We start from the raw sequence: 115,343 nt of genomic DNA on the forward strand, positions 1-115,343 counted from the left end.
TTTGCATCAATGAGCAAAAAAAGTGGACCCGCGCTACGCGCAGGTCCCAATATAGTTATATGAAAAGGGGGTCTTGTTTATTATAATAACCGTCGAATGTAAATGTGCGATAACAGGAACATTTCATTTGTGTAACAAATAGGACACGCAAAATAGACATCACCACAATTTGGGTGCAATTGGGATCATATTCCGCTCAGGACACTTACTTTTTGTACGTGTATATGATATAATGGAAGCAGAAAAGCGGGGTGATTACGTTGGATTATTCGATCATGTGCCCTAGATATGAAGCAGCTGCGGATATTTTGGGAAAGAAATGGACTGGCCGGATTATCCGGGTGCTGCTAGGCGGCCCTAAACGCTTCAAGGACATGAAGGAGCAAATTCCGGAGATGAGCGACAAAATGTTGACGGACCGGATGAAGGAATTGGAGTTGCTCGGCATTGTCAATCGTCATGTCTATCCTGAGATGCCTGTACGGATTGAATACGAGCTTACGCCGAAAGGGCGCGATCTGAAGCCCGTAATCGAGTCGATTCAAACCTGGGGAGAATCCTGGATGTAAGATCGGTTATGGAAACGGGTGAGATCGCCCAGGCGATCATTTCACAAAACGAATGTTTCTCAAAACGCGAAGCGCGGCATGTAACCTCCGGTTGGCATGCCGCTCCCAAGCTCAAAACAAGCAGTCTCCCGCCTTGCCGAAGCCGGCATGGAAGGAGACTGCTTTTTTGCATTGACGTTAGAACAATCTCTAAAATGGGAAAAACATAGGCAATGCCACAACCATAGCAACGCCGAGCAGGATCTGTACCGGCATGCCCACCTTAACGTAGTCCATAAAGGAGTAACGGCCCGCAGACATGACCAGCGCATTTGGAGGCGTCGAGAATGGTACGGCAAAACATATGGTGGCCCCCAGCGACACTGCGAACAGATAAGGCACCGGGTTAACTCCCAACTGGACAGCCGCCGATAGCGCAATGGGAGCAAACAGGATGGCGCAAGCCGTGTTGCTGATAAACAGGGTCAAGAACGACGTGGCAAAATAGATGCCTGCCAGCATCGCCATCGGTCCGGCGCTGCCAAGGCTGCCAACAAGTCCCTCCGATATTAAGGTTGCCGCGCCCGATTTTTCAATGGCGATGGACATGGGGATCATACCCCCGATCAACACGATGCTTTCCCAATTGACTGTTTTGTAGGCGGCTTCCATGTTGCGAAGACAACCCGTGGCTACCATCAGAACAGCCGCCAGCATGACGGATACAACGGCCGGGAAAACCTCCATTATCATCAGCACTACCATAAGCAGCATAATCCCTCCGGCAAGCGGCGCCTTATGCTTAAGCGGCATGGCTGCCGCAGACTCCAGCGGCTGACCGACAACAACAACGTCATCCTGCTCCCGGGCCATGCTCGCGATGCTTTTCCAGGCCCCCTGTACAAGAAGCGCGTCGCCGGTGCGGATTTTTTCATCCTTTAACCCGTGCAGCACAAACGTGCCTTTCCGCTGAATGCCGAGTACGTTAACGTTGTAATTTTCGCGAAAACCGGAATGTTTGACCAATTGATTAATATGTCTGGAATTGGTGGGAATAATCACTTCGGCAATGCCAAAGTCCGTGGAGGCGTAACCCTCGCTTGCGGACTCCCCTTCCTTTTCCGTCGCGCCTTGATCCATCAGAATCAAATCATATTCCTTGGCAAAGGCGTTTACCTCCGGAAAATCGCCTTTTACATAAAGGATGTCCTGTTCGATAATTTTGGTGTCCGGACGGGCCATTTCACCGTTGATCGTTTTAAAAAACGGATTTTTATGCGACGTTTTTCTGCGAATCTCGCTAATATGAATGCCGAAACGTTCGCCAATGTTAAGCTCGCGGATAACCTTCTGAGCAATGGGCGAGCGATCATGTACTTTTAGACGGTAAAGATTTTGCGACAGCATATAACGATTCGCAAGTTCGTTGATATTGACGCCTGCCCCGCCGCCCGCGCTGTTGTCATCCTTGCGCCCCGACAGGAACAGCTTGCTGAAAAGCAGAATTAGCAGCGTGCCGATAACTAAGGCAACAAGGCCAATCGGCGTAAACGAAAAAAAGGACAATTCCTGATATCCGCCCTTGGACAACGTTTCCCGAATAACCATATTGGGCGGCGTCCCGATAAGCGTTAGCGTGCCTCCCAAGCTGCTGGCAAATGCCAATGGCATCAACAGCCTGGAGGGACTGGTCCCGGCCCTCATCGCCAAACTGACGACGATAGGCAGCATAACCGCTACGGTGCCCGTATTGCTAACGAATGTCCCAAGGAATGAGGTAGCCAGCATAACGGTTATCAGAAGCTTTGTTTCATTTGCGCCGGCAAGAGTCAAAAGTTTTCCGCTGACAATCCCGGCTAGCCCTGTCTGAAAAATGCCCCCGCCTACTACGAACAAACCAATCATCATGATGACAACCGAATTGGAAAAGCCCGATAGCGCCTCTGATGGCGTTAGAATGTCGCCGACGACCAAAACGATCAAAGCGCAAATCGCCACCAGATCGGACCTCACTTTACCGCTGGCAAATAATGCCGCGGCAGCCGCCAATACTAACAAAGTAATAATCATATCCCCGTTCATTTCTGCCTATCCCCCCACTCGCCCGTGTGGTTTTCTATTTAACCGGGCAAAAATCTGCAAACATGCTCAGTATGGCGTGAACTACCCTTCTATTTACTTCTCTACGTTAAAAATTTTAACACAGTTTCATATGTATATTTGTGATTTACTTCACAATGATTATCGTTGACAGAAACTTGCTTTACCGTTATCATAAATGATAATAATTATCAATTTCAAGATAAAATTTATGTAATTAAAAAAGCCGGCAAGCCTATCGCCGCTTGCCGGCTGCTGAAACACGCCAATTTCTGGCGCTATTGTCATCATGATAAAAATATGAAGTTACATACCGAGCCATTTCTTGAACAATTGCTTGGTGGTGTCCTTGTTCATCGCCGCGATGGATGTTGTCAGCGGGATGCCCTTTGGACAGGAACGCACGCAGTTTTGCGAGTTGCCGCAGCCTTCGATTCCGCCATCGGTCATCAGCGCTTCCAGACGTTCCTCTTTGTTCATCTCGCCTGTTGGATGGGCATTGAACAAACGAACTTGGGAAATTGCCGCAGGTCCGATAAAGCTGTTCCGGTCGTTTACGTTCGGACAGGATTCCAGGCAGACGCCGCAGGTCATGCACTTCGAAAGCTCGTACGCCCATTGGCGTTTGGTTTCAGCCATACGCGGTCCGGGACCCAAATCATAGGTGCCGTCGATTGGTATCCAGGCTTTAACCTTTTTGAGAGCTCCAAACATGCGCTCGCGGTTAATAACGAGGTCTCGCACAACCGGGAAGGTGCGCATAGGCTCAAGACGGATCGGCTGCTCCAGCTTATCGACTAGCGCGCTGCATGCCTGGCGCGGCTTGCCGTTAATGACCATGGAGCAAGCACCGCAGACTTCTTCCAGACAATTGGAGTCCCAGCATACCGGCGACGTTTTGGAACCGTCCGCCTTCAGCGGATTGCGCTGGATTTCCATCAGTCCGCTGATTACGTTCATATTGGGACGATACGGAATTTCGAATTCTTCCGTATACGGCTTGGATTCAGGCGTATCCTGGCGGGAAATGATAAATTTTACGGTTTTGGTTGCAGCAGTCGTTTCAGCCATCGTTATTCTCCTTTCTTCTTATCGGTGGAGTAATCGCGCTTGCGAGGCGGAATCAGACTGACATCAATATCCTCATAACTAATTTTTGGTCCGTCCGGCGTCCAAGTCGCGATTGTAGATTTCATAAACTCGTCGTCATTGCGATCAGGGAATTCTGGCTTGTAATGCGCGCCGCGGCTTTCATTGCGCTGCAGAGCGCCCAGCGTCATTGCTTCCGACAGCTCAAGCATGTTCCATAGCTGGCGAGTGAATGCAACGCCTGCGTTGTTCCAGGCAGCTGTATCGTTGATATTGATATTCCGGTAACGCTGCTTCAGCTCTTTGATTTTGCCGATTGTGGCTTCCAGCTTGTCGTTAAACCGGACAACGGTCATGTTGTTGGTCATCCATTCGCCAAGCTCTTTGTGAATCACATAAGCATTTTCGGTACCGTTCATGGCAAGAATGTTGTTGTATTTATCGGTGTGACGTTTGGTATCCCGGTCAAATACAGAGGATGCCACATCTTCTGCCGATTTTTTGAGACCTTTGATATATTCAACCGCTTTTGGTCCAGCGACCATGCCGCCGTAAATGGCTGACAGCAAGGAGTTGGCTCCCAAACGGTTAGCGCCGTGATATTGATATTCGCATTCGCCTGCTGCGAACAATCCCGGAATGTTGGTCATCTGGTTGTAATCAACCCACATGCCGCCCATGGAATAATGTACCGCAGGGAAAATTTTCATCGGAATTTTGCGAGGGTCGTCGCCCATGAATTTTTCGTAAATCTCGATGATGCCGCCCAGCTTGACGTCCAGCTCCTTGGGGTCCTTGTGCGACAAGTCGAGGTAAACCATGTTTTCGCCATTGATGCCTAGCTTCTGATCGACGCAAACATGGAAAATTTCGCGGGTCGCGATATCGCGCGGCACCAGGTTGCCGTATGCCGGATATTTTTCTTCGAGGAAATACCATGGTTTTCCGTCTTTGTAGGTCCATACTCGTCCGCCTTCGCCGCGCGCCGATTCCGACATCAAACGAAGTTTGTCGTCGCCCGGAATGGCCGTTGGGTGAATCTGGATAAACTCGCCGTTTGCGTAGTTGACGCCTTGCTGGTACACAGCACTGGCCGCCGTTCCCGTATTGATTACCGAGTTGGTCGTTTTGCCAAAAATAATGCCAGGTCCGCCAGATGCCAATATAACCGCGTCGGCTCTTACGGTAAGAACTTCCATGCTGCGGAGATCCTGAGCGGAAATGCCGCGGCATACGCCGTCGTCGTCCAGCACCGCGCCAAGAAACTCCCAATGCTCAAACTTGTTGACAAGCCCTGCCGCTTCCCATCTGCGCACTTGCTCGTCAAGCGCGTAAAGAAGCTGCTGTCCTGTAGTTGCGCCGGCAAACGCCGTACGGTGATGCTTGGTGCCGCCGAAACGGCGGAAATCCAGCAAACCCTCCGACGTACGGCTGAACATAACGCCCATCCGGTCCATCAGGTGAATAATGCCGGGAGCCGCGTCGCACATCGCTTTGACCGGAGGCTGGTTTGCCAGGAAGTCTCCGCCATATACGGTATCGTCAAAATGCTCCCAAGGCGAATCGCCTTCGCCCTTCGTATTAACCGCGCCGTTGATGCCGCCCTGCGCGCATACGGAGTGGGAGCGCTTTACCGGCACGAGTGAAAAAAGATCGACATGTATACCGGCTTCCGCCGCTTTGATTGTCGCCATCAGGCCGGCCAAACCGCCGCCGACAACGATAATTTTATTTTTAGCCATTACGCTTGCCTCCTTGTCGTCAATCTAGCCGATATTGCCAAGCAGGGCAATGGCGGCGCTTGCAACTTCACTAAACTCGTCACCCCTGAACGCTACCAGGGAAAGAATAAACAATGCGGAAACGATAACAAATACGCCCATGCAAATATAAGAGGAAACACGCTGGGCTTTAGGGCCGATCGTAATGCCCCAGCTGATCAGAAATGCCCACAGTCCATTGCTGAAGTGGAACACGGCTGCCAATACGCCAATAACGTAAAGGGCAAAATAAACCGGGCTGCTGGCAATGTGATGCATGGTGGAGCCTAACTCTTCATGCGAAATTTTGCCCATATACACTTGAAGACGGGTCTGGTACACATGCCAGAAAACGAATACAAAAGTGATCACGCCGGTAATCCGTTGTGCTGTAAACGCCCAGTTGCGACCATATTTGAATCGCCCCGTATTAGAGTTTGACTGATACGCCACGTATAGGCCGTATATCCCGTGAAACAGCAGCGGGAGGTAGATCATTAACACTTCAAGAACCGGCAGCAGCGGCAGGCCGTTAATCAACCCAACGCCTTTGGCGAAGCCTTCCGGGCCGCGCTCAAACGCCTGATAGTTCGCCAGGCCATGCACAACAATGAACCCGCCAAGCGGAATAATGCCCAGAAGCGAGTGCAGTTTGCGCGCGAAATACGAATTCCCTTTCATTGTTCCCTTCTCCTTTCAAAACTGTGAGTTCCCCTAATTGTCAGATAAGCCAGTCTACATTGTAACGCTGGCGCATGCCTCCGTCAACAAAACTCGACACACATTCGCCACACTTCCATGGTACTCCTTTTCAGCTTATAATGGAATTGCATATTTATTATTAACTATTATAACAAAATGACATAAGGGGGTCGCGAGATGTATGAGGAATTGGAAATGTTTGCGGTTATCGTAGAACAGCGCAGTCTCAACAAAGCCTCCTCGCAATTAAATTTGTCACAGCCCGCGCTGTCGCGCAAGCTCGCCAAGCTGGAAAACGAGATCGGCGTCAAGCTTTTTCTCCGCGTCGGAAAGCGGCTGGAGCTGACCCGTATCGGCCAGTTGACCTACGAATACGCGCTGGAGCTGCGGCATCTTCACCGCAATTACTTACAGACGGTTGCCGAGTTTACCGCGACGGGAAGAGCCTCGTTGACAATCGGCGCCAGCCTTACGACGCTGCAGACAACGCTGCCGGATCTTATCCAGATCCTGACGGCAAGCCATCCCGAAATCGATATCAAGGCGGTAACCGGAAAAACGCATGAAATTATTACCTACGTCCGGGAGCATAAGGTTGACCTTGGCATTGTGGCGTCCGGCATCGACGATCCTGCCCTGCATTGCAGCCCCCTCTTCGAGGATCATCTGCTGCTGGTGCTGCCAAGCAATCATGAAATGGCGCAAAAGCCGCGTCTCTCCATTCAGGATTTGAATGGCCTGCCGATGATTCTTTTTTCCAGAGGAACCTGGTATCGCCTGCTGACGGACGAGCTGTTCGAGAAGCATCGTCTTGCTCCGGACGTGCGAATGGAAATCGACTCCTTCGAAGCCATTCTCCGTTTGCTGCACACCTGCCGGGCGGCCACCTTGCTTCCAAAATCTTATATGAGACGCGAGCTTCTGGAGGATAACGATGTAATCGCCTTGTCCATCCGTGAACTGGAGGAAACGAAGCGGACCACGTCGCTCATTCATGCAGATCCTGCCCGGCTCAGCCCTTCCGTCCGTGACTGCATCCGCGAGATCGAAGCCAGATACAGCTAGAGTGGGTTTGCATACTACGCCCTAGGGCGTCAACTCCGGCATGGAAAGGATAGGCCGGGTTGCGAACGCGGTAACCACTCACCTTGCGGTGAATTGGATAAATACGCCACCATTGTGATATGGTATACCTACTATTAAAATACAGAGGTGAACTATGGATCGCCAACTAATCAATGCCGGGGAATGGCGCAAGTACTGGCTGGCGGCGCTGCTGCTGACAGCCGTTTTTATGGTTATTGAAATTTATCCCCTTGTGAAGTCCGTCTCCAATCATCCTTACCAAAACAAGGTCATTTCAAAAGCGGAAGCGGCCAATGCCGCCATTGAATTCGCGACTCAGGAAACCGGCCTTTCCTTTGAAGCTAGCCACGTCGTCCATCAGACAAAAAAACTGTTTAACGGTTATTTGTCCAAGGAAAAATTATTGGAGCAGTACGAAACGGAATATGGAACGCGGTATCCGGGCGATACCTTCCAGGTGAATCTGGACCAAACGAATGGAAAAGCGTACGGCTTTGTTTATGTGCACATGTACACTGGGGAAATTGCCGCATGGAAATTCAATATCTCCAAGAATGAACCGCTTAATGATAAAGCGGCAGTGCTCTCAGCCTTGAATAAGGCACTTCAGTCCCGGGATATTGATCCAGGAAAACTGACTCCTGCAGGTAAGGATACCTGGCAGGTTGAGGGAGCATTCATCGGCGATGCTTCATTATTTATAAAAGCTGTCGCACAAGAAAACAACGGCACGATTTCCCTGGTGGAGTTCAAGCCTGAATTTAACGTGCCCCAAACATACAGCAGCTATGTTGCCAAGCAAGATAATCTTGCCAAATGGATGACCGGAATCGGCTACGTATTTTTCAGCATTGTGCTAGGTATTTTGGCCATCATTTACAGCATTTTATATCGCAAGCATACTTCCTTTAAATATGGAATTTTGCTCACTATTGTCTTTTTTATCGCCTATCTGATTATGAACCTGAATATGCTGGATGGCGGTTATGCAGTAAGCGGAGAAACGAGAATGCCGCAGGGCTTTGGAATGGTCACGGTGTTCCTTACCATTCTTCTGGCGATTCCTATGGTCGGCTCCGTCTATGTTTCCATTGTAGGCGGCGACGGCTTGTGGAAGTCGCAAGGCAGAGACTTGTGGCCGCGTCCTTCAGCGCCGGGTTTTGGCGATCATGTGTGGCGCAGCGTATGGCTTTCCTATCTGTTCGCCTTGGGCATGCTGGGATTGCAGCCGCTTCTGTTTAAAGGTCTGGAGCTGATTATCGGCACATGGTCGACAACTGATGTAATGATGTCGCCTTATAACATGGGCGTTCTGTGGCTGATGCCCGTGCTGGCTTGGGCCGCGGCGATTTCAGAGGAAGCCGTATTCCGGTTCTTCGGCATTGGCTTGCTGCGCAAATGGTTCCGGCATACATTTGCCGCAACCATCATACCAACGATCATCTGGTCGCTCGGTCACGTTATGTATCCGTTCTATCCATCGACCACCCGGTTATTCGAGCTGATGATCATCGGCCTGCTGTTCAGCTTTATTTTTGTACGGTACGGCTTTATTACCGCCGTCTTTACCCATGCCATCTTCAACAGCATCGCCGTTGCCAGCTCGCTTTATCTGATCGGCTCCATCGTGGATATTGTTTCCGCTACGTTCTTTATCGTGTTGCCTGTTATTATTGCCTGGGTTTTACGGGAATGGAACAAACGGGCCCAGCGAAAGGGCCCGCCCGTTATAGCGCCAAATGAATATGCCGGTGGCCCGCAAGCGCCTCAGTAAACCGTGTTATGGAGGCACGTTTATACGCTCGCTCAAACAAAGGTAAGCACAAAATAGCAAGGGGCTGTCCCGCGGTCTGTTACGGGCTGCGGGACAAGGAATTTCCGCTTACCGTTTACAAGCCGAATTCGGCCTGCAAACGGTAAGCGGCGCCTCTGTGGAGTAACCAGTCTCTTTGTGAAGGACCCGGTGTCTTGGTGGAGGGCCAAGGTCGGAAGCTCCGGTGGTGACACCCGTACCGTCCCACCGCGCGCTGAGAGCTGCGCGCGGTGCAGAAAAGCTGGCTCCACGTTACGTTAATTACATACGTTATGGACATCCATGACCGTTACAGCCCTGTTTTGATGCAAAGTCCATTTTTTACGGTCATCCATGACCGTAAAAACGCATTTTCGTGCCCAAAACGCGGCTTTTGAGCGTCTAAAGGACACGGGTGACCGTTAGCCAAAGCCAATGCATCCATATGGGGTTGTAACGGTCATCGATGACCGTTAGACTGGCAAAAGGCTGCTGTCGAGAGTGACATTAGGCGTGTATGAAAAGGTTGAGCCCTATTTTTAGTGAAAAAATGGAAAATGCGCACAAAAAACTCGCCTTCAAGTCATCCTTTCCCGTCCGGTCCTATCGGCTGAATCGTTATTCGTTCCGCTTGACTTTTTGGACGGCCCCGCAATAGATTACATTACTGCGTTTGTTGAGGTAGCTGCGGATCTGCAAGCGCCGCAATGATCTGTCCGGCGAGCTTGTCTCCGATTGACAAAGGACGGAAGTCTTCGACGGAGGCCTCTTTTATTTTTTTGAGCGAGCCAAAATGCTTCAGCAGCTGCTTGCGCCGCTTCTCCCCGATACCTGGTATGGCGTCCAGGCGCGATTCCACCATTGATTTCGCCCGCTGCTCGCGGTGAAACGTAATTGCAAAACGGTGAACTTCGTCTTGGATGCGCTGCAGGAGATAAAACTCCTGGCTGTCGCGCGGCAGCGGCACAATTTCGGCGGGGTCTCCTGTCATCAGCTGCGCCGTCTTATGTTTGGCATCCTTGACTAAGCCGCAAACCGGGATGAACAGGCCCAGTTCGTTCTCCAGCACGTCCAGCGCCGCTGCAATTTGCCCTTTGCCGCCGTCTACCACAATCAGATCGGGTTGAACCAAACCTTCCTTTAGCACCCGCTCGTAACGTCTGCGGATGACCTCTCGCATCGTATCGTAGTCATCCGGTCCTTCCACCGTCTTTACCTTGAACTTGCGGTATTCCTTGCGATCCGGCTTGCCGTCCGTAAATACCACCATTGCGGATACGGGATTTGTACCTTGAATATTGGAGTTATCGAATGCTTCGATCCGCTTGACGCTATCCATACCCAGCCAATCCGCCAGCGATTCGCTCGCTTTGACGCTGCGCGCTTCGTCGCGCTCGATTAAGCGGAATTTTTCATCCAGCATCATCTTGGCGTTATCCTGCGCCATGGTTACGACCTGGCTTTTTTTGCCCCGCTGCGGCAGCAGCACCTTGACCTTCAGCCAGTTATGAAGCGAGGCCACAACCTCCTCCTCGTGCTCCGTATCCTTCTCCGGCATAGAAGGCAGCAGGATTTGCTTGGGCAAAGCCGGATTATCGCTATAATACTGCGTCACAAACGTCATGAAGTCGTCGTATTCCTCGCCGTAATAAGGAAAGACGCTGCCATGGCGCTCGATCAGCTTGCCGCCGCGCATATACAGGATTTGCACGCACATCCAGCCTTTATCGACCGCATAGCCAAAAATATCCCGGTCCATGGCGTCGTTCATCGTAATTTTTTGCTTTTCCATTACGGCGTCGATCGCCAAAATCTGGTCTCGAAACTCTTTGGCGCGCTCAAACTCCAAACTTTCCGCCGCTTCCTCCATTTTACGCTGAAGCTCTTCTCTTACCGCATCATGCCCGCCGCCCAGAAAACGGACGATTTCGCCAATCATGGCATCGTATCGGGACTGCTCCACATCAAATTCGCAAGGAGCGAGACATTGGCCGATATGGTAATACAGGCATACTTTATCCGGCAGTGTTTTGCATTTGCGAAGCGGATATAAGCGATCCAGCAGCTTTTTGGTTTGCTGCGCCGCATACGCGTTCGGATAGGGGCCAAAATATTTGCCTTTGTCCTTGTAAATCTTGCGCGTAACCTCCAGCTTGGGATGGCGCTCATTTGTTATTTTGATATAAGGAAAGGACTTGTCGTCCTTCAGCAATACATTGTAGCGCGGCTGATGCTGCTTGATCAGGTTGCACTCCAGAATGAGAGCTTCCATGTTGCTGCCCGTTATAATAAATTCAAAATCGTATATTTCCGAAACCAACCGCTGCGTCTTCACATTATGGCTGCCGATAAAATAGGAACGAACCCGGTTTTTCAGCACCTTGGCTTTGCCGACATAAATGATGACGCCGTCCCTGTTTTTCATCAGGTAACAGCCCGGTTTATCGGGCAGCAGCGCAAGCTTGTTGCGAATCGCTTCCCTTGCTGCGTCAAATTGTTCCTTCTCTGCGCCGCTCCTGTTTTGTTCCATTCTGCTTCCCCTCCAACCGCCTTGCTTATCCCTTTATTTTATCATAAAAAACGAATTTGATAGGAGGGTAATTGTCAAGCTAATGCTTTACAATTATCCTGGGAGTTGGGTATACTAATGTAAGCGATTGATCGCTGCCAAGGAGGACGACCATAATGGAAAATGTTAGAGACCCGCGCGAGCATATTAACGAAGAGCCCCGTCATGATCTGATGGATGTTGTCTTCGGCTTTGGCGGAATGCTTGCCTTTATGACCGTTGTATTTGCAGCGGCGGTCATCATAAAGTTCGTAATTTCCTAAAGGCATTAGTTGCAAATGATAAAAGAGGAACCTTCGCAAGGATTAGCTTGCGGAGGTTCCTTTTTTTTGAGAACTGTTTAGCTTTGTTCTTTCCTTAGCTTATTTGACAGCGCGAAGCGAAGCATCATCGTCATCGGCATCCGGCTTTTGGCTCTGCTGACCACTGGCAGCAGCGCCCGCTCCTTTTCTGCGCTGGGATGACGGGGAAGAGGCTGACGGCGCATTCTTTTGGGAAGCCGCATCGTAACGCGTCCGTTCCGTCCGGTCTATCTGCACAATTCTTCCATCGTGGACTGTAATAATTACCTGTCCGTACTGTAGTCCGCTAACCTGGCTCAAAATCCGCTCCTGCCACTGCTCATCCACTTCCAACGGCTTTGCCATTTGCTTCCCTCCAATAAGTTCGCCCGCTTAATGGGCAGATGATGATTTCCATTCCACTATCGCTTTTACAATCAGCGTAATAACCGCGAGCATAACGAGAAGCGATGCTACCGCAAAAGACGCCGAAAACTGATATTCGTTATACAAAATTTCAACATGCAGGGGCAGCGTATTGGTTTGGCCGCGAATATGGCCCGAAACGACAGATACCGCTCCAAACTCGCCCATCGCGCGAGCATTACACAAAATAAGGCCGTAAAGCAATCCCCATTTGATATTCGGCAACGTCACTCTCCAGAAAATGGACCATCCGCGCGCGCCTAAGCTGGCGGCCGCCTCTTCCTCCTGCACGCCTTGCGCCTGCATAAGCGGAATCAGCTCCCGCGCTACAAACGGCACGGTTACAAAAACAGTGGCGAGCACAATGCCTGGCAAAGCAAACACGATTTGAATGCCTCGCTCATCCAGCCATGGCCCCAGAAAACCTTGCGCGCCAAACAGCAGGACATAAACAAGACCGGCGATTACGGGCGATACGGCAAAAGGCAAATCGATCAGGGTTATGAGGAAATTTTTCCCCTTGAATGAAAACTTGCTGATGGCCCATGCCGCAGCTAGACCAAAAATGGTATTGAGCGGCACCGCAATAACGGCGACGAGAAGAGTCAGCTTTAGCGCAGACAACGCATCCGGCTCCGTCAGCGCCTTCACATAAACATCTGCTCCCTTGCGGAACGCCTCAACAAACACCGATACCAGCGGCAATGCCACAACCAGCCCCAAAAAGGCCAACGCCAACCCGATCAGCAACCATTTGACGATAGGCGGCTCCGTTATATGCCGCGGCCGCTTTGACGCCTCGCTGTCCGTATGCACGGTAATAGCTCCCGCCAAATGTTTTTCCTCCTCTCATGAACAACAATTTGGGAAGGCGGGAATTCCCGCCTTATTCCGACAACGTACGACGGTTCATTTTCCATTGCAGCAAATTAATGAGCAGGAGCAGAATAAAGGAAATGGTCAACATAACCGCGGCTATTGCCGTTGCGCCCGCATAATCAAATTGCTCCAGCTTGGTCATAATAAGCAGCGGCGCGATTTCCGTCTTCAGCGGCATGTTGCCCGAGATAAACACAACCGATCCGTATTCACCGATGCCTCTCGCAAAAGCAAGCGCAAAACCGGTAAGCAAAGCCGGGAGCAGCTCCGGCAGGATGACTTTAAAGAAGGTTCTTAGCCTATACGCGCCAAGCATAACGGCGGCTTCTTCTCTTTCCTTCTCCAAATCCTGAAGCACCGGCTGCACCGTCCTGACAACAAACGGAAGCCCGATAAACACCAGCGCAATAATGATGCCTAGCTGCGAATAAGCAACTTTGATCCCCAGCGGATCAAGCAGAGATCCGACCCAGCCGTTTTTTGCATAAATCGTCGTTAAGGCGATACCCGCTACCGCAGTTGGCAGCGCAAAGGGAATATCCACCAGGCTGTCGATCAGCTTTTTGCCGGGGAACTGGTATCGTACCAGCACCCAGGCAACCAGCAAACCAAATACGGCATTGATCGCGCCCGCCCAAAACGCGGTGCTGAAGCTGATGCGGTACGAGGCCAGAACCCTTGGATTCGTCACCGTGCTCCAGAACTGCGCCCAGGTCAGATCAAACGATTTTACAAAAACGGCGGCAAGCGGTATCAGCACAATCAGGCTGATGTAGAAAATCGTAAATCCAAGCGATAATCCAAATCCCGGCAGCACTCTGACATTTCTGGAACCCTTCATGAGAAGTCAGCCCCGCTTTCACACGTTTTTTCCATCATGCGCCCGGTGTATAAATTTGATCGAATATACCGCCATCGGCAAAATGTTTCGTTTGCGCTTCTTTCCAGCCGCCAAAGTCCTTATCGATCGTAAGCAGCTCCAGCGACGGGAATTGCTCCGCAAATTCTGCGGCAATGGCTTCATCCGTCGGTCTGTAATAGTGTTTGCCGGCGATTTTTTGACCTTCATCCGTATACAAATATTGCAGATAGGCTTCGGCTACTTCACGCGTGCCGTTCGCATCGACCGTTTTGTCGACAATCGCAACCGGCGGCTCCGCCAAAATACTGATTGACGGATAGACGATATCGAATTTGTCAGGGCCAAGCTCGTTGATGGACAGGTAGGCCTCATTTTCCCAAGCCAGAAGCACGTCGCCAAGGCCGCGCTCAACAAACGTTGTTGTTGATCCACGCGCTCCGGTATCCAAAACCGGAACATGCTTGAACAGCTCCGTAATAAATTGTTTAGCCGCTTCTTCATCATTGTTGTTTTGCTTCAGGGCATATCCCCAAGCTGCAAGGTAGTTCCAGCGGGCTCCGCCGGACGTTTTTGGATTAGGCGTAATAACTTCCACTCCGTCCTTCAGCAGATCGTCCCAGTCCTGAAGTCCTTTTGGGTTGCCTTTCCGCACCAGAAATACGATTGTTGATGTATAAGGAGAGCTATTGCGTTCGAACTGGCTTTGCCAGTCGCTTTCCAACAGGCCTGCGTCTACGATGGCATCAATGTCATAACCAAGCGCCAATGTCACCACATCCGCCTTCAAGCCATCAATTACCGTTCTTGCTTGCTTGCCGGAGCCGCCATGCGATTGGTCGATCTCTACCTTCTGATTTTTTTCCTTGAGCCAATGATCAGCAAATGCTTTGTTGAATTCGACATAAAACTCCCGCGTAGGGTCATAGGAAACGTTCAGCAACTTTACAGGAGGAAGCGGCTCTTTGGTCTCTGTGTCTGTGGAGCCCTCTGTTGTTTGTGTCGGCGTTCCAGCAGCCCCGCCGCTATTGCCGCCATTATTGCCTGATTTTGCGCCGCCGCCGCATGCAGCCAGCACCAAAGTAATGGCAACGAAAAGTAAAATGGCCTGAAGTCGAACCGAAGTTTTTTTCACCTATTAAGCACCCCTTGTTCCAATAATTTTTTTCGGGAAGCAGCTAACTCCGGTTCGTCCGGTCATTAATATTATTCCTACCCGTTTAGTTGGTTATGAGTGAATATTACCAGCAGGCTCCAACCCTGTCAACAACAAAATTTCATTTTGGCAAAAACTAAATCGGCAACGCAAAAAGCCTGAATGAGGGATAAACACCACCGCATCCAGACTCTATGACTAACGTCCTATTTTCTTCCGCGCTTATTTTCGCCGGTAACCATGACCACTTCAACATAAGGCGAAATACGGTCCATAAGCCGCTGTCCCTTGTGCGCTTCGTCGCCGTCCTTGCTCGTAAAGCTGAAGTGTCTCTCCAATGCGTCCAGCTCATAATTGGAGGTGTAGAAAGTTGGCTTTCGTTCCATCCGGTAATTCAAAATGGCTCCAAGCACATGGTCCCGGACCCAGGGACTCAAATTTTCGGCCCCGATATCATCAAAGATAAGCAAATCGGTTTCCTTCATCATGTCCACCGTTTCCTTCAGCTTGCCGGGTTCATGCATCATTGATTTCAGATCCTCAACAAAATCCGGCATGTAGACAATAACGCCGGAGTAACCCGCTTTGGCCAGCTCCTGGAGCAAATAACACATCAGAAAGGTTTTGCCCGTGCCAAAACGCCCCGCCAAATAAAGGCCGTCCTGCTGAAGCCCTTGCTCAGTTGTCCGCTTGACGTATCGAATGATTTGGCCAACTGCTTTTATACGTTCTGGATCTTTAGACAATATTTCATCGGATGTATACTGTCTTTTCAAAATATAGTCGTCAACATAAAAACTTGTTATGCGACTGCGGACCGCTTCCTCCGACTGACGAGCCAAAAACTTGCGGCACGAAACCTTTCGATCGTACAGTTGGGTTTGCCCCCCTGCCGTATCGCAGTTGAGAAGCGTATAATGGCCTTCATAATCATTGGGGCAGCTATCTAAACCGGGGCAGTTGCTGCAATTACGGTGCTCCGTCACATATTGATACACCCGATTCAAATTAAGCCGGATCAATCCTTCGTCCAGATCGGGATATTTGGCAAGAAGCTTGCCGACAAGAGGATCCTCCATCAACTCTCGCAGCTTGACTTCCGCCTTCTCCGTCAGCGACTGCCCAGCGGGCCATGCCTTTAATAAATCGCCAAGCGACTCCATCATCCTTCACCCCGCTTCTACGTTTTACCATCCAGTTCTCTTGCCAGTTTGCGCAGCTCTTCAAGCTCCTCCATCGAAACGGGATCGTTTCTGTACTCCTCCGACACGATAGGAATATTGGGTTTCCCGGACATTCCGCCCCGTCCGCTTGTACGGCCGCCCCGAGCTCCGCTATTTCGCCCATTGCCATAAGAGGTACGGCCAGCGGGGCTAGCCGCCTCGCCATTCGCCAGCTCCTCACGGCGCCGTTCTTTGTCCTGCTCAACCTTGGCTTGCTCCCGAACATAATGGACAGCTTTTTCGAATGTATCTATATTTTTGATCAGCATATTGGACGCTACTGCATCCAGAAAGGTTCGAGTCACCCGACCGGAATCTCCGGCGCCGATCACATAATGAATAAGGACATTAATAACGGGCGCGGCCAACCGGTAATTGAGGTCGATTCGCTCGAACACGTTTTCGATCCAGTCCGGCACCGCTCCAGGAAAAAAGCGGCGCAGAAACCGGGTATGCGGCTCATTGCGCATCAGCATATTGTATTGCTGAATGTCGCAGCGGCCCGTCAATTGCTCGGGCACCGGCAAATAATATTGCTCTTGAACCTCGGCTTCATCTTCCGGCTCCTCTTCTACGCCTCGCGAAGCCGCCGATCCGTTTGTCATTGGCGTTTTGGCAAGGGTGCGCTGACGGTCGTCCTCCCGTTTTTTGTCCTGACGGTACAACTGATTGGCGCGTAATTGAAGCTCGTCAACATTCAACGAACCGGAATTATCAAACACCTCGTCTTCGTCCAGCAAGCGGCATACAGCCGATACGGACAAATGGTATTTATAAGCGACATAGTTGATCTGCGCCATGCTTTCGTCATTGCCGCGAAGCCGCTCCACATAGGGTCTGTTGGCTGAATTCCGCGGAAAGCGGAGGATCAGCTCGCCGTAGGGAATCCCCGCGCTGGCAAGCTCCTGACGAGGCGCGCTTTGCCTTGAAGGAGCAACCTCCGTAAGCGCCTGCTCCAGTTCGGAATCAAACGACTGCATATTCAGCTTGAACAATTCGTAAAAAGGAACCGATATATTTTCTTTCTCCAGCTCGGCTCCCGCAAGCTCGTCCGGCTCCGGCGAACCAAACAGTTCTCGAAGTTCGATCACCGCGTATTTGCCAATCTTGTCGCGCAAGAGCATCGCAAGATGAATATTTTGAAAAAATTCCCCGGGCGAAAGAGGAGACGCCAGCTCATATTCATATACGGTTTCCGCCAATACGGAGCCGCCTAATCTTGACGTTTGCAGAAGGCCTACCGCTTCCAGCCTGGAAGCAGCGTCCACGACCTGCCGTCTGTTTTTTTCATTCATGTCCAGGCCCAGCCCCAGAAACAGCTTGCGCTGCGGCTCCAGCTTGGAATATCCGCTTGAATCTCCGGAAATGGAATGATAAAGCTGCTGATAAAGCCCTACGGCAAACGCGCCGATCATCGGCTGATAGATCAGCGACAACATCCGCCCGTCAAGGCTGCTTAACGAAAAATCCCGAAATATGTAATATCGGTGATGCTCCGTGAATTGCATAAGATTTGGGATGCGCATTGCACTGTCTCCATCCTTGTTTTTCTTTCTACTATAGTATCATAAAAAGTATCATAGAGTCGCAGGCCAAAAAATGAAAAAACCTCCGCTTTGGCTAATCGGTACAACCGACAGCACCCGGAGGCTCATTAAATTGGCAATAAGTTGATAACCCATAACTTACAGCAGTTCTATCGCTTGCCTAAAACATTTTGTAGCCGCCCCTGCGCAGCGCACGAATCGCCCATCCGCTGACGTAAGCGCCAATCAAAGCGCCGGTAATGGGAATATAATAAACAAGCGTATAGGTTCCCAGGTTATCCAAGGTAGGATTCTGCGAAGCATCCCAAGGAGACCATATAGCCAGACCGATCAGCACAAGCACAAACAACGCAATCGGGAACCAAGTTGTTTTGAGCAGCATATTCAGAATAAAACCGATGCCGAACATCATGACAAAAAACAGCACGGTTGCAATAATAATTTGAATGGCTTCTACCATGAACCGCCTTGCCCCTTTCACATTGAAGCTGCCTGTCGAAATGTAACTGCTTGCAACTATCCTTCAGTTTAATAAAAGCCGAAAGTGAAGTCAATCACTATACCGCTTTCCGTTTAAAAAGTTTGGTTTTTGGAGGCGCCGTCTATAAAGGTATCCGACAACCATTCAAAAAAACGTTCCTTCTCTTGTAACTGCGGATAATGGGCTGAATCCTAAGGTCGAGGTCGGGATTGCTGCTTGGCGTTGCTGATTAGGGTTGTCCGCCGTGCTTAAAGAGACAAATGTCACAAGTCGGACATTTGCTCCCTACCGAAGCGTTAGGATACAATTAAACCATGGAAGAATTAGCCGAAACGGCAGCGAAAGGGGCAGAAATACGAGTATGAGTGAAGCCGCACAAACGTTGGAGGGCTGGTATGCGCTGCATGATTTCCGCAGTGTAGACTGGACCGCATGGAGACTTGCCGATGAGAGCGAACGCAAACGCGCGCTGGAAGAATTACATGCTTTTGTGAAAGAATGGACCACTCTCGAAGAACAAAATTTGGGCAGCACAGCTCTATATTCTATCGTTGGACAAAAAGCCGATATTGTTTTTATGCATTTGCGTGAAACACTTGAGGATTTGAACAAACTGGAAACCGCTTTTAACAAAACGCTGTTTGCCAGCTTTACATATCCCGTTCATTCCTATGTAAGCATTGTGGAGTTGAGCAATTACATGGGACAACCTGGAACAGATCCTATGGAAAATCCCGAGGTAGTGGCCCGTCTGAAACCGATTTTGCCAAAATGGCGTCATATCTGCTTCTATCCCATGAATAAACGCCGTTCGGGCAACGATAACTGGTACATGCTGGGCATGGAGGAACGCCGGGCCATGATGAGAAGCCATGGCATGATTGGCCGCAAATATGCGGGCAAAGTTAAACAGATCATTACAGGCTCCGTTGGCTTTGATAACTGGGAATGGGGCGTCACCTTGTTTGCGGAAGACGCGCTGCAGTTCAAAAAGCTGGTTTATGAAATGCGTTTTGACGAAGTAAGCGCGCGTTATGGCGATTTTGGCGACTTTTATGTCGGCAACATCCTGGATAACGATAAAATTGGAGAGCTTTTGAGCGTTTAGCGCGTTTTTGAATACTGTTGTGTTGGCCCACAACACGGATAACGATTTGGATTCAAAGCCTGCATGTTGCAGATCTTCTCAAAGGAAGACCTGCAACATGCAGGCTTTTTGGCTTTATGCACCAAAAAAAGCTCTTGTTGTCCGCGTTGCGATAACGACGGCATACAAGAGCTTTATTAAATGGGTTAAGTTTCGGCTGAGCTTAATGCTATTCCTCCGCGATTTCTTCGTTTGCCTTTTTGGCATCCAAATATTCGCGAGTTGCTCTGTCTCTCTCCCGCCCTTTGTCCTTCAGGCGTTCGATAGCAGGCTGAATGAGCAGATCGACTTCCTTCTGCACCGGATAAGCCAGATCGTACCGGTTCTGTGACTCCAGAAACGAGCCCACTTCCATCAATGCGTTGTAGCGATCCAGTTCATCTCTTGTCAACAAGCCGCGAACCTGTACGCTGCAATGGCGCATTAGAAAAATTTGCCTTTGCGCAGCACGAGCGGAATACCGCCGATGATGAACAGGTAACGAATATCAATGACTTTTTTCAGCAATGCCGCAAAACGGCCTTTGTATTTCTTGCCGAACGCAACGCCAATTGCTTCGCCTTTGCCAAGCGATGCAACGGTGCCTTTGTTGCTGAATACAAACGTTTTAAGCGGCTGGTTGCGAATCGAAGCAACCAGGTTGTTTGCGCAAACTACGCCTTGTTGCATAGCGATTTGGGCAGTTGGCGGATAAGGACGGCCTTCAGGGTTAAACATCAGGGAGTTGTCGCCAACAATATAGATGTTTTCGTGGCCCGGGCAGCGCAGGAACTCGTCGATTTTTACACGTCCGCGCATCGTTTCAAAGCCGGCTTCCTCGATCAGACGGTTGCCGCGAATGCCCCCGGTCCAGATAACGGTAGCGGATTTGATTTCTTCGCCTTCGCCTACGATAACGCCTTCAGGCGTGCACTCCTTGATTGCTGTTCCAATACGGAAGGTTACGCCCTTTTTAGTCAGAACGTTCATGCCGTATTCCACCAGCTCAGGGTCAAAACCAGGCAACGCCGTTGGCGCAGCTTCGATGTTATAAATTTTGACCAGGGACGGATCCACGTCAAATTCCTTGCACAATACAGGAATGCGGTCCGCAAGCTCGCCGATAAACTCGATTCCCGTAAAGCCGGCGCCGCCAACGATAAAGGTCAGGTAGTCTGTACGATGCGGTTCGCGTTTGTAGCGAGCGAATTGATAGTCGATATGCTCGCGAATCAGGCGAACGGAGTTGATGCTGCGAATGTTCATCGCATTTTCCGCCAAGCCTGGGATGCCAAACGTTTCCGGCTCTCCGCCCAGTCCGATTACCAGGTAGTCGTAGGAAAGCGTGCCGTCTTCCAGAATTACTTTTTTGTCCTGCGGACGAATTTGAACAACCGTCGATTTTACAAAATCGATTTTGAATTCGTCAATGAGTTTGGAGATGCTTACGCGAGCATTTTCATGAGCGTCTGTACCTGCTGCTGGCATGTGAAGATGAGTCGTAAAGTAGTGATAATCATGCTTGTTAACAAGCGTCACATCCGCCTCATTATAATTAAGCTCCTTCTGCAAGCGAAGCGCGGTCAGCACGCCGCCGTATCCTGCACCAAGAATAACGATTTTCGGTATGTTGCTCATTGCTTAATCCCATCCATTCTAAATGTTCTTTTGTGTTTATCTTAAGAGGTGTGAAAAATTACACAATCTCATCCAAACCGTCATATTTCTCTTTTTAAGTTTACGCCTAAATAAGGACTTTTACCCTTAGTCCTGTTTCATGCAACTAAGTTTCATATACATCAGACATATTACAGACTTTTCACAGAAAGTTCAAGAGTAAATTCTACGAAAAAGTTTAGAATTGTGCACAATCATTGGCATTTTCACAGTGAGAAATGATTTCAATTGCATGTCCAAAGGTTTATAATAGATACGGTAACAATAATGTTGGAGGTGCACTGTCAGTGTCAAATACAGAAGAAGGATTGAACCCGGTTGATATTCTAATTATCGGAGGAGGCCCGGCCGGAATGTTCGCCGCGTTCTACGGCGGAATGCGCCAGGCATCCGTAAAAATCGTGGAAAGCATGCCGCAATTGGGCGGACAGCTTGCCGCGCTTTATCCCGAGAAATATATTTATGATGTAGCCGGCTTTCCAAAAGTAACCGCTCAGGAGCTGGTTGACCGTCTTAAAGAGCAATTAGAGCTGTTCAAACCCGAGGTGTGCCTGGAGGAAAAAGTGACAAATGTCCGCAAGCAGGACGAAAGACTGTTTGAGGTGACAACCGATAAAGCCGTGCATTATGCAAAAGCGGTTATCATTACGGCAGGGGTCGGGGCATTCGAGCCACGCAGGCTGGAACTTCCGGAAGCGGCCCAATACGAAGGAAACAACCTGCATTATTTCGTAGGTGACCTGAGCAGATTCAAGGACAAACGCGTCTTGGTAAGCGGCGGCGGCGATTCCGCAGTGGACTGGTCGCTCATGCTGGAGCCCATTGCCAAAAGCGTAACGCTGATTCACCGTCGCGACAAATTCAGAGCGCACGAGCACAGCGTGGAAAATCTGATGAATTCATCCGTCAACGTTATTACGCCAACGGAAATAACGGCTTTGCAAGGCGACAACGCCATTACAAGCGTGACGCTGACCGACGTAAAAACAAAGGAAAGCACACAGCATGAAGTAGATGCCGTCATCGTCAATTTCGGTTTTGTGTCCTCGCTTGGACCAATCGCGGAATGGGGCATCGAAATCCAGGGCGGATCCATTGTGGTGGATACGCGGATGGAAACCAATATTCCCGGCATCTTTGCCGCAGGCGATATAACAACTTATCCCGGCAAGCTTAAACTGATTGCGGTAGGCTTCGGCGAAGCGCCGACCGCCATCAACAACGCCAAGGTTTATGTTGATCCAAGCGCCAAGCTGTCTCCCGGACACAGCAGCAACATGAAGCTTTAATCCCATTAATGCCAATAGGGTTAACCGCAGCGTCTGATGAAGCCAGAACGGAGCCCAGCTCCCCGCTGGCTGCGTCAGACGCTGCTTATTTGCGCACCCGGGGCCAATTCCCTGCGCTTCAGCTCCTGCGCAAGCATCCGGATAAACTCCGGGTCAAGCTTGAATTGGATCGCCGCGTGGTACGTATCGACCAACAGCTCGTCCGTTAAAATCTCCATCGTCCATTCCACTCCCCACCCATTAAAGTGCGTGCTCAAAAAGTTCGGAAGCGGACTTTTTGAACAACCTTATGAAGGAATGTAAACAGTGTAGCATGCCTATTCCAGCCCCAACAACAGCCCTTCTTATACACATACCCCTGTGGATACCATGTGAATCAAATGTGAATACGATCCGGAAAACGGGCAAACTCAGCGTGGATAATGTGGATATTTTTATCCACACCCGTTTATGCAGCATTTTCCATAAAAAAGTTTGATGGATATTCCTCCTCCTATAAATGGAATATTTTAACCGCATTAATGATATTGCGCCTTCAGATGAGCGCATGCCAAAAACCACAGGAGCGCCATCCCGCTCTCAGCCAAAATGCAAAAAGCCCTTCGCCAGTCCGACGACTGCAACGAAAGGCCCTTTCCATTTTGACGCCGGCCAGCAAATGAACTAGCCTGCATGCCCTCAATGAGGACGCGTATTTACTTCAAAAATCCACAGCTTGCCATACCTGTCGATTCCGTAATCAAAACCCAGATGCGAGATGCCGGGAAACCGCTGCTCCAATACCCGCGTGGACATTACGGTCAGCTCCCTCATCCGCCCCTTCTTGGCTTTGACCTGGGAAGAGCCTAGCGAAGCGGCAATGCCCTTGGAGGCGGTGACCATTTCCCCGCCCTGACTCAGATTAGTGACGAACAACCCCCGTCTGGCAATCCGACCTACCATAGACCGGTATTCCCATCCCCTGGCCCCTTTGACGTACTTTACGCGGTAATCAATGGGCCGACCGCCCACCGTAGCCAACTGAATGCCCTTCTGAATCAGGTAAGATCTGCGCCCCACCCGGCTTCCCAAACTCATCGCCAGCCCGTCGAAGCTGGCAAAGCGTGAGGTGTGGTCTTTAAACGTATACGCAAAACCCGCTCCGTCCCTGAACACCTTGATAACGCCGCTGCCGCCCGAACCCACCACGGGTTTCACTACAACGATTCCATGCGTGTACAGCATCATGCGAAGCTGGGACGGGGAATATCGCCGCGTGGGAGGAATATGCGGAACGATGCCGGGATGCGACAAAAGCGCTTCGGTTTTGGCCCACTTGCTAGCGAGCTGCCTGCCTGAATGATTGTGGTTGGCCATGACTGTGATCTCCTTTCCAGTCGCCATAGTACATACTATGTTCACTGGGAGGAGAGCTCGTGGATGTATGCCGCTGGTTAGGAGCGGGATTTGCCAAGCAGGAGCCTTAAGCCAACGGAGGTTAACAGGCAAACTGCAAGCCGGCCCCGCTAATGCTGACCGCCGGCAAATCAGGCTGCTTCCTATCCATTTACAATAGAGCCGCTTTCAAGTTGAAGGGGTTACTTGCCGTCCTTTTGCTCAAGAGCCGCCTTCAGCTTGTCGGCCAGGCTATTAGACAGCGGCGAGTTATCGCTGTATTGCTCGACCAGACGCTGCTGCTCGCGCTTGTTCATACGGCCTCCATCCTTATCCCCCAGCATCTCGATCACATTGCACGGCTTGCATTGCGCGTATTTCCCGGCTTTTCCGTCATGCAGCTCCATTTTTTTGCGGCATTGCGGGCAGCGTTTGTTCAGCAGCACCGGCTCCGCCGACCTGCGATAACCGCATTCCTTGTCGGAGCAGACCATTGATTTGCCCCGCTTGTTTTTAACTTCCAGCATTGGCTTTCCGCAATCCGGACAACGCGAGGTGGTCAGATTATGCGGCTTGTATTCTTTGGTTTCCGTCCGCACTTCCTGCACCCATTTCCGGGATTGTTCACGAATGCCGCGCATAAATGCCCCCGCATCCCCTTTTCCTTTGGAAATGCGCTCCAGCTCTCCCTCCCATTTGGCCGTCAATTCGGGACTGCGAAGCTCCTCCACAACTAAGCCGATCAACTGTTTTCCTTTTCCCGTAGGAATAAGCGACGATCTGGAGCGTTCAATCGTATCCGTGGAGAGCAGCTTTTCAATGATATCCGCGCGCGTTGCAGGGGTGCCGAGGCCGTATTTCTCCATTTTGCCCAGCAGGGAAGCTTCGGTATAACGCGCCGGAGGCAGCGTTCTCAGCTCCTTGATCCCCGGGTTTTTGAGCGGAAGCGAAGCTCCCGCCGTAAGCGGAGGCAGCATTTGCGATGGCTGGCGATCGCTGAATTGGCGCCCTCCCCCGTCTTCATCGTCTTCCTCGTCCTCCGGATCAAAACTTCCGCCTTGATAAAGCTCCTTCCAACCCGCGTCCTTCTGGATTTTTCCCTTTGCATAAAAGCGTTCTCCGCCCCCAACCAGCGTCACTGATGTTTCGTCGTAACGGTAAGGGCCGTAAAACAAGGCGATAAACCGGCGAACGATCAAATCGTACAGCTTGCGCTCGTCGTTCGAAAGCGACTGCAGCTGCAGAAATTGCTCGGTTGGTATGATGGCGTGATGGTCGCTGACCTTGCTGTCATCGACGATCCGGTTTGTTATTTTCAGCGGCGACCGCAACGCCTTGCGCGCCAGAGCGGCGTAAGGGCCAACGGCTACGCTTTCCAGCCGTCCCTTAAGCGTCGGAACCATATCGCTGGACAAATAGCGGGAATCCGTTCTGGGATAGGTGACCAGCTTGTGAAACTCGTAAAGCTTCTGCAATACATTGGATGTTTGCTTGGCGGAAAAACCCAGCCGCTTGTTGGCATCCCGCTGCAGCTCCGTCAAATCATATGCGAGCGGATGCAATTCGGAACGCTCCGTTGTACGAAGCTTTTCCACCTTGGCGCTTCCTGCCGCTCCGGCGCGGGCAGCAGCTGCTTCGGCATCCTCCTTTTTCCATATGCGCCCGTCATGCCCGTCTCCAGCGCGCCATTGCGCGGTAAATCCTGTAAACGGCGCGGTTACGGTCCAATAAGGCTGCGATTGGAAGGTTTCAATTTCCTTTTCCCGGTCCATCATCATCGCCAAAGTCGGCGTCTGAACGCGGCCCGCGGCAAGCTGGGCATTGTATTTGGTTGTCAGCGCGCGAGTCATGTTAAGGCCGATCACCCAGTCCGCCTCCGCCCGGCATACCGCCGAAGCATACAAATGATCATAATCGCGGCCCGGCTTCAAATTTTTAAAGCCGTCTCGGATCGCCTTGTCCGTCTGGGACGATATCCATAGCCGTTTGAACGGTTTTCTAAAACCCGCCAGCTCCATGATCCAGCGCGCCACCAGCTCGCCTTCACGGCCGGCGTCCGTAGCAATAATCAGCTCCCCGATATCGCTTCGCTTTAATAGTTGAGCAACCGCCTTGTATTGATGCGAAGTTTCCTTCAATACCTTCAGCTTCATTTTGTCCGGGAGGAGCGGCAAATCTTCCAAATTCCAGGTTTTGAATTTTGTATCGTAATCCTCGGGTTCGGCCAAGGTCACAAGATGCCCCAAAGCCCATGTCACCACATAGCCCGGTCCCTCTATATAGCTTTTTCCTTTGCCGTTGCAGCCCAATACGCGCGCGATTTCTTTGGCAACGCTTGGCTTTTCGGCAAGCACTAATGATTTCATTCCCTAATCTCTCCATTTCGGCTTCCGTTATGGTGCAAAGATACCATATGAAGGAGAGGCGCGCAATGAAAACGGCCTTCCTTTTGAAGTCTATTCTTTTCCTGTGCTATAGTAGGCTCAAAAAGCGTCTGCCGTCACCCGGCAGCGACAAACAAGGAGCGTGCCTTCCTTATGAATACCCGGGCTGTTGCAGCTTTAACCGGTTTTTTGCTTCTTTACGGCGCGCTCGTTGCCTACATCGGCTGGAACGGCTGGATGTTCCTTTCTTCTGTTGGCGGTTCGCCGCCTGCCATCATTTATTGGCTTTTGCTAGGTTTGCTTTCGCTTGGTTATATACTGGGCAGACTGGGGGAGTCAACCGCGCTCCGTCCTCTTGCCGGACCTCTCAAAATAGCGGGCTCCTATTGGATCGGCTTATTCCAATACAGTCTGCTGCTGCTTCCTGTAGCGGGGCTGGCCGGCCTTGTGCTCAAGCTGGCAGGAATGCCGCAGTCTGTTTACCTCGTTGGCACGGGCACGGCCGTAGCCGCTTTTCTTCTCATCCTGCTCGTTGTCGGCACGCGCAATGCGTGGAGCCCTGTCATTCGCCATTATGACATTTCCATTCCAAAAATCGCCGGAGAGCGCAAAACATTAACAATCGCGATGGCATCCGATTTGCATCTGGGCACCGTCATCGGCAACCGGCACATCGCACGGCTTGTAAAAAAGGTGAACGACATCGCCCCCGACATCATTTTGCTGCCTGGAGATATATTGGATGACGATCTGGCTCCTTTCCTGCGCAAAGGAATGGCCTCCACGCTGGGGCAGCTCAAAGCACCGCTGGGCGTATACGCCGTAACGGGCAACCATGAATACATCGGGGGCAAGGTTCCGCAATTCGTAGAAGCCATGCGGGAAATCGGCATTCCGGTATTAATGGATGAAGCCGTTGTGATAGAGGATAGCTTCGTCGTATTGGGCCGCAAGGACAAAGCGTCGGGAGGCTTTAAAGGCGGGGGACGCAAAACGGTGGCTGAACTGACGGAGTCGCTGCCACGCGAGATGCCCGTCATCATGCTGGATCATCAGCCCTCCGATCTGGACGCCGCGCAGGCGGCAGGTATCGACCTTTCTCTGTCAGGCCATACGCACCGCGGCCAAATGGCGCCTAATCATTGGATTACAAGACGGATGTTCGAGCTGGATTGGGGCTATAAGCAAAAAGGGAGCCTGCATGCCGTCGTGTCGTCGGGCTTTGGCTTCTGGGGACCTCCCCTGCGGCTGGGAAGCCGCAGCGAGGTTGTTGAACTCAAAGTAACGTTTGGTGAATAACGTTTTCTAACATGTACGAACAGCTGCAAGGGCCTGGCCGCTTTGGACTTCGTCCCGAGTTTCAGGCCCTTTTTCCGCTTCGGTACACTGGAGACGGAAATTTGGGCAGAAGACGACTGTAACGCCGCCGCTACCCGCGCTGCTCCTCCGTAATATATTGTTATACAACTGGATCCCGCAAAAGGAGGAGAACGCATTGGAACATGCCGCAACAGGAATGCCGGGAGGGCGACTGCTTGCCATATCGGATATTCACGGGCGGCAGGAAGGGCTTCTCAGGCTGCTGCAAATGGCCAAGTATACCCCCGGAAAGGATTGTCTAATTCTGCTCGGCGACTTTATCGAAGCCGATAGACCTTCAACCTGGGAAATCCTACAAACGATTCGCCTGCTCGCCAAAGGAGGCGCTGTCGTCATTGCGGGAAATCATGAATTAAAGCTGGCTGCCATGACCCGCAAAGGAACCTCCCGTTACCGTCCCTACGTCAAATGGATTGCAGGCTTGCCGCTGTATGCGATTGTTCAACCGTTTCTGTTCGTCCATGCCGGAATCCGTCCAAGCGTGCCGCTTGAGGCGCAAAGCGTGCGGGATTTGACAGAGATTCGCGAACGATTCTATACGTGTCCGGCCGAGGCTTTCCGCTTTGCGCCGGAGGATGACGAAAGATTGTGGAGCCGAATCGTGTTTGGACATACCGCTACGCATAAGCTTGGAGCCGCAGCGGGTACGTTGTGGCGCGACAGCTTGCGCATCGGCATCGACACGGGCGCCAAACAGGGCATGCGGCTGACGCTGGTTGATTTCACCAATGAGCTGACCTACTCCTGCGCCGCCAATCCCCAATACCGATGCAGCGATTACAAGCTGGAGCCCGCAAGCGAATTGCTTACCGGTCATTAATCAAAATCATTTTCATATAGCTGCGGCTCGCCATGAGAAAATACAAGCCTTGCATGATGACAAAAATGCCCACAACAACAAAGGAATACAGCCAGTTGGAGGACATCATAATATTGTCCAGCGCCGACATGGCAAACAAGGCATGACTCGTTCCCACCACGCATGGCACAAAAAAGACAATGGCGATTTGCGTGACGACCGTTGTCCTTATTTCCTTCAGCGTCATGCCGATGCGCGTCAGTCCCCTGATCTGCGCCTGGTCCTCCTGCAGCTCGGTAAACAGCTTGAAGTAGATCATGCTCCCGGCAGCGATAAAAAAGAGCAAACTAATGAACAGGCCGATAAACAAGGTCAGCGTATACGATTCAGCCATATCCGCATAACGGGACGCCCGCGTAAAGTCCGTTTCCTTTTGCAGGCTTTCCGGCACAGCCGCTGTCAGCTTTTTCTCCAAGCCGGCGCTTTGCTCCCAGTTCCCGACCTCATAGCCGTAAAATACCGCCAGTTCCTTCTCCGGCACGCCAATCATGGCGTTTACATAAGTCAAATCATCCATTACCAAGGTGGCGGCATTGGAATCCATCCGGAAGTTCAAAACTACATTTTCCGTCAGTCCGGAAATGGGATAGTTCACTTCACGCCCGTTAAGATAACCTTCGACAAATCCGTCTATGCCGCTGGTTTCGATAAAAAAAGGATAAACCAGCGTTAGCTGTCCGCTAACCGCGGCGATCGTCGGTTTTCCCTGCTCCAGAGCCAGCTTGTTATAGGTTGAGGCGGGAATAATAAACGCGCGGTAACCAAGATTTTCGCTCCAATTGCCAAGCAATTTTGTCCCGTTCAGCAGAGAGATTTTATACTCATCCATATGGAGTCCAACAACCTTGACCTCTCGGCTCAGCTCAAACCCCTCGCGCTTAATGATTTCTTTAAGCCGCTCCCTGTCCATCACCTCGCTGGAATGGAGTCCCTTCTCCATATAAGCCAGACTATACGGAGCTCTTTTCTCCTCGATCAGCTTGCTTTCGATAAACATAAAATAAACCGTTCCCGCAGCCGTCATAATAACAGCGCTCATGATCGAAACCACAAATAGAATCCGGGCATTATCTTTGATTTTATAGCCAAGCTGGGAAAAAATAAGCATATTCGTACGATTGTAATAAATACTTTTGCGCCGTTGAATAAAACGAAGGAGGATGATGCTCAGCTGTGTAAACAAAAAATAGGTGCCGCTCACCACCGTCAGAAGCACAGGCAGAGCCAAAAGCATAAAGTTTGTCATCGTCATGGACAAGGCCATCCCGTAGCCCCCGGCCAAGCCGATGGCTCCCACCGCGCATTGCAGCGGCGAATAACAAAGCTCGCCTTTGGTCCCCCTCGAAGCCCCCAGCAGCTCAATAATTTCAGACCGTCTCATCGTAATGACCGACCACGCCGAAATGCACGTAAACACAATAAAAAAACAAGCGGCCGTCAACCAAACCGCTCCAAGCGGTATGGCAAAAGCGATGCTGACCTCCAGCTTCAGAAGCGCCGCCAGCGCCATAAAAAACAGCTTGCTGAACAAGATACCAAGACCAATGCCAACCGAAATCGACAAAACCGATATGGCTATATTTTCATAAATAATCAGCTTGCGCAGCTGAGGGCGCGTCATGCCAAACAGAGTAAACAGCCCAAACTCCTGTTTTCTCGTTTTCAGAAACGCGGAATTGGAATACATAATAAACAGAATCGAAAACATGATGATGAGATACAGACAAAAAATCATGCCCCGCCGCACTTTTCCGGCCGCCAAAATATCGCCGCTCAGCACATCGGGATGCATCAGAAAAGCGGCGTAAATATAAAAGATCAAAACGGAAAAAACGCTGCTGAGGAAAAACGCGCTGTACGCCCTCCAGTTTCCTTTGACATTGCTAAGCGCGAGCGAACGGAACGTCATCGAAATTCCCCCCCAGCACGCTTAACGCGTCCAGGATTTGCTGAAAAAAGGTTTGCCGGTTGGAGCCGCGCCGGATTTCCGAAAACAGCCTGCCGTCCTTTATAAATACGATACGCTGGCAGTAGCTTGCCGAAAAGGGATCATGCGTGACCATCAGAATCGTTGCTTTGCGTTGTTCATTCATATCCTTCAGCGCATCCATCACGTTCTTGGCCGCTTTGGAGTCCAGATTGCCGGTCAATTCGTCGGCCAGCAGCAGCGAAGGCTCGTGGATGATCGCTCTTGCAATGGCGGCCCGCTGCTTCTGTCCGCCGGATACTTCATACGTCCGCTTGCCCAAAATACCGCCGATTTGCAGCAGCTCCGCAAGGCTGTCCAGCTTCTTCCCAATTTCGGCGGGACGAACTCCCTCCAATACAAGCGGGAGAATAATATTTTCCTTAATCGTCAGCGTATCCAGCAGATTGTAATCCTGGAACACAAAACCAAGTTCCCGACGGCGGAACAAAGACAGCTGCGTGGCGTTCAGCTTTACGGGGTTCACTCCGTTGATTTCGATTACACCCGATGTTGGACGGTCAATTGTAGCCAGCAGATTCAGCAAGGTTGTTTTTCCGCTGCCGGAAGGCCCCATCACTCCGACAAATTCGCCCGCATTGATTTCCAGATCAATATCCTCCAGCGCTTGATATACGACATTTCCTTTGCTGCTGTACAGCTTGCCGAGAGCTTTTGCTTTAAGCACGCTCATTGCCGTCGCCTCCCCATCTCGTTGATGCAGCAAGTATATAACGCCGAAGAAGCCTGTGCCCATCGATTTGTCTTTCAATGGCTTCCTGCGAAGCTTACAATATTGTCACTTGTCACCAAAGTCTCTACATGCGCTATTTCATAACGTGAATGCCGCCCGGCTTAAAGGTCAGACGAAAAACTGATCCCGAACCAGGCTGACTCTCCGCGCTCAGGCTATGGCCCAGGCGGCCGCAAACCTCCTTGGCCAAATAAAGGCCCATGCCTGTAGATTCGCCGGAGGTTCTGCCGTTTTCCCCTGTAAAAAAGGGGTCGAAAATGCGGGGAAGATCATGCGGCATTATGCCAATGCCTTCATCCTCGACCTCCAGGGCCGCTTCGCCTCCACCTGACTCTTTGAGGCGAAATTTCAAATTTTTGGAGCCCGGCTTATTTTTGCTGTATTTGATACTATTCCCGATCAGCTGGCCCAGTACAAACGTGATCCACTTCTCATCGCTCTCTACCCAAGCCTCTCCCTCAATCCGCGGGAAAATGGAATGTTTGATGCACAAGCGCTTATGGCCGTTGACTGCTGAACGAATGATTTCATGAAGTGGCAAACGACGTATGTGGAGGTCCAGGGCGAACTTGTCCAGCCTTGCCGTATGAAGCATCTGCTCCAGCCCTCTTGCGAGCCGCTCCGCCTCCTCCTGAATGCTTTGCGCCGCGTCGCGCTGCTGCTCCTCGCCCATCGGCAGCTCCCGCATAACCTCCTGCATCTGCATATCGATGACCGATACCGGAGTTTTCATGTAATGCACCCATTGCAGCACAAAATGATTGCGAAGCTCCTGCTGGCGCTTGTACTGGCTCAGCTCGTTCAAAAAAGCCGCATTCTGCTCCTGAAGCAGGGACACAACCAGCTTCTGCTCGTGCGTGACGCCATAATTGACGATAGCGACGCCATCCCGCTCCCCGGCTCTTTCCATTGCTTCCCGCAGCTGCTTGTAGAAGTGGCGCTGCCGAACGTAATCCGCCGCCAGCCATGCGATAAGCAAAAACACGGCAAGCGTCGCGATGTAAAAGATTGTCCCGCTTTCGACCAGACCGGGATAACGATAGTTTTCAAGCACAAACAGAAGCACGGCAAAACCCGCAAGGAACAAAATCGTAATCATATAGAGCATGCGATCCTTCAAAAAAGCGGTCAAAGTGACTTTATTCATCGCCGCAAGCCTCCAGCCTTTGGCTCGACAGCTTGTAGCCTTGCCCCCTGACGGTATCAATCAGCTTGGGCAGGCCAAGCTCCTCCAATTTTTTTCTCAGTCTTGTCACGTTGACGGTTAACGTGTTGTCATCGACGAACTGGATGTCGTCCCATAACGCCTCCAGCAGCTCCTCACGGGACAATACCTCGCCTGGTCTGCTCATTAGACATTCCGCCAGCAGCAGCTCGTTTTTGGTCAATTCCAGCCGTCTTCCCCTCCACTCCAGCTCATTGCGTCCGGGATACAGCCGCAAGCCGCAGCATTCCAGCAATGCCCGGCCCGATTGCGTTTGCTCGCCCCATGCCGGCAAACCGGAGACGGCGCTTTCGCTTCCTCCCTCAGCGCCCGGAGAGGCGTATTCGCCATAGGTTCGCCGAAGCGCTCCTTTAATTTTGGCCATCATCAGCTCCAGCTGAATCGGCTTTGTTATGTAGTCGTCGCCGCCGTTTTCGATGGCCATCACCTGGTCCATCTCCCCCGACCGCGCGGAAATATAAAGTATCGGCATGCTGAATCTTATTCGAATCTGTCGACACCAGTAGTAACCGTCGAAATACGGCAAATTAATATCCAGCAAAACCAAATGGGGCTGAAACGCCTCCAGCTCCGGCATCAGCTCACGGAAATTGACGGCAACGGCGGCCGCATAGCCGTATTGCTCCATCTTTTTTTTCAAAATGACGGCTATCTTGAGATCATCTTCAACTATAAAAATATTGTACATGTTTCCCTCCCCGTCCTATCGGCGGCCGCGCTACAAGTTTTGCTACAAGTTCAGTTCCACCATCGACTGCGCCCGAAGCGGATAGTCCGTGATCATGCCGTCGATCCGGTATTTCAGCACTTCCTTCATGTTCCGGCTGCTGTTCACGGTCCATACCCATACTTCCCGGCCGTTGGCGTGCGCCCGTTTGACCAGCTTTTCCGTGAGCATAACCTGTTCAATGGTGTAAAAGTCTACATCCAGAGCGGACAAATCTCCCAGCGCAAAATATAGAATTTGTCCGATCCTGATTTCGGGATCGAGCTCACGGATCAGGCGAAGCGAGTCGCTGTCAAAGGATTGAATATAGACTTCCCGCTCCATGCCGAATTGCTGAATGGTGTTTACCACCTTTTGGACCATCTCCGTTGCGGGGCCGTATGGCTTTAAATCCAGCAAAACCTTGATTCGTCCCTGCGCTTCCGAAAGCGCCTCTCTTAATGTGGGGATATGCACCGGCTCCAGATTTTCATCCTCTCCGATCATCAGCTTGCTTAATTCATCATAAGTCAGCTCGCTCACCCGCACCTGGACGCCCGCCATTCGCTGCAGCGTGTAATCATGGTGGAGCACTGCTACGCCATCCCTGGTTAGCTGTACATCCAATTCCACCGATTGCACGCCTTTATCGATGGCGGACGTTATTGCGGGGATCGAATTTTCGGGAGCTGTCTGCACGTCCCCTCTATGCGCAGATATCAGAACGGTCCACTGGGCATAGAGCAGATTGTCATTGGCGCGAAAACCAACAAACAGCATAAGACCGACATAGATGGCGGCAGCGGAAATATACAGCGTCCGGGTCCTTTTTTTGCCTCTAAAATAATTCGTTAGCTTCCTCTCCAGCCCGCCAAGCCAGCTGCGCCGCAGCTCCAGCGTATCCCGGGGGCGAATCCCATGTCCCGCGCGAAAATAGAAAAAGAGGCGGGTCAGAAAAATCAAATTGACCGGAAGCAGCAAAAGCGCAAACATATAGCTCAAAATCGAGGAAAGCGTGAGCGAATAATGGGCGGAAAACACATTTAACACATTGATGTTAAGCCAGGACGGCAAATAGGAAAGCGACGAAAGAACAAAAAAGCCGGTCGATAACACAAGAAGATTGACCATGAACAAAATCAAAAACAGCTTAAGCTGGCTCCAGCCCCTGGTCAGCGCCATGCTGCTGCGGACCGCCTCGGCAATGCTTTTGCCCTCCAGCATAATATAATGCAGCACAAAAACCCATCTCAGCAGCATATACAGCAGGATAAGCAGCAGAAGAGCGTAAACAGAAGTCAAAATGACCGAACTTTCGATCACCTTGCTGTTTAACAGAATCGGGAAATTAAAAAGAGCATAAAAGGACTCCGATAATGGCGAATCGATAAACGGAATAAGCGCCAGCAAAAAAAACAACAGCTGAAGTATCCCAAAACCAAGGAGACGCGGCGTACGGCGAAGCGCCGCCAGCAAGGAATCGCTAATCAAAACTTCCTTGGAAAAGTAATGCTGCTGCACCATAACAACAAGCACGCACAACTCAATAAAGAGAGTAAAGGAAGCCAGCAGCCCGATAATAACCAGGCCAATGACGCCTTCATAGGCTAACCCAATCCGGTACACTTCCCCGTTAAGCAGCGACCCCGAACCAAGCACCGTCAATATCCGGTTGAAGACATACGTAATAACCGGGATGACGACAAAGCTGGTCAGGAGCATAAACATATATTCAAACAGGAGCAATTTTTTGAAAGAGGTGCGGAAATCCGCAAGGCTTCTGACGAGCAGCCGTATCATAAGCATTCATCCCATTCGCCAAAGATGTTTATGTCCCATTATACTCTCCCATTAAGATCCAGCACAAAGAAAAAGCAAAAAAAGCCTCCTGATTCCCGTCTTCGGGAACAGAAGGCTTGCTTCGGGGCAAGGGAAACGTTTGGGATTTAAACGAACAGGTCAACGTTTCCTCTCCAATTTGGCTTAAAGGCCTGTTTTGATCAAATGGTCGAGTATGCTTTTCAGCTCGCCGTCATGATAGCCCTCGCCATTGTCCTCGCCTTTGATTTCGATTTTGGTAATATCCAGCTTGTAGTCCTCGCCGCCCAGCGGCGCAAATATCAGCTCCCGCTCGTCCTCCAAAGTAACATTGTAGCCCAACTGCTTGAAGGCGGCGATAAAATCGGTTATAGTTGGCCGTTTATTCGGCTCCAGCATAATCAACGCGCGCAGCAGTTTGCTTTTGTCGCCCCGGATAACCTTGAAGTGAAAAATGCATTCTCTCATACGTTGTTTCGCTCCTTACTTAATGACTCGGAAGGCCGGTCCTGCCTCTGTGTTGCGGAACAGCTTGCCTCCGGTTTTTTTGCCCAGCCATGGCAGAACGTATCTGTCCAGACCAAATCTGCCGGCGTTGGCTCCAGCCAATACGACGATGAATCCAAGCAACAACAGCCAAGGGTTGCTGCTTACAGTACCTGCGAACATAAACATGAAGTTCATCATAAGACCAAAAAATGCTGCCGTCAATGTCAGGGTTCCCAAAACCAGTCCCGCTCCAATCAATACTTCGCCCCATGGAACAAGGATATTAATAATTTTAATATTTGGCAAGGCGACATGTTCTACAAAGCTGTTATACAACGGGTAAAGCGGCTCGCCTGTCGCTTTGTCCAGCACTGGATTGGTGATCACATTGTTCAGGAATCCTTCTGCGGTAAACGGTGTAGCGCCAGTCAGTTTAGGCAGCCCCGAGCTCAGCCATTGATAACCAAGAAATATCCTAATAAATGCCGCAAAACCTGCCGCCCATACGTTTTCTCTCCAAAATTTCATCATCTCTCATCACTCCTTTTCTTTATGTCCTCATTATAATATCGGGCAAAAGGCAAGTATGTGATTTTAATCACTAATTAAAATAAAAAGTGATTTTTTTCACGAGTGTGTGAAGAGGAACATTCCGCTTCTTCAGAACCATTCTCTCGCTCTTATGGTAGATGAGCTCTTAAAGACGAGAACCTTTTGCAATATGGACAGCGACAGTTATCTTTTACCCGCCTAACGGTCACCGATGACCGCTAGAGCCCCAAATGGATACATTGGCTTCAGCTAACGGTCATCCATGTCCTTTACATGCTAAAAAGTCGCGTTTTGGGGGAGAATGTAAGCTTTTACGGTCATGGATGACCATTAGAATTGGACATGGCATTTAAACAGGGATTTAATGGTCATGGATGTCCGTTACATTCAAAATTTTCGTAGCATAGCGTGCAACTAACCTCCGTACCTGGCACTCCGCAAAGACGCCGCTTATCATTTGCATGCCGAATGCAGCAATCAGAAACCGCAGCCACTTGTCCCTCAGCGTTTCACCTCAATTGAAGTCATGCACTACTTTCTGTTTTGAGCCTTATACAAGGAAAAAGGAAACCTCCTTGCCCACCCAATCGGGATGGCTCGGAGATCTCCTTTTTAGTGCTTCTTCATTATATTGCTTGAAACATATTGCTTGAAACGAAATCAGCATTCGCCTGCTTCTGCCGGCTTGCCTGCGTCGGTGGCTGTGCGGAACGACGAGCCGCATCCGCAGGTTGCGGAGGCATTGGGATTTTCAATCGTAAACCCGCCGCCCATCGCAGACTCTTTGAAGTCGATAATAAGGCCATTCAAATATTTGATGCTGTCCTCATCCACAACAACCTTCAATCCTTGCGTATCAAGGGAACGGTCTCCTTCATTCAATTCATCATCAAAACCCATGCCGTAAGAGAAGCCGCTGCAGCCGCCTTCTTTAACGCCAACACGCAGGAACAAATCCGGCGAAGCCTCTTGCTCCAGCATTTCCTTTATCTTTTCAGATGCCAGCTCACTGATTGTGATCATGATCATCCCTCCGTTTGCTATTGCTGTATCGGTTGCCCAAAAGAAGCCACCGTCATGCTTACTTATCTATAGTATACCCCACTTTAACGCCTTGCTCAAGCCGGAACGACTTTCTTGTTGCCCATGCTTCCTGTGAGGTTTATAATAGTTAGAGCTAATGAGACATGATACATGTTCCTTTTTTCACAAAATACATTATTACTTTGCGAGGAGGTCTTTCCTTGAATGTCATTATTCCGACACAAGAAAGCCGCATGCAGGACATCATTGAAAAAGTGCGCCACGGAGAACGCCTAAGCCTTCAGGACGGCGTTTTTCTATATCAATCCGACGATTTGCTCACCATCGGCCAACTGGCTAATGAAGTGGCGCTGCGCAAAAACGGCAAAAAGGTTTATTTTATCGAAAACATGAGCCTGTATTTTACCAACGTATGCGAAGCGCATTGCGCTTTCTGCAACTTCCGCAAGGATCAGGGCGACCCTGGAGCCTATACGCTTTCCGGCGAAGAAATGATCGCCTATGTTGAGAAGCATTTCCACCCCGGCGTACGCGAGTTCCATATCGTTGGCGGGCATAATAACCATGTGCCTTTCCAATATTATGTGGATTCCCTCAAAGCGCTCAGAGACCGGTTCCCTGAAGTAACGCTCAAGGCATACACTGCTGCAGAGATCGACTTTTTCTCGAAAATCAGCGGTTTGTCATATAAAGAAGTGCTTCAGGAGCTTATCAAGGCAGGCCTTCAATCCTTAACGGGCGGCGGAGCCGAAATTTTGTCCGATCAATATCGCAAAAAAATGCGGGTGACCAAAGCCGACGTTTCGCAATACCTGGAGGTTCACCGCACAGCGCATCAGCTAGGTCTGAAAACGCACACGACGATGCTTTACGGCTCCATTGAGTCTAAAGAAGACCGTATCCAGCATTTGATCCATATTCGCGAGCTGCAGGATGAAACAAACGGCTTCCTCGTTTTTATCCCGCTGTCGATGCAGCCAATTAACCCAAATGCGGGAATCAGACGCCGCAATTCGGCATTTGAGGATCTTAAAACCATTGCCATCAGCAGGCTGATGCTGGACAACTTCCAGCATATTAAAGCCTACTTCATTAATATTGGCGTTCAGTTGACGCAGGTCGCTTTGACAATGGGCGCCTCCGATGCTCACGGCACTATCGTCAAAGAAAAAATCAGCCATGCCGCTGGCGCGCTTACGCCGGATGGAATTACGCGCGAAGATTTGATCTGGCTGATTAAAGGAGCTGGACGAATTCCGGTCGAGCGGGATACGTTCTATAATGAAATAAAAGTATACGAATAAAAAAACTCCTCTAACAAAAACATCATAAAGCGTGGAGCTGTGACTATGAGAAAAGTGGTTATACTGGGCGGCGGATATGGCGGAGCCGCCCTGGTCAACGAACTGATACAACATCATCTTCCGCAAGACGTGTCGATCCTGTTAATTGACCGGATGCCTTTTCAAGGACTCAAAACGGAATATTACGCGCTGGCTGCGGGCACCGTTTCGGATTTGGAGCTGCGCGTCAGCTTTCCGATACATCCCAAAGTACAATATGTATACGGTGAAATTCAAGATGTGGATCTTGAAGCCAAGCTGGTGAACGTTGAGGGACATGATCCGGTTTCCTATGACTGGCTCGTCATCGGCCTGGGCTGTACGGATAAATATCATGGGATAGAAGGCGCGCAGCAAAACTCCAGCAGCATCCAAACTTTTTCGGCAACGCGCAAAACCTACGCCCGACTTAATGATGTTCGTCCTTACGGGCAGGTTACGATCGTAGGCGGCGGACTAAGCGGCGTTGAAGTGGCAGCGGAGCTGAGGGAAAGCCGTCCCGACCTCAATATTCGCATTCTGGATCGCGGACCTAGCGTATTATCTGCTTTCCCAGGGAAGCTGCAGCGTTTTGTCTCGGAGTGGTTTAAGGGGCATGAGGTGGAAATGATGGGGCATGTAGCCTTGTCCAGAGTTGAAGAAGGCCAGCTCCATGACGGAAATTCAGGTTCTTCCTTTTTTACCGACATAACCGTTTGGACAGCAGGCATCCAGCCCGTCGAGCTGGTTCAGCGTCTGGATTTGCCCAAAGATCTGACGGGACGGCTGCTTCTGAATGAATTCCACATGCTGCCTGCTTATAACGAGGTATTTGTCGTTGGGGATTGCGCATCGATGCCTTTTTCGCCAAGCGGCCAAGCTGCCGGCGCGCAAGGCAAACAAATTGCAGAAGTGCTGCAAAGCATCTGGCAGGACAAAACGCCACGTCTGGGCAAATTGAAGCTAAAAGGCGTATTGGGTTCGCTGGGCAAAAAAAGCGGATTTGGCATTATGGGCAATACGCCGATTTTGGGCCGGGTGCCACGGCTGGTCAAAAGCGGCGTATTATGGCGCTCCAAACGTCATTTAGGTTGATTGGACAAACGGCATTGCAACCTTAAACCTTAGTAGCCAAATAGCTTGTCCAGCGCTTCCCTGTCACTTTCCTGCTGCTTGATGGCATTGCGAATCGCTTCTCTCAGCTCATCTGCAGAGTCAGCAGCAACGATAGCGCCGTCAACAAGCGCAAAAGGTTTTAAATAACATTCGCCGCAATTGCCCAAGCATCCGTATTCGGTTACCTCTACCGTATCGTCAAGCTCCAGCTCTTCCATAACGGTGAAAGTGCCATGATGCATATTGCTGGCGCAAAAATCGATCATTGGTTTTAACATGATTGTCACCTTGTTTTCCCGGATGTAAAGTGATCATCCATTTTCAATTGCTTCACTTTGTACTATAATAGGGGAGAAAGGAGCTGATTGCAATGAGTGAACAAGTACAAGACACAATGTACGATGAAGTGCTGGACGTACTGGATAAGCTTCGTCCATTCCTTCAACGCGATGGCGGCGACGTAGAGCTGGTTGACGTGGAGGATGGAATCGTCAAGCTTCGCTTGATGGGCGCTTGCGGCAGCTGCCCAAGCTCGACCATTACGCTGAAGGCCGGTATCGAACGCGCTCTGCTTGAAGAAGTAGACGGCGTTGTCGAAGTCATGCAAGTATTTTAATGCAGGGAGTCTTATCAGACCGGGGAGCTTACGCTGCTTGGATTGGATAAGGCTCTTTTTTTGCCCCGCAGACATAATTGGCATCTCTTCTCTTGTCGACATGGGGCACCACGACTTGAGGTATGCCATTTGTTAAAGTCGCCGAAAAAGCCGGTCACCGCAGAATATTCTGCATGGCCGGCTTTTTCTTTAACTGCTGCTATATGAATCAATCAAGCTACTACATCAAACCTTTGATATTGGCTCTGATGGGATCAAATCCGCCGGTTACATCGATGACGTTGCCTGTCAAAAAGCTTGAGTCCTTCATGCACAGAAACTGGATGACCCGTGCGACGTCTTCGCCTGTGCCAGGTCTACCAAGCGGCGAATCGGGGTCCAGTTCATCCTCTGCTTCCGCGATCGTCCGTTCTTTATTCACCCCGCGAATATCGCCCGGTCCAATCAGGTTCACTGTAATCCCAAAAGGCGCTTCCTCAACGGCCAGCGACTTCGTAAAGGATACAAGTCCGGTTTTGGCTGCGGCGTAGACCGCCCGATGCGGCCACGCCCTGGCTTCATTGGCATGACCAAAACCAAAGTGAATAATGCGGCCCCATCTGCGTTCCCGCATATAAGGCAATAAACGATGGTCAAGCAGCATCACGCTAAGCAAGTTGCCATTCATCAGCCTGATGATGGTTTCTTCGTCATATTCGCTGAACAGCTTGCGCTTGCGCACAAACGGCCCTGCATTATTGATGAGAATATCGACGCCGCCCGCCCAAGCTTCCGCTGCGTCAGCCAGTTTATGAGCTCCCCCGGTTGTTGCGATATCTGCTTGCACGGTAATGGCTTTGACCCCTAACTCCGTAATGATTGCTTGTACCTCTAGCGCTTCCTGCTCCGACTCCAGATAATTGATGATCAGATTGCATCCTTGCTCTGCAAGCTGCAAGGCGGTACGTTTGCCAAGCCCTTTGGCGCTGCCCGTTACAAGCGCCGTCTTGCCCTTAAGCTCCACAAGCATTCACCCTCCCCCGGAATTACACGGTTTAATTCTTAATCAAACCGCAAGCATACTGAAAGGTCAGCCGTAACGATTCTATGGCCATTTTCAAGGATTGATGCAAATCTTCTTCTTGAGCCTGAATATTCTCAAGCCGGATTTCCTCGCCATACATACGTTGGCTTTGAATCAAATCATCCTGCATTTCGGAATTCATATAATGGATTTCGGTATTTCTGCGCTTCCGCAACCGGCGCATCGGCTCGCTGTAACGCTCCTTAATCTCATCAAGCGGCCGCCCTAAATTTGTATGGACCCTCTTCTCCCTCATATGGCGCAGCACTGTAAAATAAGAAAAGTGGGGTTTGAACCGTTCTGTCCGCAAACCAAGGAGTTCGTTCAATAAGGTTCCTAATTTATCCAACAGGGAAAATACCCGTATAAACGCATTTTTATCAAAATAGACGTATCGGTCATAATCAAGCTTCTCTTCAGGCGTCATCGCCTCAACAGAGGTCGAAGCAACCTTCTCCCTGAACTTGACGGAGGCATAATAACTCTGATCCAGTTCAATGAGAGAGGCACGCAAGCCGCGCGTCCAAATATTGTATTTATGCAATCTGGCTCCGCCGTCTTTGTCGCGTCCCTCAGCCAGCCTTTTGCCGATAAGCCCAGAAAAACGATCCATCTGGGAAAGCGTCTCGCCCAAAGCGCCATCCGGCACCTTTTCCGGCTCGCCAAACAGGATATGAAGCATATCTTATAGCCTCCTACAGCTTGTATTCGTTCCAGCGGTTATCGACCAGCTTGACAATATCTTCGCTAGGGAACAATTCGTCGGGATACCCCGGCTTCATGCGCGCATCAATGACAATGGGCAGCTTATAGCTGAAATGATGACGTCGCACCTCGGCACGGGCATAAATGTCGTCCGCAGGATTAAATCGCGTAAACACGGTCCATAGGAAGGAAGACTGACTTTTTGCAATATCGGCATCATCGGCCAAAATAATAAGCGGCCATTCCGTTCCCCGCTTGCTCAATCGCTCCACCAAACGCTCCGCAAGCTCCGGCTCCGAATCATAGGCTGGCCCGGATACAACCAGACAGCCTTTGCAATACGGCTCGATGTTTGAAATCTCTTCCAATAATCCTTCGCTATAATGGGCCGGAAGCTTCCGAATGGCATCTCCCACGCCCAGCATAACAGCTTTGCTGCCGTGGTTAAGCTTGCCGCTGGTATAATCCAGCGTATCATGGGCTGTTTCGTCGAAAATAAACAGGTCCGTTTCCGGCTTAAACCGTTCCAGAACGGTTTCCAGCAATAGGTCAAAACGCGACAAATGTATAGGTTGGTCGGTTAATATAAGGAATTTGGTCAACGCCAATTGCCCTTGTCCCAAAATGCTAAACGCCGTGGACAACGCTTCCCGTGAATAGGATTCCCGAACAACGGCACCGGCAAGCGCATGTACGCCCGCTTCTGCATATGCCCATAACTCCCTTACGCCGGGCATAACCATCGGGAAGGCCGGAGCCAGCAGACGCTGCAGGTATTCACCCAGGTAATAGTCCTCCTGACGCGGTTTGCCCACGATAGTTGCGGGATAAATCGCATCTTTGCGATGCCACATATGGCTAACTTGAAATACGGGAAAATCATGAGTAAGTGAATAATAGCCAAAATGGTCGCCAAAGGGACCTTCCGGTTTTCTAAGATGAGGCGGCACCTTGCCGCTAATGGCAAATTCGGCTTCTGCCGGCAGGCGATGCGGTCCAAGGGGGTCTTTAATAACGGGCAGCTTGCCTCCCAAAATAAGGGAAGCCATCAGCAGCTCCGGGAGATGCTCCGGCAACGGCGCGATCGCCGATGCAATCAAAGCTGGCGGACCACCCAGAAATACGGACACGGGAAGCGCTTCGTTGCGCTGCTCCGCTTCATAATGATGAAAGCCGCCGCCTTTATGTATTTGCCAATGCATGCCAGTGGTGGAACCATCAAATAACTGCATCCGGTACATGCCCAAATTGTGTTTTTTGCGTGATTTCAAGCTTTCCGTAAAAACAAGCGGCAGCGTAATAAACGGTCCCCCGTCCTCCTGCCAGCTTGTAATGGCAGGCAGTCCCGCAAGGGGTTTATCCCGTTTGACCATTCCCATTAGGGGAGCGCTGGAACGCGGAACTTCCTTCATACCCACCTTCATCATGTCCCAGATCAGTCCGCGCTCGCCCCATATCGCCTTTGGCGTTGGGGGCATAATCCGTTCGGTTGCGCCGATAATCTGTTTCATGATGGCTTCCGGCTTAGGGCCAAACGCCAGATCAACCCTTGCGTTAGTGCCGAACAGGTTTGTAACGACAGGGAAAGGGCTGCCCTTCACATTGGTGAAAAGCAGCGCCGGTCCTTCCTGCTCTATAACTCTCCGATGAATTTCTGCCAGTTCCAGATAGGGATCCACGGGAGCTTCAATAATTTTTAAATCCCCTTCGGTCTTCAGCGCTTCCAGATACTCTCGCAAGTTGCTAAAACTCACTAAGTTCCTCGTCCTTTCCTAAGTCGCCATGACGTAATTAAAACATCAAGCAAATAGCCGAACAGGAATACAATAATCAGATTGTGCAGAAGGTTGGAGAAAATGTAGATGTTTTCATTGCCGATTGTCCATGTGAGGAAAGCCCCGCTCCAGATTTGAACCAAAACAAGCCCAAGCACCCAGCCTGACGTTTTCTGCAGGTGGTTATTTTCCAATTTTAGCTTGAGGATATGGAAATAAAGCTCGGCAATCATAATGGTCAAAATGATGGCAGCTATCCTGTGGATAAAGACGGGACCTGCCGCGCTGGTCAAATCAGGAACGACTTGTCCGTTGCAAAGGGGCCAGCCTTCGCATCCTCCGGCCGTATCCGTGTGACGAATGTACGCACCAAGATAAATGACCACGTAGCAAAAAATCGAAGTCATCAGAGCCCTTGGCATAATGGATCTCGGTACGGCATACGTTTTCGGCAGCCCGTTGCGCGTCCGATACATCCAGACAACCAGCAGGAACGTAGCGGCGAACGCAATAATAGATATGCCGAAATGAATGGCCAATATCGGCGGAGATTGGGGCCACATGACCGCCGCGGCTCCCATAAAAGCTTGAATAATCGTAAACAAAAGGGCAAATGCCGCATAAAACAGCGGCTCGCGGAATGCGTCGCGGTTCGACCTATACTTTAAGAATACCGCAATCGCTACCCCAAGCACAAGAAAACCTTCGACAGCGCTAACAACTCGGTGGGAGTATTCAATCATCGACTCCATTGTGTAAGCAGGTATAAACTTTCCGTTGCAAAGCGGCCAATCGTCTCCGCAGCCCCGCCCCGATTCAGTCTTGGTCACAAGCGCTCCTGCCAGAAGCACCAAAAGCATGCCGATGGACGATGCGATTGCAAAAGCGCGCAAACGCCGGGTTACCATTAAAATCACCTATTTTCCGTAGACTATGTCAGTACAATTATAGCGAGATCGGTTTTTAAAAGCCATGTTGAAAATGTGACGATTCCTACTTTTGCCTAGTGCGTGTTTGCAAACACGCACTAATACAACAAGGCTTGAAAACAGCAAGGTCCGCCGGTGCAGCGCCCCTCTAGGCACTCCCGGCGGACCTCTATCTCAGCCCAATTGAGGCTGTTGTGTTATCCCTTGTCCAAGCTGTTTGCTACGGCAATGCTTCGGTCCACGAACTGCTCAATTTCATCTCTCGTTTTGCGCAGCTTGCTGACAAACCGGATCAGTTCCTTCCCGCCCTTAAACGCAATGAAGCTGGGAATGCCCAATATATTGAGCTCGGAGCACAGATCAGGGAGATCATCCCGATCAATCTCGACGAATTTGACTACGCCGCTGTAACTCTGCTCAAGGTCCGGCATAAACGGATCGATAAAATGACAGTCCTTGCACCAGGTTGTTTTGAATACGGCAATCGTTAATCCTTCCGATCCCGCCGCTTCCCGAAATTGTTCATCTGTCGTCAGTTTTTCCATGCTGTTCCGCTCCATCCTTGCTCGTTGATTTGGCCCTTCTTACAAGCCGTAAAGTGCAAGCTCAAGGCTTACAGCTCGCGTTCTATGACCAGTTCCTTAATATCCTCATAGATGGTTTCCCAGCTGATATCCGCCCCAAGCGCTTCCGCAAGCTTGCGGGCCGGAACGTAAGTGCTGCCGTTGATTTTGGTCACAGGGAACGGCCATTTCTCAACCGCGCCGTTCACAACGACTTCATCGCTGTTGAGTTGAACCTGAATTGTTGTATCGGTCAATGCATCGTACAGCGTAGCTGTTTTGGTTGCCGCGTCATAGCTAATCTCCGCTCCGAAGGCTTCTCCCACATCGCGAAGGGATACTAATGTAATATAGCCGGGTACGATGATTGGCGGATTGTAGTAATCATCATTGTAGGCTGTGTAGGTTTGACGCGCAATATGCAGATCGTTTTTGAGCAGGCTGTAGAGATCGGAGGTTTCGTCAAAATAGCTCAGCAGCTCATAACCTTCAAGCCAAGTCAGCTCATCGCCATCAACCGCGTTTTCTCCCGCAACAGCTTTATCGGCAACGACGGCTCCGCCAACATTCCATTGTTCATTCTCGACCTTCAGCGTAAAGCCCGTAAACGGCTCCCAGTACTCCTCTTCTTCCTCTTCGGACAACACCGAATCCGTATAGCTCACCTCGGTCACCGATTTGCGAATATCCAGCTTGCTGTCGACATAGAAGTTGGCTTTAAGCTTCAGCGCGTCCGTAAAGGGACTGCCCTCCAAATCGCCTTCTTCTTTTGCCAGTTGGAACTCCTCTTGCATCTCCGACAGAAAATCGGTTATTTCCTGGGCCATTTCGTCAGCGATTTCATCAGCGGTTGGCGCATCCAGCGTATCGCTTACAAAAGGATTTTCCATGCCTATAACGTCCCACAGCACAGGGTCGTTGCTAAGCAGCTCCACTACGTCTTTAACCGTAGCTTTCAGCCCCGCTTGATCCTTCAGCAGCGCGTCTACATAACCTTCAAGCCAGGTCAGCAGTTCCTCGCCGTTCATGTCAAAGCTGGCATGCAGCAAGCCGACCTGTTGACCGTTGATGGACTCCGTAACGGGAGCAACCTGAAGCCCTTTCGGGTTGGGAAGGTTATTAATGGCATAGCCGCCGATTAAATCGGTCAGCTTAAAGCCCAGCTCGGTAAGCGATTGTTCGTTTTCCGGAGATAGCTGATCGGAGGATTGTCCGGTAGCTTCCAGCAAACCTTCGCTTGTCAAATCAAGCACAAACGGCGATTTTGCGCCCTCCAGCTCTACAACCAGCGTTTCCTTATTTTGCTTGATGGCAAAACCGATATCGTATTTCTGCCCGAATATTGCTTTTCCTTTAATGGAAATATGATTGCTGTCCTGCTGCTTCACCTCGTCCAGCTTCAGCGTAATATCGGAGAACAAGCGGTACATATCTCTTTCGTCTTCCGTATAATACTCCTCCAGCACGGCCTCGTTAAGCTGCATGTTGAATTGAATGGACCCTTTGCTTTCGCTGGAAGTCACCTTGAGCGACTGAATCAACGCTTTGTTGAAGTCAAGTCCGCCAATCGCTTGACAGCCCGCTGCTATAAGCATGACGGCTGCAAGCAGCAGCAAGCCGACTCTGCTGCGCAAGGAACGCAAAATTTTGTTATTCATGATTTCCCTCCGGTTTCGTCTTAAAATGCGTGTTCTAAAGGAAAGCCAACCTTTGAACCACCTCTTGAAATCTAGCAATGGCTATGTAGCACTCTACTATTGTACAGGAGCAAAAGACGTCTTGTAAATGATGGAAACTGTCGATTTACCTGCAAAAAAAGCGGACATGTTGGCCATGTCCGCTTCTGTCAGATGTTATAAAAATTGCCCATGCAGCGACAATGGCCGCAGCCAACTATTCATCCATTTCTATGGATTGCTGTCCATTGCTAACGCTTGCTGTCTGCTATCCCTTTGTTACCCTCCGGCTTTAACCCGTCCGCCCGGCACCAGCCCCGCCAGACGCTGGAACGGCTTGCGAATGCGTCCGGGAAGCGAATTGATGTCATCCGTCGTAATAACCCGCAGCATGATAAGCAGAACGAAATACAAACCTCCTACTACAACCGCAGCCGTACCTGCCGCGAAGAAATAGGACAGCTTGGCCGGCAATCCTTTGCTCAGCTCCAGCACGCCGTATTCCGCTCCCCATCCGGCCAATGCCGAAATGGCGACAGCGGCAATGTAAGGCAGCCAGCGCTTGCCGAAAACGACAAGCTTAACTTCGCGGTTAATATGGCGAAGATTCAGCAGCGTGACGGCGGCAAAACAAACCGTCGATCCGATGATCATTCCATAGATGCCCATCAAAGGAGCAAGAGCGAAGCTGACCACTACTTTAAGTCCCAGCCCGATAAACGTATGGCGCATGGACACCTTCTGTTTGCTCATGCCGTACAGGATGGAGTTGGAGGTCATCATCGTAATTTGCAGAATCGTCCCGGCCGTAAGCGCAGCTACGACTTCGTAACCGGAAGTGCCTTTGAACAGCAAGCCGGTAATGGAAAAGGACGCAATGCTGAGCAGCAGCGCGATCGGAACGCCAGTAAAGCAAACAATCCGCATAACCATCGAGGCTTGCCGCTGCACAACTCCCATATTGCGCAGGGAATAGGCGGAAGCGATAATCGGAATGATGGAGGAGCCAAGCGCAATCGCCAATATCGGCGGAATGCCGGCAAGAGAAATAGCCTTAATGCCGAACTCCTTTTTTATATCCAGCGCCATCTGAAGACCGTAATACCCTTCCGTCAATCGGGGAATTAACGCCGTATCGAACAGATACACCAGATTTACCGCCATCGAGGTTACGATAGCTGGGATGGACATCGAGAGAATCTCGCGATAAATACTTCGGTATTTAAGCGGCTCGCGGCTGCCTGCATTGCGCCCAGGGCCCATCAAAGCGGCGGAGGCTTCGGCTCCCGCAATCCCGCTAGCCTGTTCGGCAGCATCATGACGCTTGAGCCTGCGGCCAAAGCGGATCATAACGAACAATGCCCCTATGCCGCCGAATACGGTACCGAAAGATACAGCAGCTGCAACCCAGCGTTCTCCCCAGCCCAGTTGAAGCACCAGCAAGCCCAAACCAATGCCCAGCAGAACGCGCAGAAACTGCTCCACAATTTGAGAGGTTCCGCCTGCGGCCATCATTTGCCTGCCTTGATAATACCCCCGCATCATGGCGATGATCGGGAAAAACAGCAATGCGGGCGCAATGGCCCTGACCGCAAGCACGCTGCCTTCGCCTTTGGTCAATGTTGCATAAGCGGGCGCAAGCATATATAGAGCAACAGCCAGAATTACGCCGGCCGCTGCGCCAAAGACCAATCCCGCATGGAAAATACGTTTAGCCTCGTCGGGGCGTCCAAGCGCATGCCGCTCCGATACCATCTTGCTGATGGCGCTGGGAAATCCCGCCGTCGCTACTAGCAGCAAGATCAAATAAATCTGGTTAGCGTCCGTAAAGGCGTTGCTGCCCTCCGTGTCCAGCATGTAATCCAGCGGAATACGCTGGAACAGCCCCAGCGCGCGGGCCGTCAGCGCCGCTGCCGCCAATATAAGCGTACCTTTGATTAATGAATCTTTTTTTACCATGGCATTGTGGCGTCCCGTCTCTTTAAGGTTTGACAGCTATCGGCTCAAGCGGTTTGTGGTTGCCGCGAACCGGAACCGCAGCTCCGGATGGCGCTGCCCAACGTACGGCATTGCCGATAACCTTCAGAATATCCTCGTTGTAATAGGTCGGATAAGTTTCATGTCCGGGACGGAAATAAAATATTTTCCCTTGTCCCCTGTGGAAGGTGCAGCCGCTTCGGAACACCTCGCCGCCTTCAAACCAGCTGACGAATACCAGCTCGTCCGGTGCGGGGATGTCAAAATGCTCGCCGTACATTTCTTCCTTTTCCAGCGTTATGTACTCCGGCACTCCCGCAGCGATAGGATGGGCAGGATTCACGACCCACAAACGTTCCTTCTCGTCCGCCTCGCGCCATTTGAGATCGCAGCTGGTTCCCATCAGTACCTTGAACAGCTTGGAGAAATGGCCGGAATGAAGCACAATCAGCCCCATGCCTTCCCAAACCCGTTTTTGAACGGCTTCGACAACGGCATCATCGACTTCGTCATGCGTCTTGTGTCCCCACCAGATTAACACGTCGGTGTTCGCCAATGTCTCGGCGTCCAGCCCATGCTGCTCTTGCTGCTGCGTCGCTGTGGAAATGTGCAGATCGTCAGCGGCAAGCCCCTTCTTCAGAGCGGCGTGTATGCCGTCGGGATAGATGCTTTTGACCACTTCATTATGATGCTCGTGCCAATATTCGTTCCAAATCGTTAATCTAATCATACGTGTTCCCCGCCTCAATCCAATAGTTGTTTAAAAAACGAGCCACAATATAAAGGCTATAATCATGACAGTCTGCAATATGATTTTTACCACCACGCTGGTAAACAGGCCTACTAAAGCGCCCCAGCCCGCTCTAATGGACTGCGCGAAGTCCTTGCCCGCTATCAGCTCGCCGATAACCGCTCCGCCAAACGGTCCGATGATGAGGCCAAACGCCGGAATGACGAAGGGGCCGGCAATCAGACCGATCGTGCTGCCAATTACGGATGCTTTTGTTCCGCCGAACCGTTTGACTCCCCAAGCGCTGACGGCATAATCCGCAATAAACAAAATAATGACGATCAAGCTTTGGATGGTCCAGAACCAGAATCCGAATTCCTTAAACGAAAAGAAAAAGCCGTAAACAAAAAAGGCGGCATAAATGGCCAGCGCTCCCGGCAAAATGGGGTATATCGTTCCCGCCATGCCGACGACAAAAAGCAGAATTACTAATACCCAGCCCAAAATATCCATGCCGCATCTCCTCCGTTATCAATCAACCAATACGTAACGCCTGATGGCTTCGGCAACGCCGTGTTCGTTATTGTCCAGCGTAACGACATCCGCCGCCTCTTTGACCGCATCCTGCGCATTGCCCATTGCAACGCCAAGCCCCGCTGCCTTAATCGCCTCGATGTCGTTAAGGCTGTCGCCCACAGCTACCGAGTCCTTCATCTCGATGCCAAGCATGGCGCATAGCTCCTGCATCGCGCTGGCTTTGGACACGCCAATGGGATTAAGCTCGATATTATGGGGCGAAGAGTTGCTGAGCTCCAGCGCTCCCCATGAGGCCGCTTCCTTCCGCAGAGCCTCCCTTGCGACGTCGTCTTCCGTGTAATAACCGAACTTGAGCCAGGTGAAATCAGTGTAATCCTTAGCTGCCGGAAACCACTTTTCTTTATTATAAACGACTTCTGTTGTATAGGCCCAATACCATACCTCGGGATATTGCCGCGCCAGCTCATGCAGCCGCTTCACGTAGAGCGGGCTTAATTCAGTACGTTTGTGCAGCACATGGGGTTTCGCCCATAATTCACCGCCGTTAACGGTAATCATCGGCGTTTCCAGGCCAAGCTGCTCCGCAAAGGGCAGCGCGCTGACAAAACCGCGGCCCGTCGAAAAACATACGGTTACGCCCGCTTGAAGCGCCTTGGCGATCCATTCGGCATTTTCGCTGCTGATTTCACTTTGATCGTTAAGTAGTGTGCCATCCATGTCCAGCGCCACCAGCTTATATTTTGCCATTTAGTTCCATCCCTTCTCCGTTCCTAATATACCGTATTATTCTATCATATCTGTGCCGGAAACCAAACGGGGAGAGGGGATATTCCGCAAGGTCCGAAAAAAGAAAAGACACGCCATGAATGACGTGCCTGGGCAAAATGAAGGTTTGAAGATACGCCCTAGTTTTCGCGTCCGTAAAATTCCAGTTGCGTCAAAGCAGGAAACGGAGAGGGATCCTGCGATTGAATCAGCTCTCCCAGCGTAACGCTGGTTACCGTTCTGGACTCCAGCGGAATGCTTTGCGGTTCGCCAGTTTTGGCCAGCCACGCCTTATGGCTGGTTCCGTCCGAAAAAAACAGCGTGACCTTCTCCCAATAGTTATCATGCGGGAAATCCGCCCGCAAAGTCAGCACGGCTTTGTCAATGACAACCGGACGGCCAAAATGAACCGTAATGGCGGCGTCGGCGCGGCGGTTAATGCCCCAGGACTCGTAAGGCCATTCGCCATGGGAGTCGCTGATTGTATTGCCGTTGATTGCGTTTCTTGCCGCAAATACTGCTTCGCCCCGCGTCTCCACGTTGGCCGAGGCATGCGGAAAGCAGGCTTCATTTTCATGCTGATCGTATGGATTCAGTGCAATATTTCTGTAGACCCCGATCTCCTCGCTGGTAGCCGCGCGGGCCGTCAACGCATGAAGCTCGCCCGTAAACGATTTTGGCGAATAGGACGTCCGCTTTTCGTGAAAAGGAATAGTAAAGCGATATTCCTTTCCCGCCAAATAAACAAAAGCGGGACCAATGGAATCCTCTAATTGAATAAGTAAATAAACGCCTTCCTCCGCGCTTTTTAATACGATGGCATCGCCGGGCTGGTAAGCTTTCTTGAACACCAAGCTAACGTTTCCGGCATTTTGCGCCGAAGCCAATACCTCTCCATTGCCGTTCTGGATTTCAAGACTCAACATTGTCATGTCTCCCCTCTCTCGCATGAATCAGTTGCCTTTTAACCGGGCGCCGGTATCGGTTTCGCTCCCCGCGATTCGCTTCAGGAACGTCTTCCGCCAGCTATCCGACAGCTCCGCCACATCCAGCAGGGCTCTGATCGCTTGATGATCATCCTTGTCCACATGCATGATCCGGTTGGCTTGGGAAACGGAAATACCGCCTGGATGCCGCTGCGTGCGCACCATCTTGTCCAGACGCTCCACCTTGCCTTCCTTCAGCACGCGGAAATAAAATCCGGTATACCCCGTCTCCTGCACCTTGACCGGCATTTCCGGGACGCCGTAACGAAGCGCAAGCTTGAAGCACGGCTGACGCGGCTGGCTGATCTGGACAACAGCTTCGCCAAGACAAAATATGTCGCCGATATGTACATCGTCTTCCCGCAATCCGCTAAGCGTTACATTTTCTCCGAAAGCTCCCAATTCCAGCTTCGTGTCCAGCTCCCGCTCCCAATACGCATAGTGCTCATGGGGATAGACGCAAACCGCCTTATCCGCTCCGCCATGATGTACGGTATCGGCTTGCCCGTCTCCCTCAAAGTTAAGCATGGATAAAAAAAGCGGCCCCGGCGCAGGTTTCTTGAAGATACCTGTCGATACCTCCTTGCCCTTAAAAGGCACCTGCGCTGGCAAGCCGATATTCAGTGAATACACTGAAGCCTCAATCATGTTACCACTCTCTCCCGTCCGGTAATGCAATGCCGCCTACTGCATCTGTTGCGCCCCGCTTGCCGCCTGCGCCGCAAGTCGGCGTTGTCTGAGCTTAGTTACGACAAGCCCTTGCGACGGCGAAAAGAGGAATGCAGCCGCAAACAACACCGCAACCGCAACAACCATGCAGCCAGCAATGGATGCGTCCAGAATAACGGAGGCTCCGTAACCAAGGAAGGTTCCGGCAACTCCGACGGCAACGCTTAATCCAAGCATAACACCGAGCCGGTCCGTCAGTAAATACGCCGTTGACGGAGGAATGATCAGCAAGCCGACCACCAGGATAGCGCCCACGCTTTCAAAGGAGGACACCGTGGCCATGGAAACAAGCCCCATCAGAAGGTAATGGAACAGCGCGACGGGGATGCCGACCGCAGCCGCCAATGCCGGATCAAAGGATGCCAGCTTGAACTGCTTGTAAAACAGGCTGATTACCGCAATGATGACAGCTAGCGTAAAACCTAGCAGCCAGACTGCTTTTGGCCCCATATCAACGCCGCCGATCTCCCAAATATTCCAGTGGACAAATGCTATTTCGCCGTACAGAATCGCGTCCTGGTCCAAATGGACCTGCCTTGCAAACAAGCTGACCAGAATAACGCCGATCGCAAACAAAGCGGTGAACACAACGCCGATCGAAGCATCCGATTGTATGCCCGTACGCTGCATCAATCCAATCAGAAATGTGGTAATCAATCCAAAAAGAAGAGCGGCGCTCATCATGAGCATGGAATCCCGCGAGCCGCTAAGCAGGAAGGCGATCACGATGCCCGGCATCACGGAGTGGCTGATGGCGTCGCCGATCATCGCCATCTTGCGAAGCACAAGAAAGACGCCGACAATCCCGCAGCACGCGGCAACTAACGAACCCGTCAACAGTATCCAGAAGTCGCTCATGATACGCTCTCCCCTTTCATCGTTTCTGCGATCCGCACCTCGCGCTCGGCATGATAATTTCGTTTAACCCGCTGCCTCAGCAGCCATTTGGCCAGCAAACCGCGCTCCGGTCCGCAAAGAACCGATGTGACAAAAAACAACGTAGCCGCCAATACCGTAACCGGCCCTGTCGGCAGGTTGGAGACGGACGAACTGATCCAGGCGCCAAGTCCGCCGCTTAACGCGCCGATAATGCCGGACAGCGACACCATGACGCCAAGCGTATTGGTCCAGTAACGGGCGGAAACCGCCGGCGTAATCAGAAGCGCTGCGATTAGCACGACGCCAACGGCCTGAATGCCGATGACGACGGCTACAACGACCAGAAGCATCAGCAGCTGCTCCAGCAAGCCAACCCGGTAGCCAAGTCCCTTGGCAAAACCGGGATCGAAGGAAATAAGCTTGAACTGTTTAAACAACAAGCTGCAAATGCCGACCAGAACGGCGGAGATGACGGACATCGTTATGACGTCGCTTCCCACCATTGCCGCTGCCTGACCAAACAAAAATTTGTCTAAGCCAGCCTGATTGCCATAATCGCCGTGTTGGATAAAGGTAAGCAAAACGATGCCGAGTCCAAAAAAGGAAGATAAAACAATACCAAGCGCAGCATCCTGCTTCAGCTTGGTATGTCTTGTAATAAAACTGATGCCGAAAGTCGCAAGAAATCCCGCCGCAGCCGCGCCAACGAGAAAAACGCCTATGGATTTGACGCCCGTCAGCATAAAAGCGATACAAATGCCGGGCAATGCGGCATGCGCCAGCGTATCCCCGACCAGGCTTTGCTTGCGCAAATACGAAAAGCTGCCGATCACGCCGCTGCTAAGCCCCAGCAGCATGCAGCCCAAAAAGATCCAGCGCATATTGGGATCGCCAAGCATGGCGAAGAAATTGTTCATGAGGGCTCACCTCTGGAAACATTTGCCGCTCCCGTCTTCATCGTTTGATCCAGAAACGCCAGTCTTCCGCCGTAAGTATGCTGGAGCATATCTTGCGTAAACACTCTGGAAGTCGGGCCAAAACCTTTCAGTTCCACATTAAGCAGCAGCACGGAGTCGAAATATTGCTGGACCGTCGCCAAATCGTGATGGACAACAATAACCGTCTTCCCGCTTTTTTTCAGTTCCTGAAGCAGCGTGATGATTGCTTTTTCCGTTGCGGCGTCCACTCCTGCAAAAGGTTCGTCCATAAAATACAGCTTGGCGTTTTGCACCAGGGCGCGAGCCAAAAATACCCGCTGCTGCTGACCGCCTGAAAGCTGGCTGATTTGCCTGTCGGCGTAATCCGCCATCCCCACCTTGCGCAGGCATTCCATCGCCTCCGCTTTTTCCTTGGCGCCGGGGCGGCGTATCCAGCCTAGTCTCCCGTAAGTGCCCATCAGCACGACGTCCAGCGCATTGGTCGGAAAATCCCAATCCACCGATTCGCGCTGCGGCACATAGCCGATCAATCTGCGCTGCTCGCTGTAGGGCTTTCCGTATACCAGCACTTCGCCGGAAATGCTTGGAATCAGTCCCAAAGCTGCTTTCATCAGAGTCGACTTGCCGGCTCCGTTTGGTCCGATGACGCCAATCAATTCGCCTTCGTTAACTTCAAAGCTAACATCGCGAAGCACCGGTTTTTTCTGGTAGGCGACGCTTAATCCCGACACGCTGAGCGGGGAAGGCGCGCCAGATGGAGTCTTTCCGTTTCCCGCCCCATGCTGGTGTTGTCTGTTTTTCTCGATCGTTTTCATTTCCATCGCTTCCTTCCTTTTAGAGGTTGTTCAAAAGCACGCTTCCCATTGCGGGTTATGACTAGCGTCATGGCTGGCGTCGAATATGAAATTCAGCCGAAACTTCCGGTCCTCACGTAGCTCCCACTACGCTCCGGTCCTCTGTTTATTTTAGCGCCTCTACAATCGTATCTACGTTATGCCGCACCATTCCGAGATAGGTGCCTTCTACCGTTCCTTCATCGCCCATGGCATCGGAGAAAAGTTCTCCGCCTATCGACACCTCATGTCCCAAGGTTCGCGCGCCCTCAATAACGGATTGAATGGACTTGGAGGATACGCTGGATTCGATAAATACAGCTTTAATCTCATTGGCCACCAGGAAATCCCGCAGCTCGCTTACGTCCTTGGAGCCGTATTCCGACATGGTATTCATACCTTGCAGGCCTGTTACCTGCAGGCCGTATGCTTCGCCGAAATAACCAAAAGCGTCATGGGCCGTGACCAGTATACGGCTTTTTTCCGGGATTTGTGCAATCTGCTCTCTGGCGTATTGGTCCAGCTCCTCCAGTTTACTGAGATAGGAAGCTGCGTTTTGCTCATAAGAGGAAGCATTTTGTGGATCCTTCTCCGATAGTTCATCCCGAATGGTCTCCACCGCCGACATCCACAATTTTACGTTGAACCAGATATGGGGATCATGCACCGCTTCCCCTTTGGCCGCCGGATCGCCGTGCAGCAGCGCTTCGTCAATATTGGAAGATACGGCAACTACCGGTTTCCGCTGCTCTAATCGCTCGAATATTTCTCCCATTTTCCCTTCAAGATGCAGACCGTTGTAAAAAATGATGTCCGCGCCATCAAGCTTCCTCACATCACCCTGCGACGCTTTGTACAGATGCGGGTCAATGCCAGGGCCCATCAGCCCCGTCACGCTTACATGCTCGCCGCCTACATTGGCAACGGCATCCGCTATCATCCCGGTAGTCGCCGTCACCTTCAGCTTGCCAGGTTCGCCATTCTGTTCTCCGCTTCCGCCGTTGCCGCTGCATGCTGCAAGTGCTGTCGCAGCCATCGCCAGAAACAGGATCGACATTATAAAACGGCGCACGGCCGAATTGACTTTATGCTTTTTCTTCTTCATGAATAAGTTCCTCCCCATTTTGTTGCCTTGGAGACTTTTATTTTGTTCAGCGCCTCTTTTTTAATAATACACAAAAATGTTTCTCTTGTGCAACATTTATTTTTTGACCATGAAAAAGAGACGAAGATTGCCGTATTCACGGTCAATCCTCGTCTCTTTATGACAGTTTCCTTATTATTGCGAGTTAGCTGCGGATTCGCCATTTGACTCCGCATTGGCTTCAGCATTAGCGGCATCGCCGTCAGTTGCGCTGCCGTCTGTTGCCGTTGCGGCCGCCGGTTTTTTCGGCACGCCGGTCAAACCAATTTCGGCATCGTAAGCATCGAATATTTTCCGCGCGATCGGCGCTGCGCCGTATCCGCCAAAGCCGCCGTCCGGCACTACGACCGCTACCGCAAGCTTCGGATTTTTGGCAGGAGCATAAGCAATAAACACGGCATTTTCCGCCATTCGCTTGGCAACCTGCTGCTGCGACGTACCTGTTTTACGATTAAACTCGTAAGGGAAACCTTCAAAGCCCTGGACGCTAACCTTGGACATGCCCTCCTCGATTTCCTTCCAATACGCTTCGTCAAAATTCACTTCATTCAAAATTTCGGTTTCATAACCTTGCAGCAAATTGCCGTCCACATCTCTGATTTCGTTAACGAATTGCGGCTTCAGCCGTTTGCCCCGGTTTGCCAGCATCGCCGTATATTGCGCAAGCTGCAGCGCCGTATAGCGTCCTTGCTGACCGAAGGATGCCTGGATAAGAGCGGATTGGGGACTTGCTATCTCTGCTTCGTGGAAGTAATCGATAACACCCTTGGATTCGCCGCGCAAGCCGCTGCCGGTCAAGATGCCAAGCCCGAACTCTTTCATGTAGTCGTCCCATATTTCAACCGGCGTTTTACCGTCCACCGCGTCCCTTAAATAAAGCTTGTTGCCCACCATCGCGGCCATAAACGGGTTGGAGGAATATTGGATGGCCTGAGCGCCGTCAATGCTTCCGAATGATTTAAACTGCGAGTTGCGGATATTTCTCTCATAGCCCTTTTTGCCGTAGGAGAAAACGCCTGTATCGTTATAACGAGTCGCTGTTGTAAACAGCCCTTCGTTAAGGCCGACTAGCACCGTCAGTGGTTTCATAGTAGAACCCAGCGGCACAATCGAGGATGGGTGCATGTTCCGTTCCTCGTCGGTTTTGTAAGGTCCGTATACGGAGCGGATCGTGCCGTTCGCAAGCACATAGCCAAAGTTCGCGTAATCCTCTGCGCTGATGCTGCCGCCCGCCCAAATGTTGGGATCGTAATCCGGCATGCTCGCCATGGCGACCACCTTGCCTGTATCCACTTCCATCGCTACCGCAAATCCGGTTTGGGCAAACTCCGCTTTTTCGTATTTGTTGGTAGAGGTTCTTATTTTGGCCAGATGATCCATGATGGCTTGCTCTGTCTGAAGCTGGACATCTTTATTGATGGTCAAATACAGGTCCGCGCCTTTTTCCGGGTTCGTAATTTGCACCGGACCGATGATTTGCTCCTGATTGTTGACCGGATAGGATTTGAGTCCGTTTTTGCCTCTCAGCACATCCTGGTACATAAATTCAAGGCCGTCCAGACCCACCTCTTCTTCTTCCAAATATTTCAGCAGATCGTCGGTTTCCTTCACTTTTTCCATATAGAAGGGATCGTCCACGCGAACGCCTTTATATTTCTTCAAATAGCCGACAAGCTGTACAGCGATGGAATTTTTATCATAATTTCGAACGCTTTCTTCCGTAATTGCGACACCTTTAAAAGCAGTGCGATTCTCCATAAAATAAGCAATTTCTTCATTGCTCAATCCCGATTTGATACGCCTTGGCACAGAAATAACATTCCGGCGGAAATCAAGGTCCATCTGGAAGATGATATCATCTTCGGTCATCGCTTTCTCCGGATCTCCAAATTCCTTGAAGATCTCAGCCAGCTCCTTGGCTGTCTCATGCGCCTGTTCCACATATTTTTTCCCTGGCTGCAGACTGTAATAAAGCGACTGGGTTGAGGTCGAATACGCAATGGGATAACCATTGGCATCATAAATGTTCCCTCGAATCGGGGGGATTTGATCGCTCCGTGTGCTTTTGCGCACACCTTCCGCACTTAGCGTTGGCCCCTCTACGAACTGCAGCACGGCCAGCTTTACAATCAAAAGGCTAAACAGCGCAAACGTAATAAAGAAAAAAAAGTTTAGCCGGAATGAAAAATTCCGCCTGTTGTCTATCTCCCGCTTTTGGTGATCGTCTTGCATGTTCCTCACTCCCTATACGAAACCAGGCAATTCCTTGTTTCTGTAAATCAAAAAAACAGCTCCGTCATCCCTTGCTCTTGGCTTCATCGATAAAACCTTGAATAGCGCTGTCCAGCTGAAGCGTAATCGCCGGCGCGCCTTTTACCGAAACCTTCACTTCGGTGGAACCGGCTTTGCCCGTCAATTCGATGTTATCCGTCGTGATTGTAAACGTCCCGTCCGCCCCGGCTTTGTACTCCGCTTTGTCCGCTTCGCCAAGCATAACGTTAACCGCTTCCTGCTTGACAGTGTCTACAACCTTGCCTCCAAGCTCTTTGACATCATCCATCGTATAACCGCTGTACAACACAAGCCCGATTACAACCACTGCTACAAGCGCCCATTTCACAACCGTTTTGACAATTCTCACAATCAGAAACAGCACAAGCAGCGCAATGGCGATAACCAGCCAGTTTTCCTGAAAAAAGGTGCTCCATGTCTCTGTATCGTACGACGAAAAATCAAGAAAGCCCATCCATACCCCTCCATTATATACCTTGCAAAAATGTATTACAAAATATTATAGCCTACCCCGAACGCTCCGTAAACGCCGCCTGTTTTCCACTAAGACATATCTCGTCCCATCATGGCGTACAAGTAGATAACCGGACTTTTTTAGGTAACCTGGATGTAAGGAGGCCGCAGCCGTGAAAACCGCCCTTTGGCTTTATCTGTTTCTGTTTGTCGCTTTTTTTGATCTGCATGCCCAATATCCCATCCTGACGCCGTTCGCCATCTCTATCGGCGCAGCCCCCTCCTTTATCGGCCTGATGATGGGGATGTATTCGATTACTCATCTGCCCGGCAACGTGATTGCCGGTTACGGTGTGGACCGGTTCGGAAGCCGCCTATTCATCGTGTTCAGCCTGCTGGGAGCCGGCGTTATTTTGCTGTTCCAGGCTTACGTAACGAATCCATGGCAGCTTTTGGCGCTTCGTTCCATCAGTGGTTTTGTGCTGGCATTTTTGTCCCCTGCTTGCTTGGCGCTGCTTGCCAGATTAACCACCGACCCTGCGGGACAAGGCAAACTTATGGCTGGCAACGGGCTGGTTCATACGCTGGCCGCTGTTGTGTCTCCTGCAGCCGGCGCTTATCTGGTCGCAAAAATCGGATTTTCAACCGCTTTTACGATTCTGGGCTGGATTCTGGTTGCCACCGCAGTATGCGCGCTGATTTTTATTAAAGATATTCACGCCAAATTGAATCAGAAGCCAGCCTCGCTCCAAAAGGGCAATAAAGGCGACATTCAGCGAAAAGCCGAGCCTGGCGCGGCTAATGTCCCTTTCGTTATCTATTTGCTGCCGGTTGCGCTAAGCTGCGCGCAAGGCATACTTAGCTTCGAGCTGCCCCTATTGGCCAAAAGCAAAGAAGCCATGCTTACGACAGGACTGCTGTTCTCCGTTGTCAGCATCGGGGCGCTGGTCACGCTGAGCATGCTGTTCCTGAACCGACTTCCGGCTTTTCAGCGCACGCTCTGGGGTGCTTTATGCCTGGCGCTTGTCTATTTTGGCATCGCTACGGAGTTTCCGCTCCCTCTAGCCGTTATGCTGCTTGGCGTGGGCATGGCTAAAGGCATCATTATGCCCGCTATGTCCACGCTGCTGATCGAGTTGAGCGGAGGCGCAAGATACGGACGAACCTTTTCCATCCTGGCTATCGCCTTTTCAATCGGCTCCTTCCTGGGGCCAATGCTGGCAGGACAATTGAGGGATCACGTCTCGCCTTATTACATCGCATTTCTGGCATTGATGATGGCACTGCTCTTTCTGCCCTTCTGCCGCATCCGCACCATGGCGCCTGGCACCCAATTTTCATAAAATGGGTAGACGCACAAGGCATTTGCCGTCCGCAAGCATAGGATACATTGTGCCTAGCGGCGGAGGCCTTCCGGCAATGAAGAGCTTCACCGGCGCACTGGCTTCATGGACCTAGGAGAGGGGTGACTCCGGAGATGGGTGGCGTATCCAGAGGTTTTGGCTGTCATGGACATTCGAATGTCGGCACAGTGCTTGTATTGTATATCTTGCTCGTTGTCATTTTATGTGCCGGTTTCTGGTAAGCAGAAGCTTAACTGACTAGCAGACGAACAAAAGGCGGTTCTGCCATAGGCGAACCGCCTTTTCTGCTGTCCGTGCCGGGCGGCAGCGCTGACCGGTTACATTGACTTTGTTATCTCGCGCCGCAACATGATACACTACCTTCATAACATTTCTTGTACGCCAGATAGCCGCAGGAGGACAAGCATGGACAGCGTCATTATCGTGGAAGGAAAAAACGACAGAAGCAGGCTGCGCCGCGTGCTGGACAGCAGCGTCCCCATCTACTGCACATACGGGACGCCGGGTACGGAGCAGCTCGAAAAGCTAAAACGCGAAGTTGGCGACCGCCAGGTTTTTCTGTTTACCGACAACGATTCGTCCGGCAAACGAATCAGGGGCATGCTCCGGGATCTGTTTCCTGACGCCGAGCATATCCATACAAGAAGGGGTTACTCCGGCGTGGAGCATACGCCCGAGGAATATTTGATCGGCCAGCTAGAAAAAGCGGGATTTGATACGCAGATTATTTATCCCGCGACCGATCCCGCTGCACTGTGGAACAAAGATGAGTTTTAAACGGTGATTCAATCATCAACCGGACTTTTTGAACTGGCGCCTAAAGAAGCTTGTTGATTCGGGAGACGATGTAGTCGACCGTCAGATTTTCATCGTTACCGTTGATCCACTCTCTAATCTCGCCATCCTGGTCAACCAGAACGATCAGATTGGAATGGATAAACGTATTTTCTTTCTCCAGCTTTTTGACCCCGATATTGAACGCATGGGCAAGCTCTGTTGTGGCTTGCTCTTCACCCCTCAAGAAATGCCATCCGTCAAAATCGGCATCCAGCCTTTTGGCAAAGTTTTGTATTACTTCGGGCGTATCCCTTTCAGGATCAAATGTGATGGATATCATTTCCGCCTTGCTGGAGAGACTGCCTTGCTCCCGAAGCTTGTCCTGAACGCCGGACAGCAAAAAGGTTGTCGGAGGACAAACATCAGGACAATTGGCAAAATAAAAATAGACAAGTCGTGCTTTTCCTGCGGTTGATTCCAGCGAAACCGTGTTCCCCTGTATATCCTGCATCTCAAAGGCAGGCGCAGCTCCCAGCTTAGGCAGCGGCTCCGCGGGTTTGATGACATAGGTGAACAGAAGATAAACGCCCATGGCCGCGCATAAAGCCAATACCGCGATCTTGAATCCGTGCTTGCGTAAAAAAGTCATGCTTCACACTCCCATTCGCCATCATTTCGCCCTCCATGATATCAGGCGTGGGTTGTGTTGGCAATCATTGCAATAAAGATAATCATCAAATAATTAACGGAGATCAAAAAATTGACCTTGGCCCATTTTTCCGTATCCTTGGCCGTTATGCCGCTAATGGTATGAATAAGCCATACAATACTGAGCAAACCGGCGATAATCAGAAAATAAATGCCCGAATAACCATAAACGTACATAAGAATGACAGCCGGCACCAACAGCAGAACATAGGGAATCATTTGAAGCTTGGTCCGTTTGATTCCTTTTACGACGGGAAGAAGAGGAAAGCCCGCTTCGCGGTATTCTTCAACCCTGCGGATCGCGAGCGACCAGAAGTGTGCGGGTTGCCACAAAAACAGCAGCGCAAACAAGATCCAGGCCCCCATATCTACCTCGCCGGTTACCGCGCAATATCCGATGACTGGAGGCATCGCTCCCGCTACGCCGCCTACAGAGGTGCTCCAGGTCGATGTCCGCTTTAGCCATAGGGTATAAATCACAATGTAGAAAAACCAGCCCAGCAAGCCCAGCCAACCCGTGATGGCGTTAACCAGCAGGAACAAAATCGCAATTCCCGCTACGCCCATGGCAAGGCCGTAGGCCAGCACAAGAGGCGGACTGATCCGGTTCATGGGAACGGCTCTGCCCTTCGTACGATCCATCTTCAAGTCAAGCTCACGGTCCCAATAATTGTTGATGACTGTAGAGGAAGCCATGGTCAATGTGGAACCAATCAGCATCCAGATCATCAGCATGAAGTCAAAGTCCCATTTGGACGCCACCCAAAACCCGCCGAAAGCAGCAAAAATATTTAATCGAAGCAGCCGTGGTTTTGTCAGGGTAATCAAATCTTTCAGCACAAAGCTAGCCTCCCGAGTTATACGACAGACATGTGAGTCGTTTAACATTCATTCATTAATCGTTTCTAATGATACCGAAAAATGCCCATCGTGACAACGCTCACCTGTTTTGTTCATCAATTCGACACTCAAAATGTGACAATTCATGATGCACCAAATTGACTTTCTCCCCATACGTTATCCATGTAGGGCATCGCCTATTAGTGCGAATTCAAAAAATCCGGTTTTTCGTGAGGAAACGGAGGATACCGTTCATATGGCAGTCATTAAAGCAAACTCGGAAGAGACCAAGGTACTTGCTCGACTGATGCGCGCAGAGGCCGAGGGCGAGGGCGATCTGGGAATGCTGATGGTCGGCAACGTCGGGGTCAACCGCATTCGCGGCAACTGCCTGGACTTCCGGAATATACGTTCCATCGACGATATGGTGTACCAAAGTCCGGGCGGATTCGAGGCCATCCAAAAAAGTTATTTTTACCAGAAAGCGCGGGACAGCGAAATCAGACTGGCGCAGCGAGTCATCAATGGCGAGCGGCAGCATCCCGCATCCAACGCGTTATGGTTTTTCAGGCCTGCCGGCGGCTGTCCCTCCACCTGGTACAACCAAAGCAACAGCGGCCGCTTCAAATCGCATTGCTTTTTTGTGCCTGCCGCAGGAGAATGTCCAGCCGTCTATTGATAGGTAGCATGATGTGTTCAGCCCCATTCCAATGCCACGAAAGCGAGGATTACGTTTATGAGCAACTACAGCTACAAGCAAGGAGCAAACATGGCGGCAATGCAAAGCGCCGCAACGCCTAACGGCAACGCCATGTACGGCATGCAAGGCGGTTATACGCCTTATGGTTATTATGGGCAGAGCCCATACGCAACGGGACATATGGCTCCCATGCAGGCAGCGGTTCCGTCCGGAGCGCCGAGCGGATCATTCGTTACGCCGTCGGGTACCAATTTTACAGGCCTTCCTTCACGCGAGGAGTCCTATGTGGAAAACATTTTGCGCCTGAACAGGGGCAAAACGGCTACCTTCTATATGACATACGAAAACAACCGCGAATGGAACGCCAAAATTTTCAAAGGCGTAATTGAAGCGGCTGGCCGGGACCACATCATTATCAGTGACTCCGCAACCGGCATGCGTTATCTGCTGCTGATGCTGAACCTGGACTATGTGACCTTTGACGGGCCAATCAACTATGAATATCCGTTCCAGGGAGGAGTTATCACTCCCGGAACGCCAATGAGTTAACCTTATCGGGTTCAGATCGGTTTAAATGTCCACACATGCAATTTCGCACTGCCCCCAGCAATCCATTGCGATACGGCATGCCAGGAAGAGCGCTCCCCGCAGCGCTCTTCTTTTATTGCATCCGCCTCCTCCTGGCTTTGCGCGGTCCACATTTCCACAAACAGATTATGCTGATCGCTTCCTTCATAAAGCTTAACTCTGCTGTCCCGATCCTTCAGATCATGAACCAAAAGCAAATAAGGCTCCCTGTATTCCGGCAAAATTTTATATTCTGCAAAACAAATGTACATTTGGCGTCAGTCCCCTCTTTTGCGCGCTGATAAAGTTTACTTCCTTCGCGGATACTAAACCGACAAACCGTAAGGAGGCTTATCGATGGATACTGGCACACATCTGGTTATGGGCATTGGCCTTGCCGGACTGGCGATGGTCGATCCCGTAGTGGCGGCAAGTCCCGCAATCCATACAGCCGTGCTGTTCGGAACGGTGGTGGGGTCGCAAGCGCCGGATTTGGACAATCTGCTCCGGCTGCGCGGCAATGCGTGTTATATCCGCAATCATCGCGGCATTTCCCATTCCCTCCCCGCTATTCTGGCATGGACGGCCGTTATTACCCTTTTTCTCCAGCTGATTTATAGGGGAGGTTTGCCGTGGCTCCACATTGCAGGCTGGACGCTGCTGGCGGTTTCCCTTCATGTGCTGACGGATCTGTTTAATTCATACGGCACGCAGGCGATGCGTCCGTTTAATGAAAAATGGATATCGTGGAATATCATCCACATCTTTGACCCCGTTATTTTTACTGTGCACATCATTGCCATATTGGCATGGGCTGCGGGACTTGCCGATCCCGCCGTACTGTTCCCCGTCATGTATCTGTTTCTGGGAATTTATTATGCCTGGCGAACCGCTTCGGCCCGCAAAACCGTTGAACGGCTTCAGCGTCTGGACAAATCCTACAAAAGCGGCGATACCTATATGGCGATTCCGACCATATCGTTATCCATCTGGAATATTGTCAAGCAGGACCGGGAAGGCGTCTTTTATGTAGGCAATCTGCGCGGCAGCTCGCTGCATTGGCTTGATCGGGTACGATGCTCCAGCCATCCCGCCGTGGAACAGTCAAAAAACGATCCGGCCATCGCTTCGTTTCTCTATTTTACCAGCTTTGCCTGTGCCGATGTCAAAGAGCATGACTGGGGCTACGAGGTGCGCTGGTCTGACGTGCGTTACCGCCAGCGGAAGCAATATCCTTTTGTCGGCGTGCTGCTTATGAACAAGCATTTTGAAACCATCGGCTCCTACGTAGGATGGCTTAGCGACGAGCGGCTATCGAAACGCCTGCGTATGGAAACGTATTGATAAGGACAGCATTGACGGGCCGCCGCCTCTTCCTTCACAATGGGGGGAGGCACTTTTTCTGCCTGCTGACAAGTCCGTTTTTGAGGTGAGTTTTATTGTCGTGCTCGATAAAACAAGCCCAAGGTTTCCCTTGGGCTTGTCGTGTTCAGCTAGGATTTGTAATAGAATGGTTTAGCGGATACCGCCGGAAAGTTGTTGCTCAGCGATTTGTACCAGCTTTTTGGTGATATATCCGCCAAGCGAGCCTGCATCGCGTGTGGAAACATTACCGTAGTAACCATCTGCCGGAATTTGTACGCCCAGTTCTTGAGCTGCCTCCAGCTTCATTTGATTCAAGGCTTGATTCGCTTGTGGAACAATAAGTTGGTTGCTGCGGTTGCTAGCCATGATGTATTTCTCCTTTCGTCCTCTGCACGTTGTTGTGTTGCAAGCTTGCAAAGATATTATGTGCGGCGCTTGCACAATCTATCCTGAAATCTAAAACATTTTTAAAATTACTGCAAAGCTGCAAGGAGCGTGCATTATGTCGAAATCATTGTCTCTGTTTTTTGCGGTGTTATCGGTCCTGTTCATGAGCGCCACCGCCGTATCCATTGCCCATAACGGCTGGCTTGTGCTGTTATTCAGCCTGTTATTTCTCTTTAGTACGGGAGCCGGATTTATCGTCAAGGCTCGCCAGAAAAAATGAAAAGAAATAAAGACCAATGACAGTGCTGTAGAAATATTTTTTGTAAAATCAGATTGTCCTATCGTCAGATTAAGTCGCATAAGCTATAATATGCCTTATTCGTAATCATTACTAACGAAAGGGATTTTGCTTATGCGACAAAAGCTGCTTCGGTTTGGCATCTCGACAGTTGCAGCGGGCTGCTTGATGATGGCCGCTCTTATCCTGACAAACCGCGATTTGCCTGGAGCGCTGCTACGCTTGACAGAGCCAGCCAATCTTCAATCCTTTAAAATATTGTTTATCAGCATCATTCTTGAAGCATTCCCCTTTATTTTGCTTGGCGTAATATTTTCCGCCCTGCTGCAAGCGTTTGTTACCGATGAAACAATACGCAAATGGACGCCTAAAAACCCCATTGCGGGCGTGTTGTTCGGCGGACTTCTCGGCATTGCCTTTCCATTATGCGAATGCGGCATGATTCCGGTTGTTCGCCGGCTTATCGCCAAAGGGATGCCGGCTTACATAGGGATCGTCTATCTGCTTGCCGGACCGATCGTCAATCCGGTCGTGTTCGCCTCTACCTTTAGCGCTTTCCGGCTATCGCCGGGCATTGCCTATTCTCGAATGGCGGTAGCTTTTGCAGTGGCGGTCATCATCGGGCTGGTTCTGAGCAAATGGATGAAAAAAAGCCCGTTAAGGCACAAGGAAGCCTTGATCGCACGGGGACATGAAGGGGCTAAGGCGGGTTGGAGGAGCAAGTTATCCGCTGTGTTGTCCCATTCCGCAGACGAATTTTTTGAGATGGGGAAATATTTGATTTTTGGCGCGCTGCTCACCGCCATTATCCAAACGGCCGTTGACCGCAGCACCTTGGCACTATTTTCCGACCAGCCTGTGCTCTCCTATGTGTTCATGATGAGCTTTGCGTTTATCCTGTCGATCTGCTCCACATCGGATGCATTTATAGCCGCTTCCTTCAGCAGCATGTTTCAGCCCGGACCGCTTATTTCCTTTCTCGTATTCGGAGCCATGATCGATTTTAAAAATACGTTGATGCTTTTAACCACCTTCAAATTAAAAATTGTGCTGCTTCTTATCGTTTTGACGTCAGTCTTGACACTGGCAGCTGCGGCAATTGCGGAGGCGTTGATATGATTCATCATTTTATTAGAGCGGGGATTCTGATCGGCTTTGCCATGCTGATTGTTTATTTGTTCCAAACCGGGGAAATATCCCTGTATATCGCACCACGCATGGAGTTTATTATCAAGCTGTCTGCGCTTGGCCTTTACATTGCCGGGAGCTATCAGGTATATGAAGGGCTGCGAAAAAAAAGGCAGCACAAAACGGAGATGGAATGCGACTGCGGCCACGACCATACGCCTTCCCCTTCCATTGCCAAAAATACCGTCATTTACGGACTGTTCATTTTTCCAATACTGTTGGGCTTTCTGATGCCTTCGGGAACGCTTGGCAGCTCGCTTGCAGCCAAAAAAGGGGTAAGCTTCTCCGGCAGCGAATCCATAGTCCGCAAGGAAACGGCGCCTGCAGCCACCCTGCCCGCGGCGGATCAAACCACCGATATATCTCAGGCCTCGTCGCTTGACGCCTTGTTCCCTGCGGATGAATACACGACCGAGCACGCCGAATACGGCAAACGCCTGTATGAGCAAGACCTGATTACCGTGCCGGAGGAGCAATTTATCGAAACATTGACTACGCTGGATTTGTACCGCGAGGCATTGATGGGCAAGGAAGTGGAGCTAAGCGGTTTTGTGTATCGGGAAGAGGAAATGGGCAGCGACAGGCTGGCGGTAAGCCGTTTTGCGATGAATTGCTGTTCGGCGGACGCCTTGCCTTACGGCATGATGATCAATTGGCCAAAGGCCAAGGAGTATCACAAGGATGAGTGGATTAAGGTTCGGGGCAAGCTGACGACTTCCCACTATATTGGAATCGAAATCATGACGCTGGACGTCACGCGTATCGAACGAATCGAAGCCCCGTCGTCCCCTTATGTTTACCCCGATCTTAATTTCGGCTTTTGAAAAAAACCGGATGCGCATTTATCGCGCATCCGGAATTTTTTTATGGACTGTAAGAGGCACTCTCCTATCTGTAGTCCCGCAGCATTTGAGGCTGCTTCGCCTGAGGAGCGTAGCGGCTGCCCCATGTCGCCATATTAAAATTGGATTCGTATAACACGCTGGCCGACCAAGACCCCGTCTGGGAGCGAACTGAAAAATCATACATAATTTCGCCATGCGTCCATTCCGTCCGGTATTTGAGCGCATCGATTGCCATTTGCCTGAATTCCTGAACCTGCGTTGCTGTAAGCCCTTTCTCTTTTAAGCCGGTTTCAGCTTCGAGCTTTCCGTTTTTGCTTGGAATGGGATGATGGCGAATGCCGAATTTCCCTACGTAATTATTACGGATATGTACCAGCACCGTTCCCGCTGACGCATTAATCAATTCTCCCTCCAGCTGGCGAAAAACAAAATCAAGCTGTCTTGCAAGCGAAGCCGAATTTTTTTCCATTGTCTATTCCTCCTGTTTGTTATCGTGCACACGACATCATTTGACATGATGGGATGATTTCCTACATCGTATTGCTCTAATGTTAACAAAAGCACACTCCTTCTTCACCGAAAAGGTTGTTAGTATTTTCCGAAACCCTCTTTGCGTAAACAGGGACGATTCCGCAAATCGCGCAAACCGCAAGGGAATAAAGCATCAAAACAGCCGTCCCGCATTGCCATTTTCCCAATGAGTCCAAAGTCCGTATTGTGGTAAAATTAACCCTTTGCCGTTATAGACCATTTCACCCTCCTGATGTTATAATGTGGTTAATTTAAAAAAAGGAGCGCTTACATAATGATGCAATGGTACTATTCGTTGTCGGTGCGTAACAAATTGCTGATTACTACTTATTTGAATTTAGCGTTTTTTGCCATTGTCCTGATTATTACAACCGCAATCGCGGACGGTCCCGTTCTTCCCATCATTATCGTATCTATCTTACTAGCTCTTTTGGCATATCCGCTGATTACATTTGTGGGACGTACCGTAACGCATTCTTATGAAGAAATATCCAATGCCGCCCATCGCATCTCCAAAGGGGATTTTACACAAAAAATTGATGTCACTATGCATGCGGGGATTGGTGAACTGGGACATTCCTTCAATAGCATGGTGGACAAGCTGAAGGATATTTTGACGGAAACCTCCGGTATTGTCAGACATGTTGCGGATACCAGCCGGGGCATTTTCGACAAAAACAACAACCTTAAGGTGGCTATGGAGCAGGTTGCCTCCTCTGCCGGAGAACTCGCAACAGGCGCCAATCAAATTTCGGAAGACGTCTCAGACATGAGCGATTCCATCAATGAGATTGAAGAAAAGGTGGCGGCATACGCCCATTCCACCAAAGAAATGAACGAGCGCTCCCAGCAAACGATCGAGCTGGTAGACAAAGGCATGCAGGCTCTTGGCGTTCAAACGGAAGGCATGCAGCGCAATATTGACGCCACCGCCAAGGTATCGCAAACGATCGAAGAGCTTGCTCAGAAGGCGCGGGGCATCTCCGCGATTACAACTACGATCTCCGATATTGCGGAGCAGACGAATCTCCTGTCGCTTAACGCTTCCATCGAAGCAGCCCGCGCGGGGGAGCATGGCCGTGGTTTTGCCATCGTCGCTCAAGAGGTTCGCAAGCTTGCGGAGGAGTCTACATCATCCACCAAGCAGGTTTTCAGTCTCGTAAAAAGTATCGATGAAGGTATTCGTCTTGCCATCAGCAACATGAAGGTGAATGAAGAGGTCGTAAAACTGCAATCTGAACATATCCGGCAGTCCGAGCTGGTTTTTCGTGATATTGAACAAAGCATCCAGTTCATTACAAATCAAATTTACGCCTTTTCTCAAGAAAGCGATGCCATGTTGGAAAGCGCAAAAAAAATCTCGGCAGCTATTCAAAACATTTCTGCAATTACCGAAGAATCGGCAGCGGGAACTCAGCAGGTTTCCGCATCTATGAACGAGCAAATCCCATCCGTACAAGCTGTTGTTGAGGAAACGGAGCGGATGTTGACCACCGCCAATCAATTGCAACGCACCATTCAAGTTTTCAAAATGAAATAAATAAGGCATCCTTTAAAAAAGCTTTTATTTGCGGCAACCCCGTAAATAAAGGCTTTTTTGCTATTGGCGAATGAATGAAGTCTGCGGGGGAAATATTACATCTGACCCTCATAGAACCGACAGGAATGGATGCGAAGAGTATGGCCTATTACAGATTCAAGCCGCTACTGCGTATTGCCGCCGCAGGGTTAAGCTGCTTATTGCTGGTTACGCAACATCCCGTTTCCCTGCAAGCGGCCATTCATACCGTTAATGAGGACGGTCTTGAACTTCGTGCTGATGCCGGGACGGCCCAACCTGCGGCCAAAACCAAAAAAACGACTGCCGGTAAAAGGAACAGCCAAAATAAGCGCCAACGGCATCACAAGGCAAAAAAACGTAACACGTCAAAGCAAAAAAGCGGTATGTCCTGGATTCAGCTTCATCAGCAGTTTCCCGAAACTTTTATGCTCAATGGTTCACGGGACCAAATGAAGGTGGCATTAACCTTTGATGACGTTCCAGATCCCCGTTTTACGCCTGCTATCCTCGATGTTTTGGCTAGATACCGGATATGCGCCACCTTTTTTGTTGTAGGCGAACGAGCGGCCAAACATCCGGAGCTTGTTGCAAGGATGATGCGGGAAGGGCATGTCATCGGCAATCACTCTTATAATCATGCTGTTTTTTCCAAGCTTACGTTGGATCAATTTCAATGGCAGTTAGGGAAAACAAATGAAATTCTTTACCGTATAACCGGTAAAAAGCCCACTTTGCTACGTCCGCCTTATGGAGAACTGCTGACCAGCCAAGTGAAATGGAGCAATGAAAGAGGGTACACGGTTGTAAATTGGGATGTAGACTCGGAGGACTGGCGGAATAACCCCGACAGCAGCCTTGTTATTGCCAACATCAGAAAAACGCTGCAGCCGGGATCTATTATTCTTCAACACGCTGGAGGGGGAGAAGGACAGGATTTAAGCGGAACCATTAACGCTTTGCCGCCATTGATTGAATGGCTTCAAGGCAAGGGGTATAGTCTGGTTACTTTACCTGAGCTTCTAAATCGAAAACCTTATCGCTAAAGCGAGCTTTCTATTGCTGCATTAGGCTTGTAAACGATACGCGGCGCCTTTGCAGAGTCGCCTTTGCGGAGGCGTGCCAGGGTTGAAAGCTTGCTGCATTCCTACGGACATCCATGACCTTTAGCGCCATATTTTGATGGAATGCCCATTTTTAAAGGTCATGCGTGACCGTAAAAGCCTGAATTCGTCCCCCAAAGGCGACTTTTAAGCGTCTAAAGGACAGCGCCGACCATTAGGTGAAGCCAATGCAGCCATTTGAGGCTCTAATGGTCATCAGTGACCGCTAGGCAGGAGGAATGTATCTGTCGATGTCCATTTGGAATGAAGGTTATAGCCTTCACTGTTCATCGCTCCTGCTCATTGTAAATCAAGCACTCATGATAAGGTTGAGCGGCTTTTTTACTTCAAAACGTATACATTAACGTTTTGAAAACCAAATTTAAGCGCTTGCTGGGTTGTGCCTGGTACGAATATATCGATGCGGTTATCCTTGATAGCCCCGCCCATATCCGTAGCCGTCGCAAGCATGCCGCCTTCCGGAAGACCCGGATATTGGTATCCTGTAACATAAAGCTTGCTGCCCAAAGGAATCATAGCGGGATCAACTGCAACCGTTCCGACCTTCAGCTTGTTGCCAAAATAATCAACCGCTCCCCACTTGCCGTTCTCCGAAGCAGCAGCCGTATAGGCTGTCGCTTTAAGCTGAAGCTGCTTGGCGTAAACATGAGTGGAGCCATCTGGCGCCATTACTGTTTTGGCTTCCGCTTTGGGTGCTTCTGCTTTTGGAGCTTCTGTTTTGGTAGTATCTGCCTTGGCAGGTTCAGACTTTACAGCTTCAGACTTTTGAGTATCCGCCGCAATAATGGCCGCTTGTTGATTAGGGACAGCTTTTGCCGATATCGCTTCCTGAACCGGGATTTTTACTTGCATGCCCGGCTGGAGATTAAGCGGATCCAATGCAGCATTAGCGCCGAGCACATCTGCCAGCGGTACCTGATAATATTGCGCAAGCTTCCAAAATGTATCGTTTGTTTTGATCGTATGTGTTTGGGCCGAGGCCTGCGCAGTCCCGGCTACTAATGCGGCCGTTAATGCGATTGCCGCACAGCTGATGAGTTGCTTCTTCAATTCGTAATACCTCCCGGTATGATTTTTGGAGAGGATGGAGACATGGCGTAAGCCCGCTCCATCCCGTATAATGACAAAGTTTACTTAACCGATAAACATTTGAACCCATTCGCCGTTTACATAACCAACGCCTATTTTGGTGAAGTTTGCATTCAAGATGTTAGCTTTGTGGCCCGGGCTATTCATCCAGTCCTGCATAACACGTGCCGGCGTAGGTTGACCGGATGCAATGTTTTCTCCGGCGTAGCTGTATTTAACGCCAAATGTTTTCATCATGTCAAAGGGCGACCCATAAGTTGGGGACGTATGACTAAAGTAGTTGTTTACGTCCATGTCTCTTGCCTTTTCGGTTGCTACTTTATTAAGAAGAGTATCAACCTGCAAAGCTTTTAGGCCTACTTTTGCGCGTTCTTGGTTAACAAGAGTAACGACTTGAGTTTGATAAGCGCTCATTTCGGTACCAGTTGTTGGCGCCGGCGAAGCAGTAGGGGTAGCCGTTGGCTGCGTTGTTGGCTTTGCTGTTGGCGTAGCCGTTGGCTGTGTTGTTGGCTTTGCTGTTGGCGTAGCCGTTGGCTGTGTTGTTGGCTTTGCTGTTGGCGCAGCCGTTGGCTGTGTTGTTGGCTTTGCTGTTGGCGCAGCCGTTGGCTGTGTTGTTGGCGCAGCCGTTGGCTGTGTCACCGGAGTGCCGCCTGTGCCGCCACTTGGGAATTTAAACGTAAATCCGCCATAAGTGAATGAGAACCCGCTTAAGTCTATGCCGTATTTTTTGGCAATCTGCCCTATAAGTTCAGAATTGACATATTGTGTTTGCAGTTTGAATCCATAGTTCTCAGCAGATGACGCATCCGCTTTTGGAGCCGCAATGCCTGAGCCTATAACAGTCGCCGTTAGCAAGCTTGCTACTCCGAGTGTCAAGTGTTTCATCTTCATGAATCTTGTGCCTCCTATGCATGATGGTTTATATCGGTTCCTTGCCGATGGACACATCTTAGCATGGGGATATATCGCTTTCATGACGCAAAAATTACCAAACGCGCCTAAACAAGGGGCAATACCGCATCGTTACTGCTTTATTAAAATCTGTTAATGCAGCGTAAACCTTGAATATTTCTCAGGAGAACGGCAAAAAAAAGCGCAACCCCGTCAATGGGATTGCGCTTTTTAGCATCTCTTAATGCTGGATACGAACAAAACGGCCTGTGTCTTGCGATTCAAATGCGCTCAAAATGACTTTAAGCGATTTTCTGCCTTCTTCGCCTGTAACTGGAGGCGTTGTGTCCGTAACGATACTGTTTACGAACGCATCGATAACACCGCTGGATTCCTGTTTATCATTGGTGGAGATTGCGCCCACCTTATACTTTTCAACTGTACCGTCACGCAGCTCAACGATCACTTGATCGTCAGGATGAGTGCCGATTTTCATAACGCCTTTTTCGCACCACAGAATTGTGCTGTTGTCTTCGCCTTTATAGTAAGTCCAGCTTGCAACCAGGGAGCCGATAATGCCGCTTTCCATGCGCAAAACGCAGTTGGCGTTGTCGTCAACCTTTGTTCCTTCTTTGTGCAGCGTGCCGACAAATGCGCCAACTTCCGCTACTTCATCATCCAGCAGCCAGCGAATCAGGTCGGATTTATGAACGCCCAAATCGCCCATAGCCCCCATGATGGCTTCTTCCTTGCGGAAAAACCAGCTGCCTGCTCCGTCGATGCTCCACGCTTCTGGACCGGGGTGACCAAAAGATGTGCGGAACGTAAGCACCATGCCCAAAATTCCGGACTGCAGAATTTGCTTTGCCTTGACATGCGGAGGCATAAACCGCTGGTTATGCGCAACCATCAGTTTTACGCCGTTTTCTTTGGCTGCCTCAATCATATCCGCAGCTTCTTCATCCGTTACGGCCATCGGCTTTTCGACAAGCACATGCGCGCCTGCTTTTGCCGCTTTAATGCTGAGCGGGGCATGCAAGTAGTTTGGCGTATTGACCGATACTGCATCGGGTTTGATTTCGGCTAACATGGCATCTACATCGCCATAAGCCTTGCCGCCGTATTGCTCCGCAAGAGCCTCTGCGCGTTGAACTACGGGATCTACAAATGCAACAAGCTCTACATTTTGGTTTCCGGCGTATTCCGGAACATGACGGTACTTGGAAATGGAGCCGCAACCGATAACGGCTACTCTAATTTTGGACATATCTATTTCCTCCCGAATTACAATATAAGATGAACTAAACCCTTTATTTATAATTGGCCTTGACCCATTCCATGCTTTCAGCTACGGATTGGAGAGGCGGATTGGCGCATCTGTCTTGCTCCACGATCAGCCATTCCGCGCCAGCCTTGGCTGCTGCACCAATAATATCAAGCAGCGGCAAATCTCCCCGTCCCAGCTCAACCGTGTCAATCGGCTCGCCCTTTGGACCATTGCGGAAATCCTTCAAATGAAGCAGCGGCAGCCTGCCGGCATATTTGGCAATATAGGCAAGCGGATCAAGTCCGGAGTATTGAACCCAGCCGATGTCCATTTCAACTTTAAGATAAGAAGCATCGATCGCGTCATACATGGCGTCAAACACCATCTGGCCGTCAATTTCAACTTCAAATTCAAACTCATGGTTATGATAAGCAAACTGCAGACCCGCTTCGGCGATGTGTTTGCCGTATCGTTTAAAGTTTTCCAAATGCCCCCGCCATGCTTCGGCATCGCGAGCTTCGGCTGGAAGCCAAGGACAAATAACATAGTTTGCGCCGATTGTTTTAAGGTAAGCGATTTCATTATCCAGATTATTTTCCAGATTTTCGAGGCTGACATGGCTTCCGATTGCCTTCAGATTAAGCTCTTGCAGCAAATCGCGCATTTTTTCAGCTTCAATATTGCCGTAACCCGCAAATTCAACGCCTTCATAGCCCATTGAGGCCACTTTCCGCAGTGTTCCTTCAAAGTCCTCTGCCAACGCATCCCTAAGCGTAAACAGCTGCAAACCAATACCCATACGTCCCATCTTGAGATGCACTCCTTTTAGTGGGTAAAATAAATCACATGTCACAATCAAAAACCAATATGGCTTATATGCCTTCGTGTTTCATTATAGCGATTGTTTTTTGTCAAAAAAAGTTGTCTTATTAGCTTATTCTTATGCGATTTTGCTATCCTCCATTTTAAATCGTTCTGATTTTGGAGCATCGGCTATTGAAAATTGCACGTACAGACTGCCCCCTCCCTTTCCGTTCTTTTTCGCCAGAGGCCGACGCGAAGGCCATTTTGCTCTCCTTTTTCACAAAAAAAGCGCCAAAATACGCTCTGGCAATCATTTTGTAATCATTTGCTCATTATTTTTTAAGAATCATTTAATATTCATGCGTTACAATAGATTCAAATTAGAAAATAAATCCTTCAGAGGATGGAGGCGTCCCATATGAAAACAATGTTGATGTTCCAGAATAAAAGCATCCCTGTTTATTTGACGGATACGAACAAACAAGCGATGGAAAAACTGACTACTACACTTAACCGCAAACTGGAAACCGGAAAAAACGCACTTAAAAAATGCATCAGCTCTTTGATTAGCATCGAAGTGATTGGCAGTGAAGCGACGCTTCATTCTTACTACGAACGCGACACGCTGACCATTTCTCTCTACTAAAGACTATTCAAAAAAATAGAGCAAAAAATAAAGACTGCCGATGGCCTGGAACGACGTTCCCCAGAATCGAGAGCTGAGATTCAGCTTCCGGGGAACGAACGTATGATGGCTACAGCAGTCTGTTTGTTTTTGATCTGTTAATCAATGTGGCGTTAGCTTCTTCTCCCGGTTGCCCCATATAAACGTCATCGTGCCGATACAGCCGCAGATGGATGCTGCGATCAGGATAGTGCTGATGGAGACGCTGGAGGTTAAGGAAGCGCCAAGCACCGGCCCCAGCGTTCCCCGTACGCCAAACAGCATAAGATGGATGCCGAATACGGCGGCTTCACGGCCAGGCACAAGGCGAAATACAAATGCCAAAATGCCAATATCCCATATTGCTTCTCCTACACCTTGTATGGCATTGCCCAAAATAACGGACGGATAGGTGCCCCACACTCCGTACAGCATAGGCACGATGGCATAAGCCCCGATTCCAATCATGAGCGTATACTTGATGGGATAACGATCAATCATTCTGCCGGCAGTCCAGAAAGTAAGCAATAGAGCCGTAAAATAAGCAACCCGCGCAAAACCAATCTCCGTATTGGTCAGCTTCAGCACATCTACCTGGATGATCTGATACAGGGGACTTGCAAGCATATTGCCAAACCCGGCAAAGGTTGTAGCGATTAGAAACACGCCCAATATGGGGTACTCCTTAACCAGCCTCCATTGTTCGGCAAACGAAAATTTGCCTCTGTTGACGGAATTGCCCGTAGCCGGCGGAAGCTCGTTCTTTTTGGGCAGCTTGATACTATTAAACAAACCGACGGACAGGAAACCGGCTATGGATGCGGCGATCAGCGCGCCAGATGGCCCAAAGGCATCCGACCAGATCCCCACTCCGTACGCAATCGGGATCATCAGTATGCCCATCGCTACTCGCACGTACCCCATTAGACGTCCCCGCAGCTCGGCAGGATACATTCTTGAAACAAGCGATGCGTAAGCAGGCGCCTGAATGCCCATTAACAGCTGAAACGCAATAGCTGCCAGCACATAAACGGATGGATTCGGAAAAAAGGCGGGCAACAGGATAAGAAGCCTTCCTATCGCATTGGGAATGATCACAAAGGGTTTGGGGGTATTGGATTTTTCAATCCAGCTGGCCCAAAACGGCGAAAACATCAAGCCGACCGCCGGAGCGGCCGCAAGCAAGCCTACCTGGAAGTTGCTCGCCCCTTGCTGCAAGGCAAACGCTACGTAGAATTGGTTGATAACAACATTAAAAAGCGCAAACAGACAAGAAGCGCCCAAGTCAATGCGGGCGTTCCTCCAAACTCTTGCCGTCATCGGCATTCCGAACCGTACAAATCTCGCACTGCTTCTAGTTGCGCCCGCCATTTGTGGTCATTCCTTCTCCGCCTGATTATTGTATGAATGAGACTTTTTGGTTCCCGTTCTATTCGATTGGATATTACTATACTGACGGCTATTTGTACAGCACTGAATCTTGACGTTTTCTTTAACAATCATCAGGTATTGAATTGTCATTGTTTTATCATGAGTATCCAGACACTCTTTCTTTCTCAAAAGGTTGCAATATGGTAGACTGTTGGCTAGGAAGCATGTTTAATACGCCTTATGGGAGGAACAGATTTTGAATTCATTTGCAATTGGCATTGATATCGGCGGAACCAAGATTGCCGCCGGTTTTGTGGACGAGCAAGGAAAGGTGCTTGCCGGCACCTCCATCAAGACGGACCTGAGTGTATCGCCCTCCGAAATGCTGGACCGCGTAGCGGCCGAAATCCGCCGTTTGGCTGCGGACAACGGGCTGGACCTGTCTCAAGCATCAGGCGTTGGCGTTGGCGCTCCGGGGCCGCTGAACACCGTAACGGGAAGGCTGACTTGCCCCCCCAATTTAAAGAGCTGGTGGGACTACCCTGTTGTGGATGAATTGCGTTCCAGACTTCAGCTTCCTGTTAAAATGGAAAACGACGCTACGGCAGCCACATTGGCCGAAAAATGGGTCGGCGCCGCACAGGACTCCGACAACTTTGTCTTTATTACCGTCAGCACGGGCATCGGCGCGGGCATCTATCTGCACGGCAAGCTGATTACCGGAGCTAGCGGAAATGCGGGCGACGCGGGCTTTATGATCCTCCATCCGTCCGGAGACGTCCTTAACAGCGAACCTTCCGGTTATTGGGAGCATATCGCCTCCGGCACCGCTATTGCGCGCCAGGCAAGCCAGCTTCTGGGCCGCGACGTTACGTCCAAGGAAGCGTTCCAGATGGCCGCGGAAGGCCATCCCGTTGTATCGGAGCTGGTACAGCGCGTCTTCACGTATATCGGCATGGGCTGCGTGTCTCTGATCAATATTTTGGACCCCGCCAAAATCGTTATCGGCGGCGGCGTGTCGCAGGTTGGAGAACCTCTCTTTTCCGCGGTAAAAGATTATGTCTCCAAACATGCGCTTAATCCCGGCGGACGCGAAACCGAAATCGTGCCTGCTCAATTGCAGCAGGATGCCGGCTTGATCGGCGCTGCCGCGCTTGTCCATTGCGCGTATTAAGCTGCCTGCGGATTGCCAAATCATAAACTGTACAAGCCCCGGAGCCGCTGCATGCGGCCTCGGGGCTTGTATGTTATAACCGATTTTTTCTCTCGCTAATTCCGGCCAGGTAAATTTCCATCATAATTGTAAAGCTTGAATCCACCTCGATCGGCATGCCAAATCCGCCTTTCTGCTCAATCGACGCAAAGCCGTGCACCAGGCTTCTAAGACCTCTGACCGCATGAATCCCCTCCTCGCCGGAAAGGCCATACTCCTGCAAAATCCGCAGCAAATCTCCAACGAGCGCCTCCGCCTCTTTTTGGAGCTCCTCGTCATTCCTCGGCGGAGACCCAAGCGTCAGCTCGTACAAGCCGGGACGTTGTCTTGCAAAGGCGAGATAGGCGTCAGAGAAGGCCATTATCGCTTTTTCGCCGCTTTTGCCGGCAGTAGCCTTGCCCATATCGACTCTCAGCAACCGATAGCCGTAAAGGACAAGGTGGCGCTTAAGCTCCGGCAATCCGGCTACATGGTTGTAGAGAGAAGGCGAACGCACATTCAGCTTCTCTGCAAGAAGAGCTATCGTCAAACATTCCAAGCCTTTTGAATCTGCTAATTCCGCCGCTGCTTCAACAACGGTTTCCAGGTCCAATCCTCTTCTGGGGGCCATGCTTCATCTCCCCTTCCGTTTATTCAGGACTCGTTCTGCCTGCTGAATCGCACGAAGCATAACATGAGCTGGATTGCGCTCCATATTGCCGTGACCCGCTGCCAGCAAAGCAGGTTTTAGGTCATAAAGCTTGAGGGCCGTAGCGAGGCTTTCCTCCAAGCTCCACGTCGCTATGGCGGGAAACGGAAAGCTTGGCCTGATTATACCGGACACCGCAATCCCTCCGAATGTCTGGAACGCATCTCCCGTTAGCAAACAGCCGTTTCTCGCATCCAGAAAAGCCATGGAGCCAGGCGTATGGCCGGGTGCGGCAATTGCAGACAAGGAGCCAATGCGGTCTCCTTCTTGCAGCAATACATCCGGAACAGTGGCAATTTTGCGAGGTATGCTTCCGCGTATCGGTTTGTTGACTTCGCCCTGCTCCAGCGTGGTGTCCCCTCTCAGCAGCTTGGCGTCCCTGGCCGAGATTAGAACTTTGACATCAGGCATCTGCTTCTTCAGAATGTCGAGGGAGCCAACATGATCGGCGTGGGCATGGGTAAGCACAATTGACGTTATCGGTTTGCCAATCGCTTTTGCGGCATTCATTATGGCTTTGCTGTTGAGAGATAAGCCCGCATCGATTAAGGTCAGCCCGTCCTTTTCCTCCACTAAATAGCAATTGACCGGAAACAGCTTGGGTAAATAGGTTAATTGTGTGATAGGGCCTTCTTTAATAACTCTCATGATGGATCCCCTCCAAAAACTAATTTGATTAGTTTTATAATAAACTAATCACATTAGTTTTTCAACCCTTCTATTTTACCGTGTAATCCGCCATGGAGGAAGCTTTCACTATGCCAGGCTGGCCCGGCAAGAGCCCTTCTCCGGTTCGGCTCAGGAAAGCTACTACCTCCGGCTTGCCGGGCAGCAAATCGAAATAGTTGTTGCTGAACTCGCCTTCTGCTTCTGCAGACAGCCATACATCCTTGGCCAGCGTATCGCTTTCAACTCGCCACATTGTGCCGCCGCTTCCTTCAACCTCGGTGATTTCAATAGCTGCCTTCTGTAAAGCCATATCTTTAAATGGCACAAAATAATACCGTTCCCCATGCACCTGTTTCTCTTCAACGTATAACGCCGCGGATACAACAACCGCCTTGCGGTCTGCACCCTGCAACAGCTCTTCCTTGTTCAAGGACAGCAATTGGGTGGAGCTGTTGGCGCTTGCGGAGACAGGATGCGAGCTTTCATGCAGCTGTTCGCCTTCAAAATTCGTAAGCGTCACTTGCAGCGTGCCTTGTATCGGCTGGGGCAAATCGGATACCGCATAGATGGCCAAGCTGTCCTCCGAGGTGCCGTCGATGGATACAAGCACATCGCTAAAGCTGCGTTTGACATAATAATGCGTCGCTTTCCAGCGTCCGTAATAGTCCATTCCGGCCCAGGAGGCTACAGGCCAGCAGTCATTGATTTGCCAATAGAGAGTGCCCATGCAGAACCCTTTGCGGCGTCTGTGCGCCTGAATCGCCATTTTCATCGCTTCCGCCTGCAGTACTTGGCTCATATAGAGGAAGGACGGAAAATCCTTGGGCTCCTTCATATAGCTGTCCATGTAGTTTTTGATAAGGAGGTTTCCCATGCCATTTTTCTGATGGGCCATCATAACCTCGGATTCCAGCTGTAAATCTCCTTCTTCCGCATAGGCGCGAACCGTCTTGTATTCCGGAAAGGATTGAAAACCGTATTCGCTCATAAAACGGCCGACATGCACATTATAATTTTCGAATGGCTCCTTGTTGTGCCACACGCCCCAATAATGAATATCCCCTCTTGTAGATTCATTGTGGGAATGCTGATTAATATCGCCTGTCACGGACTGCATCGGCGAGGATGGCCAATATGGGATGCCTTGGAGCATCTTGTCGACAGCTTGCGGCAAAATAACATGGAAGATCTGCTCGTAATCATGCCAAAGCGCAGCTTGCTGTTCCGGAGAAAACTCTTTTCTCCAGCCCCATCCCATGTTGTCATTAAACTGGGACCAAGCAATGTCGATTTCATTATTCCCGCACCACAGAACAACCGAAGGATAATTGCGCAGACGTTTGACATTGTATTCCGCTTCTTCGCGGATATTATTCAGGAACGCCTCATCCCCCGGATACATGCTGCATGCAAACATAAAATCCTGCCACACCATAATCCCGTATTCATCGCACAGCTCGTAAAAATCTTGCTGCTCGTAAATGCCTCCGCCCCAAATCCGCAGCATATTCATATTGGCAAGCGCCGCGCTTTGTATTTCATGACGGTAACGCTCCCTCGTCATTTCCGTAATAAAGCTGTCGCCGGGAATATGGTTGGCGCCCTTCACAAATACGGGAACACCATTCAATTCGATATAAAAGGATGTTCCGAATGCATCCTCATCCCGGACAAGCCGCGCATTGCGCAGTCCCGTACGAACAGTCAACTGATGACTCCGCTGGTCCCCTTTTGCCTGCAAGACGGCATTAAATGTGTATAAATGCTGCTCGCCAAGCCCCCTGCTCCACCAAAGCTTTGGTTCCTTGATGACAAGTTTTAACTCAATGGACTGAACACCTGGCTTTAACTCTACATCGGCGTTCCAGTTCCCGCCGTCTGTCGAAATCGTGAGCAACCCCCCGTACTCCGCGTCCGCTTCAACTTCAGCTATGGCCGTCAGAACAGCGTATTCCTTGCTGATCTCATCCTGCCGAATAAACAAATCGTTCAGACGAAATCCTGTCCAGGCTTCTAATCTGGCCTCTCGCCAAATTCCGCTTGTCACAAAACGAGGTCCCCAGTCCCAGCCATAGTGGTAAGGCGCTTTTCTGGCAAAAACGCTTACTCTCTTATCGCCCAAGCCGCCTAACTCAGACTGGTCATTGGGGGCAGGAAGCTTATAATCAAGCTGCTCCAACTTAGGCAGATCTTCATGAATCGGCGAACGGAACAACAATTGAAGGGAGTTGTCCGATTCCTTCAAATGCCGCTTTACCTCTACCCGCCATTGCCGAAACATATTATCGGCTTTCAAAATCAACGCACCGTTCAGGTATACGTCGCAATAAGTATCCAGTCCGTCAAACACCAGGTCGACCGATGATTCTCCGTAAACATCAGAAGCATCAAAGCTGGTTTCATATATCCAATCTTTTTTGTCGATCCACTGCAAACGATGCTCATTGGTGCCATAAAAGGGATCTTCGATTTTTCCGTTTTTCAGCAAATCGGTATGCACGCAGCCCGGCACTGCCGCTGGCAGCCATTCTTCTACATCTGCTCGTCTAAAATTCCAACCATCGCTTAGCTTCTGTGTCTTGGCCATCTCCAATTCCTCCGCTCTTCCCGTAACAGATTCCATTTTTGTTAGGTTACAAACTCTATATTAACACAATCAGTTAGGTTATTTGTGTTTTGTTTTGTTAGTTTTGTTATTATATTTTGAATTTAAACACAAAAAAAGCAGGTCAATGAATATGACCTGCTCCTCCCGTACGCTATTCTGATTTACTTGGCGCTGAATCTGCCGTATGAAGCGGCAAAGCTTTTCATCTTTTGATATGCGTCGGGATCAATGCTGCGAATGGGATGGAACTGAGGATGATTGGAGTTAACCTCCAAAACCCACAACTTTCCACCGCTATCATAAGCAAAATCAATTCCCATCTCGGACATGCCGCTTCTGCGTTTGGACAGGCATCTGGCGATATCAAGCGCCATTGACGTCAATTTCGCCTTGCGGCTTGCGCCAGCTTCCGTCGTTAAACCAAGCTGATCGTGAAGAGATCGCAGAGTAGTAATTTTTCCGCCTTGATAGTAGTTTGTAACGATTTTGCCGGGGCCGCCAATCTTGACCATAAAACCCGTGCAGACCCAAGGGCCTCCCGGTTTACGCTGCACCATTGCACGGATATCGTAGGCACGACCGCCAACTTTGGCCAGCGGAATGCCCTGCTGAATGATGAGCCTTCCCTTTCTTGCGGACTCAATGGCCTCATAGGCTCCCGACAATTGTTTGAAGCGGCGGGATTTCTGGGTTTTCCCCGCAATTTCCTTTAGGCGGTAACCGCCGCTGCTCCCTCGCTTCAAACGAAAAATACCAATTCCTAACGAGCCGATATCCGGCTTGATATATAAGACGGGATATTTCTCTATCATGCTGAACAAATTCTCTCTGCTAAATGACAACGTATGGGGAACCAGAGAACGCACTTTGGAATCGCCGCCCATATAGCGGCAAACCTTTTGTTTCCCCCGAATGGTTGTGCTGGCATAACGTTTGACAGACAATGCAGTCACCTCAACATACAGTATGAGGCTAATGGCATTATGCCTGTACGCATAACCATAGTTATCCGCGTATTTGCACTATTTTCCGCCCATCAAAATTTGAGCATACGGCGATTCGATCGGAAGCATGATCACCGGCTCGTTGGACAGAGTAACGATGTAGCTTTCAAGCGTGCGGTAAAGATTATAGAAGGCCGGATCTTTGCCATATGCGGTGTTATAGATTCGAGCAGCTTCCTGCTCGCCTTCCGCAATGATCTTTTTAGCGTCGGCTTCGGCTTGCGCCAACAGCTCGACCGCTGTGCGGTCCGCTTTGGAGCGAACGATACGGGATTCCTCGTCACCTTCGGACAAGTAACGCGCTGCCATTGACTGACGGTCGGAAATCATCCGGTTGTATACGCTCTGCTTGTTGCTTTCAGGCAAGTCGGTCCGCTTGATGCGAACGTCGACGATTTCAATTCCGTATTCGCCACGGTCAAGCGCAGTGGAAACATCCGCAGTGATTTCGTCGTTGATATTGCCTCTCGCCGTATTTTCGCTAATGATAACGTCGTAATCCACTTCGGAAAGCTTACGTCTGACGGAGTTGTATACCGCCTCCTCGATCCGCTGCGCCCCGCCGCTTACCGTGTGCAGCGTACGGATGTATTTCTCAGGGTTGTTGATTCTCCAAATGGTATAGTTGTCGACCAAAATCGGCTTTTTGTCCTTGGTCAGAATTTGGCCGGGATTGCTTTCGAACGTCATTTGGTATTTGGGAAGCGTTGTTGTGTTTTCGATAAAAGGAACTTTAAGATTCAAACCCGGCTCCTTCACCGTCCGAACGGCTTCGCCGAATCGCAAAACAACCTTGTATTCTCCTTCTTTTACGATAAACATGGAGCCCGCGCCCACTATCAATAAAATAACTGCTGCGCCGACAACAAACCAGAGCTTGTTTTTCATTGACCGTTACCTCCTTGCGCTTCCTGCTGCGTTTCCGTTGCCTGCGGAACTTGAGGCGTCTGCACAGGCGTTTGCGTTTGCTGCTGATTTGCCGAAGATCCGCTGCTGCGGTTGCCGAGCAGCTCGTTAAGAGGCAAATAATTAACCGTGTTGCTTCCGGAATTCGTAATAAAGATTTGGGCATCCGGCAAGATTTTCTCCAGCGTCTCCAGAATGAGACGGCTTTCGGTTACGGATGGATTTTTGGCAAATTCGGTGTAGATGGCGTTAAACTTCGCTACGTCGCCTTCCGCATTCAAAATACGGGATTTCTTCTCGGCTTCCGCTTGCTCCAAAAGCGCCTGCGCTTCGCCGCGCGCGTTAGGGATGCGTTCATTCTCGTACTTGCGCGCATTGTTGACCTTTGTATTTTTTTCCTCGCGGGCATTGGTAACGGCACGGAAGGCTTCTTCTACCTCGCCGCCCGGCGGCTCGATGTCCTGGAATTTCAGGTCGATGATTTGAATGCCGGTTTCGTAACGGCTTTGCAGCTCGATCAGACGCTCGCGCGCCATATCCTGAATGGCTGTTTTTCCGTCCGTAATTGCGTAATCAAGCTTTTGCGAACCGATAACGGAACGGATGGATGCGCTTGCCGCATTGCGAAGGAATTGCTCGGGATCGCTGATATTATGGAGATAATTGCGAATGTTGCTAATTTTAAAGGTGACGACCGCGTCCGCGGAAACAATGTTTTCGTCGCCCGTGATCATCATGGCTTCATCGTCTACCGGCGTGACTGTGTTGCCGTTTTGACGGTATCCGATCGTAATTTTCTGAGTCAACTCGGCCTGAACGATCTTTACTTCCTGGATTGGATAAGGCCATTTGAAATGAAGGCCGGAGGTCGTCTCATGCGTATATTTGCCAAACGTCAAAATAGCGGCGCGTTCCTGCTCCTGTACGGTGTAAAAAGATGTGGAGCCTACATAAAACAAAATAACGACCCCAACGATGGCGACCAGCCAGTTTCTGACTACGCCCGGCTTCAGCTCCGGCGGCTTACGCTCCGGGTTAGGCACTGCTCTTGGCGGCTCCTGATTATTATTAAAATCCAATACAATCTCTCCCCTCTTTAGTTGCCAGTTACATAAACTTACTACGTATATTATAACGGTTGGTAACAAATTTTTAAGCTTCTTTTAAGGTTTAATTTCCCCGTACGCAAAAAAAGGGGTTGTCACGGCACGCCAGCGCTCGTAACAACCTCTTTTTTGAAGATGCCGCACTTCAACTATTTGCGCTGTTCCTTCAGCATTTCGCCAATGGCTCCAATGCTTCCCAGCGTCTCCACTGCCCGAGTCGGAATAAATATTTTGTTGGCTGGTCCGTTAGCAACATCGCTTAACGTCTCAAGGGAACGGTAAGTCAGCACGTTTTCGTCCAGACCCGCAGAACGCAGCATTTCGATTCTCAGCTTTTCGGCCTCGGCAATCGATTGGATCGCTTTGGCTTCGCCAAGCGCTTCCAGTTCCTGCGCCTGACGCTGGCCTTCCGCTTGTCTGATGCGGGCTTCCTTCTCGCCTTCCGCCTTCAGAATCTGGCTTTGTTTGTCGCCTTCGGCGCGCAAAATCATATCCTGCTTGGCCGCTTCCGCCTCCAGAACCATTGCCCGTTTGCTGCGCTCTGCCTTCATTTGCTTATCCATGGCATCCTGAATATCATTTGGCGGCTGAATGTCGATAACCTCTACCCGCTCAATGCGGACGCCCCATTTTTCGGTTGCTTCGTCAAGCGCCACACGAATATCCGTCGATATTTTTTCCCGGCCCGACAACGTTTCGTCAAGCTCCATCTTGCCGATAATTTGACGCATCGTTGCCGTGCTGATGTTGCGAACACCGTAAACGTAATCGGAAATGCCGTATGTAGCCTGCTCCGGACCCGTTACCTGGTAAAAGATAATGGTATCGATTTTGACCTGGACATTATCTTTTGTAATAACGGTTTGCGGAGGCACGTTAGCCTGCTGAATGCGCAGGTCGTGATATGTTCTTACATGATCGATGATCGGAATCAAAATATTGATGCCCGGCGTAAGCAAACGATTAAACTTACCGAGTCTTTCCACGACGCCCACTCTTTGCTGCGGGATGATTTTGACCGTCATGGCGATAAAAACAACGACCAGCACTACAATTATAATCGGTATAACATACTCCATTTTTTATCCTCCCCATTTGGTTACTTGCAAAAAAGCGCTTCCCCGGGCCAAAACAATAACGGTTTCGCCCTTCTTCAAGCTTTCTTCGGATTCCGCGCTCCACATATCGCCGCCGACCTTCACAATGCCGGGCAAGCTAGGCGCAATATCCTCCATAACGACGCCTTCCTTGCCGATCATCTCGTCAACCGCATCCTTAAAGCCTCTGGATGCCGCCATTCGCCGCGTTAACGGCTTCGTAAACACCGTCAGCGCCAAAGCCACGGCACATCCAACGATAACCTCGGGCACCCAGGCTCCTGGCACGATAAAGTCGACCACCGCCGCCGCCAAAGCTCCGATAGCCAGCCATAGCAAATAAAAGGTCAATGTCAGCATTTCCGCAATAATCAAAACCGCAGCTACAATGAGCCAGATCAGCCACAGATCCATTTTATCACCTGCCCTTCAACATATAATTTATTCGCTGGCGACCTGCCAAAGACCTGCCATTCATCCAAAATTTTTGTCGAATAAAGGAATTTCTAAAAAATGGAACAACAAAGCTTTATCCGTTTTTCTGGGTATAAAGAAACTCGCTTACCGCTTCGCTGCGAATTAGAAGGAGGCATGAGGCAATAGCATAGGCAATATACAGCACGATCAAAAAGGCAATTAACAGCAAACCTTCGCTAAAAGCCCAAAAAAGCGGCGCTACAAACCTCAGAACGGAAATACCCGCTCCAGCGATGAATAAGTAGCGAACCCATCTAATGCCAAGTGCCAGGCAAATCGAAAATACAACCTGTATGATCAGATTTATGATGTTCAAGTTATAAAAGAAAGCAAAAAACGTCAGAAGAACATTGATCCCCGCAATCGCAAATACAATTGCCCTGCCCCTCGTATATTGCCGAGCCTGTTTCTCCACAAATCGATTGTATTCCTGCTCCCGCTCCTCCTTGGATCCCGGCTCGAACCTGCCGAAATTAGGATTTATGTCTCTTTGCGGCAACGATAGCCCATCCGATAGCCTTCTCAACTTTTGGGCAACATCCGAAGCCGATTGAAGGCGATTGGTTCCCAATTGGTTCAGAGCCTCCACGATAGCCGCTTTTGACCTGGCGTCCGATGCAAGCTTGAGCTTGTAGGCTTCCAAAACAGCTTCAATCCGCTCAGGATTGTTATTCATATCCTTAATCTCGTCAATCGTGAAAAATAGCTTTCGCAAACCGGCAACCGTCTCTAATTCAGCCAAGTCTTGCTCGTTGTATTCCCGGTATTCCCGGCTACCCTTAAGCGAGGTCTCCGGTTTGACTAAACCTTCCTCAACATAATATCGAATCGTGCGTTCCGTGAGACCGGTGCGCTTGCAAACCTCTTTGATTTTCACATCTATCCGCTCCTTTCTGGCTCCACCGTACACTCTTACGTAACGTAAGTGTCAAGCCGCCATTATTCCTGATACCATTTATCGGCATTTAAAGGACTTGATTTTAGGAAATCGAGGAAATTTCGAGAATAATAGCCAGCATAGGTGAATATACAGTCCAGCCCGCCCCTCCTTGCATTAACTATCTAGAAATATAAAAAAAAGGAGCTGTATGGAAATGTCATGTTGCGGAACATCGGCCGCTCTTAGCTGCTGCCCCGAAAAAACATTTGTTCAAGATAAAGTATGTAGTCCCTGGAGCGGTACGGGAGATACTGCTGCCGTAACGATCACGCTGTACACAAACAACATTAATCAAAATATCGTCGGCACAGGCTATTTGAAATTCGACCTGGGAGCGGAGCCAATCACGCTTGTTGTCCTGGATGGCAATGGCGACCCAATTGGCACAGCTACCACACTAACGCCAGGTTCCAGCACAACCTTTACGTTCCGCCGGTTTTCCGTTATTCAGGCCATTATTCCAGCGGCAGCAACCGGAACCTTCCAGGGAGAGTTCTGTATTACAACCCGCTATTCCATTGCTTAAACAACGTTTCGCCTCCACATGAAAAAAGGTGCTGCCCTCACTCGTAATAACGGTGAGTGCAAGCGCCTTTTTTTGGGGATCCGGCATACAGAAGCGCAAAGCGAAATCATTCATAATCACAATCATCATTATGGCAATTCGGGCGTAAAAGCCAAATGGAGGACGACACAACATATTTACCTTCGATAAAGGAAGGATTGCCTTCCTTGAAATTAATGGATACTTTTGTGATGCCGGTTCCGGTATAGGTCCCCGTGTTGCCCGGTTGAACAACAAAAGTCGCCGATTCCTCACCACAGGCATGCACCTCGACCGATCCGGTGCTGGACGGGCTGTTATACAGTGATATTTGGCTGAGAACAACCTTTAAATGCTGACCCAGCAACCATAATTGGATAGACGTTTTCGGGAAGTCATGGATAAGAAAATTGCCGCAGCACTCCTTATCCTGAACAAAAGGTCTGGTGTTCATATGGCAAAAATCATTATTTTGCTGGATTGAAAGCGGCATAGCGGGTTCCATGGCACTGGAGTCGTCCGTTGTTGAAGATATAGCCGGAGCTACCGGAAGCGGCTTGGCCGCCGGCTTGGTATAAGTTGATACAAACTGCATGAGGGATCGTTGCGGCAACTGGAATGGCTTTAAGGAGCTTCGGCGTTGCTTTGGACGGTGTGCCGCTTTATTTGCAGTAATTCCTCTGTTTTTCCAATCGCGCTTCCCCCGTTTTCCCGCCATGACCCCTCCACTCCTTCCATCTTGCACTAATGCCGATGCTTCTCTAATTTTGCTTTGCGCTATGCATTTTGTAATCTGCGTTATTCAAGTTGTAGTTTGCTATTATTGAATTGCGGTTTGCGGTTTGCGGTTTGCGGTTTGCGATTTGCGTTTGCGTTTGCGGTTTGCGGTTTGCGTTTTTCGCACTGCGCGCAACTATTGGACTCCGTTCCAGTCTATATACTATTAAATGTGCAAGGGGGAAAAAGGGTTATTGATTTGGGTGCGTTGCAGCAAAACGTTTTTTAGCTCACTTGTACAAAGGACACCGTTGCGGCTGTTGTTCCGGCTGCAAGCCCTACGGTTGCGGCTAACGTTGCGTTCGCCGTCACGCGTATGGTGTCGCCTGCGGTAACATTAATAACGATTTGATTATAGACCATGCCTATCCCAATTGCCGCATTGACCTGAGTTCCCGGCACGGCAGTTGCATTACGGAACAGCTGAAACGTTGTGAGCAGCGAAAGCGAAGGATAAAGTGAATAAGTAATGAGATAACGTCCCGTTGTAGCAATCGTAAAAATAGTGGCAGTCGGATTATTTACGGTGATGCCGGCAGGCAAATTTTGAGCATTGGGAAAAGGGATGTTAACGCTGGGATTTAGCAAAGTAATCGCCAATGTAGCCCCGCTTGTATTAGCTGCGGAGCCGCCCAGCAAGGACGCCGGTCCCGTCGGGCCGGTGGGACCGGTTGCTCCTGTAGGGCCAGTCGCTCCAGTGGGACCAGTAGGTCCCGTTGCACCAGTTGGACCGGTTAAACCGGTAGGGCCCGTCGGGCCAGTTGCCCCAGTGGCGCCAGTTGCTCCAGTTGGACCTGTCGGGCCGGTTGCTCCTGTAGGGCCAGTTTCACCAGTTGGACCGGTTAAACCGGTAGGACCCGTCGGGCCGGTTGCTCCGGTGGCACCGGTTGCGCCTGTAGCACCGGTTGCTCCAGTTGGACCGGTTAAACCGGTGGGGCCCGTCGGGCCGGTTGCTCCGGTGGCACCGGTTGGACCTGTCGGACCGGTTGCGCCTGTAGCACCGGTTGGTCCAGTTGGACCGGTTAAACCAGTAGGGCCCGTCGGGCCCGTTGCCCCAGTGGCGCCGGTTGCTCCCGTAGCACCGGTTGCTCCAGCAGGGCCCACGGGGCCGGTCGGACCAGTTGGTCCAGTCGCTCCGAATGCTCCTGTGGGGCCCGTTGGACCGGTTGCGCCATCCGCTCCCGTCGGACCGGTCGGACCTGTAGGTCCCGTTGGACCAGTTGTACCATCCGCCCCCGTCGGACCGATTGGCCCTGTGGGGCCAGTTGGACTGGTTGCGCCATCCGCTCCCGTCGGACCGGTCGGACCTGTAGGTCCCGTTGGACCGGTTGCACCATCGGCCCCCGTCGGACCGGTCGGACCCGTGGGGCCCGTTGGACCGGTTGCGCCATCCGCTCCCGTCGGACCGGTCGGACCTGTAGGTCCCGTTGGACCGGTTGCACCATCCGCTCCTGTCGGACCGGTCGGACCTGTGGGACCCGTTGGGCCAAAAGGACAGTCTTTATTTATACCATCGCAATACAAGTTATAACATGAGTCGTTATATGAATTGCAGCAGTTGGCGTTATGACAACAGGCCTCCATAACTCTCTCCCCTCCAAAGCTGCATTAAAAGTTAATAGTCAAATTAATCCGGTTTGCGGATCACTATTCAGTAAATGCTCTCAATTGGTCAACTGCTTGTATGACTGCCTTCCCTATCAAAAATCCGCTGAATTCCCCCTAATCCGCCACCCTTTATCAAAACAAAAAAGGCTAATCCAAAGGATAGCCCTGTTCATCTCGTCTTATCCTCTATTAATCCCGAAGTTCGATCAGCCTTTTGCCAATGCTTTCTTGACGACTCCCTCAACTTTCCGCAATGTGTCTTCAAAAGCAGTACCGTCGTTATTCCATACGATCTCATCGGCAGCATTTAAATATTCTTGTCCTAGCTCGATCTCCTCCGCCCTTCTTATTCTCCGATCCCTATCGTCCGAATCACCGCCTCTGTCTAACAAACGCCTCTTGATGCTTGTGATATCAGCTCCTATGTACAGGGCAAAAACATGGGAATAACGTTCCTTCAAGGCCATTACTCCCGCAAGATCCAGAATAATCGCCGCATGCTGGCGCACCGTAGCCGTCTCTTCAATGCTAGCGGCCAAGGTCCCGTAAAGCTCGCCGTTGTATCTCGTCCATTCCAGAAATGCGCCTTCTGTTAAGCCTTTTTCGAATGCGGGATGGCTCATAAAATGATAATGCACGCCATCCTTTTCCCCCTCCCGGGGTTTCCTTGTTGTGGCCGTTATTAATTTGGGCACCCCGATGCGGGACAAAAAAGCTTGAATTTCCGTTTTTCCGGACGCCGATGGCCCGTAGAGCGCTATCACTTTGCTCAATCTATATCCTGCTCCCTTTTCCATAATATGTGTAGTATAATTTGACCTAAGCTGGTAATCAGCATTCCGTGAGGAGGCCTTTTGATGATATTGCAAAAAAATCTCCAAAATTCATTTTACAATGAAACCGATTCTGAACGGAAGGCTGACTTGCCCGACGCCAAAGCCAGAGTTTCCGTACGGGATGATTTCGAAAGAGATTACGGCCGGATTCTGCATTCTGCCGCATTCCGGCGTTTACAGGCCAAAACGCAAGTTATCGCCGTGAGCGAAGGCGATTTCCACCGAACTCGGCTCACCCACTCGTTGGAGGTTGCCCAGATAGCACGTGGCATCGCAACATCGCTCAATGAAAATACAGACAAGCTGAATGGCAAAATCGATACATCGCTAATCGAAGCCGCCGCTTTGGCCCATGATTTGGGGCACCCCCCATTTGGCCATCAAGGAGAACGCGCGCTTAATACTTGTATGCGCCGATTTGACTTGAACTTCGAGGGCAACGGACATACCTTTCGCCTACTGACTGCTCTGGAAGGCCATCATGGACATGGGCTTAACCTGACTCGCGCCGCATTGCTATCCGTACTCAAATATCCGGCATCGATGAAAATGCTGAATAATATCAAAGTCGATGGCAATCCGCCAAAAAGCAGTATTTTCGATGAGGATATGGCGGCTTTTCAATGGGTGCTGGAACCATTTTCGGATGAGGAAAAAAACTATTTGACTGCATACTCCGGCGTTTCGGAAGGCAAACATGGGACAACCCTTAACAAAACCTTTGAATGCTGTATTGTGGAGCTTGCCGATGATATCGCTTATGCCACCTATGATTTAGAGGATGCGTTGAAACTGCAGATGATTTCACGCGAGGATCTTGTTCGGGTTTTGGAGCATTACCGTGACGACTGCCCGGAGGGAATTGCCAATGCCATTAACCGATTCCTGAAAACCGGAGACATCAACGATGACAAATACAAAATGAAGCATCTATTTGCCGATTTGGTATGGGGCTTTATTAATCATGTAGAAATTGAGGAAGTTTCATTTGACCAAGCCAGCCAACGACTGGTCTCCAATCGGCTCCGATACAGGGCGGTTGTGAACGAAGGCACTCGGAATTTGCTTGCGGGGTTAAAGCAATTGGTGATTACGCACGTGATCAAATCGCAAAGAGTGCAAACCTTCGAATGGCGAGGCGGCCATATCATTCAAAATCTGTTTAATGCCATGATTCATGACAAGCATTTGCTGCCCCAGGACGAAAAAAGCCATTGGAGCAGCTCCTCGGATAGCCATAATGCCCGTATCGTTTGCGATTACCTGTCAGGCATGACCGACAATTACGCATTAAAAATGTATTCGCGTTTATTTGAATCCGCTGGCGGGAAGTTGTTTGATATTTAGCGCTCCCTAAAAATGTGGATAGGTATCGTTTTCCGGAAAATTCAATTCAGGCCTAGCTTCATCACTCTTGCGATATTTTCCATGGTCCTCTCGACATTGCGGGGACCCTCTTTCAGGAGCCGATCCAGCTCCGATGCGCCGGGAGCAATGCCAAACACCGCATCGATGCCTTCTCCATAAAGCGTGTCGATTCCTTCGCCAACATATCCGGCAATCGCAAGTACGGGTTTCCCCGCTTCCTTGGCTGCCATAGCTACGCCATGCGGGGTTTTGCCAAATTTGGTTTGGAAATCGATGCCTCCTTCTCCCGTAAATACAACGTCAGCCTGAAGCACCTTTTCACGCAAACCGGTGTATTCTATGACGATATCAATGCCTTTTTGCAGAGAGGCCTGAGTAAAAATCAATAACCCTGCCCCAAGTCCGCCTGCAGCTCCCGTCCCCGGAATATCCCGAACATCCCGGTTCAGCTGCTTCTTTGCGATCCCGGCGTAATGAGCCAGATTGGCATCCAGACGAAGGACCATTTCGGGAGTTGCCCCTTTTTGGGGACCAAATACCTGTGAAGCGCCCAGCTCGCCGCAAAGCGGATTCGCTACATCGCAGGCAACGATTAGCTGAACGTCCTCCAATCTTTTGTCCATTCCTGTGACGTCGATACGTTCCAATTGGTCCAGCGAGCCGCCGCCACGATCAATCTCCACGCCTTCCGCATTCAAAAACTTGGCGCCAAGAGCTTCCGCCATTCCTGCACCGCCATCGTTGGTAGCACTGCCCCCAATACCAATTATGATTGTTTGGACTCCCTGATCCAAGCAGGCCAGTATCAACTGGCCGGTGCCATATGACGTTGTAAGGAGAGGGTTGCGTTCCTCCTTGCTTACGAGGTGAAGTCCGCTAGCTGACGCCATTTCGACCGCCGCTGTGCGCCCATCGCCCAAAATACCGTAGCTGGCCATAACGGGCAATCCTAGCGGGCCAAGCACTTCCTTTTCATAAATGGTTCCGCCAGAAGCATCAACTAATGACTGAACCGTTCCTTCTCCACCATCCGCCATCGGTACATGAATGTAACGGGCATTCGGATATATTTTTTGCAGCCCTTTCTCCATCGCTAAACAAACTTCCTTAGCCGTCATGCTTTCCTTAAATGAATCCGGCGCCAACAGAAATGTTTTTTGCCCCAATTCCGTCCCCCCAATCCTTTTGATACTAGTATACATCGGCCAAACGATATCTCCATAGCGTATTTGTTTTCATGCAATAGATTCATAAGAAAGAAAAAGCCACAGGGAGCATATCATCCCCCTGCGGCTTATTCCTATTCATATTCCTATAAGCAGCTTTTTAACCCCCATTAAAAGGGGAACAAATACGGATGGCCGATGTAATAAGGATTTGTATCACTGAAAGTGCCGTCATACGGCATAATTAGCACAGTGTATTTATTCCCCGCAACCAAAGGAACGAATACGGATGTTGGGCCAGTGCTGCCACTCGCAACTACCCAAGTCATAGGAGACGACGCACCATACTCATAAACGCCAAATCTGTAGGTTGTGCCTGCAGGCGGCAATAACCAAATTTCTTGAAATCCCGTTTTTGGGGAAACAAAATTCCAAAAATCCACATCAGTTGGTGTTTGAATCCATGAGATATAAACATTTTGAGAATACTGGTAGGTTGTGATTGGAGTATTATTGCCTGGCTCGGTTGGGTCTACATCAATAGGTATGGCTGAAACGACCGTCGAAAACGTCAACAACATAGTGAGCATCAGAACAACTATCTTAAATCTCTTTTTCATATTTACCTCCCAGAAAAACGAATTAGCCAGCTAGCTAATACCAATATTGACATCTAAATACAAATTTGTTAATAGGTCCCATGTCCTTATTATTTTCAATTGCATGTCGATTCACGGCGAAATTTGTAACATTCTCCGATTTTGACACTTATTCATTCTCCCCCTCATGTAAATTAACAACTTTTTATGTCCTAATGTCGCAGTTACAAGAATCTTTTTTCATGTCACATTTATGAACTTTCATTCTCTTTCAAATGTTCTCTGTTTTCTTACATGGAAAAATACAAAAAGAGCCCATTGGGGTTAGCTTTACGTTGAAGCCAACAGCAGGGCATTTACGCATGTACCTTTTATTCAATTACAGCTAGTGGAGAAGGCGGATAAATGAAGATAAAGGAAACCTAACGAAAGATAAGGAAAGCGAGGCTGTCAACCAGGCTGATCAAATAAGCAAAAGTTCCGTCCCCAAAATGATTTTTGACCACTTTGAGGAGGGTAAGCTTTTACCGCTAAAAAAGGAAAAGAACCCTTGATACACAAGGGTTCTCAGTTTATGCGGTAGAGAGGACTCGAACCTCCACGGGTATACACCCACTACCCCCTCAAGATAGCGTGTCTGCCATTCCACCACTACCGCATGTATAAATATTGCTTTGATCCTTCAAACCAGTTGTTTTCGAGGGATGAAAAAACTGGTGAGCCATGAAGGACTCGAACCTTCGACACCCTGATTAAAAGTCAGGTGCTCTACCAACTGAGCTAATGGCTCTCATGACTGGAAACGAACTCCGTACAAGAGCTGCTTCTCAAAAGGTAAATGGTGACCCGTAGGGGATTCGAACCCCTGTTACCTCCGTGAAAGGGAGGTGTCTTAACCCCTTGACCAACGGGCCGTATTCTTCAATAATTTTCAGCAACGAAATTTATTATACTCGCTTAATTTGTGAAAAGCAAGTGTTTTTAAAAATTCATTACTGATTTATTTTGTTTAGCCTCTGCTTCACGACTTTAGGCCGTAAAAAAAGACCGTTCATCGGCCTCTTAATGTCTGAGTCCTAAACAAAAATGTGGCGGAGAAGGAGGGATTCGAACCCTCGCACCACTTACGCAGTCTAACCCCTTAGCAGAGGGTCCCCTTGAGCCACTTGGGTACTTCTCCATGAGATGGCTCCCCGAACAGGACTCGAACCTGTGACAACTCGATTAACAGTCGAGTGCTCTACCAACTGAGCTATCAGGGAATACTTAAAGTCACTTCCAATAATTTATCATGGCTTGTCCGTAATGTCAAGCTGAATTAACGTTAATTTTCCCCGGCAGCGTCCGCAAACATATCTTGACGGATCAAGCCTGCGCTTACGCAAATATTCCATCCCACATGAGCCGCAAAAAAGCTTGTATCGGTGCGGCTGTATTTTACGCATTTTATCCGGCAGAGCCTTGCAATATCGGGAGCCGCCTACCCTTGCCAGCAAAGACTTGAAATCCTGATCCCGATGCCGGTACCCCAGCCCCAATATATGAAGATGATAATGGCAAAGCTCATGCTTGATTATTTTTTCCGTCTCCTCTGCGCCAAAGGTGCTTAACTGATGCGGGCTAATTTCTATATGATGGGTTACGGTAAAATAACGCCCTCCCGTCGACTTTAGCCGCGCGTTAAATGTCGCTTTGTGCAAAAACGGCCTGCCGAAGGAGCCCAGCGATACTTTTTCCACCCATTGCTGCAGTTCCTTATTCTCCATCTTATCTTCTCCCCTAACTACTTGAATTGTAACGCCCCAATAGGCTACACTGTCAAGTAGAACTCAAGAACCGTACAATTGCATCAACCGGGAGGAGAGCATTTTCGTTATGGCTACTATGCGTTATGTACTTATGCAACAAAAGGAAATCATCTTTTTTGTCGAAATGCCGGCTTCGCACGCTTACCAGCTGAGCGCTCTTAATTTGCGGCTCCACAAGGAAATCGACAAGCTGACGGCTGAGCAAGTGCCAAGTCTGCCTTACGCCGTTGCGGAATGCGACAATGTCGATCTGCACGGGAATGCAGCGTCGATTACATCGGGACTTCAGTATATTAATGAGCTGGAAACTGATTTTTCAGGCATCCAGGAAAAATCGTATCCGCTTATCTCCTTGCTCACTGAAATCCGCGCCCTCCAAGCTCAACTTGAGCAGTGGTATGAGGAAGCCGAAGAGGAGTAAGCTCCTCTTTTAAACTCTCCGGCAATTTATGCCTGTCGGGTATGGACCTGCACAGCCTCCCCTTCCGCGCCATATCGTAGTAAAACAACAGGTAAGGCTTAATAGAGGAGGGGATGCGTGTGCCGCAATGGCTGTGCAACCAACTGATACGGGCATTTCAGCAAAAGGACAGAAGGCAAATCAAGCTGCTGAATGATTGCTGGTTTTTTTACCGTACCAAACAAGGGCTGAAGGAGCATGAGGGCGGAACCTTCATTAAATAACCAAGGCCTGAAAAACACATAGAAAACCCGGTCCCCTGCTTTATTCAGGGAAACCGGGTTTTTGCCGTTTCAAGCCGTTTATTCCGTAAAAGAGTTAACGTGAACAATTTGCTCCAGCGGAAGACGAACGGTAGGATGCCCAGAAGCTGCAGCCTTTCCGATTGGCAGCATCAGCGTAGGCATATAGCGCTCTCCGATGCCAAACAATTCTTTTACCGCGTCGCGGTTATAGCCGCCCATCGGAACGGTGTCGTACCCCTTGGCGCGTGCGGCAAGCATCAATTGCATGGCAACCAGACCGGTGTCGAATACAACGATTTCCTTTAGACGCTCTGCAGGCAGAGAAGAATACATGCGAACGGAATTTTCCGTCATTTGCGTTTTGACTTCTTCCGACATAAATCCGGCGTCCAACGCTGCGCCGTAGATGTCTTCCGCTCGCTTATACATTTCAAGGTCGCCGAGAACAATAACAATCGCCGAAGCATCCGCTACCTGCTGCTGGTTAAAAGCGATTGGGAGCAATTTAGCTTTCAGCTCGGGCTCCGTTACAACGAGAAACCGCCAAGGCTGCATGTTGGAGGATGAAGGCGCTTTGGTTGCAATGGTCAAAAGCTCGTTGATTTCCTCTTGGGAAATAACGGCTTCGGCATCATATTTTCGGACGGAACGGCGTTCATTCAACACCTGGAAAAATGCAGGTCCGGCTTCCGCCGTTTCCTGTTGTGTTTGTACCTCTGTAGACATGTAAAAAACCCTCCTATACAGTAACTGTAATAACAATAAATACAGTATAAGAGGGTAGCGCTATATTGTCAATTAACTAACTTTTATAAACTTACTTTCTGTGGATGTGATTGACGATTAACTTCTTATCAGCCTGTACTACGGCTAATCGGCTCAACATGGTAATGGTGCTAATCCGGTTTACGCATGGTCAGCCCGACGCGGGCTTTTTTGATATCCACGCTAAGTACCCATACGGTAACATTATCGCCGACGGAAACAACATCCATTGGATGTTTGACAAAGCGGTCGCTTAGCTGCGAAATATGCACAAGCCCGTCGTTTTTGATGCCGATATCCACAAAAGCGCCAAAATCGATAACGTTCCGGACCGTGCCGTGCAGCTCCATGCCGGGCGTCAGATCTTCGATCTGAAGCACATCCGTATGAAAAAGAGGCGGCGGCAACTCCTCGCGTGGATCGCGTCCCGGACGCAGCAAGCTGTCTATAATATCACGCAGCGTCGGCTCTCCTACCGCCAGCTTGGCCGCCAAGGCAGGCACCTCTGCGCTCTGGAGAGCAGATCGGGCCGCCTCGCTGCCAATATCCTTCAGCGACAGCTTCAGCTCTTTAAACAAAGCGTCAACCACTTGGTAGGATTCCGGGTGAATAGGCGTGCGGTCAAGCGGGTTGGCCGCATCCGGTATGCGCAGGAAGCCGATACATTGCTCATAGGATTTGGCGCCGAGACGCGGCACCTTCTGAAGCGCAGTACGCTTCAGGAAACGTCCGTTTTCTTCCCGGTATTTGACAATGTTTTTGGCGATTGTGCTATTAACCCCCGCCACGTAGGACAGCAAGGAAGCCGAAGCCGTATTTACGTCTACGCCAACATGGTTAACGGCAGACTCCACTACGCCGCCAAGGCTTTCGTCCAGCCTTTTCTGGCTGACGTCATGCTGGTATTGGCCTACGCCAATCGCCTTGGGCTCGATTTTTACCAGCTCCGCCAGAGGATCCTGCAGCCTGCGTGCAATGGACACCGCGCTGCGCTCGGCAACGTCAAGGGTTGGAAACTCCTCCTGAGCCAGCTTGGAGGCGGAATAGACGCTGGCTCCCGCTTCATTAACAATGATATATTTCAGCTCGGCTCCCGCCGCCCCCTTGCGACGGCCGATCAGGCCCGCAATAAATTGTTCGGTTTCACGCGATGCCGTGCCGTTGCCGATTACAATCAAGCTGACTCCGTATTTATCGATCAGGCCGTTGATGAGCTTTTCGGCTTCGGCCACTTTGTTGTTTGGCGGCGTTGGATAAGATACCGCCACCTCCAACAGCTTGCCTGTGTCGTCAATAACGGCGAGTTTGCAGCCCGTCCTGAACGCAGGATCAACGCCCAGTACGACATTGCCGAGTACAGGAGGCTGAAGCAGCAGATTCCGAAGATTGACGGAGAAAATAGAGATGGCGTGCTCCTCCGATTTGGCAGTCAGCTCACCGCGCACTTCCCTTTCAATGGAAGGAGCGATCAGCCGCTTGTAGGCGTCTTCAATCACGCTGACCAGCACTTCACGCACCGGAGCCGCTGTTCCATTTTTAAGAAATCGTCTTCCAATGAATTCATGGATCCGGTCGGATGGCGTCTCAAAAGCAACCCGCAGCACCTCTTCGCGCTCCCCGCGATTGATGGCAAGGATGCGATGCGGAGGCAGCTTCTTCACCGGCTCCTGATAGCTGTAGTACATTTCATAAACCGACTCGGCTTCCGCATTTCGCGCTTCCGTACGGAGCAGGGATTGGTCAAACGTAAATTTGCGTACCCAGGAACGAACGGCCGCATCGTCCGCAATCATCTCGGCAATGATATCCATAGCTCCTTGCAGAGCCTCCTGAGAAGTAGTTACGCCTTTGTCCTCGTCTATGTACTTGGATGCCTCTGACAGAGGATCGCCCTGGCGCGGCTGGGACCAGAGCCAATTCGCAAGCGGCTCCAGACCGCGTTCCTTTGCAACGCTAGCGCGGGTTTTGCGCTTTTGTCTGTAGGGGCGGTAAAGATCCTCCACCTCCTGCAGTTTCGCAGCGGCGGTGATGCCGGAGCGCAGTTCCTCCGTCAATTTGCCCTGCTCGTCGATCAGGCGGAGAACCTCGCGTTTGCGCTCCTCCAAATTCCGCATATATTGCAGCTTTTCCTCAACCGATCTCAGCTCGTTTTCATCCAGCTCCCCCGTCATTTCCTTACGGTAGCGGGCAATAAACGGAATCGTGTTGCCTTCATCCAGCAAAGAAACCGCTGCATCCACCTTTTTGAGCGGTATGGAAAGAGCCGATGCTATCGCGGCTATAATGGTTTTATTTTCTGCCTTTTTCTGCTCTTCGCTTAACTTGGCGCCTACTGCTCCATCTTCCTGCTCGGCCAATGGAATCCCCTTTTTTGCGTCTGCCACGTTCTTGCACCGTCCTTTATTCAACGTAGATTGGCTCCATATAAATGACTAGAGTCACCCGTGTCATTTTTTGATGTCCCTCAATGCGCCTCGCCAGTTATTGCTTCAAAAAGAAGCAGACCCGCCCCCTGAGGGACGGGCTTGCGATATTGCCTTTTAAGCCTGGCTTAGCCTGTATATGGATTGTTGGCCATCTCAAACCCGATTGTGGTCCGGCCGCCATGCCCGGGATAAACAACCGTTTCGGGAGGCAAAACATATAGCTTGCTGCGAATGCTGTTGTAGAGGTCTACCTCGCGTCCGCCCGGCAGATCTGTCCGTCCCACCGATAGCTTAAACAATACGTCGCCCGAAAAAAGATGATTGCCATGCAGGAAGCTTACGCTTCCCGGGGAATGCCCCGGCGTATGCAATACTTTAAAGGTCAGGCCAAGCAATTGCAGGCGCTGCCCTTCCGCGAGACTGTATTCAGCTTCATCTGTTGAGAGCGGTGGCGTTACATCCTGCCAGCGCATAGAACCGTTTTTCCGGGGATCGGTTAGCCAGTCTCCCTCAAGATCATGAATGTATACGGGACAACCTGCCGCCTTGCGCACCTCGTCAACGCCGCCCATATGATCAAAATGAGCGTGCGTAAGCAAGATGGCTTCCACCTTCATGCCTTCAATTCTCGTTAGCAGCCTCGCCGGATTCATGCCGGGATCAATGACGACGGCTCTTTCCGTATCGCCATCCTGAACCGATAATAAATAGGCATTTGTCTGCAAGGGGCCTAGTGTAAACGTTTCGACTTTTAATTCGCCGCTACTCACCTCAAAAAGACTCCAGCAGCTTGCGCAGCTCTTGAACGATGACGGCCTGGTACCCCGGTCCTTCTCCGTAACGAACCATCATTTCTTGGCGTGTCTTTGCGAGGTTGTCCTGATAGTCCGCCGCTTCGCGGTCCGGATTGGCGCCCTTAAACGCAATCATGGCCTCTTGCACGTGAGCCGGCCTTGGTCCCCAAGTCCCCAGCACTGCGCCGCCCGTATCCGCAAAAATAACAACCGGAATCGAACGGCCGCCCATTGTCAGGAACTCGTCCATCGTTTCGAGGTGATCCTCCATGATCAATACCTCGGTAGGAATGCCGCTAACCTCCAGCGCTCCAAATACAACCGGCACATTGCGCACCACATCGCCGCACCATTCCGCCATCAAAATCAGGCAGCGCAAGTCATCGCGATTGTTAAGCGACTCGAAATAGTCGCGGTCTTCAGCCGTCGGCCATTGGAATGTCTCCATCCAGGACACAAACTGCTCCTTGTTTTTGTTCATGCCGTCCAGAAATTGCTGCGGGCTGATTCCTTTGCCGAGCACATTTGCTACGCTTTTACCCATATGTATCCCTCCTGTTAATTATCATTATACTCAAAACTTGCGCGCCCTGCGAATGTACAGGACAAGCACCACAACCGCTACAATAGCGCCGATCACAACTACGATGTTGGAATAAAGATCCATAAATTCAATGATGGAATGCCAATTGTCGCCTACCGCCGACCCGATGTACACCAATATCGTGTTCCAGATCAAGGTGCCAAGTGTCGTAAACAGCAGGAAAGGAACAAGCTTCATATTCGACATACCGGCGGGAATCGATATCAAGCTGCGGACGATGGGAACCATACGGCACAGAAAGACGGCCCAATAGCCATACTTGTCAAACCATTTGTCCGCTTTCCGGACATCCTCTTTTTTAACCCGGAGCAGCCGGCCCCACCGCTCGATCAACTTCTCCATCCGCTCAACGCCAAGCAGGCGCCCGATAAAATAGAGAACGACCGCTCCAATAAGCGAACCCAGCGTCGCTACCGTCACAACGCCAAGAGGCGTTAATTTGGTATACGTCGTCATAAAGCCGCCGAAGGTCAAAATCACTTCCGATGGGATCGGCGGGAACAGATTCTCCAGTGCAATCATCATCAAAATGCCAAAATAACCGTACTGCTCCATAAAATCCGTAATCCAGCTTTCCATCCCCAACCTCCGCCTTTTATTATCATACGGTGACAAGCCTTGCACCTGTTATTCTATCATACACGCCAGATCCTCTTCCAGCTTGGCATGCTTGGACAAGTCGATGCATATGCTGTTACTAAATCCTATTGCTGAAGAGGTGGCAAACATGTCCAAAGTTTTTGTAATCAAAAAAAGGCAGATCCAGCTGGCCATTGCGATCGTAGCGCTAATTGCGGTTTGCGTGGTCTTTGTTAGCTGGCGCGGCGGCTCCGATCAGGCGGTTACCGGACAAGCCGGCGAACCTCGCGTATTCGAACTGGTAACCGGGGAATTCAAATCAGAAACGGCGGACGGCAAAGTGACCGAGGTCTACTTGTGGGCACCGGGAACCATCGTCGTCAACAAAGGCGAGTTGACCCAGCTCAAAATCCATGGCACAAGCGGCGACACTCATCCTTTTGTCATTGAGGATTTTGGAATCTCCGGAGAAGTGCAAAACGGTAAAGTAACCACCGTAACCTTTACGCCGGACAAAGAAGGCATCTTCCCGATTCACTGCATGACGCACACGGACATGCACAACAGCGGCCCAATGGTGGGGTATATTGTTGTGCAATAGCAAACCAAATAGGTAACCGCCCTTTTGCCGGCCGCATACGATGTGGTAGGAAAGGAGGCGGTTATTTTTATGCAACTGCCTGGTGCAAAACATTCATCCAGCTATCCTTCCGCGCGCAAAATCCGCCGATCCTGCAGCAATGAGCTGTATCGCACTGCAAAACGTCTAAAAATCTGGATCCCGGGGGATAAAATGGATCAAGCCGAAACCATTTATTTAAAGAAAGTGATCCTAAACCTTCAGTGGATTTATGAAAATCGGAGCAACCGGAAGGCGCAATGCGACTGGTGGGATGAAAATGTAAGCGCGGAGATTGCCGAGCTGTGGGGAGTTGAGGCTCCAAAGCTTAGCGAAGCGTTTCGGGATGCATACGGAGGTTAAACCGCCGTTGAAGCATACAGTAAATGCTCCACAATCAATTAATCAAGTGCCGCACTAACAGGTTGGCGCCATGGCAGAGGCATGTTTTGACGGGACAGTATGTCTTGATCCCGCTCATTTCACTATCGGCTTTCCAAGCGCCAACCGTTTTACTTTATGCTGCGCAAACACATGTGTCGAGAAAACACGCATTTCTTACAGAGCAAGCCTTTATTTTGAGACCTCTTTCAGCCTGTCAACAGCCACTGTCTGGGTATTCACCGGGTTGTTGCCAACCGTAACCGTTGCCATGCCGTTTGCTTCATCCACATTTTCGATCCAGACCGAATCTCCCTCCAATTGCACCGAAAACGTATCTTTGGAATCGTATATTTGTTTGGCTCTGACAATATCCATATTACTCCTCCTTTCGTCTCAGGTCCTCCATCGTATCTGTTGTTGATTCGTCGATTAATCCATTATGCGGCGTAACATTGCCCCCGCCTAATCCTTCGTTGACCATCCGGTCGATATCCATATCGTAATGCTCGCGTCCTTCATATATCAAATCATTCATACCTGGCTGCGGCTGCTCCAGCAGTCCCGGAAGCTGCATTCCCAAGCTTGCCGATTGCCAATTTCCATTTATGCTCGGCTGCCTTTCCCCGCCAATCACGACCTGCTGCTGTTCGCCAATATTTCTCTGCCCGGTTCCCTGGAGCTGCTCCAGAGAAGCGTGATCCAATTCGCCAATCGCAGCTTGACGCTGCTCGGTTATTCCTGGTTTTTCTTCATTCAGCACGGCTTCTCGCTGATCGAATTCGTTTGCCATTTTCAATGCTTTCCCCCTTTAATCCATCATGCTTTTATCCATCATGCTTTTATCGCCTTCAATGCTTGAACCGTTTAAGAAATTCAAGCACGGTAAACATAACGGCTTGTGCAAAATATGCCCCCCTAACGAACAATCCATGCATGCTTACAGGAGTGGCGACAAAATATGCATGATAGCTTCCGCTGCTTTTTGCTTCCATGGCCGGTCTCGAAACGCGTCGGCACTCAGCTTTTCACTGTGGCTCAAATCAGCCTCAAAATCTTTAAGCAGTTTCGCAATGGGCTTTTCGGCAAACAAAAGAGCCAGTAGTTCGTAATTGCTGTACAAGCTTCTCTGATCCAGATTGGCTGATCCCACCGATGCTACGGTGTTATCGACAATAAGCACTTTGGCATGAATGAAGCCTTTCCGGTAACGATAAATGTTCACCCCGGCATCCAACATATCCTGAACATGCGACATTGTGGCCAGCAGCACCAATTTTGAATCGCTTATTCCAGGCAGAATCAATTTGACTTCGACCCCGCTTCTCGCCGCACTTGCCAATTCTGACGCTATAATAGGATCCGGTATAAAATAAGGTGTCGAAGCATAAATCCGTTTGGCGGCCGCAGACATGATCGCCTGAAGGATTTCAACCATTTTACGCTCAGTTACTCCCGGCTCACTTGAAACAATCAGAAGTTTTTCATGATCCGCTATTTGATGTCCCGGGAAATAATGCGGCGATTGTCCGTTCAATTGCTCGCCTGTCGCAGCTACCCAATCTTCCATAAAAAGCTTCTGCAGTTCCCCGACGCCATCGCCTTCTATTTTCAAATGAGTGTCCCTCCAATAACCAAGCTTGGGATCCATCCCGATGTATTCATCTCCAATATTAATTCCGCCCAAAAAGCCCTTTATTCCGTCAATGACAACGATCTTGCGATGATTGCGGAAATTAAGCCTTCTCTTTGCCAGTGATTGGCGTAAAGGGGCGAAACATGCCGTGCGGCAGCCTCCAGCCTCCATGCTTTCCAGAAAAGCACGTTTAAGCTTCATGCTTCCGATACCGTCATAGATCAGCTTAACCATAATGCCTTGTTTCGCCTTCCTGATTAGAAGCTCCATAAATAATTGCCCAGTTGCATCGCTGCGAATTGTATAGTAATCCAAATGAATATGATGTTTGGCTTTAGCCATCTCCTCCAGCATGGTTTTGTATGTTTCTTCGCCATCGGTCAATATTCGCGTTTTATTTTGGTTGGTCACGGCAAAAAATTCGTCACGCTTCAAAAGAGCATGTAAACGGGTAAATTGCGTATGAGGGCTGAGGACTACTCGTTCCCCCAATATTCGCGTAAAATCCTTCTCAGTGTTAGTATCTACCGCTAACTCCCATTGATTTCCGTCATCGCACCCCGTCTTTTCAAGTTCGTCTTCAACTGACTTATTCTTTTCTATACTGAATGGGTTTTTGACCGGTTTTCTGCCTAGCAGCCAATATACGCCAAATCCGATAAATGGACATATCAAAACGATAAGCAGCCAAGCTGCCATATGCGCCTGCCTCCGGTGCTCCAAAAATAAAATAGCGGCTAGCTGAGCCGTGTAAAGCCCAAGCAAAGCCGCCCAAAAACATGCCATACCCATCAATGATTCCTCCCCTTCCGCAGGCAGCAAACGGTTCTAATCCCTTAGACAAAATAAAGCGCATGTCATAGTGTTGGTTGTGGGGGAGCTTAATATGCGAAAGGAAAAAATACAAAAAAGCATTCATCCTGGCCTGAACAGAATCCATGTTAGAGTGTTCTAACAATGAATTGCGGATTCGACGTAAGGAAAAATGCCTATTGCTCCAAACTGTTTTAAGTTAACTTTTTCTCGCTATGCCCCATGGGTACTATTCGAAGAGGAGGAGTCTTGTCCTTCCCCCGCACTTTTACCTGAAGCAGTTAAATAAGTCCAGATTCCTGCATGCATACTAAAGCGCCCCACCCAAGCAGAAGGAAGCTTTTGATGATGCAGACCCAATTTAAATCCCAGCAGCTTTGCGGCAGACTCCAGCAACAGTCTGGGAATGTGAAGTGAAGCATTCTTACGAATTAGCCCTTTGACTTGATCAACAACCAGCTTGGTCCCTGCCCCGCCAATCGAGCGATATGGATTTAACGCCGGATTTAAGGACAAAGAGATGCCATTGTCAAAAAATCGCTTGAACTGCTGTTTGATCGAATAATTGTGGGAATGGGTAACCTTGGCCTCCGAGCAATACGCGACCTTGTACCCGTTCAAAATACATTTTGCCGACATAAACAAATCTTCATTAAAAATAACGGGTTCTTGAAACTTGCCCATGCGAAAAAATACATCCTTTATAATTGCCGAACAGACGTTGGAGCAGAAAAATGCTTTAAGGCCAAGCTGGTTGACATCGCTATATGAACGCAGATGAGACTCAGAAGGATAATTGCTTAGCCGGGCCAATTGTTCAATTGGCGTTGCGGAAGCAGCCGGAAGCTGTCTTGCGTAAGACGCAACAATATCTCCTTCAACCGCACCGCCCTGATCGCCTCTACCTTGGGTTTCGGCTAGTGGCATAGGGAATAAAAGGGCGGCGGCTAACGGCGACGTTAACTCAGCAATTAAATTGGCATTTTCGGGCATGGCATCTTGCGTCATAAACATAAGAATATTGCCTTCAGACGCCTCTGCCGCACGATTTCTGGTACCGCCATGATCAAATTCGCTTCGCTTAACGGTCAGCAATTTAGCTCCGTTTTCTAATGCAATCTCAGGCGTACCATCAGTTGACTCTGAATCGATAACAATAATTTCATGTAGCGGGCAGCTTTGCTCCCTCAATTTGATCAGCAGCTCCCGAAACTGTGGACCGGCGTTTAAAGTCGGAATAATAACGGACACGGATAAGCCTGTTGGAACGTTTCCAGCTTCAATACGCATTTTTGTTCATCAGGCCTTTCAATATCGTCTTGCCGATAATTTTTAGGTCAAATATAAATGTCCAATTTTCGATATAAAACAAATCGTATCGAATTCTTTCCTCGATCGACGTATCGCCGCGTAGACCATTTGCTTGCGCCCACCCCGTAATGCCAGGCCTGATCTGATGTTTGATCATATATTTGGGTATTTCGTCTCTGAATTGATCCACAAAAAAGGGACGTTCCGGCCGCGGGCCTACCACGCTCATATTGCCAAGCAGCACATTAAAAAATTGCGGCAGCTCGTCGAGACTTGTTTTTCTCAGAAATACGCCAAATTTTGTCCTTCGAGGGTCATTCTCTACCGTCCATTGTGTGTCCCCCTGATTGGCAGGGGCAACATTCATGGAGCGGAATTTATACATATAAAAAGGTTTCCGGTTAAAACCAACCCGCTCCTGCTTAAAAAGCACAGGTCCAGGCGAGGTCAATTTAATGCCAATCGCAATGGCCAACAACACGGGAGAGGTTAACAAAATTGCTGTGAGCGAAAACAAAATATCAAACCAGCGTTTTAAGATTCGATTGCTTAGCTCATCAAGCGGCACATCCCGAACATTAATGAGGGGAATCCCCGCAAAATTATCCAATAGCGGCCGTGCGGGCAAAAGGTCAAAAAAATCAGGAATAATTAACGTTTTTACGCCGGCATGCTCACAGGCTTGAATAATTTGTCCGTATTTGGCATGTGCCTCCAAAGGAAGCGCAATAATGACCTCATCCACCTGTTGTGTCTTTATCACATAAGCCAGGTCATCCAGCTTTCCGATAATCGGCTGCATGCTGCGATATTGAAGCGGATGCTGGTCCAGGAAATCATCCAGAAATCCGAGAGCCTCATACCCCAACTCGGGCCGCTGCATCAAATTGCGGTAAAAACTTCTTCCTACGGAACCTGCCCCTACGATTAAAACAAATCGTTTATTATAACCCTTACGGCGAAGTGAGGAGAGAATCACTTTGACTATATACCGGTATAGGCAAATAAAAACGATATTAAGAGAAAAAAAGATTAACAAAAACTGCCTCGAAATGTTCGACTCATTACTGAAATACAGCAGGGCAAGCAGCCCCATAAATGAAGTAGACTGAATTTGCAATATTTTCAGGACATCGAAAGAAAAATTTTTTCTTCGTTTGGGAGAATAAAATTTCAAATAAAAACCAATCAAAACTGCGCTAAAAGAATAAATCGTCCCCCATAGCAAATACGTGGAAAACGGTACCGATTTGACGTAGGCGAGCAGTTCGCTCTCGAATTTAAGCCAATATGCAAATAAAAACACGACTAGCGTACAACCCAAATCCGCCAGCATATACAATTGCGTCAAAAAACGCTGGTTCTGTCGAAGCATCCCTTGATCCGCACCCACAATCTTTTATTTTTCGACTATGGTAATATTGTACCAAATCTAGCAGTGGAGTTGAATCAAAAAGGAATTTTACCCGTCTTTTATGTGCGAATTTGATTGAATCGCTAGATGATCGACATTATTATTACCCGAATCTATAATCAATCTGTTCAGAAAATTAACTTCTAGTGAGGTTTACGTGTGAAATATTTTAAGATTGATTCACGTCTAGATGAAATTTATGATTTAAATCAAAATGCCTTTCATATCATTCGACTACTTTTAGCGACTATGGTGATATACTCGCATGCTTACCCTTTGTTACTTGGACACCAGTCGCCTGGGGACAAACTAGCGCAGTTAACATCATCTCAGATTGAATTTAGTACAATTGCTGTTTATGGTTTTTTTATAATTAGTGGATTCCTTACAACTCAAAGCATATTAAGGTCCAGCTATAAAAAGTACATTCTCAACCGATTATTTAGAATCATACAGCTTTTGCAATAGCATTATTATTTTGTGCTTTTATTGTCGGGCCGCTGGTAACAAGTTTGCCTTTGGGAAACCACTTTAATCCTGGACTTCCTGATAACCCCTATCAATTTTTCTACAAAAATATTGTCTTCAATATTTTTGGATATGCTTGGGGCATTCGTGATGTTTTTGGAAACAATCCTTATGTCTATGGGTCTTAATGGCTCCATGTGGACATTGAAACATGAAATTGCCTGTTATCTAGCATTGATTTTTTTCTCATTCTTCCATTTATTGAAACATCGGACACTATACTTAATGTCAACTGTTTTAATGGGATTAATTTCGGTCTACAGCTTAGTCACTAATACATTAGTAGTGCAGTTACCAGGACCAAAATTCTGGGTGCTCGGTGAATATGAATTTTTAAATTTTTCCAAATTTCTTTTTTTGTATATGATGGGTTCCCTTTTTTATGTTTACAAAGATAAAATAAGAATCAACTCCAGGTTATATCTACTGTCTATACTTATCCTTATTTTTTCCACTAAGTTAAATCAACTTCATATTGCCTTGCTTATACTCTTGCCATACATTGTATTAAGTACTTGTTTTGTGCTGAAAAAACTAGCGTTTTTTAGCAAGTTTGGCGATTATTCGTATGGGCTTTATTTTTTTTCATTTCCAATCCAGCAACTCTTAGTATTTTATTTCGATGACTATCTCAATATTAAAACATTTTTTATATTTAGTGTTATCTTAACTCTTGGGGTTTCGATTCTATCTTGGAGATATATAGAATCACCTTCTTTAAAGCTAGGGAAATGGATTATCACAAAAGAGTACCATGGGAAAAGAGGCCATCACAACCCGGCCAGTTAGCTAACCTATCTGATGTTAAGTATGCAAGTTAAAACCAGTCGCTGGATTAAACAAACGACTGGTTTTTTTAGTCTCAACCCTTGAATTTGTTATTTAGTCTTAATACATAATAAATCATTTTTTTTCCAATTACTAAAACTATACTATTTCTCATTCTTAATTTCTCTAATACTTTCCAGCCGATTGTCCCTTTAATTGCACGAAGTTCGGCTTCAAGCTTATGTAGTTGGTTGTAATAATTCACATTGTCCTCACTTGATTTAGGCAAAAAATACTTTAAGGCTTTATTAACCTCATGAATATCAAATACCTCTGCATCTTTACTCGGAAGATTAATCCACTTGGAATATATGGCTTCATATTCATTTACCATTTCAACTGTGGATTTAAACTTTTGTTGATTTAAATGGTTCCGCATCATCACCCAATCATTGGGACTTGAAATGATTGTTTCAAAGCTCGTAACTACGTCATCAAGTTTTGTCGATTTCGCAATCCATCCACCCGAAACTTTTTCCACCCTTTCTTTTAAAGCCCCGACAGGAGTTACAAGAACTGGGGTTCCGGACTGCCATGCTTCTGAGAGCGTATATGAAAAGGTCTCGGGAACGACAGAAAGACACAATATAATATCCAGTTTCAAAGTATCCAATATTTCATCTAATTCTTCTCTTTTATACTCGCCATGTTTATATAAATTCACTTGACTTAACATGTTTATTCTTTGATCACCAATCCCACCTATAATATGCCAATTAATGTTAGGGTTTGAGTATTTTTTTATTAATTTGTATACCAAGTCACTTCCTTTAACCGGTGAAATTCCGCCAAGAAATCCGACATTCCAAACTCCTTCTTTTTTTTCAGGGCTAGTTTCAACAGACCTTCTTCGATCACTATATCCATGCTCAATTACTCTTATCTTACCATCTAACATCGGGTACTCACTTATAAATAAATCTTTTGCGAAACCACTTGGTACAATAAATTGATCTATATGGGAGATTAATTTAATGACCTCTTTTTTTCTCCTTTGAATATAGGTTTTTCTGGAATCATAAAATTGATGAAATTCTTTACTTACAACTTTTCCGTTTGTTTCAGTATCATTATAGTATGGGCTTTTTATAGATACAATCTGTGGAGGACAGAACAAGTAAAAATCATGCAGCGTACATAAAACACTGATTTTCATCTTTGCAGCAATTCGTGGCACATCAAAGGTGTGCTTTATTAGATGTTGAATATGAACTATATTGATCTTAAAAGTCCCCATTATTTTTTCTACTATTTCACTATATTCTCTATGGTGAAAGTGTATTGAAGACAATGGCGTTGATAATGGGAAATGATATTTCCCGGTATACTTTCCTTTATTGTATTGTTTAAGAACAAGCTCACTTTCATTAGCGGCCAGCACAAAAGAGTTAATTTGTGTCGATTTTTCAACAAGATCCTTGAGATGGTATTCCGTGCCCCCAATTGGATGATTATATACTTCATCAAAAAAGTTGTGAATGATATACAAAACATTATTTGACTCTTCATTTATATCTTTATAAAGCGGCAAGTGGAGCTTAATATTCTCTTGAATACTCCGCAATGGGTTTTTCAAAATGAATTCTTGTATCATTTTTTCATAGTAAGGATATAAAGAATTTAGTACTCTAAGATTTCTTTTGGATAGCTCTAGCTTTTCACCTTGAAAAGACATCGAGCCCTTATGGTAAATAAAGGTGTCATCAGCTAAAACATTTTTATATCCACATTCGATTACTCTACAACAGAAATCATTTTCTTCTCCATAACCTTTTCCAAAGTTATCCATATCAAATAAACCAACTTCATCTAGGACACTTCTCTTAATGTACATGCAAAATCCAACAGCAGTTGGAATAGCCGGAAATACTTTATAGGAGATTTTTTCAATCAAATACGCAAAAGTATCTATTGTATACCCTTCGGGTAGAACATTATCATCCAAGAAGTCGGGTACGGAACAGATTGTCCCATTATTAGTAAGTGGAGTCACGGTAGCGATATCATCTTCAGAGTATGCAACTTCACCCATCTTCTTCAACCAATTTTTGGTTACAATCGTGTCGCTATTAAGCAAGACAACATCAGAATTTGAAATATCCATTCCTTTATTAACTGTTCCAACAAACCCCAGATTCGTTTCATTCTGCAAAATAACGACTCTCTCATCTGTTATCTTGTTCAAAAATTTATTTACTCCGGGATCTGGACTACAATCATTAATTATTATGATCCTATGGCAATTCAAATCTGTATTCTTGAGCAAAGAATTATAACATTCCTCAAGCTCTAGGGGAGCATTATACACAGGAATAATAATATCAACTGCACGAACATTCATTTACTGGTCTCCTTTTTTAAACCTACTCATAAATCTATTTTTAAGTTTTTTAAATACCCTTTTATTTATTTCTTTTTCAATAACTGATTTCTCACCCAAAATCACACTTCTTTTTTCATGCTTTTCAGCAATTTTATTTCTTTTTTTGTAGTTTAAATTAAGCTTTTCAATTTCACTTATAAGATTTTCTATTTCCTTTTCTTTATTGGCAATAGTATCATGACACTTTTGAATATAAAGTGTATTTTGTTCAAGTGCTTGATCTTTATTAGCAATGGTCTTGTGACATAAATCGATATAAGAATTATTCTTACTGAGTTCAATTTCTTTATTATTTATGGTTATTGTATACTCATTAAGTGTGTTCTGATAACGATACATTTCAGCTACAAACATTTCCTTACTAAAATGTTCATATGGATCAATTGTATTAAAGTCATTTTCATCTATATTCAAACCATTATTAATTTTTATTAACATAGTTATTAAGGCTGATTTTTGTGTAATGACCTCTTCGGAAACTACGTCAACTTCATCAAGTTGCAATTGCAAATTTGACAATAAAAAAATACACATCGACTCATAAAAGGATATTTTATTATCCTTATTTACCGTAGAATTAATAAAACCCCGCACTATTTCTGAAGTACGAGATTCTTTAATAAAAAAGAACCAAAAGTTAGCTTCCAAGCTCGAATAAGGCAATACTCCAGATTCATGCAGTAAGTAAAAGTAATAGTATGCAAAGCGATAAGCATCAAGAAATGCAAATCTTGAAATTTGAGAAAACTCAAAATCAATTATGGACAGTTTATTGGAATGCTCAATGACATTCGATGGAGTAAGATCAAAGTGAACGATTGTACGAGGCACATCAATATTTTTTATTTTTTCAACAAGATCAATAAAAAATAACTTTTCAGGTTCAGATATGTTCAGTATGCTAAATAAATAATTTGAATTTTCAATAGTATTATCCATGTATGAGGGTCTATCATAACCACTCGTTACCTTTATATTCTTTAAGTCATTTATTAACTGTGATGTTTTGGAGAAATCTTCCTCGATAGAATCTAGAATTAAAGAAATTTCCTTAATCCCAAAAAAGTTTATCTCTTTCTGAATTTTCAATTTCAGCGAGATTCCTGGAACATACTGTTCGAAAGCCACGACTCTTCCATTAATCACCATGCTGCCTAATGATTTAGGTGAGTGTCCCCATCTATTTAACGTTTGTAACCAATAGTGTTCATTTTTAAGCTTTTCATTTTCGGTCTGTGGAATTCTCAAAAATTTACCTACGATTTCCGGCTTCTCATTTTCATTAATAAATATGAGTACAGTTATTTTTCCATGCGTAATTTTTTTCCCTTGTGGATTCGACAAAAGCAATAATTGAATGCTTTGAGGTTTTACAGCAAAATAGCTTTTCCAATTTCCCAGTAAAAATTCTTTTATTTGAGGTATCATTCTGCTTTACGTTCCTCCTTACGAGCAAGAATGCTAAAGGATGATATAAATGGTGATAGATCACCGTGTTCAATCATTACTTTTTCCAAATCAATAACCCTTCCTTCTAATGAATCAGAGGGGGCTTTAAATTGCATTGAATTCCACAGAAATTTAGACACATTTCTTTCATCAACATTGTGAATGGATTCAATTATTTTATAATCAGGGTACGGGTATAAAAATTCAATATTCTTAAAACCAGTCTCACTTAATAAATTATGATAGCCAGCTTTGCTATAAGTATACGTTCTATATTCTGTTCCATTTTGCGATAAGCTTAATTTATTCGCTGATTCCCGATCAAGATAAGAAATAAATTTTATATTTGTATGGTCGTCAGGCTCGCCAATTACATATTTAAAACCTGTTGCGTTTTCAATGCCAACATATAAAAATCCTCCAGGTTTTAATAAATCATATGCTATTTTTAATGCTTTAAGTTGAATGTCTTTGGGATCTCCTTCACCTCCAACTCCCAGCCATTCCAGTACTCCATTAAATGACACTAAATCAAATTGATTTCCTTGTAGTGGATTATCAAAAATGTCCGCATGTACCACTGTCAGATTATTTATTTTTTCTTGTTTGGCCCGTTCAAGCAAAAACTCTAATCTGTCAAGCGTACCATCTAATGCTACTACATGACCTACATTACGAGCTAAGGGCATTGTAATAGTTCCCCAACCGGCACCTATATCTAAAGCAATCGAGCTTTTATTTAGAGGCATCAAATATTGCCAATCTGCTCGCGCATCATCAGCTATTATACGAAGCAAAAATGGCTTGCTCTTAAAAAAGTCGGTTATTGTTTTCCTCCATCCATGTTTACTGCAATTTTCAATCAATGATTTCATGGTATCTTCATCTAAGTCGGAATAATAATGATTACTCTTTGAATGGAGATGTATTTCGCCTTTTTTGTGCAAAATCTGTCCGCATTTTGGGCAGCTGTTTTGTCCATGAAATAATGGTATTGGATGCTTGCATTCTAAACAGCTAAATATAATCGCCACAATTACTCATCCTTAAAATTTATTTTATTTATGAATACATCTGCATTAGGGTCAACAAGTCCTGTTGCTTTTTTACTTTCAATTACTTTAAATGTTGTAACATCATATCGCCTATCCATAACAATAATTTTCTCCTCAGCCAACTCAATTAAA

Annotated in this window: 114 protein-coding genes and 5 tRNA genes (1 of these 119 only partly in view); 31 read left to right on the plus strand and 88 right to left on the minus strand. The window is 49.1% G+C overall.

The features are described from left to right. The first annotated feature begins 260 nt into the window (after positions 1–260). Positions 261–569 (plus strand): winged helix-turn-helix transcriptional regulator, encoded by a 309-nt coding sequence (locus ACX93W_RS16185; protein ID WP_459393552.1) that lies wholly within the window; start codon positions 261–263, stop codon positions 567–569. 189 nt (positions 570–758) lie between these two features. On the opposite strand, the gene ACX93W_RS16190 is transcribed toward ACX93W_RS16185, so the two are convergent. The 4 genes from ACX93W_RS16190 to ACX93W_RS16205 all read right to left on the minus strand — a co-directional run bounded on the left by ACX93W_RS16190 (position 759) and on the right by ACX93W_RS16205 (position 6,178). Beyond that, a complete protein-coding gene (locus ACX93W_RS16190) occupies positions 759–2,630 on the minus strand; it encodes an SLC13 family permease (RefSeq protein WP_459393410.1) in 1,872 nt (623 codons plus the stop codon). 324 nt (positions 2,631–2,954) lie between these two features. Next, complete coding sequence (gene sdhB, locus ACX93W_RS16195) at positions 2,955–3,719, minus strand: succinate dehydrogenase iron-sulfur subunit (RefSeq protein WP_459393411.1); 765 nt, start codon at positions 3,717–3,719, stop codon at positions 2,955–2,957. A 2-nt stretch (positions 3,720–3,721) separates the two neighbouring features. After that, positions 3,722–5,479: a succinate dehydrogenase flavoprotein subunit gene (gene sdhA, locus ACX93W_RS16200; protein WP_459393412.1), complete on the minus strand. Its 1,758-nt coding sequence runs from the start codon at positions 5,477–5,479 to the stop codon at positions 3,722–3,724. A 24-nt stretch (positions 5,480–5,503) separates the two neighbouring features. Next, entirely contained in the window at positions 5,504–6,178 is a 675-nt protein-coding gene (locus ACX93W_RS16205; protein WP_459393413.1) for a succinate dehydrogenase cytochrome b558 subunit, read from the minus strand. Positions 6,179–6,376: 198 nt separating this feature from the next. Between ACX93W_RS16205 and ACX93W_RS16210 the strand changes: the two genes are divergently transcribed. Both ACX93W_RS16210 and ACX93W_RS16215 read left to right on the plus strand, forming a co-directional pair. Continuing rightward, entirely contained in the window at positions 6,377–7,264 is an 888-nt protein-coding gene (locus ACX93W_RS16210) for a LysR family transcriptional regulator (protein ID WP_459393414.1), read from the plus strand. A gap of 154 nt (positions 7,265–7,418) precedes the next feature. Next, positions 7,419–9,059, plus strand: a complete 1,641-nt coding sequence (locus ACX93W_RS16215) for a CPBP family intramembrane glutamic endopeptidase (RefSeq protein WP_459393415.1) — start codon at positions 7,419–7,421, stop codon at positions 9,057–9,059. A gap of 682 nt (positions 9,060–9,741) precedes the next feature. Here ACX93W_RS16215 and uvrC read toward each other — a convergent pair. Continuing rightward, positions 9,742–11,607: an excinuclease ABC subunit UvrC gene (uvrC, locus tag ACX93W_RS16220; RefSeq protein WP_459393416.1), complete on the minus strand. Its 1,866-nt coding sequence runs from the start codon at positions 11,605–11,607 to the stop codon at positions 9,742–9,744. Between the two features lie 155 nt (positions 11,608–11,762). Between uvrC and ACX93W_RS16225 the strand changes: the two genes are divergently transcribed. Next, entirely contained in the window at positions 11,763–11,909 is a 147-nt protein-coding gene (locus ACX93W_RS16225) for a YqzM family protein (protein ID WP_459393417.1), read from the plus strand. A 99-nt stretch (positions 11,910–12,008) separates the two neighbouring features. On the opposite strand, the gene ACX93W_RS16230 is transcribed toward ACX93W_RS16225, so the two are convergent. The 7 genes from ACX93W_RS16230 to ACX93W_RS16260 all read right to left on the minus strand — a co-directional run bounded on the left by ACX93W_RS16230 (position 12,009) and on the right by ACX93W_RS16260 (position 18,477). Continuing rightward, positions 12,009–12,293, minus strand: a complete 285-nt coding sequence (locus ACX93W_RS16230; RefSeq protein WP_459393418.1) for a YezD family protein — start codon at positions 12,291–12,293, stop codon at positions 12,009–12,011. Positions 12,294–12,320: 27 nt separating this feature from the next. Further along, complete coding sequence (cysW, locus tag ACX93W_RS16235; protein ID WP_459393419.1) at positions 12,321–13,187, minus strand: sulfate ABC transporter permease subunit CysW; 867 nt, start codon at positions 13,185–13,187, stop codon at positions 12,321–12,323. Positions 13,188–13,239: 52 nt separating this feature from the next. Next, complete coding sequence (gene cysT, locus ACX93W_RS16240) at positions 13,240–14,073, minus strand: sulfate ABC transporter permease subunit CysT (protein ID WP_459393420.1); 834 nt, start codon at positions 14,071–14,073, stop codon at positions 13,240–13,242. A 34-nt stretch (positions 14,074–14,107) separates the two neighbouring features. Beyond that, a complete protein-coding gene (locus ACX93W_RS16245; protein WP_459393421.1) occupies positions 14,108–15,226 on the minus strand; it encodes a sulfate ABC transporter substrate-binding protein in 1,119 nt (372 codons plus the stop codon). A gap of 227 nt (positions 15,227–15,453) precedes the next feature. Beyond that, positions 15,454–16,410 (minus strand): primosomal protein DnaI, encoded by a 957-nt coding sequence (gene dnaI / locus ACX93W_RS16250; RefSeq protein ID WP_459393553.1) that lies wholly within the window; start codon positions 16,408–16,410, stop codon positions 15,454–15,456. A gap of 17 nt (positions 16,411–16,427) precedes the next feature. After that, positions 16,428–17,996: a replication initiation and membrane attachment family protein gene (locus ACX93W_RS16255; RefSeq protein WP_459393422.1), complete on the minus strand. Its 1,569-nt coding sequence runs from the start codon at positions 17,994–17,996 to the stop codon at positions 16,428–16,430. A 181-nt stretch (positions 17,997–18,177) separates the two neighbouring features. Next, positions 18,178–18,477, minus strand: coding sequence for a YuiB family protein (locus ACX93W_RS16260; protein WP_459393423.1), 300 nt, complete (start codon positions 18,475–18,477; stop codon positions 18,178–18,180). Between the two features lie 382 nt (positions 18,478–18,859). Here ACX93W_RS16260 and hemQ point away from each other — a divergent pair, with 382 nt between their 5' ends. Continuing rightward, on the plus strand, positions 18,860–19,606 hold the full coding sequence (gene hemQ, locus ACX93W_RS16265) for a hydrogen peroxide-dependent heme synthase (protein WP_459393424.1): 747 nt from the start codon (positions 18,860–18,862) through the stop codon (positions 19,604–19,606). A 208-nt stretch (positions 19,607–19,814) separates the two neighbouring features. On the opposite strand, the gene ACX93W_RS16270 is transcribed toward hemQ, so the two are convergent. Both ACX93W_RS16270 and ACX93W_RS16275 read right to left on the minus strand, forming a co-directional pair. Then, a complete protein-coding gene (locus ACX93W_RS16270; protein WP_459393425.1) occupies positions 19,815–20,069 on the minus strand; it encodes a hypothetical protein in 255 nt (84 codons plus the stop codon). Beyond that, positions 20,069–21,262 carry an NAD(P)/FAD-dependent oxidoreductase gene (locus ACX93W_RS16275; protein ID WP_459393426.1) on the minus strand — a complete coding sequence of 398 codons (1,194 nt, stop codon included), beginning with the start codon at positions 21,260–21,262 and terminating at the stop codon, positions 20,069–20,071. Before ACX93W_RS16275 ends, ACX93W_RS16270 begins: the two co-directional genes overlap by 1 nt. Before the next feature lie 326 nt (positions 21,263–21,588). Here ACX93W_RS16275 and ACX93W_RS16280 point away from each other — a divergent pair, with 326 nt between their 5' ends. After that, positions 21,589–22,590, plus strand: coding sequence for an NAD(P)/FAD-dependent oxidoreductase (locus ACX93W_RS16280; RefSeq protein WP_459393427.1), 1,002 nt, complete (start codon positions 21,589–21,591; stop codon positions 22,588–22,590). Positions 22,591–22,664: 74 nt separating this feature from the next. Here the strand turns inward: ACX93W_RS16280 and sda are convergent, their stop codons facing one another. The 3 genes from sda to ACX93W_RS16295 form a co-directional block, all read right to left on the minus strand. Continuing rightward, positions 22,665–22,808: a sporulation histidine kinase inhibitor Sda gene (gene sda, locus ACX93W_RS16285; RefSeq protein ID WP_459393428.1), complete on the minus strand. Its 144-nt coding sequence runs from the start codon at positions 22,806–22,808 to the stop codon at positions 22,665–22,667. Between the two features lie 460 nt (positions 22,809–23,268). Then, a complete protein-coding gene (locus tag ACX93W_RS16290; protein WP_459393429.1) occupies positions 23,269–23,946 on the minus strand; it encodes a YheC/YheD family protein in 678 nt (225 codons plus the stop codon). 221 nt (positions 23,947–24,167) lie between these two features. Beyond that, positions 24,168–26,330, minus strand: coding sequence for a DNA topoisomerase III (locus tag ACX93W_RS16295; RefSeq protein ID WP_459393430.1), 2,163 nt, complete (start codon positions 26,328–26,330; stop codon positions 24,168–24,170). A gap of 171 nt (positions 26,331–26,501) precedes the next feature. On the opposite strand from ACX93W_RS16295, the gene ACX93W_RS16300 reads away from it, so the two are divergent. Then, positions 26,502–27,647: a metallophosphoesterase gene (locus tag ACX93W_RS16300; RefSeq protein WP_459393431.1), complete on the plus strand. Its 1,146-nt coding sequence runs from the start codon at positions 26,502–26,504 to the stop codon at positions 27,645–27,647. A gap of 196 nt (positions 27,648–27,843) precedes the next feature. Further along, entirely contained in the window at positions 27,844–28,548 is a 705-nt protein-coding gene (locus ACX93W_RS16305) for a metallophosphoesterase (protein WP_459393432.1), read from the plus strand. Here ACX93W_RS16305 and ACX93W_RS16310 read toward each other — a convergent pair. From ACX93W_RS16310 to erpA, 8 genes are all read right to left on the minus strand, one after another. After that, positions 28,535–30,496 carry an FtsX-like permease family protein gene (locus tag ACX93W_RS16310; protein ID WP_459393433.1) on the minus strand — a complete coding sequence of 654 codons (1,962 nt, stop codon included), beginning with the start codon at positions 30,494–30,496 and terminating at the stop codon, positions 28,535–28,537. The two genes, ACX93W_RS16305 and ACX93W_RS16310, sit on opposite strands and share 14 nt — an antisense overlap. Further along, the gene (locus ACX93W_RS16315; protein ID WP_459393434.1) at positions 30,471–31,247 is read right to left on the minus strand and encodes an ABC transporter ATP-binding protein; all 777 of its coding nucleotides are present in this window, start codon (positions 31,245–31,247) and stop codon (positions 30,471–30,473) included. The genes ACX93W_RS16310 and ACX93W_RS16315 overlap by 26 nt, the downstream gene beginning before the upstream one ends. 133 nt (positions 31,248–31,380) lie before the next feature. Continuing rightward, the gene (locus ACX93W_RS16320) at positions 31,381–32,454 is read right to left on the minus strand and encodes a sensor histidine kinase (protein WP_459393435.1); all 1,074 of its coding nucleotides are present in this window, start codon (positions 32,452–32,454) and stop codon (positions 31,381–31,383) included. Further along, positions 32,447–33,220 (minus strand): response regulator transcription factor, encoded by a 774-nt coding sequence (locus ACX93W_RS16325; RefSeq protein WP_459393436.1) that lies wholly within the window; start codon positions 33,218–33,220, stop codon positions 32,447–32,449. The genes ACX93W_RS16320 and ACX93W_RS16325 overlap by 8 nt, the downstream gene beginning before the upstream one ends. A gap of 42 nt (positions 33,221–33,262) precedes the next feature. Then, positions 33,263–35,038 (minus strand): glycerophosphodiester phosphodiesterase family protein, encoded by a 1,776-nt coding sequence (locus ACX93W_RS16330; protein ID WP_459393437.1) that lies wholly within the window; start codon positions 35,036–35,038, stop codon positions 33,263–33,265. A gap of 183 nt (positions 35,039–35,221) precedes the next feature. After that, complete coding sequence (locus ACX93W_RS16335) at positions 35,222–35,524, minus strand: hypothetical protein (RefSeq protein ID WP_459393438.1); 303 nt, start codon at positions 35,522–35,524, stop codon at positions 35,222–35,224. 15 nt (positions 35,525–35,539) lie between these two features. Then, positions 35,540–36,076 carry a Crp/Fnr family transcriptional regulator gene (locus ACX93W_RS16340; protein ID WP_459393439.1) on the minus strand — a complete coding sequence of 179 codons (537 nt, stop codon included), beginning with the start codon at positions 36,074–36,076 and terminating at the stop codon, positions 35,540–35,542. Positions 36,077–36,757: 681 nt separating this feature from the next. Then, entirely contained in the window at positions 36,758–37,120 is a 363-nt protein-coding gene (gene erpA, locus ACX93W_RS16345) for an iron-sulfur cluster insertion protein ErpA (RefSeq protein ID WP_459393440.1), read from the minus strand. A gap of 254 nt (positions 37,121–37,374) precedes the next feature. Here erpA and mqnE point away from each other — a divergent pair, with 254 nt between their 5' ends. Further along, positions 37,375–38,445, plus strand: coding sequence for an aminofutalosine synthase MqnE (mqnE, locus tag ACX93W_RS16350; RefSeq protein ID WP_459393554.1), 1,071 nt, complete (start codon positions 37,375–37,377; stop codon positions 38,443–38,445). Between the two features lie 45 nt (positions 38,446–38,490). Then, complete coding sequence (locus ACX93W_RS16355; protein WP_459393441.1) at positions 38,491–39,558, plus strand: NAD(P)/FAD-dependent oxidoreductase; 1,068 nt, start codon at positions 38,491–38,493, stop codon at positions 39,556–39,558. Between the two features lie 29 nt (positions 39,559–39,587). Here the strand turns inward: ACX93W_RS16355 and ACX93W_RS16360 are convergent, their stop codons facing one another. Continuing rightward, positions 39,588–39,857, minus strand: a complete 270-nt coding sequence (locus ACX93W_RS16360; protein WP_459393442.1) for a YuzB family protein — start codon at positions 39,855–39,857, stop codon at positions 39,588–39,590. 92 nt (positions 39,858–39,949) lie between these two features. Here ACX93W_RS16360 and ACX93W_RS16365 point away from each other — a divergent pair, with 92 nt between their 5' ends. Beyond that, positions 39,950–40,195: a NifU family protein gene (locus ACX93W_RS16365; RefSeq protein ID WP_459393443.1), complete on the plus strand. Its 246-nt coding sequence runs from the start codon at positions 39,950–39,952 to the stop codon at positions 40,193–40,195. A gap of 220 nt (positions 40,196–40,415) precedes the next feature. On the opposite strand, the gene ACX93W_RS16370 is transcribed toward ACX93W_RS16365, so the two are convergent. From ACX93W_RS16370 to ACX93W_RS16455, 18 genes are all read right to left on the minus strand, one after another. Then, entirely contained in the window at positions 40,416–41,204 is a 789-nt protein-coding gene (locus ACX93W_RS16370) for an SDR family oxidoreductase (RefSeq protein WP_459393444.1), read from the minus strand. A 25-nt stretch (positions 41,205–41,229) separates the two neighbouring features. Beyond that, positions 41,230–41,940 carry a Cthe_2314 family HEPN domain-containing protein gene (locus tag ACX93W_RS16375; protein ID WP_459393445.1) on the minus strand — a complete coding sequence of 237 codons (711 nt, stop codon included), beginning with the start codon at positions 41,938–41,940 and terminating at the stop codon, positions 41,230–41,232. Between the two features lie 13 nt (positions 41,941–41,953). Continuing rightward, positions 41,954–43,717: a UbiD family decarboxylase gene (locus ACX93W_RS16380; protein ID WP_459393446.1), complete on the minus strand. Its 1,764-nt coding sequence runs from the start codon at positions 43,715–43,717 to the stop codon at positions 41,954–41,956. Then, the gene (locus tag ACX93W_RS16385) at positions 43,717–44,646 is read right to left on the minus strand and encodes a COX15/CtaA family protein (protein ID WP_459393447.1); all 930 of its coding nucleotides are present in this window, start codon (positions 44,644–44,646) and stop codon (positions 43,717–43,719) included. The genes ACX93W_RS16380 and ACX93W_RS16385 overlap by 1 nt, the downstream gene beginning before the upstream one ends. A 218-nt stretch (positions 44,647–44,864) precedes the next feature. Continuing rightward, complete coding sequence (locus ACX93W_RS16390) at positions 44,865–45,212, minus strand: thioredoxin family protein (RefSeq protein WP_459393448.1); 348 nt, start codon at positions 45,210–45,212, stop codon at positions 44,865–44,867. Positions 45,213–45,280: 68 nt separating this feature from the next. Then, a complete protein-coding gene (locus tag ACX93W_RS16395; protein ID WP_459393449.1) occupies positions 45,281–46,888 on the minus strand; it encodes a copper amine oxidase N-terminal domain-containing protein in 1,608 nt (535 codons plus the stop codon). A 297-nt stretch (positions 46,889–47,185) separates the two neighbouring features. Next, the gene (locus ACX93W_RS16400; protein ID WP_459393450.1) at positions 47,186–48,865 is read right to left on the minus strand and encodes a putative polysaccharide biosynthesis protein; all 1,680 of its coding nucleotides are present in this window, start codon (positions 48,863–48,865) and stop codon (positions 47,186–47,188) included. A 22-nt stretch (positions 48,866–48,887) separates the two neighbouring features. Next, positions 48,888–49,613, minus strand: coding sequence for a ThuA domain-containing protein (locus ACX93W_RS16405; protein ID WP_459393451.1), 726 nt, complete (start codon positions 49,611–49,613; stop codon positions 48,888–48,890). 30 nt (positions 49,614–49,643) lie between these two features. After that, positions 49,644–50,126, minus strand: coding sequence for a DUF456 domain-containing protein (locus tag ACX93W_RS16410; protein ID WP_459393452.1), 483 nt, complete (start codon positions 50,124–50,126; stop codon positions 49,644–49,646). A gap of 18 nt (positions 50,127–50,144) precedes the next feature. Then, positions 50,145–50,897 (minus strand): Cof-type HAD-IIB family hydrolase, encoded by a 753-nt coding sequence (locus tag ACX93W_RS16415; RefSeq protein WP_459393453.1) that lies wholly within the window; start codon positions 50,895–50,897, stop codon positions 50,145–50,147. Positions 50,898–51,055: 158 nt separating this feature from the next. After that, entirely contained in the window at positions 51,056–51,841 is a 786-nt protein-coding gene (locus tag ACX93W_RS16420) for a carbohydrate-binding protein (RefSeq protein WP_459393454.1), read from the minus strand. Between the two features lie 27 nt (positions 51,842–51,868). Beyond that, complete coding sequence (locus ACX93W_RS16425) at positions 51,869–52,549, minus strand: MOSC domain-containing protein (RefSeq protein WP_459393455.1); 681 nt, start codon at positions 52,547–52,549, stop codon at positions 51,869–51,871. Positions 52,550–52,585: 36 nt separating this feature from the next. Beyond that, a complete protein-coding gene (locus ACX93W_RS16430) occupies positions 52,586–53,488 on the minus strand; it encodes a metal ABC transporter permease (protein ID WP_459393456.1) in 903 nt (300 codons plus the stop codon). Further along, the gene (locus tag ACX93W_RS16435; protein ID WP_459393457.1) at positions 53,485–54,426 is read right to left on the minus strand and encodes a metal ABC transporter permease; all 942 of its coding nucleotides are present in this window, start codon (positions 54,424–54,426) and stop codon (positions 53,485–53,487) included. Before ACX93W_RS16435 ends, ACX93W_RS16430 begins: the two co-directional genes overlap by 4 nt. Further along, complete coding sequence (locus ACX93W_RS16440; RefSeq protein ID WP_459393458.1) at positions 54,423–55,262, minus strand: metal ABC transporter ATP-binding protein; 840 nt, start codon at positions 55,260–55,262, stop codon at positions 54,423–54,425. Before ACX93W_RS16440 ends, ACX93W_RS16435 begins: the two co-directional genes overlap by 4 nt. Before the next feature lie 145 nt (positions 55,263–55,407). Next, positions 55,408–56,385, minus strand: coding sequence for a metal ABC transporter solute-binding protein, Zn/Mn family (locus ACX93W_RS16445; protein WP_459393459.1), 978 nt, complete (start codon positions 56,383–56,385; stop codon positions 55,408–55,410). Between the two features lie 174 nt (positions 56,386–56,559). After that, the gene (locus ACX93W_RS16450; RefSeq protein WP_459393460.1) at positions 56,560–58,656 is read right to left on the minus strand and encodes a peptidoglycan D,D-transpeptidase FtsI family protein; all 2,097 of its coding nucleotides are present in this window, start codon (positions 58,654–58,656) and stop codon (positions 56,560–56,562) included. A gap of 64 nt (positions 58,657–58,720) precedes the next feature. Continuing rightward, a complete protein-coding gene (locus ACX93W_RS16455) occupies positions 58,721–59,170 on the minus strand; it encodes a hypothetical protein (protein WP_459393461.1) in 450 nt (149 codons plus the stop codon). Between the two features lie 172 nt (positions 59,171–59,342). On the opposite strand from ACX93W_RS16455, the gene ACX93W_RS16460 reads away from it, so the two are divergent. Both ACX93W_RS16460 and ACX93W_RS16465 read left to right on the plus strand, forming a co-directional pair. Next, a complete protein-coding gene (locus tag ACX93W_RS16460) occupies positions 59,343–60,512 on the plus strand; it encodes an MFS transporter (RefSeq protein WP_459393462.1) in 1,170 nt (389 codons plus the stop codon). Positions 60,513–60,938: 426 nt separating this feature from the next. Next, positions 60,939–61,310, plus strand: coding sequence for a toprim domain-containing protein (locus ACX93W_RS16465; RefSeq protein WP_459393463.1), 372 nt, complete (start codon positions 60,939–60,941; stop codon positions 61,308–61,310). Between the two features lie 40 nt (positions 61,311–61,350). Here ACX93W_RS16465 and ACX93W_RS16470 read toward each other — a convergent pair whose 3' ends face one another. After that, a complete protein-coding gene (locus tag ACX93W_RS16470) occupies positions 61,351–61,959 on the minus strand; it encodes an SCO family protein (RefSeq protein WP_459393464.1) in 609 nt (202 codons plus the stop codon). Positions 61,960–62,000: 41 nt separating this feature from the next. Next, the gene (cyoE, locus tag ACX93W_RS16475) at positions 62,001–62,906 is read right to left on the minus strand and encodes a heme o synthase (protein ID WP_459393465.1); all 906 of its coding nucleotides are present in this window, start codon (positions 62,904–62,906) and stop codon (positions 62,001–62,003) included. A gap of 208 nt (positions 62,907–63,114) precedes the next feature. Here cyoE and ACX93W_RS16480 point away from each other — a divergent pair, with 208 nt between their 5' ends. Next, on the plus strand, positions 63,115–63,537 hold the full coding sequence (locus ACX93W_RS16480; protein ID WP_459393466.1) for a cell wall hydrolase: 423 nt from the start codon (positions 63,115–63,117) through the stop codon (positions 63,535–63,537). Positions 63,538–63,594: 57 nt separating this feature from the next. After that, positions 63,595–64,107, plus strand: coding sequence for a spore coat protein GerQ (gene gerQ / locus ACX93W_RS16485; protein WP_459393467.1), 513 nt, complete (start codon positions 63,595–63,597; stop codon positions 64,105–64,107). Positions 64,108–64,118: 11 nt separating this feature from the next. On the opposite strand, the gene ACX93W_RS16490 is transcribed toward gerQ, so the two are convergent. Continuing rightward, a complete protein-coding gene (locus tag ACX93W_RS16490; protein ID WP_459393468.1) occupies positions 64,119–64,397 on the minus strand; it encodes a hypothetical protein in 279 nt (92 codons plus the stop codon). Positions 64,398–64,482: 85 nt separating this feature from the next. Here ACX93W_RS16490 and ACX93W_RS16495 point away from each other — a divergent pair, with 85 nt between their 5' ends. Next, entirely contained in the window at positions 64,483–65,469 is a 987-nt protein-coding gene (locus ACX93W_RS16495) for a metal-dependent hydrolase (protein WP_459393469.1), read from the plus strand. Positions 65,470–65,640: 171 nt separating this feature from the next. On the opposite strand, the gene ACX93W_RS16500 is transcribed toward ACX93W_RS16495, so the two are convergent. Then, complete coding sequence (locus tag ACX93W_RS16500; RefSeq protein ID WP_459393470.1) at positions 65,641–65,856, minus strand: small, acid-soluble spore protein, alpha/beta type; 216 nt, start codon at positions 65,854–65,856, stop codon at positions 65,641–65,643. 136 nt (positions 65,857–65,992) lie between these two features. Here ACX93W_RS16500 and ACX93W_RS16505 point away from each other — a divergent pair, with 136 nt between their 5' ends. From ACX93W_RS16505 to ACX93W_RS16515, 3 genes are all read left to right on the plus strand, one after another. Further along, positions 65,993–66,157, plus strand: coding sequence for a hypothetical protein (locus tag ACX93W_RS16505; protein WP_459393471.1), 165 nt, complete (start codon positions 65,993–65,995; stop codon positions 66,155–66,157). Between the two features lie 132 nt (positions 66,158–66,289). Next, positions 66,290–67,294, plus strand: a complete 1,005-nt coding sequence (locus tag ACX93W_RS16510; protein WP_459393472.1) for a permease — start codon at positions 66,290–66,292, stop codon at positions 67,292–67,294. Continuing rightward, positions 67,291–68,187 (plus strand): TIGR03943 family putative permease subunit, encoded by an 897-nt coding sequence (locus tag ACX93W_RS16515; RefSeq protein WP_459393473.1) that lies wholly within the window; start codon positions 67,291–67,293, stop codon positions 68,185–68,187. Before ACX93W_RS16510 ends, ACX93W_RS16515 begins: the two co-directional genes overlap by 4 nt. A 64-nt stretch (positions 68,188–68,251) precedes the next feature. Here ACX93W_RS16515 and ACX93W_RS16520 read toward each other — a convergent pair whose 3' ends face one another. Further along, on the minus strand, positions 68,252–68,677 hold the full coding sequence (locus ACX93W_RS16520) for an O-methyltransferase (protein ID WP_459393474.1): 426 nt from the start codon (positions 68,675–68,677) through the stop codon (positions 68,252–68,254). A gap of 339 nt (positions 68,678–69,016) precedes the next feature. Here ACX93W_RS16520 and ACX93W_RS16525 point away from each other — a divergent pair, with 339 nt between their 5' ends. Both ACX93W_RS16525 and ACX93W_RS16530 read left to right on the plus strand, forming a co-directional pair. Then, complete coding sequence (locus ACX93W_RS16525; protein ID WP_459393555.1) at positions 69,017–70,279, plus strand: methyl-accepting chemotaxis protein; 1,263 nt, start codon at positions 69,017–69,019, stop codon at positions 70,277–70,279. A gap of 140 nt (positions 70,280–70,419) precedes the next feature. Beyond that, the gene (locus tag ACX93W_RS16530; protein ID WP_459393475.1) at positions 70,420–71,343 is read left to right on the plus strand and encodes a polysaccharide deacetylase family protein; all 924 of its coding nucleotides are present in this window, start codon (positions 70,420–70,422) and stop codon (positions 71,341–71,343) included. A 399-nt stretch (positions 71,344–71,742) separates the two neighbouring features. Here ACX93W_RS16530 and ACX93W_RS16535 read toward each other — a convergent pair whose 3' ends face one another. The 4 genes from ACX93W_RS16535 to ACX93W_RS16550 form a co-directional block, all read right to left on the minus strand. After that, entirely contained in the window at positions 71,743–72,471 is a 729-nt protein-coding gene (locus tag ACX93W_RS16535; RefSeq protein WP_459393476.1) for a 3D domain-containing protein, read from the minus strand. Positions 72,472–72,555: 84 nt separating this feature from the next. Beyond that, a complete protein-coding gene (locus ACX93W_RS16540; protein WP_459393477.1) occupies positions 72,556–73,401 on the minus strand; it encodes a CAP domain-containing protein in 846 nt (281 codons plus the stop codon). A 241-nt stretch (positions 73,402–73,642) separates the two neighbouring features. Further along, on the minus strand, positions 73,643–74,668 hold the full coding sequence (locus tag ACX93W_RS16545; protein ID WP_459393478.1) for a Gfo/Idh/MocA family protein: 1,026 nt from the start codon (positions 74,666–74,668) through the stop codon (positions 73,643–73,645). A 43-nt stretch (positions 74,669–74,711) separates the two neighbouring features. Continuing rightward, the gene (locus ACX93W_RS16550) at positions 74,712–75,476 is read right to left on the minus strand and encodes a sugar phosphate isomerase/epimerase family protein (protein WP_459393479.1); all 765 of its coding nucleotides are present in this window, start codon (positions 75,474–75,476) and stop codon (positions 74,712–74,714) included. Positions 75,477–75,890: 414 nt separating this feature from the next. On the opposite strand from ACX93W_RS16550, the gene ACX93W_RS16555 reads away from it, so the two are divergent. Beyond that, positions 75,891–76,118 carry a 3-dehydroquinate dehydratase gene (locus ACX93W_RS16555; RefSeq protein WP_459393480.1) on the plus strand — a complete coding sequence of 76 codons (228 nt, stop codon included), beginning with the start codon at positions 75,891–75,893 and terminating at the stop codon, positions 76,116–76,118. A 141-nt stretch (positions 76,119–76,259) separates the two neighbouring features. Here the strand turns inward: ACX93W_RS16555 and ACX93W_RS16560 are convergent, their stop codons facing one another. Next, positions 76,260–77,507, minus strand: a complete 1,248-nt coding sequence (locus ACX93W_RS16560) for an MFS transporter (protein ID WP_459393481.1) — start codon at positions 77,505–77,507, stop codon at positions 76,260–76,262. A gap of 256 nt (positions 77,508–77,763) precedes the next feature. Here ACX93W_RS16560 and ACX93W_RS16565 point away from each other — a divergent pair, with 256 nt between their 5' ends. Next, positions 77,764–78,681 (plus strand): ROK family protein, encoded by a 918-nt coding sequence (locus ACX93W_RS16565; RefSeq protein WP_459393482.1) that lies wholly within the window; start codon positions 77,764–77,766, stop codon positions 78,679–78,681. 73 nt (positions 78,682–78,754) lie between these two features. Here the strand turns inward: ACX93W_RS16565 and ACX93W_RS16570 are convergent, their stop codons facing one another. The 9 genes from ACX93W_RS16570 to ACX93W_RS16610 all read right to left on the minus strand — a co-directional run bounded on the left by ACX93W_RS16570 (position 78,755) and on the right by ACX93W_RS16610 (position 88,152). Beyond that, positions 78,755–79,330: a TetR/AcrR family transcriptional regulator gene (locus tag ACX93W_RS16570; protein WP_459393483.1), complete on the minus strand. Its 576-nt coding sequence runs from the start codon at positions 79,328–79,330 to the stop codon at positions 78,755–78,757. Positions 79,331–79,333: 3 nt separating this feature from the next. Continuing rightward, entirely contained in the window at positions 79,334–80,056 is a 723-nt protein-coding gene (locus ACX93W_RS16575) for an MBL fold metallo-hydrolase (protein ID WP_459393484.1), read from the minus strand. 70 nt (positions 80,057–80,126) lie between these two features. Beyond that, positions 80,127–82,664 (minus strand): beta-mannosidase, encoded by a 2,538-nt coding sequence (locus ACX93W_RS16580; RefSeq protein ID WP_459393485.1) that lies wholly within the window; start codon positions 82,662–82,664, stop codon positions 80,127–80,129. 182 nt (positions 82,665–82,846) lie between these two features. Continuing rightward, complete coding sequence (locus tag ACX93W_RS16585; protein ID WP_459393486.1) at positions 82,847–83,629, minus strand: YheC/YheD family protein; 783 nt, start codon at positions 83,627–83,629, stop codon at positions 82,847–82,849. 78 nt (positions 83,630–83,707) lie between these two features. Next, complete coding sequence (gene hflC / locus ACX93W_RS16590; RefSeq protein WP_459393487.1) at positions 83,708–84,577, minus strand: protease modulator HflC; 870 nt, start codon at positions 84,575–84,577, stop codon at positions 83,708–83,710. Continuing rightward, positions 84,574–85,674, minus strand: a complete 1,101-nt coding sequence (gene hflK / locus ACX93W_RS16595) for an FtsH protease activity modulator HflK (protein ID WP_459393488.1) — start codon at positions 85,672–85,674, stop codon at positions 84,574–84,576. The genes hflC and hflK overlap by 4 nt, the downstream gene beginning before the upstream one ends. Positions 85,675–85,850: 176 nt before the next feature. Continuing rightward, the gene (locus ACX93W_RS16600; protein ID WP_459393489.1) at positions 85,851–86,780 is read right to left on the minus strand and encodes an SPFH domain-containing protein; all 930 of its coding nucleotides are present in this window, start codon (positions 86,778–86,780) and stop codon (positions 85,851–85,853) included. A 3-nt stretch (positions 86,781–86,783) separates the two neighbouring features. Further along, positions 86,784–87,212, minus strand: a complete 429-nt coding sequence (locus ACX93W_RS16605; RefSeq protein WP_459393490.1) for an NfeD family protein — start codon at positions 87,210–87,212, stop codon at positions 86,784–86,786. A 115-nt stretch (positions 87,213–87,327) separates the two neighbouring features. Further along, entirely contained in the window at positions 87,328–88,152 is an 825-nt protein-coding gene (locus tag ACX93W_RS16610; RefSeq protein WP_459393491.1) for a MerR family transcriptional regulator, read from the minus strand. A 217-nt stretch (positions 88,153–88,369) separates the two neighbouring features. On the opposite strand from ACX93W_RS16610, the gene ACX93W_RS16615 reads away from it, so the two are divergent. Then, entirely contained in the window at positions 88,370–88,741 is a 372-nt protein-coding gene (locus ACX93W_RS16615) for a DUF3992 domain-containing protein (protein ID WP_459393492.1), read from the plus strand. A 106-nt stretch (positions 88,742–88,847) separates the two neighbouring features. Here the strand turns inward: ACX93W_RS16615 and ACX93W_RS16620 are convergent, their stop codons facing one another. From ACX93W_RS16620 to ACX93W_RS16630, 3 genes are all read right to left on the minus strand, one after another. Further along, positions 88,848–89,477 carry an S-Ena type endospore appendage gene (locus ACX93W_RS16620; RefSeq protein ID WP_459393493.1) on the minus strand — a complete coding sequence of 210 codons (630 nt, stop codon included), beginning with the start codon at positions 89,475–89,477 and terminating at the stop codon, positions 88,848–88,850. A gap of 284 nt (positions 89,478–89,761) precedes the next feature. Next, complete coding sequence (locus ACX93W_RS16625) at positions 89,762–91,120, minus strand: BclA C-terminal domain-containing protein (RefSeq protein WP_459393494.1); 1,359 nt, start codon at positions 91,118–91,120, stop codon at positions 89,762–89,764. 230 nt (positions 91,121–91,350) lie between these two features. Next, complete coding sequence (locus tag ACX93W_RS16630; protein WP_459393556.1) at positions 91,351–91,908, minus strand: guanylate kinase; 558 nt, start codon at positions 91,906–91,908, stop codon at positions 91,351–91,353. 93 nt (positions 91,909–92,001) lie between these two features. Here ACX93W_RS16630 and ACX93W_RS16635 point away from each other — a divergent pair, with 93 nt between their 5' ends. Continuing rightward, on the plus strand, positions 92,002–93,327 hold the full coding sequence (locus tag ACX93W_RS16635) for an anti-phage deoxyguanosine triphosphatase (RefSeq protein ID WP_459393495.1): 1,326 nt from the start codon (positions 92,002–92,004) through the stop codon (positions 93,325–93,327). 41 nt (positions 93,328–93,368) lie between these two features. Here the strand turns inward: ACX93W_RS16635 and ACX93W_RS16640 are convergent, their stop codons facing one another. The 8 genes from ACX93W_RS16640 to ACX93W_RS16675 all read right to left on the minus strand — a co-directional run bounded on the left by ACX93W_RS16640 (position 93,369) and on the right by ACX93W_RS16675 (position 96,879). After that, positions 93,369–94,514 (minus strand): glycerate kinase, encoded by a 1,146-nt coding sequence (locus tag ACX93W_RS16640; protein WP_459393496.1) that lies wholly within the window; start codon positions 94,512–94,514, stop codon positions 93,369–93,371. Positions 94,515–94,684: 170 nt separating this feature from the next. Next, positions 94,685–95,134, minus strand: a complete 450-nt coding sequence (locus tag ACX93W_RS16645; protein WP_459393497.1) for a hypothetical protein — start codon at positions 95,132–95,134, stop codon at positions 94,685–94,687. A 554-nt stretch (positions 95,135–95,688) separates the two neighbouring features. After that, positions 95,689–95,771 (minus strand) — tRNA-Leu (locus ACX93W_RS16650). Between the two features lie 56 nt (positions 95,772–95,827). Then, positions 95,828–95,903 (minus strand) — tRNA-Lys (locus ACX93W_RS16655). 49 nt (positions 95,904–95,952) lie between these two features. Continuing rightward, positions 95,953–96,027: transfer RNA gene (locus tag ACX93W_RS16660), tRNA-Glu, on the minus strand. Positions 96,028–96,202: 175 nt separating this feature from the next. Beyond that, positions 96,203–96,293, minus strand: a tRNA-Ser gene (locus ACX93W_RS16665). 6 nt (positions 96,294–96,299) lie between these two features. After that, positions 96,300–96,375, minus strand: a tRNA-Asn gene (locus tag ACX93W_RS16670). 27 nt (positions 96,376–96,402) lie between these two features. Beyond that, positions 96,403–96,879 (minus strand): SprT family protein, encoded by a 477-nt coding sequence (locus tag ACX93W_RS16675; RefSeq protein WP_459393498.1) that lies wholly within the window; start codon positions 96,877–96,879, stop codon positions 96,403–96,405. 109 nt (positions 96,880–96,988) lie between these two features. Between ACX93W_RS16675 and ACX93W_RS16680 the strand changes: the two genes are divergently transcribed. Both ACX93W_RS16680 and cmpA read left to right on the plus strand, forming a co-directional pair. Then, the gene (locus tag ACX93W_RS16680) at positions 96,989–97,342 is read left to right on the plus strand and encodes a hydrolase/acyltransferase (protein WP_459393499.1); all 354 of its coding nucleotides are present in this window, start codon (positions 96,989–96,991) and stop codon (positions 97,340–97,342) included. A 119-nt stretch (positions 97,343–97,461) separates the two neighbouring features. Then, positions 97,462–97,605 (plus strand): cortex morphogenetic protein CmpA, encoded by a 144-nt coding sequence (cmpA, locus tag ACX93W_RS16685; protein ID WP_459393500.1) that lies wholly within the window; start codon positions 97,462–97,464, stop codon positions 97,603–97,605. A 78-nt stretch (positions 97,606–97,683) separates the two neighbouring features. On the opposite strand, the gene ACX93W_RS16690 is transcribed toward cmpA, so the two are convergent. The 5 genes from ACX93W_RS16690 to ACX93W_RS16710 form a co-directional block, all read right to left on the minus strand. After that, complete coding sequence (locus ACX93W_RS16690) at positions 97,684–98,352, minus strand: nitroreductase family protein (protein ID WP_459393501.1); 669 nt, start codon at positions 98,350–98,352, stop codon at positions 97,684–97,686. Between the two features lie 170 nt (positions 98,353–98,522). Beyond that, on the minus strand, positions 98,523–100,775 hold the full coding sequence (locus ACX93W_RS16695; RefSeq protein ID WP_459393502.1) for a Tex family protein: 2,253 nt from the start codon (positions 100,773–100,775) through the stop codon (positions 98,523–98,525). Between the two features lie 167 nt (positions 100,776–100,942). Beyond that, a complete protein-coding gene (locus ACX93W_RS16700) occupies positions 100,943–101,587 on the minus strand; it encodes an MBL fold metallo-hydrolase (protein WP_459393503.1) in 645 nt (214 codons plus the stop codon). 1 nt (position 101,588) lies between these two features. Next, entirely contained in the window at positions 101,589–102,155 is a 567-nt protein-coding gene (locus ACX93W_RS16705; protein WP_459393504.1) for a thioredoxin family protein, read from the minus strand. 30 nt (positions 102,156–102,185) lie between these two features. After that, complete coding sequence (locus ACX93W_RS16710; RefSeq protein WP_459393505.1) at positions 102,186–102,794, minus strand: DedA family protein; 609 nt, start codon at positions 102,792–102,794, stop codon at positions 102,186–102,188. A gap of 148 nt (positions 102,795–102,942) precedes the next feature. On the opposite strand from ACX93W_RS16710, the gene ACX93W_RS16715 reads away from it, so the two are divergent. Further along, positions 102,943–103,395 carry a cupredoxin domain-containing protein gene (locus ACX93W_RS16715; protein WP_459393506.1) on the plus strand — a complete coding sequence of 151 codons (453 nt, stop codon included), beginning with the start codon at positions 102,943–102,945 and terminating at the stop codon, positions 103,393–103,395. A gap of 69 nt (positions 103,396–103,464) precedes the next feature. After that, the gene (locus tag ACX93W_RS16720; RefSeq protein WP_459393507.1) at positions 103,465–103,776 is read left to right on the plus strand and encodes a dehydrogenase; all 312 of its coding nucleotides are present in this window, start codon (positions 103,465–103,467) and stop codon (positions 103,774–103,776) included. A 210-nt stretch (positions 103,777–103,986) separates the two neighbouring features. Here ACX93W_RS16720 and ACX93W_RS16725 read toward each other — a convergent pair whose 3' ends face one another. From ACX93W_RS16725 to ACX93W_RS16745, 5 genes are all read right to left on the minus strand, one after another. Then, a complete protein-coding gene (locus ACX93W_RS16725) occupies positions 103,987–104,172 on the minus strand; it encodes an H-type small acid-soluble spore protein (RefSeq protein ID WP_459393508.1) in 186 nt (61 codons plus the stop codon). A gap of 1 nt (position 104,173) precedes the next feature. Then, the gene (locus ACX93W_RS16730; protein WP_459393558.1) at positions 104,174–104,593 is read right to left on the minus strand and encodes a hypothetical protein; all 420 of its coding nucleotides are present in this window, start codon (positions 104,591–104,593) and stop codon (positions 104,174–104,176) included. A gap of 141 nt (positions 104,594–104,734) precedes the next feature. Next, positions 104,735–106,222, minus strand: a complete 1,488-nt coding sequence (gene cls / locus ACX93W_RS16735; RefSeq protein WP_459393509.1) for a cardiolipin synthase — start codon at positions 106,220–106,222, stop codon at positions 104,735–104,737. A gap of 234 nt (positions 106,223–106,456) precedes the next feature. Continuing rightward, positions 106,457–107,494, minus strand: coding sequence for a glycosyltransferase family 2 protein (locus ACX93W_RS16740; protein ID WP_459393510.1), 1,038 nt, complete (start codon positions 107,492–107,494; stop codon positions 106,457–106,459). 28 nt (positions 107,495–107,522) lie between these two features. Next, the gene (locus ACX93W_RS16745) at positions 107,523–108,929 is read right to left on the minus strand and encodes an undecaprenyl-phosphate glucose phosphotransferase (protein WP_459393511.1); all 1,407 of its coding nucleotides are present in this window, start codon (positions 108,927–108,929) and stop codon (positions 107,523–107,525) included. 198 nt (positions 108,930–109,127) lie between these two features. Between ACX93W_RS16745 and ACX93W_RS16750 the strand changes: the two genes are divergently transcribed. Beyond that, positions 109,128–109,436 carry an acyltransferase family protein gene (locus tag ACX93W_RS16750; RefSeq protein ID WP_459393512.1) on the plus strand — a complete coding sequence of 103 codons (309 nt, stop codon included), beginning with the start codon at positions 109,128–109,130 and terminating at the stop codon, positions 109,434–109,436. Positions 109,437–109,613: 177 nt separating this feature from the next. Further along, a complete protein-coding gene (locus ACX93W_RS16755; protein WP_459393557.1) occupies positions 109,614–110,285 on the plus strand; it encodes an acyltransferase family protein in 672 nt (223 codons plus the stop codon). A 73-nt stretch (positions 110,286–110,358) separates the two neighbouring features. Here ACX93W_RS16755 and ACX93W_RS16760 read toward each other — a convergent pair whose 3' ends face one another. The 4 genes in view from ACX93W_RS16760 to ACX93W_RS16775 are tightly spaced (at most 2 nt apart) and all read right to left on the minus strand, a layout consistent with a single transcriptional unit that may run on beyond the window. Beyond that, a complete protein-coding gene (locus ACX93W_RS16760) occupies positions 110,359–112,665 on the minus strand; it encodes a glycosyltransferase (RefSeq protein ID WP_459393513.1) in 2,307 nt (768 codons plus the stop codon). Beyond that, the gene (locus ACX93W_RS16765) at positions 112,666–114,135 is read right to left on the minus strand and encodes a protein kinase family protein (RefSeq protein WP_459393514.1); all 1,470 of its coding nucleotides are present in this window, start codon (positions 114,133–114,135) and stop codon (positions 112,666–112,668) included. Then, positions 114,132–115,190, minus strand: a complete 1,059-nt coding sequence (locus tag ACX93W_RS16770; RefSeq protein WP_459393515.1) for a class I SAM-dependent methyltransferase — start codon at positions 115,188–115,190, stop codon at positions 114,132–114,134. Before ACX93W_RS16770 ends, ACX93W_RS16765 begins: the two co-directional genes overlap by 4 nt. Positions 115,191–115,192: 2 nt before the next feature. Beyond that, on the minus strand, positions 115,193–115,343 hold the 3' end of the coding sequence (locus ACX93W_RS16775) for an ABC transporter ATP-binding protein (protein ID WP_459393516.1). 1,136 nt of this gene lie beyond the right edge of the window; 151 of the gene's 1,287 nt are visible here — the last part of the coding sequence; its start codon lies off the right edge, out of view; it ends in the stop codon at positions 115,193–115,195.

The sequence above is a fragment of the Paenibacillus sp. CAU 1782 genome (genome assembly GCF_054551715.1).

What these genes read in the sequence shown, in the direction of transcription:
- ACX93W_RS16190 (WP_459393410.1), bottom strand. Translation starts at nt 2,630, where the DNA reads ATGAACGGGGATATGATTATTACTTTGTTAGTATTGGCGGCTGCCGCG.
- sdhB (WP_459393411.1), bottom strand. Translation starts at nt 3,719, where the DNA reads ATGGCTGAAACGACTGCTGCAACCAAAACCGTAAAATTTATCATTTCC.
- sdhA (WP_459393412.1), bottom strand. Translation starts at nt 5,479, where the DNA reads ATGGCTAAAAATAAAATTATCGTTGTCGGCGGCGGTTTGGCCGGCCTG.
- ACX93W_RS16205 (WP_459393413.1), bottom strand. Translation starts at nt 6,178, where the DNA reads ATGAAAGGGAATTCGTATTTCGCGCGCAAACTGCACTCGCTTCTGGGC.
- ACX93W_RS16210 (WP_459393414.1), top strand. Translation starts at nt 6,377, where the DNA reads ATGTATGAGGAATTGGAAATGTTTGCGGTTATCGTAGAACAGCGCAGT.
- ACX93W_RS16215 (WP_459393415.1), top strand. Translation starts at nt 7,419, where the DNA reads ATGGATCGCCAACTAATCAATGCCGGGGAATGGCGCAAGTACTGGCTG.
- uvrC (WP_459393416.1), bottom strand. Translation starts at nt 11,607, where the DNA reads ATGGAACAAAACAGGAGCGGCGCAGAGAAGGAACAATTTGACGCAGCA.
- ACX93W_RS16225 (WP_459393417.1), top strand. Translation starts at nt 11,763, where the DNA reads ATGGAAAATGTTAGAGACCCGCGCGAGCATATTAACGAAGAGCCCCGT.
- ACX93W_RS16230 (WP_459393418.1), bottom strand. Translation starts at nt 12,293, where the DNA reads ATGGCAAAGCCGTTGGAAGTGGATGAGCAGTGGCAGGAGCGGATTTTG.
- cysT (WP_459393420.1), bottom strand. Translation starts at nt 14,073, where the DNA reads ATGAAGGGTTCCAGAAATGTCAGAGTGCTGCCGGGATTTGGATTATCG.
- dnaI (WP_459393553.1), bottom strand. Translation starts at nt 16,410, where the DNA reads ATGGAGTCGCTTGGCGATTTATTAAAGGCATGGCCCGCTGGGCAGTCG.
- ACX93W_RS16255 (WP_459393422.1), bottom strand. Translation starts at nt 17,996, where the DNA reads ATGCGCATCCCAAATCTTATGCAATTCACGGAGCATCACCGATATTAC.
- ACX93W_RS16260 (WP_459393423.1), bottom strand. Translation starts at nt 18,477, where the DNA reads ATGGTAGAAGCCATTCAAATTATTATTGCAACCGTGCTGTTTTTTGTC.
- hemQ (WP_459393424.1), top strand. Translation starts at nt 18,860, where the DNA reads ATGAGTGAAGCCGCACAAACGTTGGAGGGCTGGTATGCGCTGCATGAT.
- ACX93W_RS16270 (WP_459393425.1), bottom strand. Translation starts at nt 20,069, where the DNA reads ATGCGCCATTGCAGCGTACAGGTTCGCGGCTTGTTGACAAGAGATGAA.
- ACX93W_RS16275 (WP_459393426.1), bottom strand. Translation starts at nt 21,262, where the DNA reads ATGAGCAACATACCGAAAATCGTTATTCTTGGTGCAGGATACGGCGGC.
- sda (WP_459393428.1), bottom strand. Translation starts at nt 22,808, where the DNA reads ATGGAGATTTTAACGGACGAGCTGTTGGTCGATACGTACCACGCGGCG.
- ACX93W_RS16290 (WP_459393429.1), bottom strand. Translation starts at nt 23,946, where the DNA reads ATGGCCAACCACAATCATTCAGGCAGGCAGCTCGCTAGCAAGTGGGCC.
- ACX93W_RS16295 (WP_459393430.1), bottom strand. Translation starts at nt 26,330, where the DNA reads ATGAAATCATTAGTGCTTGCCGAAAAGCCAAGCGTTGCCAAAGAAATC.
- ACX93W_RS16300 (WP_459393431.1), top strand. Translation starts at nt 26,502, where the DNA reads ATGAATACCCGGGCTGTTGCAGCTTTAACCGGTTTTTTGCTTCTTTAC.
- ACX93W_RS16310 (WP_459393433.1), bottom strand. Translation starts at nt 30,496, where the DNA reads ATGACGTTCCGTTCGCTCGCGCTTAGCAATGTCAAAGGAAACTGGAGG.
- ACX93W_RS16315 (WP_459393434.1), bottom strand. Translation starts at nt 31,247, where the DNA reads ATGAGCGTGCTTAAAGCAAAAGCTCTCGGCAAGCTGTACAGCAGCAAA.
- ACX93W_RS16320 (WP_459393435.1), bottom strand. Translation starts at nt 32,454, where the DNA reads ATGAATAAAGTCACTTTGACCGCTTTTTTGAAGGATCGCATGCTCTAT.
- ACX93W_RS16325 (WP_459393436.1), bottom strand. Translation starts at nt 33,220, where the DNA reads ATGTACAATATTTTTATAGTTGAAGATGATCTCAAGATAGCCGTCATT.
- ACX93W_RS16330 (WP_459393437.1), bottom strand. Translation starts at nt 35,038, where the DNA reads ATGATACGGCTGCTCGTCAGAAGCCTTGCGGATTTCCGCACCTCTTTC.
- ACX93W_RS16335 (WP_459393438.1), bottom strand. Translation starts at nt 35,524, where the DNA reads ATGAGAGAATGCATTTTTCACTTCAAGGTTATCCGGGGCGACAAAAGC.
- ACX93W_RS16340 (WP_459393439.1), bottom strand. Translation starts at nt 36,076, where the DNA reads ATGATGAAATTTTGGAGAGAAAACGTATGGGCGGCAGGTTTTGCGGCA.
- erpA (WP_459393440.1), bottom strand. Translation starts at nt 37,120, where the DNA reads ATGATCACAATCAGTGAGCTGGCATCTGAAAAGATAAAGGAAATGCTG.
- mqnE (WP_459393554.1), top strand. Translation starts at nt 37,375, where the DNA reads ATGCAGGACATCATTGAAAAAGTGCGCCACGGAGAACGCCTAAGCCTT.
- ACX93W_RS16355 (WP_459393441.1), top strand. Translation starts at nt 38,491, where the DNA reads ATGAGAAAAGTGGTTATACTGGGCGGCGGATATGGCGGAGCCGCCCTG.
- ACX93W_RS16360 (WP_459393442.1), bottom strand. Translation starts at nt 39,857, where the DNA reads ATGTTAAAACCAATGATCGATTTTTGCGCCAGCAATATGCATCATGGC.
- ACX93W_RS16365 (WP_459393443.1), top strand. Translation starts at nt 39,950, where the DNA reads ATGAGTGAACAAGTACAAGACACAATGTACGATGAAGTGCTGGACGTA.
- ACX93W_RS16370 (WP_459393444.1), bottom strand. Translation starts at nt 41,204, where the DNA reads ATGCTTGTGGAGCTTAAGGGCAAGACGGCGCTTGTAACGGGCAGCGCC.
- ACX93W_RS16375 (WP_459393445.1), bottom strand. Translation starts at nt 41,940, where the DNA reads ATGCTTCATATCCTGTTTGGCGAGCCGGAAAAGGTGCCGGATGGCGCT.
- ACX93W_RS16385 (WP_459393447.1), bottom strand. Translation starts at nt 44,646, where the DNA reads ATGGTAACCCGGCGTTTGCGCGCTTTTGCAATCGCATCGTCCATCGGC.
- ACX93W_RS16390 (WP_459393448.1), bottom strand. Translation starts at nt 45,212, where the DNA reads ATGGAAAAACTGACGACAGATGAACAATTTCGGGAAGCGGCGGGATCG.
- ACX93W_RS16395 (WP_459393449.1), bottom strand. Translation starts at nt 46,888, where the DNA reads ATGAATAACAAAATTTTGCGTTCCTTGCGCAGCAGAGTCGGCTTGCTG.
- ACX93W_RS16400 (WP_459393450.1), bottom strand. Translation starts at nt 48,865, where the DNA reads ATGGTAAAAAAAGATTCATTAATCAAAGGTACGCTTATATTGGCGGCA.
- ACX93W_RS16405 (WP_459393451.1), bottom strand. Translation starts at nt 49,613, where the DNA reads ATGATTAGATTAACGATTTGGAACGAATATTGGCACGAGCATCATAAT.
- ACX93W_RS16410 (WP_459393452.1), bottom strand. Translation starts at nt 50,126, where the DNA reads ATGGATATTTTGGGCTGGGTATTAGTAATTCTGCTTTTTGTCGTCGGC.
- ACX93W_RS16415 (WP_459393453.1), bottom strand. Translation starts at nt 50,897, where the DNA reads ATGGCAAAATATAAGCTGGTGGCGCTGGACATGGATGGCACACTACTT.
- ACX93W_RS16420 (WP_459393454.1), bottom strand. Translation starts at nt 51,841, where the DNA reads ATGTTGAGTCTTGAAATCCAGAACGGCAATGGAGAGGTATTGGCTTCG.
- ACX93W_RS16425 (WP_459393455.1), bottom strand. Translation starts at nt 52,549, where the DNA reads ATGATTGAGGCTTCAGTGTATTCACTGAATATCGGCTTGCCAGCGCAG.
- ACX93W_RS16430 (WP_459393456.1), bottom strand. Translation starts at nt 53,488, where the DNA reads ATGAGCGACTTCTGGATACTGTTGACGGGTTCGTTAGTTGCCGCGTGC.
- ACX93W_RS16435 (WP_459393457.1), bottom strand. Translation starts at nt 54,426, where the DNA reads ATGAACAATTTCTTCGCCATGCTTGGCGATCCCAATATGCGCTGGATC.
- ACX93W_RS16440 (WP_459393458.1), bottom strand. Translation starts at nt 55,262, where the DNA reads ATGAAAACGATCGAGAAAAACAGACAACACCAGCATGGGGCGGGAAAC.
- ACX93W_RS16445 (WP_459393459.1), bottom strand. Translation starts at nt 56,385, where the DNA reads ATGAAGAAGAAAAAGCATAAAGTCAATTCGGCCGTGCGCCGTTTTATA.
- ACX93W_RS16450 (WP_459393460.1), bottom strand. Translation starts at nt 58,656, where the DNA reads ATGCAAGACGATCACCAAAAGCGGGAGATAGACAACAGGCGGAATTTT.
- ACX93W_RS16455 (WP_459393461.1), bottom strand. Translation starts at nt 59,170, where the DNA reads ATGGGCTTTCTTGATTTTTCGTCGTACGATACAGAGACATGGAGCACC.
- ACX93W_RS16465 (WP_459393463.1), top strand. Translation starts at nt 60,939, where the DNA reads ATGGACAGCGTCATTATCGTGGAAGGAAAAAACGACAGAAGCAGGCTG.
- ACX93W_RS16470 (WP_459393464.1), bottom strand. Translation starts at nt 61,959, where the DNA reads ATGACTTTTTTACGCAAGCACGGATTCAAGATCGCGGTATTGGCTTTA.
- cyoE (WP_459393465.1), bottom strand. Translation starts at nt 62,906, where the DNA reads ATGTTAAACGACTCACATGTCTGTCGTATAACTCGGGAGGCTAGCTTT.
- ACX93W_RS16480 (WP_459393466.1), top strand. Translation starts at nt 63,115, where the DNA reads ATGGCAGTCATTAAAGCAAACTCGGAAGAGACCAAGGTACTTGCTCGA.
- gerQ (WP_459393467.1), top strand. Translation starts at nt 63,595, where the DNA reads ATGAGCAACTACAGCTACAAGCAAGGAGCAAACATGGCGGCAATGCAA.
- ACX93W_RS16490 (WP_459393468.1), bottom strand. Translation starts at nt 64,397, where the DNA reads ATGTACATTTGTTTTGCAGAATATAAAATTTTGCCGGAATACAGGGAG.
- ACX93W_RS16495 (WP_459393469.1), top strand. Translation starts at nt 64,483, where the DNA reads ATGGATACTGGCACACATCTGGTTATGGGCATTGGCCTTGCCGGACTG.
- ACX93W_RS16500 (WP_459393470.1), bottom strand. Translation starts at nt 65,856, where the DNA reads ATGGCTAGCAACCGCAGCAACCAACTTATTGTTCCACAAGCGAATCAA.
- ACX93W_RS16505 (WP_459393471.1), top strand. Translation starts at nt 65,993, where the DNA reads ATGTCGAAATCATTGTCTCTGTTTTTTGCGGTGTTATCGGTCCTGTTC.
- ACX93W_RS16510 (WP_459393472.1), top strand. Translation starts at nt 66,290, where the DNA reads ATGCGACAAAAGCTGCTTCGGTTTGGCATCTCGACAGTTGCAGCGGGC.
- ACX93W_RS16515 (WP_459393473.1), top strand. Translation starts at nt 67,291, where the DNA reads ATGATTCATCATTTTATTAGAGCGGGGATTCTGATCGGCTTTGCCATG.
- ACX93W_RS16520 (WP_459393474.1), bottom strand. Translation starts at nt 68,677, where the DNA reads ATGGAAAAAAATTCGGCTTCGCTTGCAAGACAGCTTGATTTTGTTTTT.
- ACX93W_RS16525 (WP_459393555.1), top strand. Translation starts at nt 69,017, where the DNA reads ATGCAATGGTACTATTCGTTGTCGGTGCGTAACAAATTGCTGATTACT.
- ACX93W_RS16530 (WP_459393475.1), top strand. Translation starts at nt 70,420, where the DNA reads ATGGCCTATTACAGATTCAAGCCGCTACTGCGTATTGCCGCCGCAGGG.
- ACX93W_RS16540 (WP_459393477.1), bottom strand. Translation starts at nt 73,401, where the DNA reads ATGAAGATGAAACACTTGACACTCGGAGTAGCAAGCTTGCTAACGGCG.
- ACX93W_RS16545 (WP_459393478.1), bottom strand. Translation starts at nt 74,668, where the DNA reads ATGTCCAAAATTAGAGTAGCCGTTATCGGTTGCGGCTCCATTTCCAAG.
- ACX93W_RS16550 (WP_459393479.1), bottom strand. Translation starts at nt 75,476, where the DNA reads ATGGGACGTATGGGTATTGGTTTGCAGCTGTTTACGCTTAGGGATGCG.
- ACX93W_RS16555 (WP_459393480.1), top strand. Translation starts at nt 75,891, where the DNA reads ATGAAAACAATGTTGATGTTCCAGAATAAAAGCATCCCTGTTTATTTG.
- ACX93W_RS16560 (WP_459393481.1), bottom strand. Translation starts at nt 77,507, where the DNA reads ATGGCGGGCGCAACTAGAAGCAGTGCGAGATTTGTACGGTTCGGAATG.
- ACX93W_RS16570 (WP_459393483.1), bottom strand. Translation starts at nt 79,330, where the DNA reads ATGGCCCCCAGAAGAGGATTGGACCTGGAAACCGTTGTTGAAGCAGCG.
- ACX93W_RS16575 (WP_459393484.1), bottom strand. Translation starts at nt 80,056, where the DNA reads ATGAGAGTTATTAAAGAAGGCCCTATCACACAATTAACCTATTTACCC.
- ACX93W_RS16580 (WP_459393485.1), bottom strand. Translation starts at nt 82,664, where the DNA reads ATGGCCAAGACACAGAAGCTAAGCGATGGTTGGAATTTTAGACGAGCA.
- hflC (WP_459393487.1), bottom strand. Translation starts at nt 84,577, where the DNA reads ATGAAAAACAAGCTCTGGTTTGTTGTCGGCGCAGCAGTTATTTTATTG.
- ACX93W_RS16600 (WP_459393489.1), bottom strand. Translation starts at nt 86,780, where the DNA reads ATGGAGTATGTTATACCGATTATAATTGTAGTGCTGGTCGTTGTTTTT.
- ACX93W_RS16605 (WP_459393490.1), bottom strand. Translation starts at nt 87,212, where the DNA reads ATGGATCTGTGGCTGATCTGGCTCATTGTAGCTGCGGTTTTGATTATT.
- ACX93W_RS16615 (WP_459393492.1), top strand. Translation starts at nt 88,370, where the DNA reads ATGTCATGTTGCGGAACATCGGCCGCTCTTAGCTGCTGCCCCGAAAAA.
- ACX93W_RS16620 (WP_459393493.1), bottom strand. Translation starts at nt 89,477, where the DNA reads ATGGCGGGAAAACGGGGGAAGCGCGATTGGAAAAACAGAGGAATTACT.
- ACX93W_RS16625 (WP_459393494.1), bottom strand. Translation starts at nt 91,120, where the DNA reads ATGGAGGCCTGTTGTCATAACGCCAACTGCTGCAATTCATATAACGAC.
- ACX93W_RS16635 (WP_459393495.1), top strand. Translation starts at nt 92,002, where the DNA reads ATGATATTGCAAAAAAATCTCCAAAATTCATTTTACAATGAAACCGAT.
- ACX93W_RS16645 (WP_459393497.1), bottom strand. Translation starts at nt 95,134, where the DNA reads ATGAAAAAGAGATTTAAGATAGTTGTTCTGATGCTCACTATGTTGTTG.
- ACX93W_RS16675 (WP_459393498.1), bottom strand. Translation starts at nt 96,879, where the DNA reads ATGGAGAATAAGGAACTGCAGCAATGGGTGGAAAAAGTATCGCTGGGC.
- ACX93W_RS16680 (WP_459393499.1), top strand. Translation starts at nt 96,989, where the DNA reads ATGGCTACTATGCGTTATGTACTTATGCAACAAAAGGAAATCATCTTT.
- ACX93W_RS16690 (WP_459393501.1), bottom strand. Translation starts at nt 98,352, where the DNA reads ATGTCTACAGAGGTACAAACACAACAGGAAACGGCGGAAGCCGGACCT.
- ACX93W_RS16705 (WP_459393504.1), bottom strand. Translation starts at nt 102,155, where the DNA reads ATGGGTAAAAGCGTAGCAAATGTGCTCGGCAAAGGAATCAGCCCGCAG.
- ACX93W_RS16710 (WP_459393505.1), bottom strand. Translation starts at nt 102,794, where the DNA reads ATGGAAAGCTGGATTACGGATTTTATGGAGCAGTACGGTTATTTTGGC.
- ACX93W_RS16715 (WP_459393506.1), top strand. Translation starts at nt 102,943, where the DNA reads ATGTCCAAAGTTTTTGTAATCAAAAAAAGGCAGATCCAGCTGGCCATT.
- ACX93W_RS16720 (WP_459393507.1), top strand. Translation starts at nt 103,465, where the DNA reads ATGCAACTGCCTGGTGCAAAACATTCATCCAGCTATCCTTCCGCGCGC.
- ACX93W_RS16725 (WP_459393508.1), bottom strand. Translation starts at nt 104,172, where the DNA reads ATGGATATTGTCAGAGCCAAACAAATATACGATTCCAAAGATACGTTT.
- cls (WP_459393509.1), bottom strand. Translation starts at nt 106,222, where the DNA reads ATGGGTATGGCATGTTTTTGGGCGGCTTTGCTTGGGCTTTACACGGCT.
- ACX93W_RS16745 (WP_459393511.1), bottom strand. Translation starts at nt 108,929, where the DNA reads ATGCTTCGACAGAACCAGCGTTTTTTGACGCAATTGTATATGCTGGCG.
- ACX93W_RS16755 (WP_459393557.1), top strand. Translation starts at nt 109,614, where the DNA reads ATGGGTCTTAATGGCTCCATGTGGACATTGAAACATGAAATTGCCTGT.
- ACX93W_RS16760 (WP_459393513.1), bottom strand. Translation starts at nt 112,665, where the DNA reads ATGAATGTTCGTGCAGTTGATATTATTATTCCTGTGTATAATGCTCCC.
- ACX93W_RS16765 (WP_459393514.1), bottom strand. Translation starts at nt 114,135, where the DNA reads ATGATACCTCAAATAAAAGAATTTTTACTGGGAAATTGGAAAAGCTAT.